Source organism: Bacillus sp. EKM420B (assembly GCF_011065565.1).
In the GTDB taxonomy this organism is placed as follows: domain Bacteria; phylum Bacillota; class Bacilli; order Bacillales; family Bacillaceae; genus Bacillus; species Bacillus velezensis.
The window spans coordinates 972,492-1,084,468 of sequence record NZ_JAAMNX010000001.1 but is presented as its reverse complement, the minus strand read 5'-3'; the positions used below and the strand labels follow the sequence as shown (position 1 = coordinate 1,084,468).

Annotated in this window: 77 protein-coding genes and 1 pseudogene; 41 read left to right on the top strand and 37 right to left on the bottom strand. The window is 46.3% G+C overall.

Going from position 1 to position 111,977, the window contains the following annotated elements:
- The 11 genes from G9F48_RS04970 to G9F48_RS04920 form a co-directional block, all read left to right on the top strand.
- The coding region (locus tag G9F48_RS04970) for a non-ribosomal peptide synthetase (protein WP_165409124.1) at positions 1-3,792 on the top strand (3,792 nt) is incomplete at its 5' end.
- A gap of 18 nt (positions 3,793-3,810) precedes the next feature.
- Positions 3,811-7,614, top strand: a complete 3,804-nt coding sequence (locus tag G9F48_RS04965) for a non-ribosomal peptide synthetase (RefSeq protein WP_165409123.1) — start codon at positions 3,811-3,813, stop codon at positions 7,612-7,614.
- A gap of 75 nt (positions 7,615-7,689) precedes the next feature.
- Positions 7,690-8,070: a DUF1360 domain-containing protein gene (locus G9F48_RS04960; RefSeq protein WP_058906078.1), complete on the top strand. Its 381-nt coding sequence runs from the start codon at positions 7,690-7,692 to the stop codon at positions 8,068-8,070.
- 121 nt (positions 8,071-8,191) lie between these two features.
- A complete protein-coding gene (locus tag G9F48_RS04955; protein WP_165409122.1) occupies positions 8,192-9,730 on the top strand; it encodes a glycoside hydrolase family 10 protein in 1,539 nt (512 codons plus the stop codon).
- Between the two features lie 140 nt (positions 9,731-9,870).
- Positions 9,871-11,013: an acyl-CoA dehydrogenase family protein gene (locus G9F48_RS04950; protein WP_165409121.1), complete on the top strand. Its 1,143-nt coding sequence runs from the start codon at positions 9,871-9,873 to the stop codon at positions 11,011-11,013.
- A 44-nt stretch (positions 11,014-11,057) separates the two neighbouring features.
- Positions 11,058-12,698 carry an AMP-binding protein gene (locus G9F48_RS04945; RefSeq protein ID WP_165409120.1) on the top strand — a complete coding sequence of 547 codons (1,641 nt, stop codon included), beginning with the start codon at positions 11,058-11,060 and terminating at the stop codon, positions 12,696-12,698.
- 21 nt (positions 12,699-12,719) lie between these two features.
- Entirely contained in the window at positions 12,720-14,069 is a 1,350-nt protein-coding gene (locus tag G9F48_RS04940) for an acetyl-CoA carboxylase biotin carboxylase subunit (RefSeq protein ID WP_077722415.1), read from the top strand.
- On the top strand, positions 14,066-14,278 hold the full coding sequence (locus G9F48_RS04935) for an acetyl-CoA carboxylase biotin carboxyl carrier protein subunit (protein ID WP_007410121.1): 213 nt from the start codon (positions 14,066-14,068) through the stop codon (positions 14,276-14,278). Before G9F48_RS04940 ends, G9F48_RS04935 begins: the two co-directional genes overlap by 4 nt.
- Positions 14,279-14,293: 15 nt before the next feature.
- A complete protein-coding gene (locus G9F48_RS04930; RefSeq protein ID WP_102422651.1) occupies positions 14,294-15,193 on the top strand; it encodes a hydroxymethylglutaryl-CoA lyase in 900 nt (299 codons plus the stop codon).
- Positions 15,194-15,206: 13 nt separating this feature from the next.
- Positions 15,207-15,986, top strand: a complete 780-nt coding sequence (locus G9F48_RS04925; RefSeq protein WP_025851038.1) for an enoyl-CoA hydratase — start codon at positions 15,207-15,209, stop codon at positions 15,984-15,986.
- A 17-nt stretch (positions 15,987-16,003) separates the two neighbouring features.
- A complete protein-coding gene (locus G9F48_RS04920) occupies positions 16,004-17,533 on the top strand; it encodes an acyl-CoA carboxylase subunit beta (protein ID WP_165409119.1) in 1,530 nt (509 codons plus the stop codon).
- A 52-nt stretch (positions 17,534-17,585) separates the two neighbouring features.
- Here the strand turns inward: G9F48_RS04920 and G9F48_RS04915 are convergent, their stop codons facing one another.
- The 3 genes from G9F48_RS04915 to G9F48_RS04905 form a co-directional block, all read right to left on the bottom strand.
- Entirely contained in the window at positions 17,586-18,176 is a 591-nt protein-coding gene (locus G9F48_RS04915) for a DedA family protein (RefSeq protein ID WP_007410125.1), read from the bottom strand.
- A 74-nt stretch (positions 18,177-18,250) separates the two neighbouring features.
- The gene (galU, locus tag G9F48_RS04910; protein WP_165409118.1) at positions 18,251-19,144 is read right to left on the bottom strand and encodes a UTP--glucose-1-phosphate uridylyltransferase GalU; all 894 of its coding nucleotides are present in this window, start codon (positions 19,142-19,144) and stop codon (positions 18,251-18,253) included.
- Between the two features lie 6 nt (positions 19,145-19,150).
- Entirely contained in the window at positions 19,151-19,558 is a 408-nt protein-coding gene (locus G9F48_RS04905) for a GtrA family protein (protein WP_043867177.1), read from the bottom strand.
- A gap of 278 nt (positions 19,559-19,836) precedes the next feature.
- On the opposite strand from G9F48_RS04905, the gene G9F48_RS04900 reads away from it, so the two are divergent.
- The 18 genes from G9F48_RS04900 (at position 19,837) to G9F48_RS04815 (ending at position 73,067) form a co-directional block, all read left to right on the top strand.
- Positions 19,837-20,607 carry a 6-carboxyhexanoate--CoA ligase gene (locus G9F48_RS04900; protein WP_015388156.1) on the top strand — a complete coding sequence of 257 codons (771 nt, stop codon included), beginning with the start codon at positions 19,837-19,839 and terminating at the stop codon, positions 20,605-20,607.
- Entirely contained in the window at positions 20,604-21,950 is a 1,347-nt protein-coding gene (bioA, locus tag G9F48_RS04895; protein ID WP_165409117.1) for an adenosylmethionine--8-amino-7-oxononanoate transaminase, read from the top strand. The genes G9F48_RS04900 and bioA overlap by 4 nt, the downstream gene beginning before the upstream one ends.
- Positions 21,940-23,100, top strand: coding sequence for an 8-amino-7-oxononanoate synthase (gene bioF, locus G9F48_RS04890; RefSeq protein WP_165409116.1), 1,161 nt, complete (start codon positions 21,940-21,942; stop codon positions 23,098-23,100). The genes bioA and bioF overlap by 11 nt, the downstream gene beginning before the upstream one ends.
- The gene (gene bioD / locus G9F48_RS04885) at positions 23,097-23,798 is read left to right on the top strand and encodes a dethiobiotin synthase (protein ID WP_024085380.1); all 702 of its coding nucleotides are present in this window, start codon (positions 23,097-23,099) and stop codon (positions 23,796-23,798) included. The genes bioF and bioD overlap by 4 nt, the downstream gene beginning before the upstream one ends.
- A 2-nt stretch (positions 23,799-23,800) precedes the next feature.
- Complete coding sequence (gene bioB / locus G9F48_RS04880; RefSeq protein WP_156734942.1) at positions 23,801-24,820, top strand: biotin synthase BioB; 1,020 nt, start codon at positions 23,801-23,803, stop codon at positions 24,818-24,820.
- Position 24,821: 1 nt separating this feature from the next.
- Positions 24,822-26,018, top strand: a complete 1,197-nt coding sequence (locus tag G9F48_RS04875; RefSeq protein WP_165409115.1) for a cytochrome P450 — start codon at positions 24,822-24,824, stop codon at positions 26,016-26,018.
- A 302-nt stretch (positions 26,019-26,320) separates the two neighbouring features.
- Positions 26,321-27,766: a GntP family permease gene (locus tag G9F48_RS04870; protein WP_165409114.1), complete on the top strand. Its 1,446-nt coding sequence runs from the start codon at positions 26,321-26,323 to the stop codon at positions 27,764-27,766.
- Positions 27,767-27,790: 24 nt separating this feature from the next.
- Positions 27,791-28,492 carry a CoA transferase subunit A gene (locus tag G9F48_RS04865; RefSeq protein WP_003153920.1) on the top strand — a complete coding sequence of 234 codons (702 nt, stop codon included), beginning with the start codon at positions 27,791-27,793 and terminating at the stop codon, positions 28,490-28,492.
- A 17-nt stretch (positions 28,493-28,509) separates the two neighbouring features.
- A complete protein-coding gene (locus tag G9F48_RS04860; RefSeq protein ID WP_165409113.1) occupies positions 28,510-29,172 on the top strand; it encodes a CoA transferase subunit B in 663 nt (220 codons plus the stop codon).
- A 12-nt stretch (positions 29,173-29,184) separates the two neighbouring features.
- Entirely contained in the window at positions 29,185-29,970 is a 786-nt protein-coding gene (locus tag G9F48_RS04855; RefSeq protein ID WP_165409112.1) for a 3-hydroxybutyrate dehydrogenase, read from the top strand.
- A 557-nt stretch (positions 29,971-30,527) separates the two neighbouring features.
- Positions 30,528-31,730, top strand: a complete 1,203-nt coding sequence (gene bamD, locus G9F48_RS04850; RefSeq protein ID WP_165409111.1) for a bacillomycin D biosynthesis malonyl-CoA transacylase BamD — start codon at positions 30,528-30,530, stop codon at positions 31,728-31,730.
- Positions 31,731-31,749: 19 nt separating this feature from the next.
- A complete protein-coding gene (gene bamA, locus G9F48_RS04845) occupies positions 31,750-43,698 on the top strand; it encodes a bacillomycin D hybrid PKS/NRPS BamA (RefSeq protein ID WP_165409110.1) in 11,949 nt (3,982 codons plus the stop codon).
- Positions 43,699-43,742: 44 nt separating this feature from the next.
- Positions 43,743-59,834, top strand: coding sequence for a bacillomycin D non-ribosomal peptide synthetase BamB (gene bamB / locus G9F48_RS04840; RefSeq protein ID WP_165409109.1), 16,092 nt, complete (start codon positions 43,743-43,745; stop codon positions 59,832-59,834).
- 83 nt (positions 59,835-59,917) lie between these two features.
- Positions 59,918-67,783, top strand: coding sequence for a bacillomycin D non-ribosomal peptide synthetase BamC (bamC, locus tag G9F48_RS04835; RefSeq protein ID WP_165409108.1), 7,866 nt, complete (start codon positions 59,918-59,920; stop codon positions 67,781-67,783).
- 169 nt (positions 67,784-67,952) lie between these two features.
- Positions 67,953-69,491, top strand: coding sequence for a glycoside hydrolase family 43 protein (locus G9F48_RS04830; protein ID WP_165409134.1), 1,539 nt, complete (start codon positions 67,953-67,955; stop codon positions 69,489-69,491).
- A 51-nt stretch (positions 69,492-69,542) separates the two neighbouring features.
- The gene (locus tag G9F48_RS04825; RefSeq protein ID WP_146276874.1) at positions 69,543-70,814 is read left to right on the top strand and encodes a glycoside hydrolase family 30 beta sandwich domain-containing protein; all 1,272 of its coding nucleotides are present in this window, start codon (positions 69,543-69,545) and stop codon (positions 70,812-70,814) included.
- 142 nt (positions 70,815-70,956) lie between these two features.
- Positions 70,957-71,664 carry a response regulator transcription factor gene (locus G9F48_RS04820; protein WP_165409107.1) on the top strand — a complete coding sequence of 236 codons (708 nt, stop codon included), beginning with the start codon at positions 70,957-70,959 and terminating at the stop codon, positions 71,662-71,664.
- A gap of 2 nt (positions 71,665-71,666) precedes the next feature.
- The gene (locus tag G9F48_RS04815; RefSeq protein WP_165409106.1) at positions 71,667-73,067 is read left to right on the top strand and encodes a sensor histidine kinase; all 1,401 of its coding nucleotides are present in this window, start codon (positions 71,667-71,669) and stop codon (positions 73,065-73,067) included.
- Between the two features lie 52 nt (positions 73,068-73,119).
- Here G9F48_RS04815 and G9F48_RS04810 read toward each other — a convergent pair whose 3' ends face one another.
- Positions 73,120-73,428 carry a DUF4870 domain-containing protein gene (locus G9F48_RS04810; RefSeq protein WP_031379072.1) on the bottom strand — a complete coding sequence of 103 codons (309 nt, stop codon included), beginning with the start codon at positions 73,426-73,428 and terminating at the stop codon, positions 73,120-73,122.
- 462 nt (positions 73,429-73,890) lie between these two features.
- Between G9F48_RS04810 and G9F48_RS04805 the strand changes: the two genes are divergently transcribed.
- Together G9F48_RS04805 and G9F48_RS04800 are read left to right on the top strand one after the other, a co-directional pair.
- On the top strand, positions 73,891-75,372 hold the full coding sequence (locus G9F48_RS04805) for a cellulase family glycosylhydrolase (RefSeq protein ID WP_165409105.1): 1,482 nt from the start codon (positions 73,891-73,893) through the stop codon (positions 75,370-75,372).
- A gap of 213 nt (positions 75,373-75,585) precedes the next feature.
- Positions 75,586-76,732: pseudogene (locus G9F48_RS04800) on the top strand (alpha/beta hydrolase).
- 282 nt (positions 76,733-77,014) lie between these two features.
- Here G9F48_RS04800 and G9F48_RS04795 read toward each other — a convergent pair.
- The 13 genes from G9F48_RS04795 to G9F48_RS04735 all read right to left on the bottom strand — a co-directional run bounded on the left by G9F48_RS04795 (position 77,015) and on the right by G9F48_RS04735 (position 90,001).
- On the bottom strand, positions 77,015-77,284 hold the full coding sequence (locus G9F48_RS04795; RefSeq protein ID WP_165409104.1) for a hypothetical protein: 270 nt from the start codon (positions 77,282-77,284) through the stop codon (positions 77,015-77,017).
- A 144-nt stretch (positions 77,285-77,428) separates the two neighbouring features.
- A complete protein-coding gene (locus G9F48_RS04790; RefSeq protein WP_238785876.1) occupies positions 77,429-77,713 on the bottom strand; it encodes an MFS transporter in 285 nt (94 codons plus the stop codon).
- 516 nt (positions 77,714-78,229) lie between these two features.
- A complete protein-coding gene (locus G9F48_RS04785; protein WP_165409102.1) occupies positions 78,230-79,858 on the bottom strand; it encodes a YndJ family protein in 1,629 nt (542 codons plus the stop codon).
- Positions 79,852-80,460, bottom strand: coding sequence for a DUF4166 domain-containing protein (locus tag G9F48_RS04780; RefSeq protein ID WP_128574570.1), 609 nt, complete (start codon positions 80,458-80,460; stop codon positions 79,852-79,854). Before G9F48_RS04780 ends, G9F48_RS04785 begins: the two co-directional genes overlap by 7 nt.
- On the bottom strand, positions 80,457-81,272 hold the full coding sequence (locus tag G9F48_RS04775) for a hypothetical protein (protein ID WP_165409101.1): 816 nt from the start codon (positions 81,270-81,272) through the stop codon (positions 80,457-80,459). Before G9F48_RS04775 ends, G9F48_RS04780 begins: the two co-directional genes overlap by 4 nt.
- Positions 81,273-81,390: 118 nt before the next feature.
- Positions 81,391-82,662 carry an MFS transporter gene (locus tag G9F48_RS04770; RefSeq protein ID WP_165409100.1) on the bottom strand — a complete coding sequence of 424 codons (1,272 nt, stop codon included), beginning with the start codon at positions 82,660-82,662 and terminating at the stop codon, positions 81,391-81,393.
- Positions 82,663-82,728: 66 nt separating this feature from the next.
- Complete coding sequence (locus G9F48_RS04765; RefSeq protein WP_165409099.1) at positions 82,729-83,730, bottom strand: substrate-binding domain-containing protein; 1,002 nt, start codon at positions 83,728-83,730, stop codon at positions 82,729-82,731.
- Between the two features lie 83 nt (positions 83,731-83,813).
- Positions 83,814-84,650 (bottom strand): SDR family oxidoreductase, encoded by an 837-nt coding sequence (locus G9F48_RS04760; RefSeq protein WP_165409098.1) that lies wholly within the window; start codon positions 84,648-84,650, stop codon positions 83,814-83,816.
- On the bottom strand, positions 84,647-85,723 hold the full coding sequence (uxuA, locus tag G9F48_RS04755) for a mannonate dehydratase (protein ID WP_165409097.1): 1,077 nt from the start codon (positions 85,721-85,723) through the stop codon (positions 84,647-84,649). The genes G9F48_RS04760 and uxuA overlap by 4 nt, the downstream gene beginning before the upstream one ends.
- A 1-nt stretch (position 85,724) precedes the next feature.
- Positions 85,725-86,360: a bifunctional 2-keto-4-hydroxyglutarate aldolase/2-keto-3-deoxy-6-phosphogluconate aldolase gene (locus G9F48_RS04750; protein WP_165409096.1), complete on the bottom strand. Its 636-nt coding sequence runs from the start codon at positions 86,358-86,360 to the stop codon at positions 85,725-85,727.
- A gap of 13 nt (positions 86,361-86,373) precedes the next feature.
- Positions 86,374-87,393, bottom strand: a complete 1,020-nt coding sequence (locus tag G9F48_RS04745; protein ID WP_165409095.1) for a zinc-binding alcohol dehydrogenase family protein — start codon at positions 87,391-87,393, stop codon at positions 86,374-86,376.
- 29 nt (positions 87,394-87,422) lie between these two features.
- Positions 87,423-88,379, bottom strand: a complete 957-nt coding sequence (locus tag G9F48_RS04740; protein WP_156734979.1) for a sugar kinase — start codon at positions 88,377-88,379, stop codon at positions 87,423-87,425.
- Positions 88,380-88,582: 203 nt separating this feature from the next.
- Positions 88,583-90,001, bottom strand: coding sequence for an alanine/glycine:cation symporter family protein (locus G9F48_RS04735; RefSeq protein ID WP_071391774.1), 1,419 nt, complete (start codon positions 89,999-90,001; stop codon positions 88,583-88,585).
- Positions 90,002-90,377: 376 nt separating this feature from the next.
- Between G9F48_RS04735 and G9F48_RS04730 the strand changes: the two genes are divergently transcribed.
- Together G9F48_RS04730 and G9F48_RS19905 are read left to right on the top strand one after the other, a co-directional pair.
- Complete coding sequence (locus tag G9F48_RS04730; RefSeq protein WP_003153956.1) at positions 90,378-90,731, top strand: hypothetical protein; 354 nt, start codon at positions 90,378-90,380, stop codon at positions 90,729-90,731.
- Between the two features lie 24 nt (positions 90,732-90,755).
- On the top strand, positions 90,756-90,881 hold the full coding sequence (locus G9F48_RS19905; RefSeq protein WP_003153957.1) for a hypothetical protein: 126 nt from the start codon (positions 90,756-90,758) through the stop codon (positions 90,879-90,881).
- Positions 90,882-90,932: 51 nt separating this feature from the next.
- On the opposite strand, the gene parC is transcribed toward G9F48_RS19905, so the two are convergent.
- The 3 genes from parC to G9F48_RS04715 all read right to left on the bottom strand — a co-directional run bounded on the left by parC (position 90,933) and on the right by G9F48_RS04715 (position 96,158).
- Entirely contained in the window at positions 90,933-93,356 is a 2,424-nt protein-coding gene (gene parC / locus G9F48_RS04725; RefSeq protein ID WP_165409094.1) for a DNA topoisomerase IV subunit A, read from the bottom strand.
- 2 nt (positions 93,357-93,358) lie between these two features.
- Complete coding sequence (parE, locus tag G9F48_RS04720; protein ID WP_014305073.1) at positions 93,359-95,326, bottom strand: DNA topoisomerase IV subunit B; 1,968 nt, start codon at positions 95,324-95,326, stop codon at positions 93,359-93,361.
- Positions 95,327-95,750: 424 nt separating this feature from the next.
- Positions 95,751-96,158, bottom strand: coding sequence for a CoA-binding protein (locus G9F48_RS04715; RefSeq protein WP_007410316.1), 408 nt, complete (start codon positions 96,156-96,158; stop codon positions 95,751-95,753).
- A 151-nt stretch (positions 96,159-96,309) separates the two neighbouring features.
- Between G9F48_RS04715 and plsY the strand changes: the two genes are divergently transcribed.
- Together plsY and G9F48_RS04705 are read left to right on the top strand one after the other, a co-directional pair.
- Positions 96,310-96,891: a glycerol-3-phosphate 1-O-acyltransferase PlsY gene (plsY, locus tag G9F48_RS04710; RefSeq protein ID WP_065180807.1), complete on the top strand. Its 582-nt coding sequence runs from the start codon at positions 96,310-96,312 to the stop codon at positions 96,889-96,891.
- 88 nt (positions 96,892-96,979) lie between these two features.
- Positions 96,980-97,267 carry a HesB/YadR/YfhF family protein gene (locus G9F48_RS04705; protein ID WP_007410318.1) on the top strand — a complete coding sequence of 96 codons (288 nt, stop codon included), beginning with the start codon at positions 96,980-96,982 and terminating at the stop codon, positions 97,265-97,267.
- A gap of 29 nt (positions 97,268-97,296) precedes the next feature.
- Here G9F48_RS04705 and G9F48_RS04700 read toward each other — a convergent pair whose 3' ends face one another.
- The 7 genes from G9F48_RS04700 to acnA all read right to left on the bottom strand — a co-directional run bounded on the left by G9F48_RS04700 (position 97,297) and on the right by acnA (position 102,094).
- On the bottom strand, positions 97,297-97,596 hold the full coding sequence (locus tag G9F48_RS04700; protein ID WP_003153968.1) for a hypothetical protein: 300 nt from the start codon (positions 97,594-97,596) through the stop codon (positions 97,297-97,299).
- Positions 97,597-97,611: 15 nt separating this feature from the next.
- Positions 97,612-98,028, bottom strand: a complete 417-nt coding sequence (locus tag G9F48_RS04695) for a YbgC/FadM family acyl-CoA thioesterase (protein WP_003153973.1) — start codon at positions 98,026-98,028, stop codon at positions 97,612-97,614.
- An 87-nt stretch (positions 98,029-98,115) separates the two neighbouring features.
- Positions 98,116-98,358 (bottom strand): small acid-soluble spore protein Tlp, encoded by a 243-nt coding sequence (gene tlp, locus G9F48_RS04690; protein ID WP_003153975.1) that lies wholly within the window; start codon positions 98,356-98,358, stop codon positions 98,116-98,118.
- A gap of 24 nt (positions 98,359-98,382) precedes the next feature.
- The gene (locus G9F48_RS04685) at positions 98,383-98,529 is read right to left on the bottom strand and encodes an acid-soluble spore protein N (protein WP_003153977.1); all 147 of its coding nucleotides are present in this window, start codon (positions 98,527-98,529) and stop codon (positions 98,383-98,385) included.
- 63 nt (positions 98,530-98,592) lie between these two features.
- Positions 98,593-98,718: an FbpB family small basic protein gene (locus tag G9F48_RS04680; RefSeq protein ID WP_012117651.1), complete on the bottom strand. Its 126-nt coding sequence runs from the start codon at positions 98,716-98,718 to the stop codon at positions 98,593-98,595.
- Between the two features lie 78 nt (positions 98,719-98,796).
- Positions 98,797-99,306, bottom strand: a complete 510-nt coding sequence (locus G9F48_RS04675; protein ID WP_165409093.1) for a TlpA family protein disulfide reductase — start codon at positions 99,304-99,306, stop codon at positions 98,797-98,799.
- A gap of 61 nt (positions 99,307-99,367) precedes the next feature.
- Positions 99,368-102,094, bottom strand: a complete 2,727-nt coding sequence (gene acnA / locus G9F48_RS04670; RefSeq protein ID WP_146276849.1) for an aconitate hydratase AcnA — start codon at positions 102,092-102,094, stop codon at positions 99,368-99,370.
- Between the two features lie 231 nt (positions 102,095-102,325).
- On the opposite strand from acnA, the gene sspO reads away from it, so the two are divergent.
- From sspO to G9F48_RS04650, 4 genes are all read left to right on the top strand, one after another.
- Positions 102,326-102,472: an acid-soluble spore protein SspO gene (sspO, locus tag G9F48_RS04665; RefSeq protein WP_003153982.1), complete on the top strand. Its 147-nt coding sequence runs from the start codon at positions 102,326-102,328 to the stop codon at positions 102,470-102,472.
- A 29-nt stretch (positions 102,473-102,501) separates the two neighbouring features.
- Positions 102,502-102,648: a small acid-soluble spore protein P gene (locus G9F48_RS04660; protein ID WP_003153984.1), complete on the top strand. Its 147-nt coding sequence runs from the start codon at positions 102,502-102,504 to the stop codon at positions 102,646-102,648.
- Positions 102,649-102,742: 94 nt separating this feature from the next.
- The gene (locus G9F48_RS04655; protein ID WP_003153985.1) at positions 102,743-103,114 is read left to right on the top strand and encodes an Hsp20/alpha crystallin family protein; all 372 of its coding nucleotides are present in this window, start codon (positions 102,743-102,745) and stop codon (positions 103,112-103,114) included.
- Between the two features lie 232 nt (positions 103,115-103,346).
- Positions 103,347-103,775 (top strand): DUF2621 domain-containing protein, encoded by a 429-nt coding sequence (locus G9F48_RS04650; protein ID WP_003153987.1) that lies wholly within the window; start codon positions 103,347-103,349, stop codon positions 103,773-103,775.
- Positions 103,776-103,802: 27 nt separating this feature from the next.
- Here the strand turns inward: G9F48_RS04650 and G9F48_RS04645 are convergent, their stop codons facing one another.
- The 3 genes from G9F48_RS04645 to G9F48_RS04635 all read right to left on the bottom strand — a co-directional run bounded on the left by G9F48_RS04645 (position 103,803) and on the right by G9F48_RS04635 (position 105,528).
- Entirely contained in the window at positions 103,803-104,294 is a 492-nt protein-coding gene (locus G9F48_RS04645) for a CcdC family protein (RefSeq protein WP_088005392.1), read from the bottom strand.
- Positions 104,295-104,373: 79 nt separating this feature from the next.
- Positions 104,374-104,736, bottom strand: a complete 363-nt coding sequence (locus G9F48_RS04640; protein WP_007410327.1) for a response regulator — start codon at positions 104,734-104,736, stop codon at positions 104,374-104,376.
- A gap of 84 nt (positions 104,737-104,820) precedes the next feature.
- The gene (locus G9F48_RS04635; RefSeq protein WP_088056486.1) at positions 104,821-105,528 is read right to left on the bottom strand and encodes a cytochrome c biogenesis protein CcdA; all 708 of its coding nucleotides are present in this window, start codon (positions 105,526-105,528) and stop codon (positions 104,821-104,823) included.
- Between the two features lie 201 nt (positions 105,529-105,729).
- Here G9F48_RS04635 and G9F48_RS04630 point away from each other — a divergent pair, with 201 nt between their 5' ends.
- Positions 105,730-105,903 (top strand): aspartyl-phosphate phosphatase Spo0E family protein, encoded by a 174-nt coding sequence (locus G9F48_RS04630; protein WP_012117647.1) that lies wholly within the window; start codon positions 105,730-105,732, stop codon positions 105,901-105,903.
- Positions 105,904-105,976: 73 nt separating this feature from the next.
- Here G9F48_RS04630 and G9F48_RS04625 read toward each other — a convergent pair whose 3' ends face one another.
- The 6 genes from G9F48_RS04625 to yneA all read right to left on the bottom strand — a co-directional run bounded on the left by G9F48_RS04625 (position 105,977) and on the right by yneA (position 110,328).
- Complete coding sequence (locus G9F48_RS04625; RefSeq protein WP_003153994.1) at positions 105,977-106,195, bottom strand: YneF family protein; 219 nt, start codon at positions 106,193-106,195, stop codon at positions 105,977-105,979.
- A gap of 85 nt (positions 106,196-106,280) precedes the next feature.
- On the bottom strand, positions 106,281-106,727 hold the full coding sequence (sirA, locus tag G9F48_RS04620; protein ID WP_069013573.1) for a sporulation inhibitor of replication protein SirA: 447 nt from the start codon (positions 106,725-106,727) through the stop codon (positions 106,281-106,283).
- Between the two features lie 151 nt (positions 106,728-106,878).
- A complete protein-coding gene (gene tkt, locus G9F48_RS04615; RefSeq protein ID WP_069013572.1) occupies positions 106,879-108,882 on the bottom strand; it encodes a transketolase in 2,004 nt (667 codons plus the stop codon).
- A gap of 166 nt (positions 108,883-109,048) precedes the next feature.
- Positions 109,049-109,282, bottom strand: coding sequence for a DUF896 domain-containing protein (locus tag G9F48_RS04610; protein WP_003153997.1), 234 nt, complete (start codon positions 109,280-109,282; stop codon positions 109,049-109,051).
- 68 nt (positions 109,283-109,350) lie between these two features.
- On the bottom strand, positions 109,351-110,001 hold the full coding sequence (locus tag G9F48_RS04605) for a YneB family resolvase-like protein (protein WP_003153998.1): 651 nt from the start codon (positions 109,999-110,001) through the stop codon (positions 109,351-109,353).
- A gap of 15 nt (positions 110,002-110,016) precedes the next feature.
- Positions 110,017-110,328, bottom strand: coding sequence for a cell division suppressor protein YneA (gene yneA, locus G9F48_RS04600; protein ID WP_003154001.1), 312 nt, complete (start codon positions 110,326-110,328; stop codon positions 110,017-110,019).
- A gap of 156 nt (positions 110,329-110,484) precedes the next feature.
- On the opposite strand from yneA, the gene lexA reads away from it, so the two are divergent.
- Positions 110,485-111,105, top strand: coding sequence for a transcriptional repressor LexA (gene lexA / locus G9F48_RS04595; protein WP_003154004.1), 621 nt, complete (start codon positions 110,485-110,487; stop codon positions 111,103-111,105).
- Between the two features lie 306 nt (positions 111,106-111,411).
- Here lexA and G9F48_RS04590 read toward each other — a convergent pair whose 3' ends face one another.
- Positions 111,412-111,840, bottom strand: a complete 429-nt coding sequence (locus tag G9F48_RS04590) for a hypothetical protein (RefSeq protein WP_101563054.1) — start codon at positions 111,838-111,840, stop codon at positions 111,412-111,414.
- Positions 111,841-111,977 lie beyond the last annotated feature (137 nt).

Genomic DNA, 111,977 nt, shown 5'->3' with positions numbered 1-111,977 from the left:
TTGAGCGGGCAGGAAGACATCATCGTCGGCTCGCCGATTGCCGGGCGTCCGCACAAAGACCTTGAACCGATTCTCGGGATGTTCGTCAACACGCTTGCCATCAGAACGGAGCCGAAAGGAGACAAACGGTTCACCGATTATTTGGCGGAAGTCCGCCAGGCGGCGCTTGAGGCGTATGAACATCAGGACTACCCGTTTGAAGAGCTTGTGGAGCGGATCGGCGTGCAGCGGGACACAAGCCGTAATCCGCTGTTTGATGCCATGCTTGTCGTTCAGAATATGGAACATGAGGAATTGCTGTTGGACGGTTTGCATATTCAGCCTGCGAACGTGTCCCGTCCGGTTTCCAAATTTGATGTCACTTTGCAGGCTTCTGAAGGCGGGGGACAGATTCATTTTCTGTTTGAATATGCGGCGTCTTTATTCCGGAAAGAAACGATGCAGCGCTGGGCTTCCCACTTTATGACGATGCTTGAACACATTGTCCGTGAACCGGAAACTTCTATACAAGCGATCAGCATGCTGACTGCTGCGGAACGGGACCGAATTCTTTCGGACTTTAACGGCATGACGGATAAACAGCTGCCTGAAAAAACAGTTCATGAACTGTTCATCACTCAGGCGCGAAAAACACCGGATGCGGCAGCCCTTATCAGCGGGGAAACGTTGGTCACATATAAAGAATTAGATGAATGGTCGAATAAAATCGCCAGAGCTCTGCAAAAACGGCAGATCGGACCGAATGCCGCCGTCGGCATTGTGATACCAAGATCACCGGAACAAGTCGCCGCAGTCTTCGGGGTTTGGAAAGCCGGGGGCGCCTACGTCCCGATAGATCCTGAATACCCGGAGGAACGCAAGCGATATATCATTTCAGACAGCGGCACAGCGCTTCTCCTTACCGTACACGGCGCGATAGATCAAGTGCCTGATCATTTTAAAGGTGAAGTGCTCGCACTGGAGGATATCCAAGAACAAGACGCATCACCGGTTCAGCCATTATCAGCACCGGAAGATTTGGCTTACATCATTTACACGTCCGGGACGACAGGCAGGCCGAAAGGGGTTATGGTCGAACATCGTTCCGTCAGCAAAACCCTTCAATGGCGCAGCGGATTTTATGATCTGAATGAGAAAGATACAGTTCTTCAGCTTTTTTCATTTTCCTTTGACGGTTTTGTAACAAGTATGTTCACACCGCTGATTTCAGGTGCGAAGGCGGCCGTTCCAGCTGAAGATGAAGCAAGAGATATTCTTGCCATTAAACACTATCTTGCATCTTACCGCATCACTCACATGATCATTGTTCCCGTACTGTACCGTACACTGCTTGACGTACTGGAGCCGGGGGATGCAGAGTCTCTCAGAATTGTCACATTAGCTGGAGAAGCTGTCGACCAAAACATTATCAGCCGCAGTTTATCAGTTTGTCCTCACACGGAGCTTGCCAATGAGTACGGCCCGACGGAAAACAGCGTCGCCACTACAGCGGCAAGACATATAGAACAAAGTGAGAACATTACGATCGGCCGTCCGATTGAGCATTCACACGTTTATATTTTAAACGGGGATCACCCGCAGCCGATCGGTGTAACGGGAGAACTTTGCATTTCGGGTTCCGGCCTTGCAAGAGGGTACCGCAATCTTCCTAAGCAAACGGCCCAAGCCTTTGTCCAAGACCCGTTCCACAAGAACCGGCGCATGTACCGCACGGGCGATCTGGCAAAATGGCTGCCGGACGGCACGCTGCAATATATCGGCCGAATGGACGAGCAAGTCAAAATCAGAGGCTACCGGGTGGAACTGAAAGAAATTGAATCGGCCTTAACAGGCATAAAAGGTGTCAAGGAAGCAGCCGTTACCGCTCTGTCCGCATCAGCAGGCCAAACGGAACTATGCGCTTATATCGTGACAGAAGAAGGAACAGAAAGTGAAACCGTGCAGCAGGCACTCAGAAATGAAATGCCCGCTTATATGGTGCCGGCGTTCTTTGAAACACTTGAAGCCCTGCCTGTCACACCGAACGGGAAGCTTGACCGCCGCGCGCTTCCTGAGCCGCGGAAAAAAGCGCACACCGGACGGGCTTTTACGGAGCCTGAAAGCGACTTGGAAAAAGAGCTTTCCGCGATTTGGAGCGAAGTGCTCGGAACTGAAAACATTGCCGCGGATCAATCATTTTTTGAACTGGGCGGCGATTCCATCAAAGCCCTGCAAGTATCAGCCCGATTACATCAGGCAGGAAAACAGATCGCCGTAAAAGATATTTTCAGCCGGCCGACAATTAGAGAGCTGGCTCCTTATGTCCGTACAGAGCGGCAGCCGGTCAGCCAAGCTCCCGCAGAAGGAGAAGTGAAGTGGTCGCCGGTTCACAAATGGTTCTTCACACAAGACATGAAGGAAGCAAATCATTTTAACCAGTCCGTCATGCTGACGAGAACAAATTCAATAGATGAAGAGGCTCTGAGGAAAACGTTAAAAGCCATTACCGTTCATCATGATGCCTTGCGCCTTGTCTGCAAAAAAGACGAAGAGAAAGCTCTTCTCCTCTTCAACAGACCGGCTGACCTCGCAGATGAGCAGCTTTACAACCTGACCATATTAGAAACGGAAGGCGATGAGCATGAGAAGGAACGTGTTATAAAACGCCGCGTCGCAGAGCTTCAGAGAAACATGGATTTGGAGAACGGGCCGCTGGTACAGGCGGGGCTGTTCCGCTCTGAAGCAGAAGATTACTTGTTTCTGACCGTCCATCATCTCGCTGTCGACGGGATATCATGGCGGATTTTATTGGAAGACTTGGCTTCTGCTTATGAGCAGGCCGCCTCTGGACAGGAAATCAAACTCCCTCCGAAAACCATGTCATTCAAAACATATACGGAGCAGCTGGCCGATTATGCCGAAAGTAAACAGCTTCTTCAGCAGGCGGAGTATTGGCGGGAGATTGAACACTATGAAACGGAAAGTCTTCCTTACGAGCAGGCAGGTCTATCTCAAACTCCTGCAAAAAAACGGAACACGGTATCCTTCACTCTGACAGAAAGTGAAACGGACGCCCTGTTGAAAGATGTGCACAGCGCCTACAATACGGATACGCAAGATGTGCTGTTGGCTTCCGCCGTGCTTGCCGTTCAAAAGTGGTCGCCGCGGCACGCTTTGAAAATCGCCCTTGAAGGACACGGACGCCAATCGGAGCAGGCAGGTGCGGACATCAGCAGGACAGTGGGGTGGTTCACTTCCATTTACCCGGTGCTTGTCCGGAGCGGAGTTTATGAACCTCTTGAAGAATATGAAATTCGCACATTGAAAACCGTTAAAGACACATTGCGGCGCATTCCGGATAAAGGGAACGGATACGGCGTCCTCAAATATTTAACACCGCCGAAGCTTGCCGGGATGACTTTCGGGAAAACACCGGAGATCAGCTTTAATTATCTCGGACAATTCGATGCGCCCGGCGGGAGTTCGGCAGAAACGGAACAGCCTGACGCGTTTCAGTTTTCTCCTTTGGGAGGCGGAGATGATGTGACAGATACATGGAAACGGGAGCAGTCACTTGAAATCAGCGCGATTGCGGCAAAAGGCCGGATGACCGTCAGCATTTCCTATGAAACGGAACGCTTCCGGCAAGGTACGATCGAACGGCTGTCCGAAAGCTGCCGGTATTATCTCCTGAAACTGTCGGAACACTGCCTCAGCAAAACCGATACGGAGAAGACTGTCAGTGACTTTGATGATCGGGAGCTGACTGAGGAAGCCTTGCAGGATATTGCCGACTTACTCAGCTTCCACTAAACCGAGCGGGAGGAACACATGGACAAAACAAAAAATATCCAAAATATTTATCCCCTCAGCCGAATGCAGGAAGGAATGCTTTTTCATTCCTTTCTGCAAAAGGAGGGGGCTGCATATATCGAGCAATCCGTCTTCACCATAAAAGGCCGGCTTCGTCCGGAATTGTTTGAGCAAAGCGTACAGTCTGTCATCAGCCGTCACGATATTTTCAGAACGGTTTTTTTACCTCATGTCGCTCAGCTGAACGGCCCCCGCCAAGTCGTGCTGCGTGAGCGGGAATTCCGGCTGCACCGCGAAGATCTTACACATTTGGATGAAGCGGAACAGAGCGCCTACTTACAGCGATTTAAGGAACGTGACCGCTTAAAAGGCTTTGACTTGCAAAAGGATATGCTGATGCGTGTGTCTTTGTTTAAAACGGCTGAGGAAAAATATGTATGCGTCTGGAGCCACCATCACATCCTTATGGACGGCTGGTGCCTCGGTATCGTCCTTCAGGAATTCATGCATATGTACCGGGCGATTGAATCAGGCTCACCCGTCACATTGGCGCCCGCAAAGCCTTACAGCACGTATATTACATGGCTGACTGATCAGGACAAAGACGCGGCTTCTGAGTATTGGAAAGGATATTTAGCAGGCTGCGAGACACCCTCAGGACTCCCGAAAATATCGGCCCGTCCCCAGGAAAAAGGCTACCGTAAGAAAGAGCTCCTGTTTTCTTTAGATCAAAATCTGACCGACAGGCTGAAAACCATCGCCAAAGAAGAGGGCGCTACGCTCGCGGTTCTTATGCAGACTGTATGGGGCCTGATGCTGCAGCGCTACAACCGGACGGACGATGCCGTATTCGGCGCCGTCGTATCAGGGCGGCCTTCCGTCATTGACGGCGTGGAAAGCATGATCGGGCTGTTTATCAATACCGTGCCGGTACGCATTAAAACGGGTGACGAAAGCTTTAGAGAACTGCTGGGCCGCAGCCAGAAAGAAATGCTTGATTCAGAGGCGTTCAGTTATCATCCGCTTGCTGACATCCAATCTCAGACTGAGCTGAAACAGGATTTAATCGACCATATCATCGTGTTTGAAAATTATCCGATTCAGCAGCAGATGAGAGACGCGGAAAAGGAATCGGATGCACCGTTCCGGATCGGGAATGTTAATGTTTCGGAACAATCGGGCTACGATTTTAACCTCATCATAGCGCCCGGCGATGAGCTGATCATCAAATTCAGCTACAATGCGAACGTTTATGACGAAGTATGGATAGAGAGCGTAAAAGGACACTTGGAAGAAGCGCTGCGCGGCGCCGCCTTCAATCCCGATGTTCCCGCTGATCGGCTTCCGATGCTCGGACAAAAGGAAAAATCAAGAATAATCGGCGAATTTAATGACACGAAAACAATTTATGAAAGAGACGAAAGCATTATCAGCCTGTTCAGCCGACAGGTGAAGAAAACCCCGGACCATCAGGCGCTTCACGCCGGCGGGCTGACGATGACGTACCGGGAGCTCGATGAACGGTCAACTGCGTTCGCCCGCATCCTGCTGGAAAACGGTTTGGCGCCAAAAGGAATTGCCGGAATTCTTGCCGAACGCTCACCGGAATTTATCATCGCTGTTCTCGCTGTATTGAAAGCGGGAGGGACGTACCTTCCGCTCGATGCAGAACTGCCATCCGACAGGATCGCCGATATGCTCACTGAGAGCGGAGCACAGCTGTTAACGGTACAAAAAGGGATTGAGACTGACGTTGACTTTTCTCACATCATCTCTATCCCGGCTGCAGCTGAAAAACAAACAGCTGATGCGGGAAAACTGAATACCGTTACGTCACCTGATGATCTTGCCTATATTATGTATACATCCGGTTCAACAGGAAAACCGAAGGGCGTAATGATTTCCAACCGCAACGTCGTATCGCTCGTGTCAAACAGCAATTACACGTCAGCCGACACGACGGACCGTCTCATTCTGACAGGGTCCATCGGTTTTGACGCAGTGACGTTTGAAATCTTCGGAGCGCTATTGAACGGAGCGTGCCTTCATGTGGTTGACCGCACGACAATGCTTGCCCCTGAGAGGTTCAGCAATTATCTTTGTTCCAATCGTATTACGATTCTGTTTTTGACGACGGCGCTCTTTAACCAGTTTGCCCAGGCGGATCCGGAGATGTTTTCCGGATTGCACACCTTATATGTCGGCGGAGAAGCATTGTCCCCGGCGCTCATCAATAAGGTCAGACACCGCTGTCCGAATCTCAGCCTTTATAACATATACGGGCCGACGGAAAATACGACATTTTCTACCTTTTACGAAATCAGGCACGATTTTTCTCAGCCGATCCCAATCGGAAAACCGATCAGCAATTCAACCGCGTATATCATTGATAAAAATGGCGGACTTGCGCCGATCGGCGTGCCCGGTGAGCTTTGTGTCGGCGGGGACGGGGTTGCCAAAGGCTACTTAAACAGGCCTGATTTAACAAGTGAAGCGTTTGTCAGCCATCCGGTTCATCCTGAAGAAAAGATCTACAGAACAGGGGATTTGGCACACTGGCTGCCGGATGGAAGCATCGGATACATCAGCCGTATCGACCGTCAATTCAAGATTCGCGGGAAGCGTATCGAGCCGGCCGAAATTGAAGCGCGGCTGACTGAAATTGATGGAATCAGGGAAGCGGCAGTCATCGTGTCAGACGAAGGACAAGAAGCAACCCTTTGTGCGTATTATACAGGCGCACATGCTGAAGAAAGAGCCATTCGATCCCTATTGGCCAGGTCGCTTCCCGACTATATGATTCCGCAGTATGTGATGAAGCTTGACCGTATGCCGCTTACCGCAAACGGCAAAGTGGACCGCCGCGGGCTGCCTGCGCCGGAACGGAAAAAAGCTTCATCAAAAGCCGTTCCGCCACGAAACTGGGTAGAGCGTGAGCTGATCGACATTTGGACGCCGATCCTCGGCTGCGGGGAGCTGGGCATACAGGATGACTTCTTTGAGCTGGGCGGCCATTCTTTGAAAGCATTGCAAGTGATTCATCAGCTGAAGACCAGGCAGCAGATGGACGTCCCGATTGAAATGATATTTGAATATCCGACAATCGAACAATTGGCTGAAAAGCTGTATTCAAACACACTGTCAGAAGCTGCCGAACAGCATATCAGCAGACTGAATCAGCCGAAAGGCCGCAATCTTTTCTGTTTTCCGCCTATCTCAGGTTTCGGCATTTTCTTTAAAGATCTGGCGGCGGCATTAAATGGACGGGCTGCTGTGTACGGTTTTAACTTTATTGAAGAAGACAGCAGAATGGAACAATACATTGATAAAATGCTGGAAATCCAGCCGGAAGGCCCTTACATCCTCTTCGGATATTCAGCGGGCGGCAATACGGCATTCGAGGCTGCAAAAGCGATGGAAAAGCGCGGCTTAGAAATCAGCGACGTCATTATCGCAGACGCGTACAGAAAGCTTGACGCACTGCCGCAGCAGCCAACAAACGCAACAGCCGAAAATGTCCCGGAAGCCGTCAGGGAAGCGGTCATCAGAAAAACAGAGCGCTATCAAACGTACTGGGCGGAACTGATAAATGACGGCCAAATCGCGGCAAACCTCCATTTTATCGAGGCCGGCTTAAAGGAAGAGCACAATGCTGAGTCTGAGCCGAAGAAATGGGAAGGCGCCACAACGGGACTCTACCAGGAATATCAGGGCGAGGGAGCTCATAAAGATATGTTTGAACCCGCCTTTGCACACAAAAATGCCGAGATCATACTGGACATCATTGCAAACAGCGGAAGACGCTTGGCGCGGAATCTGTAACATCCGGCAGAATGACTGAAGAAGACAAAGGGCAAGATAGGGGAATCACACTCAGTTTTTTTTGGAGGCTTTGAGATGACGAACCTATCTTGGCTTACGTATGTAATGATTATTCTTGCCAGCTACCGGCTGACCCATTTGATCGTATTTGATAAGATTACGGAATTCATAAGAAAACCCTTTATAAAACAAGAAAAAACCGTCGATCAAAACGGGCGCGCCGTCCAAAAAAAAGTCCCTTCCTCCGCATTCGGTTATATGCTGCAATGTTATTGGTGTGCGGGCATCTGGTGCGCCATATTGATCGGCATCTGCTATTTGGTCTGGCCCCGCTATGCACATCCGGTTATTTTCATTTTGTCCATCGCCGGAGCGCAGGCCATTCTTGAAACATGCGTCGGCGTCGGAACGAAGGTCATTGACGTGCTCGCCGCCATAAAACATAAAAAGTCCTGAAGCGTTTTGATTCGCTTTAGGACTTTTTTCTTTCCCTTTTAGGCTGAGAGGAGCAAAGCAGGCTTTCTGATTCACCGCCCGGAATGCTTCGGAATACCGTAAAGCAGAGAGGGGGAAAAACATGAAAAGCTGCCGTTTTAGCATGATATGGTTTTTGGCCGTTGTACTGACAGCCGGCATCTTTACGTTCTCAGCATCCGCACAAGCAAGCGGCGCTCAGCCGGAGAGAGAAATGAGAGCCGTCTGGATCGCGTCTGTCACCAATATCGACTGGCCCTCTAAAAAAGGGCTGTCACCGGAAGAGCAAAAAAGAGAATACAGCAAGCTGCTGGATGACGTTCAGGAGATGGGGATGAACGCCGTTATCGTCCAAATTAAGCCTGCGGCTGATGCTTTTTATCCATCAGATTACGGGCCTTGGTCAGAGTATCTGACAGGAACACAAGGCAAAAATCCCGGATACGATCCGCTTGCTTTTTTAGTTGAAGAGACACATAAACGGAATCTTGAATTTCACGCTTGGTTCAATCCTTACCGGATCACGATGAATCACACAAATTTGAATGCGCTTTCAGACGATCATCCCGCGCGTTCTCATCCGGACTGGGTCGCTGCATACGGAAAACAGCTGTACTATAATCCTGGAATTCCGGAAGTAAGACAATTTATAACGGATGGAATCAAAGAGGTGGTCAGCCGTTATGACATTGATGCGGTTCATATGGATGATTATTTTTATCCTTATAAAATTGCCGGACAGGAATTCCCCGATCAGGCGGAATACGAACGGTACGGAAAAGCTCAATTTGCATCAATTGATGACTGGCGCAGGGATAACGTCAACCGGCTTGTAAAAGAAATCAACCTAACCATCAAACGAGAAAAACCTTATGTCAAATTCGGAATCAGCCCGTTCGGCGTATGGAGAAATGCCGCAGATGATCCGACAGGCTCCGAAACGGCCGCCGGGGTGCGGAACTACGATGACTTATATGCTGATACAAGAGAATGGATCCAAAAAGGATACATTGATTACATCGCACCGCAAATTTACTGGAGTATCGGATTTAAAGCGGCGGCATATGACGTCTTAGCGGATTGGTGGGGAAAAGAAGTGAACAATCGGCCGGTGCATTTATATATCGGGCAGGCAGCTTATAAAATCAACAACAATGCTGATCCGGCCTGGGCCGACCCGGGGGAATACGGAAGACAGATTACGCTAAACAGGGGATCAGCTTGGATTAAAGGAAGCATGCATTTCAGTTTAAAGGATTTAAACCGTAATCCGCTCGATGTGAAAAACCGTTTGATCAAAGACATGTACAGCCGGCCCGCATTAATTCCCGAGATGCCTTGGCTCGGACAGTCGGCTTTAAAAAAACCGTCTGTCAAACGGGCGGAGAAGAACGCTTCAGGCCATACACTCTATATCGAAGATGCGAAATCCAACGGTAAAAAAACGGCTTATTACGCCATTTACCGCGCAGAAAAGGGAAAGCAGCCTTATTTAGTGGATACAGTCAGAAAAACATCGTCACGGACTCAGACATTTTCAGATACTGATATTCGGGCGAAAGAAGCCTGCACCTATATCGTTACTTCCGTTGACAGGCTTCACCATGAGAGCCGTCCCTCCGCAAAACGGACGATTAAATAGCCATTATTAATAAAACTGACAGTTGCCGCGCTGTCAGTTTTTTTGCGATGGATGAGTCCGAATGTTCAGACTTTATTTGGATGGAATGAATAAAGACCCCCATTAATAAAATGTAGAAAGCAGCAGAAGGAGGAAGGTTAATGAATTTTCAACTGACAAAAGAACAACAGATGGTGCGCGAAATGGTCAGAGATTTCGCCAAAAATGAAATTGCCCCGAAAGCCCATGAGGTTGATCAATCAGCCGTCTTCCCGATAGACACATTTAAAAAAATAGGCGAACTCGGGCTGCTCGGAATTCCGTTTCCGGAAGAATACGGCGGGGCGGGCGGTGACACCATTTCATATGCAGCAGCGGTTGAAGAAATCGGAAAAGCCTGCGGCAGCACGGGGCTGAGCTACGCGGCCGCCGTGTCACTCGGCGCAAGCCCATTATACTATTTCGGTACTGAACAGCAAAAGCAAGAACATCTTATTCCGCTTGCTTCGGGAAAAGCGATCGGATCATTCGGGCTGACAGAGCCGAATGCCGGTTCAGATGCCGGCGGTACCCAGACAAAAGCCGAGAAAAAGGACGATGACTATGTGATAAACGGAGAAAAATGCTGGATCACAAACGCAAATTACGCCCGCACGGTCATTGTCACCGCCGTTACGGGAAAGAACTCCGCCGGAAAACCGATCATTTCAGCTCTCATCGTCCCGACAGACACACCGGGATTTACGATCACAAATCCGTACGACAAGATGGGTGTGAGAGGCTCGGATACGGCCGAGCTTGTGCTGGAGGATGTCAGGGTGCCTGCCGATAACCTGCTCGGTGATCCTGAAAAAGGTTTTAAACAATTTTTATATACATTAGACGGCGGGCGGATCTCGATTGCGGCACTGGCTGTCGGTATCGCTCAAGGCGCACTGGAGGCGTCGCTGTCATATGCGAAGGAACGCAAGCAGTTCGGCAGTCCGATATCGTCATTTCAAGCCATTCAATTTAAGCTGGCCGATATGGCGATGGAAATTGACCTTGCCAGACAAATGGTGCTTAAAGCGGCATGGCTGAAGGATCAAAATCTGCCATTTACGAAAGAAGCGGCATTCGCCAAGCTTTATGCTTCAGAAATGGCCGTCAGAACATGCCTTCAGGCCATCCAAATTCATGGCGGTTCCGGTTATATGAAAGAATGCGGTGTCGAACGTATGCTTCGTGACGCAAAGCTGATGGAGATTGGCGAAGGAACGTCAGAAATTCAAAGAATGGTCATCGCAAGACAGCTTTTGAAGTGAAATGAAAACGTTTACTAAGACGAGGATGGAGGGGGGCAGGTCATATGGCTGAACTTATCCATTTAACAGCCGGAAAGCTGCTTGAGCGGACCGCGGAGCTTTTTCCGGATCACGAAGCGGTTGTTTACCCTGAGCGCGGCCTTCGTTATACGTATGCCGAGTTTGACCGGTTATGCCGGCAAACCGCAAAAGGGCTGATGAAGCTGGGAGTTAAAAAAGGAGATCATGTGGCCATATGGGCATCCAACATACCGGAATGGCTCGCGGCGCAATTTGCAACGGCGAAAATCGGCGCCGTTCTGGTCACCATCAATACAAATTTTCAAATCGCAGAACTCGATTACCTGCTGGCACATTCAGACGTCTCGGCCCTGATAATCATGGATTCCTACCGGCAGACATCTTATGTTGAGATGGTGAATAAGCTGATTCCGGAGCTGAAAACTTGTGAGCACGGCAGGCTGCGTTCGAAACGTTACCCCTTTTTACGGACGGTGTTATATATCGGTGATAAAAGTCCGCCCGGGATGCACCGCTGGGATTCTTTGCTGAAGGATGGCGAAGCTGTAACGGATGCAGCGCTTGACGGAAGGATGGACAGCCTGAAAAAGGATGATTGCATTCATATGCAATATACATCAGGTACGACCGGATTTCCGAAAGGCGTTATGCTCTCACATTTTAATATCGTAAATAACGCGGCCAATATCGCAGAATGCATGAAGCTTACTTCAAGTGACCGTTTATGTATTCCCGTGCCGTTTTTCCACTGCTTCGGGTGTGTGCTCGGCGTGCTGGCGTGTGTTTCCGCGGGTGCGGCGATGATTCCGATCGAACAGTTTTCTCCGCCGGCCGTTCTGAAAACGGTGGAGCAAGAAGCCTGCACGGCTCTGCACGGTGTACCGACGATGTTTATCGCCCTCCTAAATGACAGCCGTTTTTCTGAATATGATCTTTCCCACGTCCGAACCGGGATTATGGCAGGCTCGCCATGCCCGGCGGAAGTCATGAGAGAAGTGATCGGCAAAATGGGGATGACCGACATTACCATTGCCTACGGACAGACCGAAGCATCACCTGTCATTACGCAGACAAGAACGGATGATTCGTTTGAAAGAAGAGTGGAAACAGCGGGGCGCGCACTTCCCCATATCGAAGTCAGAATCGTTCGGCCCGGAACATCCGGAGAAGCCGACCGGGGTGAACAAGGAGAGCTCTGCACCCGCGGATATCATGTCATGAAAGGTTACTATAAAAATCAAGAAGCGACCGAAGAAGCGATAGACAAAGACGGCTGGCTGCATACCGGTGATTTGGCGGTCATGGACGAGGACGGGTACTGCAAAATCACGGGCCGTCTGAAAGACATGCTGATCAGGGGCGGCGAAAATATCTATCCGCGCGAAATTGAGGAAATGTTATATCGGCATCCCGCAGTAGCAGACGTTCAGGTCGTCGGCGTGCCTGATCCGAAATACGGAGAAGAGGCCGCGGCGTGGGTCAGGCTCAAAGACGGACAAACCGCTTCCGCAGAAGACATCAGAACCTTTTGCAAAGAACATATCGCCCGCTATAAAGTCCCCAGGTATGTTTTGTTTACAGATGAATATCCAATGACAGCCTCAGGAAAAATTCAGAAATTCAAGCTGCGGGAAAAAACGATTGAAGAGCTCAAATTAACTTAATGAAAAAGGAGTGCTTCACATTTGTTTAAAAAAGTCCTGATTGCCAACAGAGGAGAAATCGCCTTAAGAATTATCCGCACCTGCAAACGTCTCGGCATCCCCTCGGCAGCTGTGTATTCAGAAGCCGACCGGGACGCGCTGCATGTAAAAGAGGCTGATGAGGCCTATCCGATCGGTAAATCGAGAGTAAATGAAAGCTATTTACATATCGACAGAATCATAGAAGCCGCCAAATCCGCCGGAGCGGACGCCATTCATCCGGGCTACGGGCTGCTGTCAGAAAACAGCCTGTTCGCCGAACGCTGCCGGAAGGAACAAATCACATTTATCGGCCCGCCCGGTGATATCATCGCCAAGATGGGCAGCAAGATAGAGGCCCGAAAAACGATGCAAAAAGCAAAGGTCCCGATCGTTCCCGGTGTTTCAGAGCCATTGCCCGATGTTCACTCCGCCTTAGCCGAAGCCCGTGCCATCGGCTTTCCGGTCATGCTGAAAGCGTCTGCAGGGGGAGGCGGAATCGGCATGCAGATCGTACATTCAGAAGAAGAGCTGGCCAAAGCGTTCGAAGGCAATCAAAAGCGGGCCGCGTCCTTTTTTGGAGACGGCGCAATGTATATGGAAAAGGTCATTGAAAATGCCCGTCATATTGAAATTCAGATTCTCGCAGATTCTTTCGGAAACACCGTTCATCTGTTTGAACGTGACTGTTCAGTACAAAGGCGCCACCAAAAAGTGATAGAAGAAGCGCCGTCGCCGTTTGTTGACGATGAATTAAGACAAAGACTCGGTGAAACCGCCGTTAAAGCCGCTAAATCGATCGGCTACCAAAATGCAGGCACAATAGAATTTCTCGTCGACCAAAAGAAACAAATCTATTTTTTAGAGATGAACACAAGACTGCAGGTGGAGCATCCGGTGACAGAAGAAATTACAGGACTGGATCTTGTGGAAGAACAGCTGAAAATCGCCGCCGGGCAGGCGCTGACTTTCTCGCAGAAAGATATCAATCACCGCGGTCATGCGATAGAAGTGCGGATCTATGCGGAAGATCCGGTCACCTTTTACCCGTCACCCGGTACCATCTCGTCTTTTTCCGTTTTAAGACACCCGTCAGTGCGACACGAATGCGCCGTCGAAAAGGGAAGCGTCATTTCTCCGTTTTACGATCCGATGATTGCCAAAATGATCGTCACGGCGAATACGAGAAAACAGGCCATTGAACAACTGAAAACCGCCCTTGGCGAATATCATGTAGAAGGGATTAAAACCAACATTCCGCTGCTGACAAAAATTGCCCATTCAGAAGTGTTTGAAAAGGGTGAGGCAACAACCGGTTTTTTACAAACAATGAACGAGGGGGCGTCAAAATGAGCGTCATAAAAATTCAGATGGCGGGAAACCTGTGGAAAATTCATGTGAAGCCGGGTGATGTCATTGAAGAAGGGCAGGAAGTGGCCATCTTGGAATCTATGAAAATGGAAATTCCGATTATCGCTGATGCAGCGGGTACGGTGAAAGAAGTGAAAAAATCAGAAGGTGATTTCACTGATGAAGGAGAGGTCCTGATTGAACTTCAATAAAACGGGAGGTGCAGCATGAACTGTCCGAAACATGTCCGCATCAATGAAGTAGGACCGCGTGACGGCTTGCAGAATGAATCGGCGTGGGTGGATACAGAAGATAAGATTGAGTGGATCAATATGCTGTCAAAAACAGGCCTTCCCTATATCGAAGTGACATCATTCGTGCATCCGAGATGGATTCCGGCTCTTCGTGACAGCCTGGACGTAGCAAAAGGCATTGCCAGATCTGAACATACGGTCTACGCGGCTCTCGTTCCGAACCTCATCGGACTGGAGCATGCTGCAGAAGGCGGAATCGATCAGGCCTGTGTATTTTTATCTGCAAGCGAAACCCATAACCAAAAAAACGTAAACAAACCGATTGACCGGACCGTTCAAGAGCTCAGGCGGGTTATTACTGAAGCAAAAGCTGAAAAAATGGCGACGAGAGCTTATCTGTCTACTGTGTTCGGCTGTCCGTACGAACAGAACGTGCCGGTCGAACAAGTCATCCGCCTGTCAGACACCCTGCTCGAAATGGATGTTGATGAAATATCGCTCGGCGACACAATCGGCGCGGCAAACCCCTTGCAGGTCATAGCCGTGCTTGAAGCCCTTTTGCCGAGAATTCCCGCCTCAAAAATCGCACTCCATTTCCATGATACAAGAGGAACGGCTCTAGCGAATATCATTCCAGCTCTTGATATGGGGATTACATCCTTCGATACTTCCTCAGGCGGGCTTGGCGGCTGTCCGTATGCTCCGGGATCAGCAGGAAACGCCGCCACAGAAGACGTCATTTATATGCTCGAACAAATGGGGATTGATACCGGGACGGACATGAATAAACTTCTTTATGCCGCCGACTGGATCGCGGATAAAATAGGCAAAGATCTGCCAAGCAGAAACCTGCAGGCATTCAGAACGAAATGAGAAAGGAGAAGCCATGGGAGATTGCGTCTTGTATTCCGTCTGTCAAGAAACGATCGGTCTGATCACGCTGAACCGCCCGCATGCGGCCAACTCACTGTCTTCAGAAATGATTGATCATTTACAGCGTGTGATTGAAGACATCAAAAACTCGCCATCCATTCGCTGTGTCATTCTCACCGGCTCCGGAAACACATTTTGCGCCGGCGCTGATTTAAAAGAGAGAGCGGGGATGAATCATGAACAAGTTAAGCAAAGCGTCAGGCGTATCGGTGAAACGGCTGCATCCATTGAAGCTCTCCCGCAGCCGGTCATTGCAGCGCTGAACGGAACCGCTGTCGGAGGAGGCCTTGAACTCGCTCTCGCCTGCGATATCAGAACAGCCGTCAGCCGGGCGGGCCTCGGCCTTCCTGAAACAGGGCTTGCAATCATTCCCGGGGCGGGCGGAACGCAGAGACTGCCCCGGCTTATCGGCCCCGGCGCGGCAAAAGAATTGATCTATACCGGCCGAAGGCTTTCTGCCGAAGAGGGAAAAGACATGAAGCTGATCGAGCATGTTTGTGAAGCCGATGAACTTATGGAAAAAGCAAAAGCACTGGCCGGCCGCATCGCCGCTAATGGGCCGATCGCCGTCAGACAAGCAAAATCCGCGATAAACAAGGGTCTGGAGACAGATCTCAATACAGGGCTCGAAATCGAACGAAAAGCATATGAACAAGTCATCCCTACACTTGACAGAGAAGAGGGCCTGCGCGCTTTTAAAGAAAAAAGACCCCCTGAATACAAAGGAAAATAAAACATGGAGGGACTCGGATGGATTACGAAAAAGAACGGCAGACACGCAGCAAAACGATTGAAAAGGGAGGAGCCGCGAAATATCATGCAAGCAACGAAAAGAAGGGAAAACTTTTTGTAAGAGACAGGCTGAAGCTTTTATTCGATGACGGCATATCCGTTGAAGACGCTTTTTTCGCCGAGTGCATGTCAGACGGACTGCCGGCTGACGGGGTCGTTACCGGGATCGGAACCATCGGCGGCAGAACCGTTTGTGTGATGGCAAATGACTCAACCGTAAAGGCGGGCTCGTGGGGCGCGAAAACGGTGGAAAAAATCATCCGCATTCAGGAGACGGCGGAAAAGCTTCAGTGTCCGCTCTTGTACTTAGTCGATTCCGCAGGTGCGAGAATTACGGATCAGGTCGACATGTTCCCGGGCAGAAGGGGAGCCGGCCGCATCTTTTATAATCAAGTAAAGCTGTCGGGCCGCATTCCGCAAATCTGTTTATTGTTCGGCCCTTCCGCTGCGGGCGGCGCTTACATTCCGGCCTTTTGCGACATTGTCATTATGGTCGAAGGCAATGCATCCATGTACTTAGGTTCCCCGCGCATGGCAGAAATGGTGATCGGCGAGAAAGTATCGCTTGAAGAAATGGGCGGCGCCCGTATGCATTGTTCCGTATCAGGCTGCGGTGATCTCCTCGCCCCGACGGAACAGGAAGCAATCATGATGGCGCAGACATATCTCAGCTACTTTCCGGCAAATTATACTGAAAAAGCGCCCGTCAACAAATCTAAGAACCCGAAAGCGTTTGAAAAACCGCTCTCAGATGTCATCCCGGCACATCAAAACGCACCGTTCAACATGATGGATTTAATTGAACGTGTCATTGATGAAGACTCATTTTTTGAGATTAAATCGTTATTTGCGCAGGAATTAATAACGGGGCTTGCGCGGATTCACGGACAGCCGGTCGGCATTATCGCCAATCAGCCGCGTGTCAAAGGCGGAGTTTTATTTCTCGATTCGGCGGATAAAGCCGCAAAATTTATCGCTTTGTGCGACGCATTCCATATTCCGCTTCTGTTTTTAGCAGACATTCCCGGATTCATGATCGGAACGAAGGTTGAGCAGGCGGGCATCATCAGGCATGGCGCAAAAATGATCTCCGCAATGGCGGAAGCGACTGTTCCGAAGCTTTCCGTTATCGTCAGAAAAGCCTACGGTGCCGGATTATACGCGATGGCGGGGCCTGCTTTTGAACCGGACTGCTGTTTAGCGCTTCCGACTGCGCAAATTGCCGTAATGGGTCCTGAAGCAGCGGTGAATGCGGTCTACGCAAACAAAATCAGCGAGCTGGCCCCTGAAGAAAGGCCGGCTTTTATTCAAGAAAAGCGTGATGAATATAAGGAAGACATTAACCTTTACCGGCTTGCCTCTGAAATGGTGATTGACGGCATTGTTCCTGCTGATTCCTTGCGGGAAGAACTCAATAAACGCCTCACTGCTTACATGTCCAAACAACTGACATTCACACACCGGAAACACCCCGTATACCCGGTATAAATAAAAAAGACTGCATAGATCCGGCTCACAGCCGTTCTTATGCAGTCTTTTTTCACAGTCTTGATCTCATTTTCTTCACAACAAAATAAACAACAATAAATACGAGAGCCAATATAATGATCGGAGTTGTATACATTCCGGCATAGCTGTCTACGTCTTTCCACTGTCCCCCGAGCTGATACCCGAGATAAACGAAAATGACAGACCACGGAATAATGGCAAGCGTCGTCAATATGACAAACTTGGAAAGAGGCATTTTCGCAAGGCCGGCCGGGATGGAAATCGCATGTCTGACGACCGGGATAAACCGCGCCGAGAACACAACGCCGGCGCCGTAACGGCGAAACCAGTTTTCCGCAACATCAACATGATGCTTTTTCAGAAGTAAGTACTTGCCGTACTTGTCCAAAAACGGCCGTCCCCCATAACGGGCGATCCAGTAAATAAAGCACTGCGCGATCGTTCCCCCGATCACACCGGCGACAATGGCGCCGATAAAGCTGATCGTGCCTTCTGACACCATATAGCCTCCGTAAGCCAGAACGATTTCACTCGGAATGATTTCGATCATTAATCCGAGCGCAATCCCTAAATAGCCCATACTTGTCAGCCAGGATAATATTTCACTAATAAAATTGCCCACACTGTTCACAACCTCTTTATCTTTTTACCCAATTATATGACTGATTGACAAGCAAAATGGTTACAAATTATTTTTTAACGCACGATTTCTTCAGATTCTCTTTTTAACACCTCTTCTAAATAAGCTAAAAGTTTCGGTCTCATTTCTTCCCGCAGAAGCCCGATCTCCGTGCCGGCCTTAAAACAGCCGAACTTATCTCCTATATCAAACCGGCTTCCTTCAAGCTCCCGCGCGTAAATGCTTCGGGTGCGGCATACTTCGCGCAGCGCGTCTGTCAATTGGATTTCGCTGCCCGCGCCTCTTCCGATCGTCTTCAGCGCTTTAAAAATGGCAGGGGTTAATATGTAACGGCCCAACACCGCAATATGAGAGGGCGCCTTTTCAACGGCCGGTTTCTCAATCAGATCCTCAACCCGGTACACATGACCGCTCTGCCGCCCCGTCTGTATAATACCATATTTGCTGACATCAGCAGGATCGACGGGCTGTACGCCGATCGTTTCTGTGCCGTGTTGGTTATAGACGTCTATGAGCTGTAAAAGAGCGGGAGTGTCAGATACCATAATATCATCACCTAAGAGAACGGCAAAAGGCTCATCTCCGATAAAATGCTCCGCACACAGCACTGCATGGCCTAGTCCGAGCAGTTCTTTCTGACGGATGTAATGAATATTGGCCAAATCGGCAATCCGCTGCATTTCCTTCAGCGTCTCTGACTTGCCTTTTTCCTCAAGATTGAATTCCAACTCCGCCGACCGGTCAAAATGATCTTCAATCGAGCGTTTGTTTCTCCCTGTAATAATCAGTATATCTTCAATTCCTGACGCTGCGGCCTCTTCGACAATATATTGGATTGCCGGTTTGTCGACGATCGGCAGCATTTCTTTCGGCTGCGCCTTTGTCGCCGGCAGAAATCTCGTTCCTAAACCCGCTGCGGGGATGACCGCTTTTCTCACTTTTTTTCTCATTCATCTTCACTCCTGATCCTGTATGTTTTTCAGCGAATCTCCAAATACCCAGATTCGGTTTCCGATAAAATTCATCATCATTCCGCCGATAGTGGCGGCGAGCTTACTCACCAAAAGCGAACAGCCGCCTTTTTGAAACGCGTACAGCAGCAAAAAGGTGATTCCCGACGCTGCTAGATTAATGATGAGAAAGCGCACGATCTCTTTCCCGTCAGCCTTGCGTTTTACACGAAACGTCCACTTCCGGTTCCACACATAGCTGTTGATGATCCCTGCCGAATAGGAGCAGATCTGCGCCGGCAGATAGGGGACAAGGCAAGCGGTGAGAAGAAAGAAGACACCAAAATCGATCAGCGTATTGCCGGCGCCCACGGTGCAAAAACGGCCTGCTGTCTTTACTTTTTCTTTCAGCATAACGGCATCCGGTTTTGACCTCCCTTCATAAGTAAGATGCGGATCGCTGTCCTATTTGTTGATATGGATTACTTTAGCGGACAGTGTTGAATAAACAATTACTAAAATATGAACAAAACATGAAAACGTAATGAGGCTTTGTAAAACCCATTAAGTTAACAGTTTTATAGTTTATGTTGACATATTACGTGCAAGACACTAATATTCTGTATGAGTGTTAACCTTTTATTATTTTGGTTAACATTAAATTTCAAAGTAAAAGAAAGGAGGGAGATTTCATGCGGGAAGAGACCTATTACAGCGTCAGAATGAGAGCTTCCCGAAACGCCCCCCATGAGCAGGGCGGAAAACACATTTCCGGCGGAGAACGGCTCATCACTTACAGCGGTTTACAGGAAGCGGTAGATGGCTTATTACATAAAGGCTTCTCGCACTCAAGAGGGATACCTGATTTTATGCAGATTCAGCTTGAAAGCGTTCATGAACCGATCGAAACGATCCGCCCTTTGCCGGTTGCCCTCCATCAAACAGACACGCCGGAAAAAGGACAAGCAATCGCCCGCAAGCTTCTGCAAAAGGCGGGGATTCCTCCGCACATGATCGAGAAAGCGTACGAAAACATTGCGGAATATGCAGAAGCAAGAGGAGCGGTCCTGTTTGATATCCGGGCAGGAAAACGCATTGACTGCAGAGGGAATAGAGGTGTGCGGGTATCCCGAGTGGATTGGCCGTCACCTGATTTTCAAAAATGGGCTTTTACTCACAACATGCCGGAAAATTCACGAATAAAAGAAGCACATGCCATCGCGGCAAAAGTTTGCGCACATCCGGGAATTATTGCCGAATTGTGCTGGTCAGATGACCCTGATTACATAACAGGCTACGTTGCCGCAAAGAAGCTGGGATATCAGCGGATTGCCAAGATGAAGAATGCCGGAGATGAAAGCGGATGCCGGGTTTTCTTTACTGATGGCTCCATAGATGCGGAGAGCTGTATCCATTTTTTAGAGAAACAGCCTGTATTCATTCAGCGGGAGGAGAACATATGAAACAATCAATGATTGAAAAAAGTAAACAGCATCTTTGGCTGCCTTTCACACAAATGAAAGATTACGATGAAGATCAGTTAATCATTGAAAGCGGAAACGGGATCATGCTGAAAGACATCAGCGGCAAAGAATATTATGACGGCTTTTCTTCAGTATGGCTCAATGTACACGGCCACCGCAAAAAAGAAATGGATGAAGCGATTCAAAAACAGCTTGAAAAAATCGCTCATTCGACTTTGCTGGGTATGACGAACGTTCCCGCAACAGAACTTGCAGAGATGCTGACGGGCATCACACCGGAAAAGCTGACACGCGTTTTTTACTCCGACAGCGGAGCGGAAGCAATGGAAATCGCTCTGAAAATGGCCTTTCAATACTGGAAAAACGTAGGGAGACCTAAGAAGCAGACGTTTATTTCGATGCAGAACGGCTATCACGGCGATACGATCGGAGCCGTCAGCGTCGGCTCCATTGAACTCTTCCACCATGTGTACGGCCCGCTGATGTTTGAAAGCTACAAAGCCCCGATTCCTTATGTATACAGATCTGAAAGCGGTGACCCCGTACAGTGCCGGGATGAATGCCTTCACGCGCTCGAACAGCTGCTTGCAAAGCACCACGAAGAGATTGCCGCACTTACGATTGAATCGATGGTGCAAGGCGCATCCGGGATGATCGTCATGCCTGAAGGCTTTCTGGCAGGCGTACGAAAGCTGTGTACGGCATATGATGTGTTAATGATCGTTGACGAAGTGGCGACGGGGTTCGGCCGCACCGGAAAAATGTTTGCCTGTGAGCATGAAAACGTCCAGCCGGACTTGATGGCGGCAGGGAAAGGCATTACGGGAGGCTATTTGCCGATCGCTGTGACGTTTGCCACAGAAGCCATTTATGAAGCCTTCTACGATGACTACGACAAAATGAAAACATTTTTCCACGGCCATTCCTATACAGGAAATCAGCTTGGCTGTGCCGCGGCAATTGAAAATCTGCGTTTATTCGAATCAGAGCGCATCGTTGAACGAGTCGCCGAAAAATCAAAAACGGCTGCGAAATTTCTTCATGATCTGAAGCTGCTTCCTCATGTCGGCGATGTCCGCCAGCTCGGTTTGATGTGCGGCATAGAGCTTGTGCAGGATAAGGGGACAAAACAGCCTTATCCGCCTGAAAAGCGGATGGGCTACAAGGTGTCCTTGAAAATGAGAGAGCTGGGTATGCTGACACGGCCGCTCGGAGACGTCATCGCCTTTCTGCCACCGCTCGCCAGCACAACCGACCAGTTACAAGCCATGATATCCATTATGAAAGAAGCGATAGCCGAGGTGACCGGCCGTGGATTTTGACGGATGGCTCCTCGGAAGGCTCGATGCGGTGAAAAGAGACGGGCTGTATCGGACGCTGCGAACACAGGAAACCGCTCTTAAAACCAAGGGGCAAAAGCGGCAGACCTGGGCGTCCAATGACTATTTAGGTCTGTCAAAAGATGAACGGCTGATCACAGCCGCGCAAACAGCGCTGAGCCGGTTCGGAGCGGGAAGCGGCGGCTCACGGTTAACGACAGGAAATACTGTGTGGCACGAAAAACTTGAACAAACAATCTCGGATTTTAAACAGACGGAAGCGGCTTTATTGTTTTCAAGCGGTTACTTGGCGAATATCGGCGTGCTTGCCTCACTGCCTCAAAAAGGCGATGTCATTTTAAGCGATCAACTGAACCATGCGAGCATTGTTGACGGCTGCCGTTTATCAAAAGCGGAAACCATCGTGTACCGCCATATTGATATGGATGATCTTGAGAAAAAACTTGCCTCCGTCCAGACTCGGAACCGCCGCTTTATCGTCACAGACGGCGTTTTCAGCATGGACGGCACCATCGCGCCTCTTGACCGAATAATGGCGCTTGCAAAGCAGTATCAGGCATTTGTGATAGCAGATGACGCGCATGCAACCGGTGTACTCGGGGAAAACGGCGGAGGAACCAGTGACTATTTCGGTATTTGTCCTGATGTTGTCATCGGCACATTAAGCAAAGCTGTAGGAACGGAAGGCGGTTTTGCCGCGGGATCAAACATTTTTATTGATTTTTTGCTGAATCAGGCGCGGACGTTTATTTTTCAGACGGCCCTCCCGCCGTCAATTTGTGCGGCTTCGCATACGGCATTTGACCTCATATCAGATATGCACGATACGCGCCGTGAGCTGCAGTCTTCTGTCAAAAAGATAAAAACGCGTCTGGCCGATATGGGCTTTATCGTAAGAGGCGGGGATACACCGATTATTCCCGTTATCATCGGTGATGCAAAAACAGCGGTTTCAGCCGCTGCGCTGCTTGAGAAAAAGGGAATCTGCGCCCCGGCCATCCGCCCGCCCGCCGTTCCGGAAGGCGAAAGCAGAATCAGGCTGACCGTTACGGCGGATCGCAGCTTACAGGACATAGACGAGCTGACAGAAGCATTTGATTCCATTAGAAAAGAGCTGAATATAAACAAATGAGAAGTTTTTTTGTCACAGGAACCGATACCGGCGTCGGAAAAACCATCGTTTCTTGCGGACTTGCCGCGGCATTCAGGCAGAAACAGGCGGATATCGGAGTGTTTAAGCCGTTTTTAAGCGGCGTGCCGCGGACTCATCCGGAAAGTGACACCTCGCTGTTGAAAAACATGTCACAAACCGCACTGTCTCATGAAGAAATCACGCCATTTGAATGGAAAGAGCCGCTTGCGCCGTACACGGCCGCCATGCTTGAGGGGAAATCCGTGAGCATGGATGAAGTCATGGCCCACTGGAGTAAGATCAAAAATCGTCATGAGTGTTTCATCGTCGAGGGGGCAGGCGGCATTTCCGTTCCGCTTGGTGAAAATTACTTAGTCAGTGATCTGATAAAAGCCTTGGAATTACCGGCAGTGATTGTCGCCAGGCCTGATCTCGGAACCATCAACCACACATATTTAACCGTTGAATATGCGAAAAACATGGGAATAGAGGTTCTCGGCATTATGATCAACGGCGTAAAGAGCCGGCCGGGGCTGGACGAGAAGACAAACCCGAGCATGATTGAAACATTATGCAAAGTTCCGATTTTGGGAATCACACCGAAGCTGGATCACGTTTCACCGGAAAACATTCAACACATGATTGAGAAACATATAGACGTTTCCTCTTTCATGAATCTGACACAAATGGGGAGATAAACATGAATCAATGGATGGATCTTGCAGAGAGAGTGCTGGACGGGGCGGAAGTAATGAATCAAGAAGCGCTGGCCATTTTAAATTGTCCTGATGAGGATCTTTTATTGCTGATGCATGCCGCTTTTCATATCAGAAAACGATTTTACGGAAAAAAAGTAAAGCTGAATATGATTATGAATGCAAAATCAGGCCTGTGTCCGGAAAATTGCGGGTACTGTTCACAATCTTCAATATCAAAAGCGCCGATCGAGTCTTATCGGATGGTGGATAAGCATATATTGCTTAAGGGGGCAAAACGCGCCCACGACCTGAATATAGGGACATACTGCATCGTCGCCAGCGGGCGGGGACCGTCGAACAGAGAAGTAGATCAAGTTGTTGATGCTGTCAAAGAAATTAAAGAAACGTACGGTTTAAAAATCTGCGCATGCCTCGGTCTGCTGAAGCCGGAACAGGCAGAGCGCCTGAAACAGGCAGGAGTAGACCGGTACAATCATAACATCAATACATCACAAAGGAATCACTCAAACATTACGACTTCCCACACGTATGACGACAGGGTCAATACGGTGGAAACGGCGAAACAATCGGGGATGTCGCCTTGTTCGGGTGTCATCGTCGGCATGAAAGAAACGAAACAGGACGTCATTGATATGGCGAACAGCTTAAAAGCGCTTGACGCCGACAGCATCCCGGTTAATTTTCTGCATGCGATTGACGGAACTCCGTTAGAAGGGGTAAGCGAATTACATCCGATGTATTGCCTGAAAGTGCTCGCCTTGTTCCGTTTTATCAATCCGTCAAAAGAAATCCGTATCTCAGGAGGCCGGGAAGTCAACCTTCGTTCGCTGCAGCCGCTGGGACTTTATGCCGCAAATTCGATTTTCGTCGGAGATTACTTAACGACAGCAGGGCAGCATGAAACAGAGGATCATCAAATGCTCCATGATTTAGGTTTTGAAGTCGAATCCGTTGAAGAAATGAAAGCCGGCCTGCAATCCGCCTGCAATACGGAGGTATAAGATGACGGCGGGCCTATCGACTGCACATCCGTCTCTCCATGCGGATTCGGATTTTTGGAATGACCCTTACCCGTTTTATGAAAAACTGCGATCCATTGATCCTGTTTATAAAGGAACCGTCTTAAAACATCCGGGCTGGTATGTCACCGGGTACAAAGAGGCGGCATCGATTCTGAAAGACACCCGATTTAAAAACCGCATTCCTCTTCCGGAAGCTTCAACGAAATATCAAAATTTATCGCATATCCAGCACGATATGCTGTTATTTAAAAATCAATCAGACCATAAGCGGATGCGGATGCTTATAGGTAAAGAATTTACCGCAAAGACGGCGGAATCACTTCGCCCCTGTATAAAAGAAACGGTTCATGACTTGTTGGATCAAATCCAAAACAAAAAAACCGCAGACCTTGTTTCAGAGTTTGCCTTTCCATTGGCAAGCCTCATCATTGCGGAGATACTCGGAGTGCCGAAAGAGGAGAGATATCAATTCAGACAATGGACGGCAGACGTCATTCAGGCCATTGATCTTACCCGGTCAAGAAAGACGTTAGTCAGAGCAAGCGACACCGCAGGCAGGCTGACTGCATATTTCAGAGATTTGATTCACGAGCGGAAAGCACATCCTCAGGAAGACTTAATCAGCAGGTTTATCATGGGGAAACAGCTTTCAAAAGACGAAGTGCTCGCGACATGTATCTTACTTGTCATAGCCGGACACGAGACGACGGTAAACCTCATGAGCAACGGTGTGTTTACTTTATTGAAACACCCTGAACAGCTTAGCGCACTGAGAGAAAACCCCTCGCTTATTGAAACTGCTGTCGAGGAATGTCTGCGCTACGACAGCCCCGCGCAGCTGACGGCACGCACCGCTTCAGAAGACTGTGAAATAAATGGAAAAACCATAAAAAAAGGAGAGCAGGTATACATCTTTTTAGGAGCGGCCAATCGCGATCCAAGCATATTCGATCAGCCTCATAAAATGGACATCCAAAGAAAACCGAATCCGCATCTTGCATTCGGAAAGAACGCCCATTTTTGCATAGGCTCCTCATTAGCGCGCATCGAAGCACAAATTGCAATTCTCACACTGTTTGAGCGGATGCCTAAGCTTCGGCTGGCCGCACACCGCCTTGAATACCGCAAGCTCATTGGTTTTAGATCGCTCAAAGAGCTTCCGGTTGTCCTTGGCTGAATGACCATGCAGGAGGGCCGGATTTTATCGGTTCTCTTGCAGGAAATAAATGAAAGAAAAAAGAATACATATTTATAAAGCAAAAATCCTCTCTGATCCATCTCACTATCCCTAAAAAAACTCACTGCTCAGCCAATCAATATCATGCAGCAAGGATCTCCTTTTCTTTTGCCAAAACGGAAAATTCACCATGATGCACATTTTTTCAGCCTCAGAAACTGTGCAAAACCGGCATGTTTTTCGCTTTATTTTCTCGATTTTTGTAAGCGCTTACTAATATTGAGCAGAAAAGAGGGGGATTTGTGGACATTGTTATTATTTTATTGGCATTAGGCATGCTGATGTTTGCGGCTTACCGGGGCTTTTCAGTCATTTTATTCGCTCCGATTTGTGCGCTGTTTGCCGTGCTTCTTACAGATCCAAGCTTCGTACTTCCTTTCTTCTCGAATATATTTATGGAGAAGATGGTAGGATTTATTAAGCTGTATTTTCCCGTATTTCTTTTAGGGGCCGTTTTTGGCAAGGTTGTTGAAATATCCGGGCTCGCCGAGTCGATTGCAAAAACAATCGTCAGGCTTGTGGGAGCAAAAAGAGCCATTCTCGCCATCGTCTTAATGGGTGCGATTTTAACGTACAGCGGCGTCAGTCTCTTCGTAGCGGTGTTTGCCATTTATCCGTTTGCTAAAAACCTATTTATTAAAGCTGATATTCCCAAGCGTCTGATACCCGGTACGATTGCATTGGGCGCCTTTACTTTTACAATGGATGCGCTTCCCGGCACACCGCAAATTCAAAATGTCATTCCGACAGCTTTTTTTAAAACAAACATTTATGCCGCTCCCTGGCTCGGACTGATTGGTGCAGCATTTGTGCTTACGGCCGGAATGATTTATTTAGAATCCCGGCGCAAAAAAGCGGTCAATGCCGGAGAAGGCTATGCTGGATTTCAATCTGAAGTTTCCGCTGCAGAGGAACCCTCAGGTCTGGCTAATGAAAAACATACGCCTGTTTTACCGCAGGAGGCAGAACCCAGCCCCGCGCGGCAAGTGCTCGCCTTTGTTCCGCTTATCCTTGTGGGAGTCATGAACAAATGCTTCACGATGTGGCTCCCGCATTGGTACCCTGACGGATTTGATTTTGCGCAGCTCGGTTTAGAAGCGTTCGGGAAGATTGACCTTTCCTCCGTCACTGCGATCTGGTCAGTAGAACTCGCACTGTTCATCGGAATCATGACAACGATTTTGTTCGATTGGAAAAAAGTGCTCTTCAATTTGAAAGAAGGACTGAATGAGGGCATCGGGGGTGCCTTGCTGGCGTCGATGAATACAGGAGCCGAATACGGATTTGGCGGCATCATTGCGGCGCTTCCCGGCTTTAAAATGGTCAGCAGCGGCATATCGCAGACGTTTACTGATCCGCTCGTCAACGGAGCGGTGACGACCACTGCGCTTGCCGGGATTACAGGATCGGCATCAGGAGGAATGGGCATCGCTTTAAGCACGATGTCAGCAGCATATACAGAAGCAATCAATACATTCCACATCCCGCCGGAGGTCATGCACCGAGTGATCTCGATGGCCTCCGGCGGGATGGACACTCTTCCGCATAATGGCGCCGTCATTACGCTGCTCGCGGTCACCGGGTTGACCCACCGCCAATCCTACAGGGATATCTTTGCCATTACCGTCATTAAAACAGCCGCTGTGTTTGTCATTATCGCCATTTACAGTCTGACGGGCCTTGTGTAGCCAAAACAGAAAGGGGAAACGAATATGGGAAAAGGAAAAGTGATGGACTCTTATAAAGATGCTGCTGCACTGATCAAGGACGGAGACACCCTCATCGCAGGAGGCTTCGGCCTGTGCGGCATTCCGGAACAATTAATTCTCGCGATCAGGGACAGCGGCGTGAAAAACTTGACCGTTGTCAGTAATAACTGCGGTGTTGATGATTGGGGGTTAGGCCTCTTGCTTGCAAACCGGCAGATCAAAAAAATGGTCGCATCCTATGTCGGAGAAAATAAAACCTTTGAACGGCAGTTTTTAAGCGGGGAGCTGGAAGTCGAATTGGTGCCCCAAGGAACGCTCGCAGAAAGAATTCGCGCGGGAGGGGCGGGCATTCCGGCGTTTTATACACCTGCGGGCGTCGGAACATCAGTAGCCGAGGGAAAAGAACATAAGACATTTGACGGACGCACCTATCTTCTGGAGAAAGGGATTACAGGGAACGCCGCCATCGTAAAGGCCTGGAAAGCCGATCCTCTGGGCAACCTGATGTTCAGAAAGACGGCGAGAAATTTCAATCCGCTCGCTGCAATGGCAGGCAAAGTGACGATTGCAGAGGCTGAAGAAATCGTCGATGCCGGAGAGCTTGATCCCGATCAAATTCATACGCCGGGTATTTTTGTGCAGCACGTTCTGCTTGGCGGGATTCATGAAAAACGGATTGAACGCCGCACCGTCCGGCAAGCATGATAAAGGAGGCTGACAGAATGAGAGATAGCAGAAAACGAATGATCAAACGGGCTGTAAAGGAAATTAAGGACGGTATGAATGTGAACTTGGGGATAGGGATGCCGACGCTTGTAGCCAATGAGATACCGAATGATTATAACGTCCTGCTTCAGTCTGAAAACGGCTTGCTCGGAATCGGGCCTTATCCGGCGGAAGGAACGGAGGACCCCGATCTGATCAATGCGGGAAAAGAAACCATTACCGAGGTAAAGGGAGCCTCGTATTTTGACAGTGCCGAATCCTTTGCCATGATTCGCGGCGGCCACATTGATGTAGCGATCCTCGGCGGGATGGAAGTGTCCGAACGGGGAGATTTGGCGAACTGGATGATCCCCGGAAAAATGATCAAAGGAATGGGCGGCGCCATGGACCTGGTCCACGGAGCAAAACGGATTATTGTCATTATGGAGCATGTTAATAAATATGGGGAATCTAAAGTGAGAACGGAATGTACGCTGCCTTTAACCGGCAGGCAGGTGGTCGATCGGCTGATCACAGATTTGGCTGTATTCGATTTTTATGATGGCCGTATGACGCTCACCGAACTGCAGGAAGGTGTAACAATGGAGGAGGTCTTTGAGAAAACAGAAGGTCATTTTACTGTCAGCCAGTCGTTAAAAAACGGGGTCAGACCAAAATGAGGAGGTGCCGCCATGCATTCATTGCTTATTGAAAAAACAGCCGTTGTAACAGGAGCAGCCGGAGGAATCGGGCTTGAAATTGCAAGAGAATTCGCCCGTGAAGGAGCAGCCGTCATCATCTCTGATGTAAACGAACAAGCGGGGAAAGAAGCGGCGGCAGGAATGAGAGATGAAGGCTGTGAAGCAGTCAGCATCACATGCGATGTAACAAATGAAAAGCAAGTGGCCGACATGCTGCAGACGGTCGAGAAACAATTCGGACGTCTCGATATCCTTGTGAATAATGCGGGCATTCAGCATGTCGCGCCCATCGAGGAATTTCCCACCGAACAGTTTGAACGGCTCATTCGTGTCATGCTGACTGCGCCATTTATCGCAATGAAGCATGCATTCCCCATTATGAAAAAACAGCAATTCGGACGAATCATTAATATGGCGTCTGTCAACGGGCTGATCGGTTTTCACGGGAAAGCGGCATATAACAGCGCCAAGCACGGCGTCATCGGTTTAACGAAAGTCGGCGCACTTGAAGGCGCGGCTGACGGCATTACCGTCAATGCGCTTTGTCCGGGATATGTGGACACTCAGCTTGTCCGCAATCAATTAAAGGACATTTCCGCAACAAGGAATGTACCGTACGAGCGGGTGCTTGAGGACGTCATCTTTCCGCTCGTTCCCCAAAAACGGCTGCTGTCAGTGAAGGAAATCGCTGATTACGCCGTATTTTTGGCCAGCGACAAAGCAAAAGGGGTCACAGGTCAGGCCGTAGTCATGGACGGCGGGTATACCGCTCAATAGTTCTTGTACTATTTAAAAAACAGCCGCTCTGAACGGCTGTTTTTTTATGCCTGAAAACCTTGTTCACTCAATAGGCCGATTTACTGCGTCAATCGGTATCCGGGCTGGGTCATTTACTTGTTCTGCGGCGTATTTTGTCCTTGCAGATTTTCCTCACCAGATCCATCTCTTGCGCCGCATTTATAATCAAACGCCCTCAGTTTACAATCCTTCACAGATATACAAATGAATTTTTACAATAAACAGAAAATATGTAATTTCTGACACAATAATGCCAATAGCCCTAAAACATATGAAACATGAAGAGCTCGTCCTAAGTGAAGAAGAGGCGGTAACAGGCTCCACTCCGGCTTTTCATCATCTCTCTTTAAGACTGATTTTCGGTGAAACCCCCATGTTTTATTTTATGAATAAATATATCTAATTCGTTTGTAAAATCGAACAATAACTCCTCCGAAAGTATTCTATACACATTTGTTATAATCATGCTAGGATGTTAGATAAAGGGATAATTTGTAGGATATTGTATTTCTGTTCAATATGATCGGAGGAATCTCATGAACAATCTTGCCTTTTTATTTCCTGGACAAGGGTCTCAGTTTGTAGGAATGGGCAAACAATTTTGGAATGATTTTGTGCTCGCAAAGAGATTGTTTGAAGAAGCGAGCGATGCGATCTCCTTGGATGTAAAAAAACTGTGTTTTAACGGAGATATGAATGAATTGACAAAGACAATGAACGCGCAGCCCGCTATTTTAACGGTCAGTGTTATTGCTTTTCAAGTGTATATGCAGGAAATAGGGGTGAAGCCCCGCTTCCTGGCAGGTCATAGCTTAGGCGAATATTCAGCGCTTGTCTGTGCCGGCGCCCTTTCTTTTCAGGATGCCGTTACACTTGTAAGGCAGCGGGGAATTCTTATGCAAAATGCGGATCCTCAGCAGCAGGGGACGATGGCCGCCGTGACTCACCTCTCTCTTCAAACGTTGCAGGAAATATGTTCGAAAGTGTCGACGGAAGACTTTCCGGCAGGAGTAGCCTGCATGAATTCAGAACAGCAGCATGTAATTTCCGGACACCGGCAAGCTGTGGAACGTGTCATCAAGATGGCGGAGAAAAAGGGAGCGGCATACACTTATTTGAATGTCAGTGCGCCTTTTCACAGTCCGATGATACGCTCAGCATCTGACCAATTCCAGACTGTATTACACCGGTATTCCTTCCGGGATGCCGCATGGCCGATCATTTCAAATGTCACCGCACGCCCTTACAGCAGCGGAAATTCCATCAGCGAACATCTCAAGCAGCACATGACGATGCCGGTAAGATGGACGGAATCGATGCATTACTTGCTTTTACACGGAGTCACAGAAGTCATCGAAATGGGTCCGAACAATGTTTTAGCCGGTCTGCTGAGAAAAACAACGAATCACATTGTACCTTATCCCTTAGGACAGACATCTGATGTTCACTTGCTTTCCAATTCAGCGGAAAGAAAGAAACATATTGTCCGTTTACGCAAAAAACAACTGAATAAATTGATGATTCAATCCGTCATTGCGCGCAATTACAACAAGGATTCAGCGGCTTATTCCAATATGACGACGCCATTATTTACGCAAATCCAAGAGCTGAAAGAGAGAATGAAAAAGCATGAAGACGTGCTTTCAGAACAAGAACTCGAACATTCGATCCATTTATGCAAATTAATTTGTGAAGCTAAACAGCTTCCGGCTTGGGAAGAATTGCGGATTTTAAAATAAAGCGCCCAGGAGGGGACCTATGTATACCAGTCAATTCCAAACCTTAGTAGAAGTCATTCGGGAAAGAAGCAATATCTCTGACCGCGGGATCCGTTTTATCGAATCCGATAAAAACGAGACGGTTGTCTCTTATCGCCAATTGTTTGAAGAGGCGCAAGGGTATCTTGGCTATTTACAGCATCTCGGCATTAAGCCGAAGCAGGAAATTGTATTTCAAATCCAAGAAAACAAATCATTTGTCGTTGCTTTTTGGGCTTGTATATTAGGAGGAATGATCCCGGTGCCGGTCAGTATCGGAGAAGATGATGACCATAAGCTGAAGGTCTGGCGCATTTGGAATATATTAAATCATCCGTTTCTGATTGCCTCTGAAAAAGTATTGGACAAAATAAAGAAATACGCTGCAGAACACGATTTACAGGATTTCCATCATCAATTAAACGAAAAATCTGACATCATTCAAGATCAAACCTACGATTACCCCGCTTCATTTTATGAACCTGATGCGGATGAACTCGCCTTTATCCAATTTTCTTCAGGATCGACAGGAGATCCAAAAGGGGTCATGTTAACGCATCACAACTTAATACATAACACGTGTGCCATTGGGAATGCCCTAGCCGTTCATTCGAAAGACTCTTTCTTATCATGGATGCCTTTAACGCATGATATGGGGCTCATCGCCTGCCACCTTGTTCCCTTCATAACCGGAATCAATCAAAATCTGATGCCTACAGAATTATTTATTCGCAGACCTATCCTTTGGATGAAAAAAGCTCATGAACATAAAGCCAGTATTCTATCCTCTCCTAATTTCGGGTACAACTACTTCCTTAAATTTCTGAAAAACGAACCAGACTGGGATTTATCCCACATCAAGGTCATCGCAAACGGTGCAGAACCGATATTGCCGGAGCTATGTGACGAATTTTTGAAAAGATGCGCAGCATTCAATCTGAAAAGATCCGCCATTTTGAATGTTTACGGTTTAGCGGAAGCTTCGGTCGGCGCAGCATTCTCTAAATTAGGTAAAGAATTCGTTCCCGTTTATTTGCATCGTGACTATTTAAATCTTGGTGAAAGAGCTGTAAACGTCAGCAAAGAGGATCAAAATTGCGCTTCATTCGTCGAAGTGGGACGACCTATTGACTATTGTCAGCTTCGGATCTCCGATGAAGTAAATGAAAGAGTAGAAGACGGAATCATCGGCCATATCCAGATCAAAGGAGACAATGTGACTCAAGGGTATTATAACAACCCCGAGAGTACGGAAAAAGCGCTGACTTCTGACGGCTGGGTAAAAACGGGAGACCTCGGATTCATTAGTGAAAGTGGTAACTTAGTCGTAACCGGAAGAGAAAAGGACATTATTTTCGTGAACGGAAAAAATATCTACCCGCACGATATTGAACGGGTCGCGATTGAAATGGAAGAGGTTGACTTAGGAAGGGTTGCCGCCTGCGGTGTATATGATCAAAAGACACAAAGCGGAGAAATCGTGCTCTTTGTTGTTTACAAAAAATCACCTGAAAAATTCGCACCGCTTGTCAAAGAGATAAAAAAGCATTTGCTCAAGCGGGGCGGCTGGAGCATAAAAGAAGTCCTTCCGATCCGAAAACTCCCTAAAACAACCAGCGGAAAGGTTAAACGCTACGAACTTGCCAGACAGTATGAGGCAGGGAATTTTTCAACAGAGTCTGCCGCTATCAATGAATGTTTGGAGAGCAGCCCGGAAACATCCGGACAGACTCCCATTCATGAAATTGAAACGGAATTACTGTCTATCTTTTCCGATGTGCTCAATGGGAAAAAGGTTCACCTCGCTGACAGTTATTTTGATATGGGAGCAAATTCATTACAGTTATCGCAGATTGCCGAGCGCATAGAACAGAAATTCGGACGCGAGCTTGCCGTTTCAGATCTCTTTACGTATCCTTCTATCACTGATTTAGCGGCATATCTGTCTGAAAGCCGGGCTGAAATCAAGCAGGACGCGGCAGCGAAACCAAGCCATGTAACGCCGAAAGATATCGCCATTATCGGGATGTCGCTCAATGTCCCAGGAGCATCAACGAAAAGTGATTTTTGGAATCTGCTTGAAAAAGGTGAGCACAGCATTCGAGAATACCCTGCATCCCGGCTGAAAGATGCGGCGGATTATTTAAAGTCCATCCAAAGCGAAATCAATGAGAATCAGTTTGTGAAGGGCGGCTATTTAGATGAAATCGACCGCTTTGATTACTCGTTCTTCGGTTTAGCTCCTAAAACGGCTCAGTTTATGGACCCTAACCAAAGACTGTTTTTGCAGTCTGCATGGCATGCGATTGAAGATGCGGGCTATGCCGGCGGCAGCATGAACGGGAGCCGTGTCGGGGTATATGCAGGGTACTCGAAGGTGGGCTACGATTATGAACGTCTCCTTTCTGCGAATTATCCGGAGGAGCTTCATCAATATATCGTGGGCAATCTCCCTTCCGTGTTAGCCAGCCGAATCGCTTATTTCTTAAATTTAAAAGGGCCGGCGGTCACAGTCGATACGGCGTGCTCCTCATCGCTTGCCGCCGTTCATATGGCATGTAAATCTTTAATATCCGGCGATTGTGAAATGGCTCTTGCCGGCGGTATCCGGACATCGCTCTTGCCGATCTGTATCGGACTTGATATGGAATCTTCGGACGGGTACACGAAAACGTTCAGCAAAGATTCAGACGGTACTGGCACAGGTGAAGGCGCGGCCGCAGTCCTGCTGAAACCTCTGCAGGATGCTGTTCGCGACGGAGACCATATTTACGGCGTAATCAAGGGAAGCGCGCTGAATCAAGACGGAACAACCGCCGGGATTACAGCACCGAATCCGGCAGCTCAGACTGAGGTCATTGAGACGGCCTGGAAAGACGCGGGCATTGCCCCTGAAACACTGTCTTTCATCGAAGCGCATGGCACCGGAACGAAGCTCGGCGATCCGGTTGAATTTAACGGGCTTTGTAAAGCGTTTGAAAAGTATACGGCAAAAAAACAATTTTGTGCGATTGGTTCTGTTAAATCGAACATCGGTCATTTGTTTGAAGCGGCAGGCATCGTCGGGCTGATCAAATCTGTCCTCATGCTGAATCACAAGAAAAATCCGCCGTTAGTGCACTTTAATGAACCTAATCCGCTCATTCATTTTCACTCTTCACCATTTTACGTAAACCAGGAAGCTGCAGCGTTCACATCCGGTGATGAGCCGCTGCGAGGCGGAGTCAGCTCATTTGGCTTTAGCGGAACGAACGCTCATGTGGTATTGGAAGAATATATTTCTCAAAGTGAGTATGCGCCCGAGGATGAACATGGGCCGCACCTATTTGTTTTATCCGCTCATACTGAAAAATCACTCTATGAACTCGCTCAGCAGTACCGGCAATATGTAACGGATGACAGCCAAGCTTCATTAAAGTCCATTTGCTATACAGCCAGTACGGGCAGGGCTCATTTGGATCATGGCATTGCCATGATTGTATCCGGTAAACAAGAACTATCGGATAAGCTGACCAGCCTGATTCAGGGAGACAGAAACCTTCCCGGTGTATACATCGGCTACAAGAATATGAAGGAAATGCTGCCCGCTCATAAAGAAGAGCTGAATAAACAAGCAGCCGCACTGATTAAGCAGCGTTTACGTACGCAAGATGAACGGATCACATGGCTGCATCGCGCCGCCGAATTATTTGTGCAAGGAGCCGTTATCGATTGGCGCGCGCTTTATTCCGGTGAAACTGTACAAAAGACGCCATTGCCCCTGTATCCGTTTGAACGGAGCCGATGCTGGGCTGAAGCTGACCAATTGCGCTTAAACGAGGACGAAAAGAGAGGAGAAGCGGCATTGAATATCAATCAATCGAAGGCGCACATTGAATCCTTCCTGAAAACTGTAATCAGCAATGCTTCGGGGATCAGAGCGGAGGAACTCGATCTGAATGCTCATTTTATCGGACTCGGAATGGATTCTATCATGCTGTCACAGGTCAAAAAAGCCATCGCGGACGAATTTGGGGCAGACATCCCGATGGATCGTTTTTTTGATACGATGAACAACCTTCAAAGTGTCATAGATTACTTGGCTGAGACCGTTCCACCGTCCTTTGCATCCGCTCCGCCTCAAGAGAATGTTCCGGCGCAGGAAATACAGGTCATTTCAGAAGCACAGTCTGAATCGGATCGCAGAGAAGGTCATCAAGAGCATATGCTCGAAAAAATAATCGCTTCTCAGAATCAATTAATTCAGGATACCTTGCAAGCTCAATTAAATAGCTTTAATTTGTTGAGAAACAGCGGACATCATTTCGATGAGAAAGAATACGCTAAAGCGCAAGAGAAATCAATTCCTTCTGTCAAGCAGGGGCCTCCGGCCGTCACTGCAGAAAAGAAAGCGGCTCAAGAAGCGAAACCCTATGTTCCTTTCCAGCCTCAGAACCTGCATGATCAGGGACACTATACCGCACGGCAAAAACAATACTTAGAAGATTTCATCAAGAAATACGCAGATAAAACGAAAGGTTCCAAACAATATACGGACAACACCCGATTTGCTCATGCAAACAACCGCAACTTGTCCAGCTTCCGTTCATATTGGAAGGAAATCGTATACCCGATTATCGCCGAACGTTCTGACGGTTCCAAGATGTGGGATGTTGACGGCAATGAATACATTGATATCACCATGGGATTCGGGGTTAACCTTTTCGGGCATCATCCTTCCTTTATTACACAGGTTATCGATGATTCAGTCCGTTCATCATTGCCTCCGCTCGGCCCAATGTCGAATGTCGCAGGAGAAGTTGCCGATCGGATCCGCACATGTACCGGGGTGGAAAGGGTCGCTTTCTATAATTCCGGAACAGAGGCCGTCATGGTTGCCCTGCGTTTGGCGCGGGCGGCAACAGGAAGAAAGAAAGTCGTGGCGTTCTCGGGATCTTATCACGGCACGTTTGACGGCGTATTAGGGGTTGCCGGCACTAAAGGCGGAGCTGCGTCTGCGAATCCGCTGGCTCCGGGCATACTGCAAAGCTTTATGGATGATTTGATTATTTTACATTACAACAATCCCGATTCGCTGGACGTGATCCGCAGTCTTGGTGATGAATTGGCAGCCGTACTGGTGGAACCGGTACAAAGCCGCAGACCGGATTTGCAGCCACGGGCATTTTTGAAAGAATTGCGGGCGATCACGCAGCAATCCGGAACAGCTTTGATTATCGATGAAATTATTACCGGATTTCGGATCGGTCTCGGCGGCGCCCAGGAATGGTTCGGTATTCAGGCTGATTTAGTGACCTACGGAAAAATCATCGGCGGCGGACAGCCGTTAGGGATTGTTGCCGGAAAAGCTGAATTCATGAATGCGATCGACGGGGGAACCTGGCAGTATGGGGACGATTCCTATCCGCAAGATGAGGCGAAACGCACGTTTGTGGCCGGCACCTTCAATACTCACCCGCTTACCATGAGGATGTCATTAGCCGTCCTTCGCCATTTACAAACCGAGGGAGAACATCTGTATGAGCAGCTTAATCAAAAAACAGCCTACTTGGTCGATGAGCTGAATCGCTGCTTCGAACAAGCGCAAGTGCCTATCCGCATGGTTCGATTCGGTTCATTATTCCGGTTTGTCTCATCGCTTGATAATGACTTGTTCTTTTACCATCTCAACTATAAAGGTGTCTATGTGTGGGAAGGACGCAACTGCTTCTTGTCCGTCGCGCATACCGCAGATGATATCGAAAATATTATTCAAGCGGTGAAAGACACGGTGGAGGATCTTCGCCGAGGCGGATTTATTCCGGAAGGCCCGGATTCCCCTGATGGCGGAGGCCGTAAAAAGTCCGGGACGCGCGAGCTTTCACCTGAACAAAAGCAGTTGGTTATGGCATCCCATTACGGGAATGAAGCTTCCGCCGCTTTAAACCAGTCCATTATGCTGAAAGTGGAGGGCGAACTGCAGCATACGCCATTAAAACAAGCCGTCCGGCATATCGTTGACCGTCATGAAGCTTTACGTACGGTGATTCATCCCGATGACGAGGTACAGCAAGTGCAGGAACGGATGAATATAGAAATACCAGTCATTGATTTTACCGGTCACCCGCATGAACATCGGGAGTCGGAAATTCAAAAATGGCTGACAGAAGATGCCAAGCGGCCGTTTCATTTCCATGAACAAAAGCCTTTGTTTAGAATCCATGTGCTTACTGCGGCTCACAATGAACATCTGATTGTGCTCACGTTCCATCATATCATTGCCGATGGATGGTCAATCGCCGTTTTTGTTCAAGAACTGGAGAGCAACTACGCGGCAATCGTACAAGGAAAACCAATTTCACCGAAAGAGGCAGATGTTTCGTTTCGCCAATACTTAGACTGGCAGCAGGCACAGATTGACAGCGGCCATTATGAAGAAGGGGTCCGGTATTGGCGGCGTCATTTCTCTGAACCGATACAGCAGCCAATTCTGCCGAGCGCAGCTTCTGTCCGTTATCCGAAGGGGTATGAGGGAGACCGGTGTACCGTCAGGCTTGGACGGCCATTGAGCGAGGCTTTAAGGTCATTAAGCATTCAGATGAAAAATAGCGTATTTGTGACGATGCTGGGTGCATTTCATCTTTTTCTGCATCGGCTTACCAAACAGTCAGGCCTTGTGATCGGGGTCCCCGCAGCAGGTCAATCGCATATGAAACAGCATGATCTGATTGGAAATTGCGTCAATATGATTCCGGTGAAGAACACGTCTTCTTCAGAAAGCACTTTATCCGGTTATCTTGGCAGTATGAAAGAAAGCGTGAATCTTGCAATGCAGCACCAAGCCGTCCCGATGACACTGGTGGCCAGAGAGCTTCCGCACGATCAAGTGCCGGATATGCGTATTATCTTTAATTTAGACAGGCCTTTTCGAAAGCTGCATTTCGGAAAGGCGGAAGCGGAGCCCGTTGCATACCCGGTAAAATGCACTCTGTACGATTTATTTCTTAACATAACAGACGCGCATCAAGAATATGTTCTTGATTTCGACTTTAATACGAACGTCATCAGTCCGGAAATCATGAAAAAGTGGGGAGCGGGTTTTACAAAATTGCTGCAAAAAATGGTTGAGGGAGATTCAATCCCTCTTGACGCCATGATGCTGTTTTCCGATGAAGAACAGCATGATTTACAAGCACTTTATGCCGAACACCAGAAGCGGGTCTCTTCAATAGGAAGCAATACAGCAAATTTCACTGAAGCCTATGAGGCGCCGGTAAATGAAACGGAGCGGCAGCTGGCGCGGATTTGGGAGGAACTTTTCGGCCTTGAACGGGTCGGCAGATCAGATCGCTTCCTGGCTCTGGGAGGAAACTCGCTCCAGGCGACGCTTATGCTTTCCAAAGTTCAGAAGACATTTCATCAAAAGGTTTCCATCGGACAATTTTTCAATCACCAGACTGTTAAAGAATTAGCACATTTCATTCAGAACGAAACAAAAGTCGTGCACCTCCCGATGAAGGCTGCCGAGAAAAAAGCGTATTACCCGACATCGCCGGCGCAGCAAAGAGTATATTTCCTGCACCAGCTGGAACCGGATCAGCTGGCGCAAAATATGTTCGGCCAAATATCAATAACAGGGAAGTACGATGAGCAAGCCCTGATCTCATCTCTTCAACAAGTGATGCAGCGGCACGAAGCGTTTCGCACGTATTTCGACATTATAGATGGCGATATCGTTCAGAAACTTGAAAACGAAGTTGATTTTAACGTTCATGTCCGGACAATGAGCCGGGACGAATTTGATGCCTATTCAGACCGGTTTGTAAAACCGTTCCGCCTGGACCAAGCTCCGTTAGTTCGTGCGGAGCTGATCAAGATTGAAAACGAGCAGGCCGAACTGCTCATCGATATGCATCATATCATTTCGGACGGTTATTCCGTCAACATCCTTACAAATGAATTGCTGGCTTTATATCATCAGAAACCATTACCGGACATTGAATTTGAATATAAAGATTTCGCAGAATGGCAAAACCAACGGCTGAATGAGGATGCTATGAAGCGGCAGGAGACATATTGGCTGGAACAATTTCAAGACGAAATTCCCATCCTTAACCTGCCGACAGACGGTTCAAAAGCGGCAGAACGGTCTTCTGAGGGACAGCGTGTGACATGCTCCTTACAGCCGGATGTCATCCGTTCGCTTCAAGATTTGGCGCAAAAGGCGGAAACCACTCTCTATACAGTGCTCCTGGCCGCCTATAATGTGCTGCTTCATAAATATACCGGACAAGAAGACATTGTCGTAGGCACGCCTGCTTCAGGAAGAAATCATCCGGATATCGAAAAAATCATCGGTATTTTCATACAAACCATTGGAATCCGGACGAAGCCGCACGCCAATAGAACGTTTACGGATTATCTGGAAGAAGTAAAGCGGCAGACGCTTGACGCTTTCGAAAACCAAGACTATCCATTTGACCGGCTTGTGGAGAAATTAAATGTGCAGCGGGAAACAACCGGAAAGTCTCTGTTTAACACGATGTTTGTGTTTCAAAACATTGAATTTCATGAAATCCGGCACAATGAATGTACATTTAAAGTGAAAGAACGAAATCCAGGGGTCTCTTTGTATGATTTGATGCTCACAATCGAAGATGCCGGTCAACAGATAGAGATGCATTTTGATTATAAACCGGGACGATTCACAAAAGACACCATTGAACAGATCACCAGACACTATACCGCCATTTTAAACAGTCTTGTTGAGCAGCCGGAGATGACATTGTCTTCCGTTCCTATGCTGTCTGAAACCGAACGGCATCAACTGCTGACGGAGTGTAACGGCACAAAGACGCCGTATCCGCATAACGAAACAGTAACCCGATGGTTTGAAATGCAAGCGGAACAGAGTCCCGATCATGAAGCCGTTATTTTTGGCAATGAGCGGTATACGTACAGACAGCTCAATGAACGGGCGAACCGATTGGCGCGGACGTTACGGACAAAAGGCGTACAAGCGGATCAATTCGTTGCCATCATCTGCCCGCATCGAATCGAACTGATTGTCGGAATTTTGGCTGTTCTGAAAGCCGGCGGCGCATACGTGCCCATTGATCCTGAATATCCGGAAGATCGGATCCAATATATGCTGAGAGATTCAAGGGCGGAGGTTGTGTTGACACAGCGCAGCCTGCTGGATCAATTACCGTATGATGGTGACGTTGTGCTTTTGGATGAGGAAAACTCATACCATGAGGATCACTCGAATCTTGAATCGGACAGCGATGCGCATGATTTGGCCTACATGATCTATACGTCAGGATCCACGGGAAATCCAAAAGGTGTCCTCATTGAGCATCAGGGACTGGCTGATTATATTTGGTGGGCGAAAGAGGTTTATGTAAGAGGTGAGAAAACCAACTTCCCATTATACTCTTCCATCTCTTTCGATCTGACTGTGACCTCGATATTTACACCGCTGGTTACGGGAAATACCATCATTGTCTTTGACGGCGAAGATAAAAGCGCTGTGCTTTCTGAGATTATGCGGGACTCAAGAATAGACATGATCAAATTGACCCCGGCACATCTGCACGTCATCAAGGAGATGAATATCGCTGGCGGCACGTCAATACGGAAAATGATTGTCGGCGGAGAAAATTTAAGCACCCGTCTGGCCAAAAGTGTCAGCGAGCAGTTTAAAGGCCGGCTGGACATTTTCAATGAATACGGACCGACGGAAGCTGTCGTCGGATGTATGATTTATCACTTCGACGCAGAACGGGACAAGCGGGAATTTGTACCGATCGGCACTCCGGCTGCCAACACGGATATTTATGTGGCCGATGCAAGCAGAAACCTGGTTCCGATCGGGGTAATCGGCGAAATATATATCAGCGGACCGGGTGTTGCCAGAGGGTATTGGAACCGTCCGGATTTAACGGCAGAGAAATTTGTTGAAAACCCGTATGTCCCGGGAGCGAAGATGTACAAATCAGGGGATTTGGCTAAGCGGTTGAAGGACGGAAATCTTGTATATATCGGGCGCGTTGATGAACAAGTCAAAATCAGGGGATACCGAATCGAGCTTGGTGAAATTGAAGCAGCAATGCATAACGCGGAAGCGGTGCAAAAAGCCGCGGTTACAGTGAAAGAAGAAGAAGACGGCTTAAAACAATTATGCGCGTATTACGTAAGCGACAAGCCTATAGCGGCTGCGCAGCTTAGGGAACAATTGTCATCGGAGCTTCCGGACTACATGGTTCCGTCCTATTTTGTCCATCTGGAGCATATGCCGTTAACGTCCAACGGGAAAATAAACCGTAAGGCACTGCCAGCACCAGAAGCGAGTCTGCAGCTGACAGCTGAATATGTTCCGCCGGGTAATGAGACGGAATCCAAACTGACAGATTTATGGAAGGAAGTGCTCGGAATAAGCCATGCGGGGATCAAACATAATTTCTTTGATCTCGGAGGCAACTCCATTCGAGCGGCTGCCTTAGCCGCCAGAATTCACAAAGAGCTGGATGTGAATCTGTCTCTCAAAGACATATTCAAGTTTCCTACCATTGAACAATTGGCTGACAAGGCGTTACACATGGACAAAAATCGATATGTACCGATTCCGGCTGCAAAGGAAATGCCATATTATCCGGTTTCTTCAGCTCAGAGGCGGATGTATTTGTTAAGTCACACAGAAGGCGGCGAGCTGACTTACAATATGACGGGTGCCATGAATGTGGAAGGGACGATCGATCCCGAACGGTTAAACGCCGCTTTCCGAAAATTAATCGCGCGTCATGAAGCGTTGCGGACCAGCTTTGATTTATATGAAGGCGAGCCGGCACAGCGTATTCATCAGAACGTCGACTTTACGATAGAACGGATTCAAGCAAGCGAAGAAGAAGCGGAAGACCGTGTGCTTGATTTCATCAAAGCGTTTGACTTAGCCAAACCGCCGCTGATGCGGGCCGGACTGATTGAAATTGAACCTGCGCGGCACGTGCTTGTGGTTGATATGCATCATATCATTTCTGACGGCGTGTCCGTCAATATTCTGATGAAAGATTTAACCCGAATCTACGAGGGGAACGAACCGGATCCGCTCTCTATTCAATATAAAGACTTTGCAGTTTGGCAGCAATCGGACATTCAGAAACGGAACATCAAGAGCCAGGAAGCGTATTGGCTGGATCAGTTTCACGGTGATATTCCTGTACTGGATATGCCTGCGGATTATGAGAGACCTGCCATACGCGATTACGAAGGCGAATCATTTGAATTTCTTATACCAGAACACTTAAAACAGCGTTTAAGCCAAATGGAAGAAGACACAGGAGCAACACTGTATATGATTTTATTGGCAGCCTATACGATTCTTTTATCCAAATACAGCGGACAAGAAGATATTATCGTAGGAACGCCATCTGCCGGGCGGACTCATTTGGATGTAGAGCCGGTCGTGGGAATGTTCGTCAATACGTTAGTCATTCGCAATCACCCGGCGGGCCGTAAAACATTTGATGCCTACTTAAACGAAGTAAAAGAAAACATGCTGAACGCCTATAAAAATCAAGACTATCCGTTGGAAGAATTAATTCAGCATCTGCATCTTCCAAAAGATTCAAGCCGCAATCCTTTATTCGATACGATGTTTGTGCTGCAAAATCTCGATCATGCTGAATTGACTTTCGATTCTCTTCAACTCAAGCCGTATCCATTTCATCATCCGGTTGCGAAATTCGATTTGACTTTGTCGATTCAGGCGGACCGCGACAACTATCACGGACTGTTTGAATATTCAAAAAAACTGTTTAAGAAAAGCAGAATCGAGGTTTTATCAAACGACTACTTACACATCCTATCGGCGATTTTGGAACAGCCTAGCATTCTAATCGAACATATCGGATTGAGCGGCAGCAATGAGGAAGAAGAGAACGCGCTTGATTCTATTCAATTGAACTTTTAGGGAAAAGCATTATTTCTTTAAATTATATAAAATGAGGTGCTCCAATGTCGGTATTTAAAAACCAAGAAACGTACTGGGAAAACCTGTTTGATGAAGAAGACGGCCTAAGCGCATTCCCTTACTTTAAAGCAGCGGATAAAGCATCGTTGGCCCGTACCGGCTACCAGGAAAAATGCATCTGCCGTTCCTTATCTCCGGAAGTATCTCAAAGAATCATGACAATGGCGAATCATTCCGATATGGCCGCCTATCTGATTTTATTGGCGGGTATTGAATGCTTGTTGTATAAATATACGGATCAAACGAGCCTGATTCTTGGCATTCCGACGGTATCGAAGCAAAAAGCCGGCCAGTCAGCCGTTAACAACATTGTCCTCTTAAAAAATACGCTTTCAAACGAGAGCACATTTAAAACCGTATTCGGGCAGCTGAAAGAAGCCGTTAATGATTCTCTGAAAAATCAAAACCTGCCGTTTAGAAAAATGGTCCGGCATCTGAGCGTGCAATACAATGACGAGCATTTGCCTTTGATTCATACCGTCGTTTCGCTTAACGAAATTCATTCCTTGCAATTTAAAGAAGATACTGCAACCGATACGCTGTTTCACTTTGATTTGGAGAACAACGGGATTCATTTGAAGCTTTTTTATAACGGCAATCTGTACGATGAGCACTATATCAATCAAATTGTATCCCATTTGGATCAGCTGCTGTCTGTGATCCTGTTTCAGCCTCAAGCCGCGATCCATACGGCAGAGATCTTACCGGAAGCGGAAAAACAGAAGCTATTGTTTGATTTTAACGACACCGTCAGAGATTTCTCCGGGAGCAGAACAGTCTATCAATTATTTGAAGAGCAAGCAGAAAGAACGCCTGAGCATGCGGCCGTCAAGTTTAAAAACGACCATTTGACGTACAGGGAACTGAATGAGAAGGCGAACCGTTTGGCAAGAACATTGCGTAATTGCGGGGTTCAACCCGATACGTTAGTCGCCATTCTCGCTGATCGTTCATTAGAGATGATCGTATCCATTATAGCCGTTTGGAAGGCAGGGGGCGCTTATGTGCCCCTGGATCCTGAATATCCAAAAGAGCGGCTTCAATATTTGCTTCATGATGCGGATGCAGACGTTCTCCTTGTTCAGCGTCATTTAAAAAACAGTCTCACCTTTGACGGCCCGGTGATTGATTTGAATGATGAAACATCATACCATGCCGATAGCTCATTGTTATCACCAGTAGCGGGACACAGCCATTTAGCCTATGTCATTTATACGTCGGGTACAACAGGAAAGCCGAAAGGAGTCATGGTTGAACACGGCGGCATTGTGAATTCGCTCCAATGGAAGAAGGCGTTTTTTAAGCATTCTCCGGCGGATCGCGTGCTTGTCTTGTACCCGTATGTTTTTGATGCGTTCATTTTAAATTTCTTCGGTCCGCTCATCTCGGGGGCAACTTTGCACCTATTGCCTAATGAAGAGAATAAAGAAACTTTCGCCATTCAAAATGCCATAAAACAAGAGAGAATTACTCATTTCTCAACTTCTCCCCGTCTTCTGAAAACGATGATCGAACAGATGAACACAGAGGACTTCATCCATGTTCAGCATGTTGTTGTAGGCGGTGAGCAGCTGGAAACAGATACGGTTGAGAAGCTGCATTCTCTGCAGCCTCGCATTCGGATCAATAATGAATACGGACCGACAGAAAACAGCGTGGTATCTACATTTCACCCTGTTCAGTCCGCTGATGAACAGATCACAATCGGCAGCCCGGTGGCCAACCATCAAGCTTATATTTTAGGAGCGCACCATCAAATCCAGCCGATCGGCGTACCGGGAGAGCTGTATGTCGGAGGAGCGGGAGTGGCCCGCGGCTACCTCAATCGTCCTGAATTGACGGAGGAAAAATTTGTGGAGCACCTGCATGTCCCTGGTCAAAAGATGTATAAAACGGGTGATCTCGCCAGATGGCTGCCGGATGGAAGAATCGAATATTTAGGGCGGATTGATCATCAAGTAAAAATTCGCGGCTACCGGATTGAGATCGGCGAGGTAGAGGCAGCCATGTTCAATCTGGAAAACGTTCGTGAAGCCGCAGTCGTCGCGCGTGAAGACGCAGACGGGGCCAAACAATTGTATGCCTATTATGTCGGCGGGCCTTCTTTGACCGCTGTGCAGTTCAGAAAAGAATTATCCCGGGAACTGCCGAATTATATGATTCCCTCCCGCTTTATCCCATTGGAACGCATTCCGCTCACTTCCAATGGGAAGATTGATCTGAAAGCTTTGCCTGCTGCTGACGAAAATACGCGGGCGGAATACGAATACATAGTCCCGCGGAACACAATAGAAGAACTGCTGGCGTCTATCTGGCAAGAAGTATTAGGGGCAGAGCGTATAGGAATTCTGGATAATTTCTTTGATTTTGGCGGAGATTCGATTAAGTCAATTCAGGTGTCATCCAGATTGTATCAAGCCGGATACAAGGTTGATATGAAGCATTTGTTTAAACACCCCTCGATTGCTGAACTTAGTCAGTTTGTAGCGCCGGTCAGCAGGGTGGCTGATCAAGGAGAAGTGAATGGCGGAACCAAGCTGACCCCGATTCAGCATTGGTTTTTTGAACAAAACATGCCGCATGCACACCATTACAATCAGGCCGTCATGTTATATTCGGCGGAATGCTTTAAAGAGGCTCCTCTTCGCCGGACGATGGAACAGATCGCGTCGCATCACGATGCCTTGAGGATGATTTTTGAAAAAACGCCGGATGGATACGCTCCGCGAATTACAGGAACAGATGAAAGTGAACTATACCATCTGGAAGTGATGAATTATAAAGGGGAAACCGATCCGGCTCAAGCGATTGCCGATAAAGCGAATGAGATTCAAAGCAGCATGGTATTAGACAAAGGGCCATTAATGAAGCTCGGTTTGTTCCAATGTCCGGACGGAGATCATTTGCTGATTGCAATTCATCATTTGCTGATTGACGGAGTATCCTGGCGTATTTTGCTCGAGGATTTTGCAAGCGGTTATGAGCAGGCAGAACGCGGACAAACGATCCAGCTCCCGCAAAAAACAGATTCGTTTCCATTCTGGACCGATCAATTGTCCAAATATGCGGCGGAAACCGATATGGAAGAGGAGATTGCTTATTGGACTGGGCTTTCAAGCATAAAGCCTCAGCCATTGCCTAAGGACACTATCAGCGAAGGATCGTTATTAAGAGACAGCGAAGAAGTGACGATTCAATGGACAAAAGAGGAAACGGAGCAATTATTAAAACAAGCGAACCGCGCCTACAACACGGATATCAACGATCTGCTGCTGACTTCGTTAGGGCTGGCCGTTTACAAGTGGACAGGCACGGAAGACATTGTCGTGAATTTGGAAGGCCACGGGAGAGAACCGATTATTCCGGATGCTGACATTTCCCGCACGATAGGATGGTTCACAAGCCAGTACCCTGTCGTCCTGAGGATGGAAGCCGGAAAAGACCTGTCGCAGCGGATCAAGATCGTAAAAGAAGGGCTGCGCCGCATCCCTGATAAAGGAATGAATTACAGCATCATCAAATATATATCCGGGCATCCGGAAGCCGACAGCCTGCAGCTGAATCCGGAGATATCGTTTAACTATTTGGGACAATTTGACCAAGACCTGAAGCATCAGGCTTTGCGCATATCGCCATATTCCACAGGGTTATCGATGAACGAAAACCAAGAGAGAACGGCCGTGCTTGATTTGAACGGCATGATTGCCGAAGGGACATTATCACTGACACTGAGCTACAGCAGCAAACAATACGAAAGATCTACTATGGCGCAATTTGCCCGGGGGTTGAAAGAAAGTCTGCAAGAAGTCATTGCGCATTGCGTAAGCCGGCAGCAGACTTCTCTCACACCAAGTGACATCCTGTTAAAAGATATCTCAATCGACGAACTGGAACAGCTTTTGGAGCAGACGCGTGAATTAGGCGAAGCGGAAAATATTTATCCATTAACGCCGATGCAGAAGGGCATGCTGTTTCACAGCTTATTTGATCCGAATTCAGGTGCTTATTTTCAGCAAACGATGTTTGATCTGCATGGAGATCTGGAGATTGATTCATTTTCAAAAAGCTTGGACGGCTTATCGCAAAAATATGATATTTTCCGCACGAATTTTTACAGAGGCTGGAAGGATCAGCCGCTCCAAATTATATTCAAAACGAAAAAAATCGGTTTTCAATTCAATGACTTACGAGAGATGAAGGAATCACAAAAAGAAGCGATGATTCAGCAGTATGCCAGAGAAGATAAGATGCGGGGGTTCGACTTAGAAAAAGGCGCGTTAATGCGGCTATTCATCCTTCGTACGGATGAAAACACATACCGTTTTATCTGGAGCTTCCACCATATTTTGATGGACGGCTGGTGCCTGCCGCTGATTACAAAAGAAATATTCGAGAATTACTTTGCCTTGCTTCAGCAAAAGCAGCCTGAACAATCATCAATTACTCCGTACAGTCAATATATTGAATGGCTCGGCCGGCAAGATGCGAAAAAGGCCACGGCTTATTGGGATCAATACTTGGAGGGATATGAGGAGCAAACCGGCCTTCCTAAGGATCACCATGCAGCGGAAGACGGACGATACGTTCCTGAAAAAGTGACGTGTGACATAAGCTCCGATCTCACTTCAAAAATGAAGCGGACGGCAGGCCAGCATCATGTCACGCTGAACACGCTGCTGCAGACGGCATGGGCGGTTTTGCTGCAGAAATATAACCGCAGCCGGGACGTTGTGTTTGGAAGTGTTGTATCCGGAAGACCTGCTGGAATTCCAAACGTGGAAACCATGATCGGCTTATTCATTAACACCATTCCCGTCCGGTTCCGGTGTGAAGCCGGGACAACGTTTGCCGAACTTATGAAAGAGGCGCAGGAAAGGGCTGTAGCGTCTCAACAATTTGAGACGCACCCGCTGTACGATATTCAAACGCGTACAACGCAAAAGCAAGATTTAATTACACATTTAATGATATTCGAAAATTATCCGGTTGATCAGTATATGGAAAGCATAGGCCGCCAAAACGGAACATCCATCAAAATTTCCAACGTGCAAATGGAAGAACAGACCAACTACGATTTTAATTTGACCGTTATACCGGGCGACGAGATGAACATCTCTTTTGAATACAATGCAAATGTGTATGATCGGGCAAGCATAGAACGGGTTCGGGAACATTTCATGCATATCCTGCATCAAGTCGTGACAGATGCGGATATCCGGGTGGATCAAGCGGAATTGTTAACGGAAGGCGAAAGAAGAACCCTTCTGCAGACGCTTAACGACACGGCCGCGCCGTTTCCGCAGACGCCGGTTCATCAATTATTTGAAGAGCAATCGCAGCGTACGCCCGATCAAGCAGCCGTCATTGATAAGGACAGGCAGCTCACGTACGGAGAGCTCAATAAGCGGGCCAACCGACTGGCGCGAACGTTAAGAGCGAAAGGAGTCCAGACGGATCAGCCTGTAGCCATCATCACAAGAAACAGCATCGAATCGGTGGTCGGAATCCTTGCCGTTTTAAAATCAGGCGGAGCCTATGTCCCTATAGATCCGGAATATCCGCAAGACCGCATCCGGTATATGCTGGATGACTCCCAAGCCGGAATCGTTTTAATGCAGCGGGACGTCAGGAAACAGCTCGCCTACGAAGGCGTCACGGTTTTACTTGATGATGAAAGTTCTTATCACCAAGATGGCTCTGACCTTGCTCCGATAAATGATGCGAGCCATTTGGCATATGTCATTTATACGTCAGGTTCCACAGGCCGGCCAAAAGGCGTACTAATCGAGCACCGAGGCTTGACCAATTATATTTGGTGGGCGAAAGAAGTTTATGTAAAAGGCGAGAAAGCCAACTTCCCATTGTATTCGTCAATTTCTTTTGATCTGACGGTGACTTCTATTTTCACGCCGCTTGTCACAGGCAATGCAATCATCGTCTATGACGGAGAAGATAAAACAGCTCTGCTTGAATCGATTGTGCGGGACCCGAGGGTGGATATCATTAAATTGACTCCGGCCCATTTGCAGGTTTTGAAAGAAATGAACATTGCCGATCAAACGGCTGTCCGAAGAATGATTGTGGGCGGGGAAAACTTAAGCACCCGGTTAGCCCGCAGCATTCATGAACAGTTCGAAGGCCGGGTTGAAATATGCAATGAGTACGGACCGACGGAAACCGTTGTCGGCTGCATGATTTACCGTTATGATGCCGCAAAGGACAGACGGGAATCGGTACCGATCGGAACCGCTGCGGCAAACACGAGCATTTACGTTCTTGATGAGAATATGAAACCCGCACCGATCGGAGTGCCGGGAGAAATCTATATCAGCGGCGCCGGTGTGGCAAGAGGATATTTGAACCGTCCCGAATTAACGGCAGAGAAATTTGTCGATGACCCATTTGAACCCGGAGCGAAGATGTATAAGACCGGAGATTTGGCGAAGTGGCTGGCGGACGGAAACATTGAATATGCGGGCAGAATAGATGAACAAGTGAAAATCAGAGGCTATCGTATCGAATTAGGCGAGATCGAGGCGGCACTGCTTCAAGAAGAAGCGATCAAGGAAGCTGTCGTTACAGCCAGAGAGGATGTCCACGGGTTTAAACAATTGTGTGCATATTACGTAAGCGGCGGGCAAACAACGGCAGCCCGGCTCCGGAAACAATTATCTCATACTCTTGCAAGTTATATGGTTCCGGCTTATTTTATCGAGCTTGATGAAATGCCTTTAACTTCTAACGGAAAAATAAACAAAAAAGGGCTGCCGGCTCCGGATTTCGAGCTGCAGGACAGAGCAGAGTATAAAGCTCCCCGAACAAAAGCGGAAGAAATATTAGTTTCTGCCTGGGAATCGGTATTAGGCGCTGAAAACGTCAGTATTCTTGATAATTTCTTTGACCTTGGCGGAGATTCCATTAAATCCATTCAAGTATCCTCCAGATTAAATCAGCAAGGATACAAAATGGAAATCAAAGACTTGTTTCAATATGCAACAATTGCAGAATTGAGTCCGCATATCAAGCAGAATCTGCGTATAGCCGATCAAGGTGAGGTCAAAGGAAAAGTCAGCCTGACTCCTATTCAGCATTGGTTTTTCGAACAAATAACGACAGATCAGCATTATTATAATCAAGCCGTCATGCTGCATGCGCCGGAAGGTTTTCAGGAAACGCAGCTTCGTCAAACCCTGCAAAAGCTTGCTGAACATCACGATGCGCTCCGCATGACGTTCCGGACTACGGAAAATGGCTGTGAGGCACAGAATGAAGAAATCGCCCAAAGCGGACTGTACCGCTTAGAAGTCCTGAATCTGAAAGAAGATTCCGATCCGGGACGGACAATTGAAGCCAAAGCTGATGAGATACAAAGCAGTATGCGTTTAAGTGATGGGCCGTTAATGAAAGCCGGGTTGTTTCAATGCGCAAATGGAGATCATCTGCTCATTGCCATCCATCATTTGATTATAGACGGGATTTCATGGCGCATTTTACTGGAAGATATCGTTAGCGGCTACAAGCAAGCCGAGAACGGGCGAGTGATTCAACTGCCGCAAAAAACAGATTCCTTCCAATTATGGGCTAAGAAACTTTCAGAATATGCGCAAAGTGAAACCATAAAACAAGAACAGGAATATTGGACAAAGATCGAACAAACCGAAGTCAAACCGCTGCCTAAAGATTTTCATGAAACCCATACAACTTCAAAAGACAGTGAAACAGCAACTGTGGAATGGACGAAAGAGGAAACGGAGCTGCTATTAAAACAAGCGAATCGCGCTTATAACACGGAAATAAACGATTTGCTCTTAACTTCTCTGGGTCTTTCCATATCGCATTGGTCAGGACTGAAACAAATTCCGATTCATTTAGAGGGACACGGCCGAGAACAGATTATACAAGATATAGATATCTCCCGCACAGTCGGGTGGTTTACAAGTCTGTATCCGGTTGTGCTGCACGCGCATCCGGGCAAAGAGATCTCTGATTATATCAAGACGACCAAAGAAGGATTGCGCCAAATTCCGCATAAAGGGATCGGATATGGAATAGCAAGGTACTTAAGCGGCGGAATGCCATCGAAACTCAATCCTGAGATCAGCTTTAACTACCTGGGACAGTTTGACCAAGATTTACAGCAGCATGGGGTTCAATTATCTTCTTATTCTTGCGGTTCAGACTCTAGCGGAGATCAAGAAAGACCGTATGTATTGAATATAAACGGATTGATCACCGACGGCCGGCTGAAGCTTACGATCAGCTACAGCAGCAAACAGTACGCAAAAGAAACGATCATGCGGTTATCGGAAACGATTCAAAGCCGCCTGCGGACAATCATTACGCATTGCGTTCATAAAGAACAATCGGAACTGACGCCAAGCGATATTTTGTTAAAAGGCATGTCCATTGACAAATTGGATCAGCTCCTCATTCAACTGCCGCATGCAGGTGAGGTTGAAAACGTGTATCCGCTCACTCCGATGCAGAAAGGAATGCTCTTCCACAGCCTGCTGGACGAGGCCTCAAGTTCTTATTTTGAACAAGCATCGTTCGATTTGCAGGGAGAGTTAAAGATTGATTGGTTTAAAGCAAGCCTTGAACGATTATTTGAAACATACGCCGTGCTCAGAACCCGTTTTTACAGCGGCTGGAACGATACTCCTTTACAAATTGTCTATAAAACGCAAAAACCGCAAATTCATTTTGCAGATTTGCGTGACATAGAGGAGCACCTGAGAGAGGATGCAATCGCAGCCTATCAAAGAGAAGATAAGGCAAAAGGATTTGACTTGGCTCGGGGTCCGCTGATGCGCATAGCGATTTTCCGTATGGAAGACCGCAAATATCATTTGATTTGGAGCTTCCATCATATTGTGATGGATGGCTGGTGCCTGTCTCTTATCACGAAGGAAGTGTTTGATCATTATCGCGCCTTACAGGAAGGCAGGGAACCAGAACCGTCATCGGCAGCTCCTTACAGCGACTATATCGAGTGGCTTGACCGCCAAGATCAGGGAGCGGCAAAGCGGTACTGGAGCGGGTATCTTGAAGGATATACAGGTGAAACCACGCTTCTTCATAAAATAGAGCAGCATGAACAAAAAGAATACGCCTATGCCAATGTGATCTGCCGATTTGATCACGAACAGACAAAACAATTACAGCAGATCGCAAATCAGCATCAGGTTACATTAAATACGTTGATCCAAACGTTATGGGGAGTTTTATTACAGAAATACAGCGGGTCAGCAGACGTTGTCTTCGGCAGTGTCGTGTCAGGAAGGCCGGCGGAAATTCCTGATGTGGAACAGATGATCGGCCTGTTCATCAATACCATTCCGGTTCGCATCCGCTGCGATGAGGACAGCACTTTTGCTGATACGATGCAAATGGTTCAACAAAACGCTCTGGCTTCCCAATCATACGATACCTATCCTTTATACGAAATTCAGGCCCAAACGGAACAAAAGCAAAACTTAATTGATCATATACTGATCTTTGAAAATTATCCGATAGAGCAGCAAGTCGAAAAGGGCCATGATGCTGCGAATTTAAATATCGTGAATTTCCATATAGAAGAACATACCCATTACGATTTTAATGTAGTTGTCATCCCTGGCGAACAACTCACCGTTCATTTTGATTTCAACCAAAATGAATATGGACAATCAGAGGCAGAGCGGATTCGCGGACATTTTGAACAGCTCACTCACCAAATTTTGCAGCAGCCGTCTGTCAAAATAGAAGAAATGGAACTTCTGACACAGCAAGAAAAAGAACAGCTGCTCACTCCGCTTTCCGGGGGAACAGAGAAGCCTGAATACAAAACGATTCATACTATGTTTGAACGCCAGGCGGCACAAACGCCGCAAGAAATCGCAGTTCAATACGAAGGGGCGGAGATTTCTTACAAAGAGCTGAACGAAACAGCCAATAAACTGGCGCGGATTCTCCGTAAGCGAGGTGTGAAGCATCAGGAGCCGGTGGCTGTGATCGCCGGGCGTTCACCATCATTAGCGATTGCTGTTTTAGGCATTTTAAAAGCGGGCGGTGCCATTGTTCCGATTGATCCGAGCCATCCTGCCGAACGAATCCGCTATATCATTGAAAACAGCAGCTCCACTCATGTTGTAACAGAGAAAGACCGGTCAGTCCCCGAGGCAGCAACGCAGATTGTCACATTCATAGAAGAAGCGGTGACAGAACCGGACGGGAGCAATGTGCAGACGATAAACACGGCGGAGGATCTGCTTTACGTTATTTATACATCAGGAACGACGGGGAAACCGAAGGGTGTGCTGCTTGAACATAGAAATATGGCCAATTTGCTGTATGACCAATTTACAAACTCAGGCATCGATTTCAAAACCAATGTGCTTCAATACGCATCTCCGGCATTTGATGTCTGCTATCAAGAGCTGTTTTCAGCCCTGCTCAGCGGCGGCACACTCCACATCGTGCCTGAATCAATAAAGCGGGACGCGGCTCAGCTGTTTTCGTTTATTAATAAACATCAGACGGACATCGTCTTTTTCCCGACTGCTTTTGCCAAAATGCTTTTTAGCGAAGAGAGCTATGCATATTCATTTCCGCGCTGTGTGAAGCATTTGATTACAGCAGGAGAACAATTGACAGTATCCCGTTTATTTCAGCAAGTGCTCCGCACCCACGGCTTGCATTTGCACAATCATTACGGTCCGTCAGAAACTCATGTGGTGTCGACGTATACCATTCAACCGGGAGATGATATTCCTGAATTTCCGCCGATCGGCAAACCGATATGCCATAACAATATGTATGTCATCAGCAAGAACAAACAGCTTCAGCCCTTGGGCATTGCGGGAGAACTGTATATTTCCGGAGCAAATACCGGGAGGGGCTATGCGAATAACCGGGCTTTAACGGAAGAGAAATTTTTGCCTGATCCGTTCAGAGAGGGAGCCGTTATGTACCGCACCGGAGATTTGGCAAGGCTGCGTGAGGACGGGCAAATCGAATACATCGGCCGCATTGATGATCAGGCGAAAATAAGGGGCTACCGGATCGAACCGAAAGAAGTTGAGGTCATATTGGCCAATCACCCGGCGGTGAGAGAAGCAGCCGTCCTTATTCAAAAAAACGCTTTGGGTGAAAATGAATTGTGCGCGTACTGCAGCGTCTCAAAAGCGACTGATCCTTCAGCATTACGGAAAGATCTGGCCAAAAACCTTCCTGACTATATGATTCCTGTGAAATGGGCTTTTGTTGAATCGATTCCGCTCACGGCAAACGGAAAAGTCGACCGCAAAGCATTGCCGACACCAGAAGGAGGCGTGCAAACAGGGGGCGAATACGTTGCTCCCCGTACAGCGGCGGAAGCGCAGGTGGCGCATATCTGGAAAGAGGTGCTTGGACTTCCGCGTATCGGCGTGAAAGATAACTTCTTCGACATCGGCGGTCACTCGCTGCGGGCAACGACTCTGACGGCGAAGCTGCACAAAGTGATGGGGGTCAGCCTGCCGCTGCGGGAAGTGTTCCGGTCGCCAACAATTGAAGAAATGGCAGAAACGATTACCGGAATGAAACACACAGCATATACATCTATCCCGACCATTGACGCAAAAGAATACTATGCCGTCTCCTCGGCGCAAAAACGGCTGTACATTTTGAATCAGCTGAAAGGCGGAGAGCTGAGCTACAACATGCCGAGTGTCATGAGGGCCGATGGAGCTCTGGATCGGGAACTTGTCGAGAAGGCGATCCGCAAGCTGATTCAGCGCCATGAAACGCTGCGTACCGGCTTTGAACTGATAGATGGAGAACCGGTGCAGCGGATCTATGACGACGTCCGATTTGCAGTGGAATTCACTCAGGCGAAAGAAGAACAGGCGGAAGCCCTCGTTCATGGGTTTGTGCGGGCATTTGACTTGGAGAAAGCGCCGCTGCTGCGGGTAGGACTGATCGAGCTTGCAAAAGACCGCCATTTGCTGCTGTTTGACATGCATCATATCATTTCAGACGGCGTATCTATCAAGAATTTGATTGAAGAGTTCGTTTCATTATATGAAGGAAAAGAATTGCCGCCATTGCGGGTTCAGTATAAAGATTATGCGGCGTGGCAGCTGGCGGATATGCAAAGCGAACGGATGAAGAAACAGGAAGCGTATTGGCTGGATGTGTTCAGCGGAGAAGTTCCGGTGCTGGATATGCCAACCGACTACGGAAGACCGGCTGCGCGGAGCTTTGAAGGAGGACGAATCGAGTTTGTTATCGGACCGGAGCTGACGGAACAGCTGAAAGGCTTGGCGGTGAAGAGCGAAAGCACGCTGTACATGGTGCTGCTGGCTGCTTATACGACCATGCTTGCCAAATACAGCGGGCAAGAAGACATCGTAGTAGGGAGCCCGATTGCCGGAAGAACCCATTCGGATTTGGAAAGCTTAATCGGCATGTTCGTGGGCACGCTGGCGATACGAACGAAACCGATCGGGGAAAAAACATTCCGGGAGTTCGTGCAGGAAGTCAAAGAGCATACATTAAAAGCGTACGAAAACCAGGAGTATCCATTCGACGAACTGGTGGACAAGCTGAATGTGTCCCGGGATTTCAGCCGCCATCCGCTGTTTGACACGATGTTCATATGGCAAAACACAGAACGTGGAGAATTGAGCCTCGATGATGTGCGTTTTACCCCTTATCCGGACAACCATGCGATGGCGAAGTTCGACCTGACGTTCCAAGCGGCAGAAAATGAAGACGGAATTACAGGTATGATCAGTTACGCGGCAGCGCTGTACAAGCAGGAAACTGCGGAACGCATGGCAAAGCACTTTATCCAATTGATCGAGGCGATTGCCAATGATCCGCAGGCGCCGCTTTCATCGCTGGAGATGATCACCGCGAAGGAGAAAGAGCAGATTGTGGAGAGATGGGGCCAACCGGCAATAGACTGCCCAAGGGACAAAACAATTCACCAATTGTTCGAGGAGCAGGCGGAGCGTACGCCGGAACTTACGGCCGCAGTTTACGAGAAAAGCCGATTCACATACCGTGAGCTGAATGAGCGGGCCAACCGCCTGGCGCGGATTTTAAGAAGCGAAGGCGTGCAGCCTGACCAGCCTGTGGGTATTCTGGCAGAACGTTCTCTGGAAATGATCGTGGGGATTATGGCGATCCTGAAAGCCGGGGGCGCGTATGTGCCGATGGATCCGGACAGCCCGCAGGAACGCATCCGCTATATTCTGGAGGATTCAGGAGCAAAGGTTCTGCTGGCACAGCCCCATTTACAAGATCGTGTATCCTTTGCCGGAGAAATTTTACTGCTGAACGACGAACGAATGAACAGCGGGGATGGCTCGAATCTGGTGACGGCAGCCGGACCGGATCACTTGGCGTATGTGATTTACACATCAGGCACAACCGGCAAGCCAAAAGGCACGCTGATTGAGCATCGCCAGGTACTTCATTTGATGGAGGGGCTCCGCGGACAAGTGTACGGTGCTTATGATTCGGGATTGCGTGTGTCTCTGTTGGCACCGTACTATTTCGACGCATCGGTCAAGCAAATTTTCGCGGCACTGTTAGGGGGACATGCACTGTATATCGTCCCTAAAGCATCAGTATCAGACGGTTATGCCTTGTCAAACTATTATCGCACCCACCGCATTGACGTAACAGACGGAACACCGTCACATTTGCAATTGCTTATCGCTGCAGACAGCCTTCATGGGGTAACGATCCGGCACATGCTTATTGGAGGAGAAGCGCTCCCGCAGGCGACAGTGGCGCAATTGCTTGAATTGTTCGCTTCGAACGGGTCATCAATGCCGCTCATAACCAATGTATACGGTCCGACGGAAACCTGCGTGGATGCATCGGTCTTCCATATCGTACCGGAGACATTGGCATCCGCTGACGACGGCGGTTACGTGCCGATCGGCAAGCCGCTGGGCAACAACCGTGTGTATATTGTTGATTCCCATGATCGGATGCTGCCTATAGGTGTAAAGGGTGAGCTGTGCATCGCCGGAGACGGAGTAGGACGAGGGTATCTGAACTTGCCTGAATTGACGGGTGAAAAGTTTGTGGCCGATCCGTTTGTAATCGGAGAGCGGATGTATAAAACAGGCGATCTTGCCCGTTACCTGCCGGATGGAAACATTGAATATGCCGGAAGAAAGGATCATCAGGTGAAAATTCGCGGTTACCGGATCGAACTTGGCGAGGTGGAAGCCGCTCTTCTCAACATCGAGCATGTACAAGAAGCGGTGATCCTGGCCAGAGAAAATGCAGAGGGACAAAGCGATTTGTATGCCTATTTTACAGGGGAGAAGTCACTGCCGATCAATCAGCTTAAAGAAAAACTCTCCGATCAAATACCAGGCTACATGGTTCCTTCATACCTGATGCAACTGGAACAAATGCCGTTAACCTCCAATGGAAAAGTGAATCGCAGCGCGTTACCGCTGCCTGAAGCAGGCTTGCAGACCGGGATTGACTATGTTGCTCCAAGGACAAAACCGGAAGAGCAGCTGGTTCACATCTGGAAAGAAGTATTGAAGTTAGAACAAGTCGGCGTCAAAGATAACTTTTTCGATCTCGGCGGGCATTCGTTACGGGGGATGACGCTCGTTACCAAGATCCATAAGCAATTCGGCAAAAGCATTTCATTGAGAGAAGTGTTTCAATACCCGACGGTTGAAGAAATGGCGAGGGCCATTGCAGGCGCGGAAACCGGCGGACCGGATGAGATCCCTGTTGCAGAAGCCAAAGATGTTTATCCTGTATCTTCCGTACAAAAGATGGTTTACCTGTCTACACAAATTGAAGGCGGAGAACTAAGTTACAACATGCCGGGGATTTTGACATTGGAAGGCAGGATGGACATGAATCGTTTACAATCTGCGTTCCAAAGTCTGATCCAGCGCCATGAATCGCTACGAACCGGATTTGAAATGGTCCGGGGAGAGCTGGTGCAGGTGATCAAGCCGCAGGCGGATTTCTCTATAGAAAGGTACAAAGCAGCTGATAAGCAGGTCGAGGAGCTGTTCCGCAATTTCGTGCGGCCTTTCGATCTCAGTCAGGCTCCATTGCTTCGAGCCGGACTCATCGAATTAGAACAGGACAGACATGTTTTCATGTTTGACATGCATCATATCGTTTCAGACGGCGCTTCTATGAATATTTTTGTTGAAGAACTGATTCAATTGTATGACGGCAAAGAATTAACCCCGCTCCGTATTCAATACAAAGATTACACTGTATGGCAGCAGCAGGCGGAGCAGAGGGCACGCATCAAAAGGCAGGAGAACTATTGGCTGAATGTATTTCATGAGGAACTCCCGCGATTTGAACTGCCGAAAGATTTTGCCAGACCGCGAATTCGAAGCTTTGAAGGCAAGCGATACAATTTCGCTCTCGATGAGACTGTGGTCCAGGGGATAAAACAGATGGAAGAATTGACCGGATCCACTGCTTACATGATCTTGCTGTCAGCCTATAACATACTGCTGGCGAAATACAGCGGTCAGGAAGATATCGTCGTCGGTACGCCTATTGCGGGAAGAATGCATGAAGATTTACAGCATATTATCGGGATGTTTGTGAATACGCTGGCCATCCGTACTGCCCCGGCTGGAGAAAAGACCTTTATGGACTATGTAACGGAAACAAAAGAAACGATGCTGAAAGCTTATGAAAATCAAGAATATCCTTTTGAAGAATTAGTTGAGAAACTGGGAGTGAAACGGGACTTAAGCCGTAATCCGTTATTCGATACGATGTTTGTTCTGCAAAATACGGAACAAACGGATATCGAATTGGACTCTCTCGCGGTCAGACCATATGAACAAACAAATACGGCGGCCAAATTTGATTTACAGCTGACTTTCGTGATGAATCCGCACGAGATTCAAGGAAGCTTTGAGTACTGCACGAAGCTGTTTAAACAGAAAACCATCGCTACGCTGAGCAAGGATTACGCCATGATTCTGTCGGCGATCATAAAAGACCCATCGATTCCTTTAAAAGAAATTCAATTAAGTGAGAAAGTAAATAAAAGTGAACACTTTGCAAACGAAATCGAATTGAATTTCTAAAAACGGCCGGTACCGGCTGTCCCCGGCATGATGTTTTTACGGGGACAGCGGTCAGCCGGCTAAAACTCACTGGAGGGATATTAATGTCAGAATTCAAGCAACAGGAGTTGTTCTGGAGCAGCATGTTCGATGCGGAAGATCGTCCCAGTGCAATCCCTTCGTTTCAAATGTCGGACTCAACAATAGAGCACGATGCGCCGAGTGCACCCAACCGTATTCACAGTTCATTGAGCTCCGATGTATCCCTGCGCATCATGAAGATGACGAATAAATCGCCAATGGCCGTTTATATGGTTCTCCTGGTCGGAATCGAGTGTCTTTTGTACAAATATACGGGGGAAGAGGGCGTTATTGTAGGTGTACCGACCTTTGAAGACGAAACCGATGAAGACCTTCGTTTAGATCAAGTCATGTTAATCAAACAAAACATAAATGCGGACAGCACATTTAAATCCATATTTAATGAATTCAAGCATACGCTGAACGGAGCCATCTTAAATCAGCACGTTCCTTTCGATAAAATGGCCGGTCCATTAAATCTGAACTACGATTCAAATCATTTGCCAATGATCCATACGATCGTATCACTAGATCAGCTTCATCCCATTCGTTTTATAGAAACGGCTGCTGCTGATACGTTATTTCAGTTTTCCATCGAAAATGATTCGATTCATTTAAAGTTAACTTATAATGAACAAGCTTATGATCGCCAGTATATGATGCAAGTGATCGAACATGTAAACCGGGTTTTTTCAAGTTTGTTATTCCAACCCGACCTTATGATCCGACAGCTTAATATTCTGTCAGACTCAGAGACAAATCAACTCATCGCCTATAATCAAACGGCTGCAGAGTATCCAACAGAAAAAACGATTCATCAATTTTTGGAGGAACAAGCGGAACGCACCCCTGATCAAACGGCTGTTGTCTACGAGGATAGCCGTCTGACGTACCGGGAATTGAATGAAAAGGCGAATCAACTCGCTCGGACACTGCAATCTGAAGGCGTGCAGCCGGATCAGCCGGTCGGGATTATGGCCGAACGCTCCCTGGATATGATTGTAGGGATCTTCGGGATCTTGAAAGCCGGCGGGGCGTATGTACCGATTGACCCGGGCTATCCCGAGGAACGGGTTCGATACATATTGGAGGATTCGGATACGAAGTTGTTACTCGTGCAGAATCAATCGCAAGAGAGAGTACCTTTTACGGGAAAAGTGCTGGATATGAAAGATCCCCAAAACTTTTGTGCAGACGGGTCGAATGTAGAGCCGGCTGCTGGTCCGGATCATCTGGCCTATGTTATTTATACATCGGGTTCAACGGGCAAGCCGAAAGGGGTTATGGTTGAGCACCGGTCGGTCATCAATCGGCTGGTGTGGATGCAGGAAAAATACCCTCTGGATGAGCGGGATGCGATTCTGCAAAAAACTGCGATCACCTTTGACGTATCAGTGTGGGAACTGTTCTGGTGGACGCTGGCAGGTTCTAAACTGGTGCTGCTGCCAAGCGGAGGAGAAAAGAATCCCGAGCTGATTTTAGATACAATTGCACAAAAAGGCGTCAGCACAATGCATTTTGTACCTGCGATGCTGCATGCCTTCCTGGAATCCATGGATCAGAAGCCAAGCGGGATGTTGAAACAAAAATTAGCGTCATTAAGACATGTGTTTGCAAGCGGTGAGGCTTTGAAGCCTGTACATGTCGCAGGCTTCAAACGCATCATCACGTCGGTGAGCCAGGCTCAAATCATCAATTTGTACGGACCGACTGAGGCAACAATTGATGTATCATACTTTGATTGCCAGACGGAAGAAACATATGCAACGATTCCGATAGGCAAACCGATTTCCAACATTCAATTGTATATATTACATGCTGATTTGGAACATATGCAGCCGATCGGTGTGGCGGGAGAACTGTGCATAGCGGGCGACGGGCTTGCAAGGGGCTACTTGAATCGTCCCGAACTGACGGCCGAGAAGTTTGTAAACCATCCGATTGCATCAGGAGAACGGATATACCGGACGGGAGACTTGGCAAGATGGCTGCCGGACGGCAATATCGAGTATTTGGGCCGGATTGATCACCAGGTGAAAATCCGCGGTTACCGCATTGAAATCGGCGAAGTCGAAGGCGCTTTTTTTCAGCTGCCGGCGATCAAAGAAGCCATCGTCATCGCCCGGGAAATCGATGGGGAAACATCCTTGTGCGCCTATTATACCGCACAACATGCTTTAACTGCAGGCGAGCTCCGTGAAGAGCTGTCCCGGCAGCTTCCATCCTATATGATACCTGCTTATTTCGTTCAGCTGGAAGAGATGCCGCTTACTTTCAACGGGAAAATAGACCGTAAATCCCTTCCTTCTCCAAGAGAGAATCTTACAGGCATGAACTATGAAGCTCCTCGAACAGAACTGGAAAAAATACTGGCCGCGGTGTGGGAGTCGGTCTTAGGCTTAGAACGGGTCGGAATCTCAGATCATTTCTTCGAATTGGGGGGCGATTCCATTAAGTCGATTCAAGTGTCCTCAAGATTATACCAAGCCGGGTATAAGTTTGAAATCAAACACTTGTTTAAATACCCAACCATCTCCGAGCTTGTTCCATACGTAGAGCCGGCAACCCGAATCGCAGAACAAGGAGAAATCAAAGGCCGTGCGCTGCTGACACCGATTCAGCATTGGTTTTTCGACCAGAAATACCCGGAATTACACCATTACAATCAAGCGATTATGCTTTATTGGAAAGAGGGACTGGATGAATCCAAGCTTCGGGAAGTCATGAAGAAGATCACAGAGCATCACGATGCTTTGCGCATGGTCTATGTTCCGACAGAAGATGGATATGAAGCCCGAAATCGGGGGATCGATGAAGGTGATCTGTTCAGCCTTGAAGTGATCTCATTACGCGAAGAAAAAAATGTGTCCCAGACGATAGAAACCATTTCCAATGAGATTCAGCAATCCATTCATTTAGCCGAAGGACCGCTCATGAAACTGGGATTGTTCCGGTGTCAAGAGGGAGATCATTTGCTGATTGCGGTTCATCATCTGGTCATCGACGGCGTATCGTGGAGGATTTTACTTGAGGATATAGCGGCAGCTTATGAGCAGCTTCAAAACGGCGAAGCGATCCGGCTTCCGAAGAAAACGGACTCTTATCTGTTATGGGCTGAACAGTTGAATCGTTATGCAGAAAGTCAGGAATTCGAAGCGGAAAATCAATACTGGTTCAGACAGAAACATAATCCGCAACATACATTGCCAAAGGACAATGGACAGGAGACCTGTCTGGCCAAAGACAAGGAAACGGTCATTGTTCAATGGACCGTCGAGGAAACCGAACGTTTATTAAAAAACGCTCACAGGGCTTATTCGACCGATATGAACGATTTATTACTGACCGGTCTGGGAACTGCTGTTCATCGTTGGACCGGATATGAAGACATTCTCATTCATCTTGAAGGACACGGCAGAGAGTCTATCATTCCGGATCTCGATATTTCGCGTACCGTGGGATGGTTCACAAGCCTATATCCGGTTTCGCTTCAAATCAAAGCTGATCAGGATATCCCGCAGCGGATTAAAACAGTGAAAGAAAATTTGCGTCAGATCCCCCAAAAAGGAATAGGTTACGGCCTGATCAAATATTTGTCCGATCACCCGAAGGCACATGAATGGACCGGACATCCGGAAATACGTTTCAATTATTTGGGTCAATTTGATCAAGATGTCCGGAACGGCAGGATGGAGGTATCCCCTTACTCAAGCGGGAAAACAGCCAGTGACAATCGTCCCTTGACCTATACACTTGATATCAACGGCATGATTTCAGAAGGCCGATTGTCGCTGGCCATCAGCTATAGCGGTAAACAATATCAAAGAGAAACAATGGAAGCCTGTGCCGATCTCTTAAAAAGCAGCCTGCAGCAAGTCATCGCACATTGTGATGCTCAAGATCAAATTCACCTGACGCCAAGCGACATTTCGTTAAAAGGTATAACGATCGGTGAACTGGATCAATTTGTGCAGCAAACGAGTCATCTCGGTGACATTGAAAATATATACCCATTAACCCCGATGCAGAAAGGAATGTTGTTCCACAGCTTGATCGATTCGGCTTCCGAAGCTTACTTTGAACAAGCCGCTTTTGATCTGAAAGGTTTCTTGGATATCGATGCATTCAGGATGAGTTTAGCGCATCTGGCCGAAAAATATGACATTCTTCGGACTCTTTTTTATACAGAATGGAAAGATCAGCCTTTGCAGATTGTATTCCGGCAAAAGCCGATTGAAACGGCCGTTGAAGATATTCGCAGCATGAACAGTCATCAGCGCAGCGAGTTTATTGCCGATTTTGCCAGAAGAGATAAGGCGCGGGGATTCAATCTCACCCGGGATGCTTTAATGCGCGTATCGATCCTGCGGACAGAGGAAGACCAAGCGCGATTGATATGGAGCTTTCATCATATTTTAATGGATGGCTGGTGTTTGCCTCTTGTTACGAAAGAAGTGTTTGAAACCTATTATGCGATACTCGAACAAAGGCAGCCGCAGCCGAAGCGGGGAGCCGTCACTCCATACAGCCGATATATCGAATGGCTCGATCAACAAGATCACAAGCAGGCGTCAGCCTATTGGCGCAATTACTTGGAAGGTTATGAAGGGCAAACTGTTTTGTTACAAGAACAATCTTCCGGCCAGACGAAAGGATACGAAAAAGGAGAGCATACGTTTCATTTAGGAAAGCAGCTCTCAGACGAAATCAAACGGGCCGCAAGCCGCCAGCAAGTCACCGTCAATACATGGATACAAACAGCATGGGGCTTACTGCTGCAAAGATATAACGGAAGTCAGGATGTCGTCTTCGGCACGGTCGTATCCGGCAGGCCGGCAGAAATTCCGGGAATTGAAACCATGGTCGGTTTATTTATCAATACCATTCCCGTACGTATTCATACGCAGCCTGAAATGACAGCTGCACAAGTATTGAAAGTGAACCAGGAGCGGGCACTGGCTTCTCAAAAATATGATACATTTCCGTTATATGACATTCAGGCTCAAACTGAGCAAAAGCAACAGTTGATCAATCATATTATGGTATTTGAGAATTACCCGGTTGAGAAACAAATAGAACATATGAAGCAGGATGACAACGCATTAGACATTCTCGATTTTCATATGGAAGAACATACACATTACGACTTTACTTTTATCGTGATGCCGGATGGAGAAATTGACATTCGTTTTGTATACAACCGCGATGTTTATGATCAAGCAAGTGTCGAACGGATGCAGACGCATTTCATGCAAATCATGAAGCAAATGGCGGACGATCAGGACATTCGCGTACAAGACCTTGATATCGTAACAGCAGATGAGCGATCGCTTCTGATAGATAAGTTCAACGATACGGCGGCTGAGTATCCAAAGGCAAAGACGATACATCAATTGTTTGAAGAACAAGCGGAGCGAACGCCGGAGCAAGCAGCGATTGTTTTTGAAGATAAGAAGCTGACGTATCGGGTAGTAAATGAACGCGCCAATCAGCTGGCCCGAACCTTGGTTGCCAAAGGTCTTCAGGCCGAGGAGCTTGTCGGCATTATGGCGGAACGTTCACCGGAGATGGTGATAGGCATCCTTGCTATTTTGAAAGCCGGGGGCGTTTACGTACCGATCGATCCGGATTATCCGAAAGAACGCATCCATTATATGCTTGAGGATTCTAACGTCTCTATCTTATTATTGCAACATCATCTTCTGGAAGGTACCGATTATCAAAGTCATACTGTCTTCCTTGACGATCCGTCATCATACGACGCCGAACCATCTAATCTCAATCTGAGCGTGATGCCAAATCAATTAGCCTACGTGATTTATACATCAGGAACTACGGGGAATCCGAAAGGCACGCTCATTGAACATAAAAACGTGGTTCGTCTGTTATTTAACAACAAAAATGTTTTTGATTTTAACGCATCGGACACTTGGACTTTGTTTCATTCCTTCTGCTTTGATTTTTCAGTATGGGAAATGTACGGAGCGCTGCTGTATGGGGGCAAATTAGTGATTGTTCCGAAACAAATAGCAAAAAACCCGGAAAGGTATTTGCAATTGTTAAAATCGGAAGCTGTGACCATTTTAAATCAAACGCCAAGTTATTTTTATCAACTGATGCAGGAGGAGAGAGCAGATCCCGAATCCAATTTAAACATCCGAAAAATCATATTTGGCGGAGAGGCGTTAAATCCATCCTTCTTGAAAGACTGGAAGCTTAAATATCCTTTAACACAATTAATCAATATGTACGGCATCACCGAAACCACCGTTCATGTCACATATAAAGAAATCACGGAACGGGAAATCAACGAGGGCAGAAGCAACATCGGACAACCTATTCCTACTCTGCAAGCGTATATTTTGGACGAATATCAACGCATTCAGGTCATGGGCATACCGGGCGAGCTCTATGTGGCAGGAGAGGGACTGGCCAGAGGATATTTGAACCGCCCGGAATTAACGGCTGAGAAATTTGTTGAACACCCGTTTGCCGCAGGCGAAAAAATGTACAAAACGGGAGATGTCGCCCGGTGGCTGCCTGACGGCAATATCGAGTATTTAGGAAGAATTGATCATCAGGTGAAAATCCGGGGCTACCGGATTGAAATTGGCGAGGTCGAAGCGGCTTTATTGCAATCGGAATCTGTCAAAGAAGCGGTCGTCATCGCGATTGAAGAAGAGGGCTCAAAGCAGCTGTGCGCCTACTTGTCAGGAGACGATTCATTAAAGACGGCGCAGCTGAAGCGTCATTTACTGAACAAACTGCCCGCTTATATGATACCGGCTTACTTTGTTCAAATGGAGAAAATGCCGATAACCGCAAATGGAAAAATCGATCGAAAAGCTTTGCCGGCTCCTGAGGGAAATAGGCTCACCGGAACCGAATACGAAGCGCCCGGAACGTTAATTGAAAAGCAGCTGGCCGAGATATGGAAGAACATTTTAGCTCTCAATGACCCGGGAATTAAAGATAACTTCTTTGACGTTGGCGGCCATTCGCTCAAAGTATTGCAAGTTATTCATCAAATCAACGACCGTATGGGAATCAAAATGCATTATCAAGCCGTATACGATTTTCCTACCATCGAAACAATGGCACGCGCCATTCAAGCGGCAGTTTTCGAGTCCAAGACGGATAACGTATTCGTCAAGATGAATCAGAACGGTTCAATCCCTTTGTTCTGTTTCCCGCCTTTAATCGGGTACGGGCTGGTCTATAATGAAATGGCGAAAAGACTAGACGGCCGCTGCACCGTCTATGCCGCTGATTTCTTAGAAGAGCCGTCTTACGAGCAAGAGATTGTTGAACGTTATGCAGAAAGCATGATAGGCATTCAGGAACAAGGACCTTTTGTTTTACTCGGTTACTCCTCGGGGTCGAATTTGGCTTTTGAGGTTGCCAAAGCCTTGGAGAAGCGCGGACGCATCGTATCGGACATTATGATGCTTGATTCTAAAAGGGCTGTTTCGGTGAATTATTTTTCGGAAGAGGAAACCGAAGAGATCATTCATCGGAATCTCGATATCATTCCGGATTATTACAGAGAATTATTAACCATTCCTTCAATTAAGGATAAAATCAGAAGCTATCTCACATATCACAATAAACTGATCAATTCCGGCGCCGTTAACGCCAACATTCATCATTTTCTATGCGGCGAGTTGACCGATAGAGGATGGAAGCAATCAACCGCACAGCATTACCTTGAGTACAAATTAAAAGGAGACCATGTGACGATCTTTGACCCTCACAATATTGAAGAAAATACGGATACAATTCGATCTCTTATCAAAAGGATTGAAGAACGGCATCATCACGGACTTGTTCTTGAAGAACAACTGTCAATAGGATCGTTTGCTGGCGACACGAAGTTTGACAAAATGTAAGTGATTCAGGGCAAAATGCCGCTGACTGCTATCGGCGGCATTTTTCATAAAAGAGGGTCAGATATTTGCAACGTTTTCACTCTAAAATCATTCATTTTACGCATTCTTCATGACCTGTTGTTATCATATTTTTTAAAAACCTAATATGCGGAAACAGGAGGATGTTAAGCTGATGAAAAAGTGCAGCGTATGTTTATTTGTTCTTGCTTTATTATTGAGCTGTTTACCTGGGGAATATGCGAATGCGGTAAGCACTCCAATTGCAAAACATGTTGGGAATTCAAATCCGCTTATCGACCATCATCTGGGCGCAGATCCGTTTGCGCTGACCTATAACGGAAGAGTCTACATCTATATGTCAAGCGATGACTATGAATATAACAGTGACGGATCAATTAAGGATAATTCATTTGCCAATTTGAATAAAATATCCGTCATATCTTCAGCGGATATGGTGAACTGGACAGATCACGGAGCGATTCCCGCAGCGGGTGCCAATGGGGTGAATGGCGGCCGGGGGATTGCCAAATGGGCAGGAGCATCATGGGCCCCGTCAGCCGCGGTGAAAAAGATCAACGGTAAGGATAAATTTTTCCTTTATTTCGCAAACGGCGGCGGAGGTATCGGGGTTCTCACCGCAGACAGCCCGACCGGCCCATGGACAGATCCGATCGGAAAACCGCTGGTGACGCCAAGTACACCAGGAATGTCCGGTGTTGTATGGCTTTTTGATCCTGCAGTATTCGTAGATGATGACGGTACCGGTTACCTATATGCCGGCGGAGGCGTTCCGGGCGGTTCAAATCCCACACAGGGGCAATGGGCCAATCCTAAAACAGCAAGAGTCATGAAATTAGGGCCTGATATGACCAGTGTTGCCGGAAGTGCATCTACGATTGATGCGCCTTTTATGTTTGAAGATTCGGGAATGCATAAGTATAACGGAAAATATTACTATTCCTATTGTATCAATTTCGGGGGCGCGCACCCGGCCGATAAACCTCCAGGTGAGATCGGGTATATGACCAGCTCAAGTCCTATGAATTCTTTTTCGTATAGAGGGCACTTTCTGAAAAATCCGGGAGCATTTTTCGGAGGCGGCGGAAACAATCACCATGCTGTTTTCAATTTTAAAAACGAGTGGTATGTGGTGTATCATACTCAAACTGTCAGCTCCGCTCTTTACGGGGCCGGCAAAGGATACCGTTCTCCCCATATCAATAAGCTTGTGCATAATCCTGATGGCTCCCTGCAAGAGGTAGCGGCAAATTTTGCAGGTGTCAAACAGCTGTCCAACTTGAATCCATATCACCGGGTAGAAGCGGAAACGTTTGCCTGGAACGGACGGATTTTGACAGAGGCATCCTCAGCACCCGGCGGGCCGGTCAATAATCAACATGTCACAAACATTCATAACGGAGACTGGATTGCTGTAGGAAATGCAGACTTCGGGTCAGGCGGTGCCAAGACGTTTAAAGCAAATGTAGCGTCCGCTCTCGGCGGAAAAATAGAAGTGCGACTAGACAGTGCAAACGGTAAGCTTGTCGGAACCTTGAATGTCCCTTCCACAGGCGGAACGCAATCCTGGAGAGAAATAGAAACTGCGGTAAGCGGCGCATCCGGTGTTCACAACGTATTCTTTGTATTTACCGGAACTGGTACAGGAAACTTGTTTAATGTTGATTACTGGCAGTTTACACAAAGATAAGCAAAGGTACGTTTTCTAAGTCCATTAAAGACAAATGAAGGAGAGGAAAAAATGATGTCGAGCGTAAAAAAAACAATTTGTGTATTATTGGTATGCTTCACAATGCTGTCCGTCATGCTCTTAGGACCGGGAGTTACTGAAGTTTCAGCAGCAAGTGATGCAACAGTTAATATATCTGCAGAAAGACAAGTGATTCGCGGTTTTGGAGGAATGAACCACCCGGCTTGGATTGGAGACTTGACTGCGGCTCAACGGGAGACCGCTTTTGGCAATGGGCAGAATCAGTTAGGTTTTTCTGTCTTAAGAATTCATGTAGATGAAAATAGAAATAATTGGTACAAAGAAGTGGAGACTGCAAAGAGTGCGATCAAACATGGAGCAATCGTTTTTGCTTCCCCTTGGAATCCGCCAAACGATATGGTTGAGACTTTCAATCATAATGGTGACACATCAGCTAAGCGGCTGAGATACGATAAGTACGCCGCATACGCGCAGCATCTTAACGATTTCGTTAATTTCATGAAGAGTAATGGTGTGAATCTGTATGCGATTTCTATGCAGAACGAGCCTGATTACGCTCACGAATGGACATGGTGGACGCCCCAAGAAATCCTGCGTTTCATGAGAGAGAATGCCGGTTCCATTAATGCCCGTGTGATTGCGCCGGAATCATTTCAATACCTGAAAAATATATCGGACCCCATTTTGAACGATCCGCAGGCGCTTAGGAATATGGATATCCTCGGAACCCACCTGTACGGCACTCAGGTCAGTCAGTTTCCTTATCCTCTTTTCAAACAAAAAGGAGCGGGAAAGGACCTTTGGATGACGGAGGTATACTATCCGAATAGTGACAACAATTCAGCGGATCGCTGGCCTGAGGCTTTAGGTGTTTCAGAGCATATTCATCATTCAATGGTAGAGGGAGATTTTCAAGCTTATGTGTGGTGGTATATCCGCAGATCATACGGCCCGATGAAAGAAGATGGGATGATCAGCAAACGCGGATACAATATGGCTCATTTCTCAAAATTTGTGCGCCCTGGCTATGTAAGGATTGATGCAACGAAAAATCCTGAACCGAATGTTTACGTGTCAGCCTATAAAGGAGACAATAAAGTCGTGATTGTTGCCATTAATAAAAATAACACAGGGGTCAACCAAAACTTCGTGTTGCAGAATGGGTCCGCTTCGCAAGTATCCAGATGGATCACGAGCAGCAGCAGCAATCTTCAACCTGGAACGGATCTCAAAGTAACGGATAATCATTTTTGGGCCCATCTGCCGGCTCAAAGCGTGACAACATTTGTTGTAAAGCGTTAGAGACATCAGCATCGCAATAAGCCAATTTTCTTACTCGAAAAAGAAAATTGGCTTATTTTCTGTGGGAGAGAAGTGTTGGTTTTTTAACGATACACGGACATTGGGTATAATAATGACAATGACTTCAAGGAGTGATCAATATATGTCACGGCTTCACAGCAAAGTATTAATCATAGACGATGAAAAAGAAATTTTGGAACTGATCAAAACCGTATTAGTAAGAGAAGGCATTAATCGCGTAGTGACTGCTTCAACTGCCCGTGACGGATTGGCTCAATTTCATCAAGAAAATCCCGATCTTGTGATATTGGATATCATGCTGCCAGACGGTGAAGGCTATGATATCTGCAAGCAAATAAGGGACATTTCACACATTCCTATTATCTTTTTGTCTGCAAAGGGGGAGGAAACGGATAAAATTGTAGGACTTGCCATCGGCGGGGACGACTACATTACAAAACCTTTCAGCCCTAAAGAAGTCGCATACCGGGTCAAAGCGCAGCTGAGACGGGTCTCTTACTTACAGCCTTCTCAAACCGGAACCGTGATAAAAAAAGGGCCATTTGAATTAAACCAACAACAAGCCGAGCTCACCAAAAATGGAGCGGCTATTGAGTTAACACCTAAAGAACTTATGCTTATGACCTATTTTCTGCAGCATCCCAATCGGGTGATCAGTAAAGAAACACTCTATCAAGCTGTATGGGGAGAAGACTTTTTCGGTTCTGACAATACGGTGATGGTTCATATACGCAGGCTCCGTGAGAAAATAGAAACTGTCCCATCAAAACCAGACTTTCTCGTCACTGTGAAAGGGTTAGGCTACAAATTTGTTGTAAAGGATGCGTAAGGATGAATTGGCGATTAACAGGCAGATACATGGTATCTGTCATCATAGTGACCGTCATTACAGTCTTCATTAATTTATTTATTTTTATGTTTTGGCTCGTTTTCCAGGCGAACACCCAACATGATGAAGAAAGTACACCGGAAACTTTCACAAGATCATTCCGGCAATATGTCACGTTATCGAACAATGGTATCACAGTAAACAAAGAGGGCCAAAAAGCTTTAAAAGAGCAGAATGCATGGATTCAAATATTAGATGAAAACGGACAGGATGTTTATCATGATAGAGAACCTAAAGGACTGAAGAAAAAATATACGCCTATTGAAATTGTAAATTTACATAAATATAAGGATGAACAATTATTATCAACCATTTACGCCGGCGGAAAAAAAGTAAACGGCAAGGAGTACAGTTACTTTATAGGGTTTAAAAATCCCTCTCTCGGAAAATTTGTCCTCTCATATGATACTAAGGAATTTGTGACGAAGTTCAATGCAGGAACCATCATATTATTATCAATAGATGCATTGATCGCGTTACTCATTGGCTATCTATTCAGCCGGCAGCTCACAAAACCGCTCGGCCGTGTCATTCAAGGAATCCAGCGGTTAGCTAATGGAGATTATACGATCAAAATGAAATCCAAAGGCATTTATAAAGATGTCTTCTATAATGTCAATCACTTATCGGAACAACTATCTTTAAGCAAAAAAGAAAAAGATAAATTGGAACAAATGCGTGAAGAGTGGATCAGTCATATTTCTCATGACATTAAAACACCATTAGCATCTATTCAAGGCTATGCAGAAATCATCAAAGATCCGAATTATCATCTCACAGTCGAGCAGATCAGAGAGTACGCCCGGATCATTGAGAGTAAATCCCTCTATATGAAAGATGTGATGGAAGATTTAAATTTAACGACAAGGCTGAAAAACAACGATGTGATGTTAAATAAAGAACGGGTAAACCTTGTATCGCTTCTGCGGGAAACGTTAATTGATATTTTAAACGATTCCAGATATGCGGATAAGTCCATTGAGCTTCAAACGAACCTGGAAAAGCTGATGCTGAACCTTGATGCGATATTGATTCGGAGAGCGGTCACGAATCTCATTTTAAATGCCCTCGTTCACAATGATCCCGATGTGAAGATCGTTGTACAGCTTGAACAAAAAGAACGAACTCATGTGACAATTAAGGACAACGGCAAAGGGATAGAAGAAGAGGAGCTGGAAAAAGTGTTTGATCGCTATTACAGGGGGACAAATACAGGAACGACGCATGCAGGCTCTGGTCTCGGAATGGCCATAGCAAAGGATATTATCCAAAAGCACGGAGGGGACATCACCATTCACAGCACCGCGGGAGAAGGGACAACGATAGATATACAATTATCATAATGGCTATACAAAAAACGGTTCTGCTGATTAATAACAGAACCGTTTTTTCCTATTATTCCGAAAACACTTTGATTCCTTTGACAATGTTCCAAATGAAAAAATAGATCGCCACAAGGAATGTAACAGCATAAGTCGCAAGCAGGAAAGGCCCGGCATGTCTAATATCATTCATACCAAGTAAACCTGAAGCGATGATGCCAATTCCAAAAATCAAATAAGGAATCAGATGCGTCCATAAAGATTTTTTCGCATGATCTTTCACATCGTCCTGGCTTAAGAAATAGACGATAATCGGAAACAGAAACGGTGCAAAAAATATACTGAAGTAACATAATGAAGACAAAATTTTATTTTCTCTCAAACCTTTTCACCTCTATGATTTATTAAAGGGGAAATCTTCTGGCTGAATCCCACACTGAAGTACAATCTTATTGTACAACTCCAACCTTAACCCGTATTAATCCGAACCTTACATCAACCTTAAATTAACAAGGACGGGCAAGGGCTCGTCTTTTTACAGCAATCATAAGATTCAATGCCATATTGAGACTCATCACATTTAGCGCGTCTACGTTGGAAATACATTTAATTTTTCGATTCGATTGAAAAATAACGTGTAAAGTCCCGATTCAGTCCAGTTTTCTTTGTTCTATATGTGTCAGGTGTGTCTTATTCAATAGAGATAGAGCAAATTGACAGGCTTTTACACCTCCCAAAAACAAGAAATTAGGTTGATAGACAATCATGAGAAAGATTTTTACAATGAGTTCGAGCTCATAAGAAGTGAAGAGCCAAAATGATGCGAAGGAGGAAAAGATCAGATATGAAACGGTCAATTTCTATTTTTATTACGTGTTTATTGATTACGGTATTGACAATGGGCAGCTTGCAGGCTTCGCCGGCATCTGCAGCAGGGACAAAAACGCCAGCAGCCAAGAATGGTCAGCTTAGCATAAAAGGGACACAGCTCGTAAACCGGGAAGGCAAAGCGGTACAATTGAAAGGGATCAGTTCACATGGACTGCAATGGTATGGCGATTTCGTCAATAAAGACAGCTTAAAATGGCTGAGAGACGATTGGGGCATAACCGTTTTCCGCGCGGCGATGTATACGGCAGACGGCGGTTATATTGATAATCCGTCCGTGAAAAATAAAGTAAAAGAAGCGGTTGAAGCGGCAAAAGAACTTGGGATATATGTCATCATTGACTGGCATATCTTAAATGACGGCAACCCAAACCAAAATAAAGAGAAGGCAAAAGAATTTTTTAAGGAAATGTCAAGTCTTTACGGAAACACGCCAAACGTCATTTATGAAATTGCAAACGAACCAAACGGTGATGTGAACTGGAAGCGTGATATTAAACCGTATGCGGAAGAAGTGATTTCCGTTATCCGCAAAAATGATCCAGACAACATCATCATTGTCGGAACCGGTACATGGAGCCAAGATGTGAATGATGCAGCCGATGATCAGCTAAAAGATGCAAACGTCATGTACGCGCTTCATTTTTATGCCGGCACACACGGCCAATCTTTACGGGATAAAGCAAACTATGCACTCAGCAAAGGAGCACCTATTTTCGTGACAGAATGGGGAACAAGCGACGCGTCTGGAAATGGCGGTGTATTCCTTGACCAGTCGCGGGAATGGCTGAATTATCTCGACAGCAAAAACATCAGCTGGGTGAACTGGAATCTTTCTGATAAGCAGGAATCATCTTCGGCTTTAAAGCCGGGAGCATCTAAAACAGGCGGCTGGCCGGTTACAGATTTAACTGCTTCAGGAACATTCGTAAGAGAAAACATTCGCGGCAGCAAAGATTCAACGAAGGACGCCCCTGAAACGCCAGCACAAGATAACCCCGCACAGGAAAAAGGCATTTCCGTACAATACAAAGCAGGGGATGGGAGCGTGAACAGCAACCAAATCCGCCCGCAGCTTCACATAAAAAATAACGGCAATGCGACGGTTGATTTAAAACATGTCACTGCCCGTTACTGGTATAACGCGAAAAACAAAGGCCAAAACTATGACTGTGACTACGCGCAAATTGGATGCGGCAATCTGATCCACAAATTTGCGGCGCTGCATAAACCTAAGCAAGGTGCAGATACCTATCTGGAACTGGGGTTTAAAACAGGAACGCTGTCACCGGGAGCAAGCACAGGGAATATTCAGCTTCGTCTTCACAATGATGACTGGAGTAATTATGCACAAAGCGGCGATTATTCCTTTTTTCAATCAAATACGTTTAAAACAACGAAAAAAATTACATTATATCATCAAGGAAAACTGATTTGAGGAACAGAACCCCATTAGTTAAGCTTTAGGCGGACATCAGCAACGATGTCCGCTTTTATCATCTTAAACAGCAATACATGGAGGTTTACGTGAAGGAGTAGATATGATTCACTGAACATATAATGTAATCGTTTCACAGTTTTGAAAAGCGTTTATCGCGCAATGTATGTATTTCACATCCGCCACTTTTATTACTTAAGGGGGAACAAGAGAATGAAAAGGTATGACGCATTTCCAGAGCCAATTGGCGGCTATACTGTCGGCCGCACCCAAATGGATTTTGAGTACACGGCATCAGATCATACAAAAAGAGAACTGACGGCGTTTGTGTACTATCCGTCCGACAGCAGCGAAGGGAAGACTACATCAACGTACATGTTTCCTGAAGTCTGCGAAATGCTTGATGAGCAGCCGCTTCTCACTGCGTTGAAGGATGCTTACTCTATAGATATCAAGACCCAATGTTACGACGACCTTGCTCTCTCCGGGAAAGAAAAGCGTTATCCGGTGTTATTCTATGTTTGCGGCGGAGGCGGTTCTCCAGAATGGGGCACAGTGATCTGTACAGACTTGGCAAGCATGGGATATGTGGCGGTAAGCATCGGCCATCAGAATAGCACGATGTATAAGCGTAAAGATGGGCGCCTGTTTAATGTATCAAAGGATTTTTCTGATGCCATTTTGGCGTTTTCTGAAGATCCGGAGATGCTGGCGTTGGCTGGTAAGATGGAGATGCGTCCTGACGATGAAACTGCCATTGAGATGTGCCATAACGTGTTTACACTGCCGATTCTTGGCAAGTTAACAAAGTATTGTGAATTGCAGGCGGAAGATGTAAGGTATGCAGCCGATTATCTTGTCAAACTGGACTCTGGAGAGCTGAATTCCATCTTTAAGGACAGATTGTGGCTTGACATCGGCATGGGCATAGTCGGACATTCTTATGGCGGGGCTACGACGGCGATTGTTTGCCGGGACGACGACCGGTTCGCCTGCGGGATTGGCTTGGACAGCGGAGCGTTCGGCCTTCAGGGCAGCGACCTTAAGAAACCCTTTTTGCTGCTGTTTTCTGAACCGAACTATAACATGAATGAACATGAATGCGATCATTGGCGCTAACAATAGCATGGATACCTATTATTTCTCTGTTGATCGTGCTGCGCATTTAGATTACTGTGACATCGTGTTTACCAGTGTGAATGAGGAACTTAGAGGCGAACGGGATGCCACGGAGATGCGAAATCTTGTTACAGACTATACGAAGAACTTTTTTGATCATTACATCCTGCAGAAAGCTGCAAGTGTGGAAAGTCTGGCATACGATGGTGTGAACTTGATCAAGAAGACCAGCAACAAGTGACATAACCGATGAAAATACTCAAACTGAAAAACCTTTATGACCAATTTAATTTATTAAGGACGTAGAGGTTTTTTAATATTACCTTACAAAAAGGGGATGCTGTTAGAATGATGCTGTTAGAATATGGATTCGCTTTTATATTCTCTTCATAATTTCTAGTTTACATAATATATATTCTAGGAAGTTAAATCTTTAATGGGAATTCTGTCTCGTTATCTTAAGTATACTTAGTTGATGAGACAGAATTAAAAAATAGGATGTATTACGATTTGTATTTATTTCTTACTGCTTTACATAGCATCGATCTTTATAAATTGTTTCACACTTTACTTCTTCCACATCAACTTTGCCATCGGATAATCTTGTGTAAACATAAACCCATTTTTCATTTCCGTTTTTAATAAACATGTCGAATTTAAAAGCGTCAGTATATTTGTCCATGACCCAGATCAATCCCGGAAGAGTTTCTGCTTTTGCTGGCGACACAGAAACCAATAATGCTCCAGCAATTACAGCCGCACCGGCTATTTTTTTAATTTTACTTTTAAACATTAATATTGCCCCCTTATGATTTATTGCCTGCTGCTTTCTCACTTAGCAGGTAATCTGATTTTACCATCTTGTACAAAGGGAATTTGTCATATTTTGTAGATAGGATACTTATTTTCACTAAAAATACATATATTGTAATTAATTTTATCCGAATAAGATCTCTTCTTTTTTGAAAGCGTACACAAAAATAAAATCATGTCTGGTAATACTCCGACGATTTTTTCGCATCGGCTCCCCACATATGAGCTGAGCAAGTATGACAGCCGCCAGCCCGAGCACTGCCGCGAAATAAAATCCGGCTCTGAGCCTCAGCCAATCATTAAAAAATCCCTCGGCCAAAGGTCCTCCGAAAATACCGAGTGCATAAAGCGCCTGGTATGCCCCCATCGATGTTGCTCTCATGTCTTCCGGAACAGACTCAATCGACATTCCAAGCAGCAAAGGAAAATAATGCCGAGTGAAAAACCTATTAAAACCTGAACCACATAAAGCGCCAGCGGGCTGACGGTAAAAGGAATGATAAAAATAAAAACGGCTGCGAGTAAATAAAACAGCTTTAATGTTACCTGTTTCCGCACCTACGAACTAAAGTTCTTATCGCTAGCAAAGCCAGTGCGTGCATAGTCATAAACGAAAAGACAACAAGCTGATTTCTTTCTCGCCGTTGTGAAGCCAAACATTGCGGTCGTTTTCATTTCGCGAATCATGAAAGACAGGCAAAGACCGAGGCCGCTCCCGATCCAAAAATGCCGCGTCCCATCCTCATTCACTGACAACATAACCGCTCATGCCCATTCCTGACAGCTGCTAACACGAGAATAAATGAGATCCAGCGGATGACTCCTTTCGTGTCATCCGCCGCAAAATAGCTCGCAAATAAAATGGTGAATATAACCCATGTAGATGAGAAAAAGCCGCCTGATGAACAGACGGCTCTGCAGCTTGTTATTTGCTTCGGTTACCTGCGGAAGCGTGAGTGATCCGATAATGCACAGTTAAAAATTTCAGTCCGAACAGCCACATATGATGAACGGCCTTCAGGCTTGTTTCGCTCTGGGCTGAAATAAGAAATGTCTCTGCCAGCGGAAGATGACACGTTCCCCATTTCGTCTGGAGATAAATCCCTTCATCACCCGCTCCGCTTTTTCGCCGTCTGCTTGTCAAAACAAGATTCTGCTTACGCGCATAAGGCTTTAAAATGCCCGTCATTTGGCCGTACGGCAGCGGAAGAGAAATATTCATGTATCCTTCCCCTTTTGCCCTGTACGCTGAATACAGCGCAGTAAAAACGGTTTCCTGCTTTTCATTTGTTCTGATCCACGCACGGACATTTTTTCTGCCGTCTTTGTCAGAGTCAACTCCTATAATATCACTGTGCATGATATACCAATTTGGATTCATGGACAGATGAATCTGCCCCGCTCTTCTGCTGAACGGCTCGTACACGCGCGCGAACGGACGAAACCATCCGCTCCACGTCACTTTTGCCATGATGTCATAATCAATTGTCTCTTCATAAAAGGAAATAACGGCCGGCGCCAGTTTTTCAGTTGAAAAGTCTTCAGAATGCAGTTCTCTCAGCTGATCCAGAAGGCCGGTATAATGGATGTCATTTGCTGCATGAATATCTGTCAAAAATTCTTTGCCTATCGTTCTCTTCCCGTAAATACGGCTGAATGTTCTTTCACTGTTCTCATCGAACGGTCTAGGATTTTCTATTCTCCACCCCGCCAAAGCCGGCAGGATAACGCCGAATGCATTGACGGCCCCGTGAATCCAAATCATCTGGCTGATCGTGAGCGTTGCCTCCTCGCGGTAGACACCGTACGAATATATCAAAGAAAAAGCAATTGTGATCATTAACACAGCCGAAGAACTCCTGATCAAGATCCTGCCTGTTTTCGTAACAAACGGCGCCTTAAAGACGAGATATGCATTTACATACAGACCCGCAAGATACAGAGCGACAGCAATCACATCAAGTGTCTTTGAAAATGTAATCCCCAAGGCAATAAGGACCGGCGAAATCAAAATAATGACCGTGCTCCACCGGTAAAGTACGCGTTTCTCCCGTATGATCCTGCCGAGCAATCCGTTAAAGATCGGAATGAGAAAAGCGGAATAGTGAAAGTGCACCGCCGTCAGCAGAACGATAAGCGGGCCGAAATTCATGACGGGAATCTCAAGGACATATGCGAAGAACCAGAATCCGCCCCCGGCCAAATAAATGAAACTCGCCATAACAGACATCTCTTCTGTTCTGTGAATATTTGTTTTCATCAGCCGCCGGACAGCATACAGTGCCAGCCCAAGCGTATAAATGAGCCACACAAAGGCAAAAAAACTGAAGCCTGTGACAAGCGCAAGCGCCGCACATATAGCGGCAACAGGATAACTCCGTAACCACACATTCTCTAAGGTCTTTGACGGCCGAAAAGCAAAGCAGAATACAGCGGGAACGAAAAAAAGTACGGAAAATAAAACAAACGTCTCAGCAGCTGATATATGCGGAGCTTCAGCCGCCGCAAATCCCAAAAAGCTAATCACGCTGACCATGAGATGACGCTTCAGCATGTTTCTCCCTCTGTTTCCCGGAAAGTCCCCCGGTAAGAGAAAAGCGTGCCGAGTATCCGGTTTTTCACATGAACCTTTATGCTGAAGCAATTCATTTCCTCATCATAAGCCTCATAAACGGTTGAATTCCCGCACAGCCATGCCGGAAGCGGGATTTTCTTTCCGCCTATCAGGAGCCACTGCCTTCCGGATGTAATAACAAGCCCTCCGTCTGAAGACGCTTCTAAATGCAGTTCAGACAGTAGGATGTGAGGTTTGCCGAAGTAATCAAGAATTCTGTTTTCCCGCTCATCATATTCCATGACCGCATCAAAAAAACGCGTTTTGCCTTTAAAGAAAAAGGTACGATTCCATTCCACGCCATTTTGCCTGTTTTTGTTTTCGATAGTGAAAGGGATATCGTTTCCCCTCTCTGAGAAAAAACATCTGAAAAAAACACCGGTCTTTAAAAGCATTCTGACAAGAAAAGAACCTCCCTTTATTTCTGACATAACTCCTTCTCCGCAAAACGTGCGTGATCCGTCAAATCTGTACCGTTTCTGCAGCATCGGGTGCAGTGATTGATAATGAGTAATCGCTTTTTCATACATTGAATCCGTCATTTCACTTCTCTCTTTCGTTTTGTATGCCAGGCGCTCGGCAGCTTGAGCTTAAGAATCATACCGGCTATTGTAAGTACTCCTAATGAGATCAAGAATCCGCCGCCGGAATATAACAGAGCCGTTACACAAAAGAAGACTGACTGCCCGGCGTGAATCAGCCACTTTCTCCGCATGGGAAGCAGCCATAATACCCCTAACCCTGTCTCCAGCGCTCCCCTCACGATCTCTGCATCGGCACAGCCATCATGAAATCCTTGAAAAAACCAATACAGACTGAATACGAGACACATACAGACATAGACAAATCCGAAACGGACTGATATCTTCGGATGTCTGTTTTGTTCTATCCAAAGCCGCAACGCATCAAAGCTCCATGCGGTAGCCCAGCTTAGCAGAGGACGAAATAAAAACCTGTCTATCCAACTTCCCGGCAGACCGCGGGCCGTTTCATATTGATATTGAGTCAAAAATGAGGTTTGTCCGTTATCCCGCTCTATATACTTCCAGTAGCCCCTGCCTTCTTTTATAAGTGACAGCGGATGATCAGAGGCAAAAGCGAGCGAAGACACTCTTTCTGACGAGCGAGGCCTTATGTCACCTATTGATTCGCCTGTGCCGGATACCTTCAGCCCAAAACCGATTCGTGTTTCATATAGAAATCTCTGCGGTTCATCTGGCAGCCTATGAAGATATGTAATGTCAGAAAAACGCAGATCCCATTCCTTATGAAGATGCGGGTTTTGCGTATATTCCCAAAGCGTTTCTATATCAGATGCAATATTGATTTCGACATATATCGGCTTCTGTTTCATGCTCCCTCCTCTTCCCTTCTTTTGTAAACAATTCCTATATTATCATAGGAACAGATCAAACGGCAGAACGAAAAGGCCATCCCGTTATCGGCAGGACAGCCTCAGTGACTTTGATGACTTATAAATAAGGTACCGTGTCTTTTTTATCTTCAGAAACTGTTTGAATGATTATCGGACGCACGAAACGGATTACCGCAGCCGAGGCCAAAACAGCTAATCCGCCTGCAAGCAAAAACGCCCCCGAGAATGATCCGCTTTTATCCGCGATAAAGCCGGTTAAAGCAGGCCCGATAATACCGGCCGTGTTTGCAAGAAAATGCATAAAGCCGCCGACTGACCCGACATTCCTTTGATCAACCACATCGTGAATCACCGCCCAATAGATAGAGCCCGTTATATATAAAAAGAAGACTGATAAAGCAACGAGAATAACGGCACTTACGGTAGTGGTAACAAGTCCGGCAAATCCGATCAGTACAGCGGAAGCGAACAGGCAAGTGACAAGAATGACTTTCCGTGAGAACAAAACCCCTTTTCCGGCGGTTTTTTTGTATACATAATCAGAAATCATTCCGCCTGCCGCCAAACCGATAAATCCAAGAATCCAGGGAATAACAGTCACCACGCTCATAAATTCAACACTTAAACCGCGTTCTTTCACCAGATAGCTCGGAAACCATGTTAAGAAGAAAAATAAGATGTAATTGTAGGCGAAAAAGGCAAAAGCCGTGAAGAGAACCGTTTTTTGTTTCAAATAGAAGGTCATCGGGATATGCTGCTCATGCGATTGAATCGCCGCTTTCATTGCCGGGGCGTCTTCCGTCTGTGCCGGCCGTTCTTTGACAAATTTAAACCAGATAAACGCCCAGACTAAACCGACGATCATGATCAGGACAAAGGAAACCTTCCAGCTGAACGCCACAGCAATCATCCCGACAATCGGGCCGGAAATCGCTCCGCCGAGCGGCGTGCCGCTGTTTGTCAGGCCGATGACCGTGGCGCGCTGAGACGGAGGAAACCAATTGTTGACCATTTTGCTTATGGCAGCCGACAGCGGCCCCTCTCCCATACCGAATAAAACACGGATAATCAAAAGACTTACAAATCCGAAAGCAAGCGCAACCGCCCCGCTGAAAAGAGACCAAACGATCATCGCCGTACACAATGTCAATTTAGCCCCGTACCGGTCAGATGCAACACCGCCGAGAAAGTTAAACACAGCGTATCCGACAGAAAAACTGCTGAAAATCAGCCCCATTTGGGTTGCAGACAATGTGAGATCCTGCTGTATGAACGGCGCTGCAATAGACAGCGCTGAGCGGTCTAAATAGTTAATCACCCCGGCTGAAAATAAAAGAAGAATAATAGGGAATCTATCCTTTGAGAACATAAAATCCCTCCCTCTTATTTCATAATTTAAATTGCCGGAGTAAACCGGTTTATGCAATGAAACCGGTTATCCGGATTGCCTTGCGATAAGCGCCGGTTTATAGCGGTGAATCCGTTTTTCACCGCTATCTTTTTCTTGTATCTGGCGAAGAAGAAGGCTTCCCGCTTTTCGCGCCATTTCTGCCGCAGGCTGGACGATCGTCGTAATCGGAGGAGTAAAAAAACCCGCAAAAGGAACTTCATCAATTCCGATGACGGCTGCCTTATCAGGAATTGTCATATCATGCTCCTTCATATACTTCAGTACCTCAACAAGAACGATATCGTTTGCCGCCAATATCGCTTTCGGAGGCTCCTGAAGGGAGAACAGCACTGACAAAACATTGGATATATCAGCCGCATCGGCTGTTTTGATATATTCGTTCCGCACCATCATTCCGTGGCGGTCAAGCGCCTTTTTATACCCTTCAATCCGCTCTACCCTCGGACTGATTTCCCGAATAATGGACGTCGTAATAATCGCGATTCTCTTAATGCCGCTCTCGATAAACCGGTCAACGGCAAGACCGGCTGCATGATGGTTATCAAGCAGCACTGTCGGAATCCCGAGTTCTTCAATGGTTCTGTCCATAAACACGACCGGAAACGTATCGCGTTTCATCTTTTCATATAAAGAGAGATTTTCGCCCGTCGGAAAAATAATAATTCCATCCACCTGCTTGGCCCTGAGCATTTCAATATATTTCTTTTCTTTTTCCGGTTCATCATCCGCATTGCAGACAATAATATGAAATCCTTGTTCATGAAAATAGTCTTCAACCGCCCTGATGACCTGAGTGGAAAAGGTGTGAAGAATATTAGCCACCACCACACCTACCGTAAATGTTGATTTCTGTTTTAAGCTGCGGGCGACGAAATTCGGCTGATAGTTCAGCTCTTGAATGGCCGCTTCTATTTTTTGTTTCGTTTTCTCGCTCATATAGTCATAGCGCTGATTTAAAAATTGAGATACGGTGCTTTTAGATACGTTTGCATATTTCGCCACATCAGAAATTGTAATGGTTTTCATAGACTCATCCCCGTCTGTCTTCATTTTTCACTAGTATAAGTCAGAAGTAAATCGTTTACAATCTGACAGGGAACTGGATTCTGTCACACTCCCGAATAAGCCATAAAACCTCCGTCGACGGGAACGGTGACCCCGGTGATAAAGCCTGAGCATGAATCATCCGAAAGCCACAGGAGCGTTCCCAGAAGGTCTTCCGGTTTCCCGAAACGTTTCATCGGTGTATGTGCCATAATCTTATTGGATCGGTCTGTCAGACTTCCATCTTCCTGTAATAATAACTCACGGTTTTGCGCAGTCAAAAAGAAACCCGGAGCGATGGCATTCACCCGCAGCCCTTTTTTTGCGAAATGAACAGCCATCCACATCGTAAAATTCTGAACCGCCGCCTTAGCCGCGCTGTAGGCAGGCACCTTTGTCATCGGTGTATACGCGCTCATAGAAGAAACATTAATAATCGCGGGATATTCCGCCTTCAAAAGGTCTTTTCCAAACACTTGCGATGCCACAAATGCACCGGTAAAGTTGCTTGAAAATACGCTGGAAAATCCCGTTTCGTCCATATCAAAAAATGATGGGCTCTGCTCATCCTCTTCATACGTCTCACTGGCAGTGATCGCATCAGCGTGGTTTCCCCCGGCTCCGTTAATTAAAAGATTGACAGAACCGAACCGGCTGATAATCTCGTCTTTTGCCTTTTCGAGAGAATCACGGGCTGAAACATCAGCCGGTACAGAAACCGCGGTTCCTCCAGCGTCAGCAATCTCGCCCGCCGCACGCTCTGCTTTATCAGCATTCCGGCTGACGATCGCAATTTTCATCCCCTGCCGTGAAAGCTCCTTTGCCATTGCTGAACAGAGAACACCGCTCCCGCCTGTTATGACAGCGGTTCTTCCTGATAAACGTTCATGAATCGGTCTCATCTCTTCACCTCTTTCTCATGAGACGAGAACGCATCCCACAGTCCGCTCAAGTACATAATTCCTAAGGCACGATCATATAAACCATAGCCCGGCCGGCATTGTTCGCCCCAGATATGACGGCCGTGATCAGGCCGTACATATCCTTTGTAGCCTTGGCCGTGCAATTCTTTTACCACACCGGTAATATCAATGGACCCATCACTGGTAAGATGCGAAGTTTCCGTAAAATCACCGTTATCGCAGATTTTCACATTTCGTATATGGGCAAACGGCGCAGCTCCCGCATAGTGTTTGGCGATCTTCACCATATCATTGGCGGGATCCGCTCCCATCGAACCCGTGCACACCGTAATACAGTTGGCGGGTGAATCTGAAATCTCTCGCAGCTTTTCATAACTTTTCTCACCGGTGATAATACGGGGCAGGCCAAAAATTGACCAGGGCGGATCATCCGGATGAATGGCCATTTGAATGCCGTGTTCCTCCGCTACAGGAAGGATTTCATGTAAAAAGAATTCTAGATTGGCCCAAAGCTGTTTTTCACCGACCGTTTGATAGGCTTCAAACAGTTCCTTGATCCGGGCCATTTTCTCCGGCTCCCACCCGGGAAGCGTCAAATCAGAAGATTCTTCAACCGTGCGGATCAGTTCCTCCGGAGGGAGACTTTCCACTTTCGCTTTTTCAAAAAACAAAGCGGTTGACCCATCCTCCAGCGCGCGGAACATATCAGTACGCGTCCAGTCAAAAATCGGCATGAAATTGTAACAGATGACTTTCACGCCGAATTCGGACAGATTGCGAATGGTCTGTTTATAGTGCTCAATATATTGTCCGCGTTCTTCATGGCCGAGTTTAATGGCTTCATGAACATTCACGCTTTCCACGACCTCTGCATGAAACCCATAGGATTGAATGAATCTGACTTCCGCTTCAATGTCCTCCTTTTCCCATACTTCGCCCGCGGGCTTCTGGTGAAGAGCCCAGACGATGCCTTTGACCCCGGGAATTTGTCTGACATGTTCAAGCGTCACCGTATCATTACCTTGGCCGTACCAGCGAAACGTGATATTCATGTTACACCCCCGTATATTCGTTTTTTCGGCAGACGTATTCTTTGCTGAGGGATACGGCAGCTTCATAGCCGCCCTTTTGATATGCTTTTGTCAAGTCGCTTCCCACTCCGACCGCGACCGCTCCGGCAGAAAGCCAGTCATTCATGCTGTTTAATGAGATACCCCCGGTCGGCATAATGCGGACATTCGGCAGAGGGCCGCTGACCGACTTGATAAATGAAGGGTCAAACGAATTAGCGGGGAACAGCTTTACCACATCACATCCGGCTTCGAGCGCCAAAGCCATATCAGACACGCTCATGCATCCCGGAAGATACGGTACGCTGTACTGGTTGCATAGAGATGCTATCTCTTTTACAAAATGAGAGCTGACGATAAATGAGGCGCCTGATAAAATGGCGTGTCTCGCTGTTTCTGTATCCATTACAGAACCGGCTCCAAGAAGAATATCTTGATGCCGGAGTTCCTTAAAGACATCTTCCACTTCAGGAGTTGTGTATGTAAGCTCAATGGCGCTGATGCCTCCTGAAATGGCCGCTTGTGCAACTTCAAGCGCCTCTTGGCTGTTTTGTCCCCTTATGACAGCCACCACTTGTGCATGCAGAAGTTTTTCGTAAATGGCGTACTTAGGCAGCATTCTCGCTCCTCCTTTAATCAAACGTAATGATTGCTTTTCCCACCTTGCCCGGGTGCTGTTCGATCAACTGAAATGCTTGATGGACGTCATCTGCTGAAAATGTATGTGTAATAAGACCGCCATGCGTTAACAGGCCTTTATTCAGTAAGTCTGTAATGTACGGAAACTGATTCGTCTGCAATCTTGAACCGGTGATCGTGACTTCCTTTTTTGTGATCGGAAGCTGAGAAATGCCGGCAGTCCTCTCATCAAAACCTAGCACAACCACATGACCGGCCGGAGACACCGCGTCAATGGACGTTTCAAACGTTGAGGGGAGACAGACAGCATCAATGACGACATTGGCGCCTTCATTTTTTGTCCATTCGTTCACCCGTAAAACGGGATCTTCTTTTTGCGCGTTGACGGTAACGTCCGCACCGTTTTTTTCAGCGAATGCCAAGCGTTCATCATTCAAGTCGGTTATCATGACGGAAGCGCCTTTGAACTTTGCCATTTTTAATATGCAGATTCCGATTGGTCCCGCTCCTTGAATCAAAACGGTATCTTCCTTCTCGACACGGCCTCTCCAAACGGCCTGGGCGCCGATCGTATATGGTTCTGCCATGACCGCTTCCTCCCAGGGCAGATCGGGCGAAACAGCATGCAGCTGCTTTTCCGGAAGCACGATATATTCCCGCATCCCGCCATCTTCATGAACGCCGAACACCGAAAGCGCTTTGCAGACGTTCGGACGTCCTTTCCGGCAGGCATAGCATGTTCCGCAATAAGATATCGGTTCAATCACTACCCGGTCACCCGGCTTGAAACGCCGGACATGAGAACCGGTCTTTGCGACTTCCCCTGTGACTTCATGTCCGATTACTCTCGGCAGGGAAGCTAACGGATTTGTCCCATGATAAATATGCAAATCTGATCCGCAAATTCCGACCCGCTTCACCTTGACAAGAACATCATCCGCGTGGACAACAGACGGTTTCTCACATTCCGTCACCATCAGATCAAATGCTTTCCGTACTTGAACCGCTTTCATTTTTTCACCCGCTTTTTAAGTTGTGCTTGCTACCGTTCAATCACAGTCTCTTTGTTTACAAATGACAGAACCTCTTCTAGGCAGGGAAGCCCTTCATTGTCACCGGAAACTGTGGTGACGAGCGCACCGACTGCATTTGCAAACTCCAGACGTTTTTCCGGTTCAAAACCATGCAGATAACTGTACAGGTAGCCGGCATTAAAGCCGTCACCCGCTCCTACCGTGTCAACAGGCGCAACCGGGAAAGCCTCTTTGTGAACCCACTTATGATCATGATACAGCCCAGAACCTGCTTCACCGTCTTTTATGACAAGCTGACTGATTGAATAGCTCTCTGCAAACCGGGCTAATGCTTCATTTTCTCCTATACCTGTCAGCTGTTTCATTTCGTCCCGCCCCGCCAGAAGAATATCAGTATGCGGAAAGATTTGATGAAATGCCGCACGCGCCTCCTCAATCGTCCACAGCTTCAGCCTGATATTCGGATCAAAAGATACGGGAATCTTTCTTGCTTTGGCGATGGAAAGCACCCTTTCAGCAATTTCAAGGTTTTTCTTATCAAGCGCGAGGAACACACCGGTAAGATGAACGATGTGAATGCCGTCAAACATATTCTCTGTTATATCTTCCGGTGCAAGAGTCAGAATTGGTGAATTGAAACGATAATAAAACGTCTTGCCTGAACCGTCATTTCTGATCTCTTTGACATTTAAAGATGTAGGAAAACCTTCAACAAAGGAGACGTCAGTCACATCAATTCCTTCTCCTTTGGCAAACTGATAAATCACTCTGCCGAACTCATCCTTCCCCAGTCTGCTGACCCACTTTGAGTGCAGGTTCAATCTGGCGCATGCAATCGCAAAATTCAGTTCAGCTCCTCCTGCTTTTCGTTCAAAATGGGTAACAAAACGCAAAGGTCCTGTGCTTGCGGGATTTAAGGTGATCATCGCATCACCGATCGTAAAAATGCCATAATCAGAAGCCACATCAATACTCCTTTCCTTTAAGACTAAATCGGTTTGGTAAACCGGTTTAGTTAAACTTTATATGAAAGCACTTACATACACAAGAGAAAAATACAATAAATTCAAAAAAATCTGTTTTCAGTAAAAATAACCCGCTTTTTCACATAAAAAACCCCTCACAACAAAATGTAAGGGGTTTTTTTGAAAATTGTATGCATGTTTCCTCAGTTAGCAGTCTTACGTTCAGGGCTTGTACCTTCTTCTTCCGCCCATGTTTCAATATGCTGGAGCTCCGGGGTATTCTCGGCTTTGAATACAGGATCAAGACCTTTTTTGCGCTGAGCGGCATAATCCTTATAGATCTTGTAGGCTACATTACTCAGGAGTAAGATTGCCACTAAGTTAATGAGAGCCAAGAGTCCCATAAACAAGTTTGCCATGTCCCAGACGATCTGGAAGTCAGCCAAACATCCGTATACCACCATCACTACGACGAATACGCGGTAAATATTAAGCCATGTTTTGCTTGTTTTAATAAATTCGATATTCGTTTCACCATAGTAATAGTTGCCGACGACTGAGCTGAATGCGAATAAAAACATCGCAATCGCAATAAATGTCGGCGCCCATCCGCCGAGATGGTGCTGCAGTGCGGCTTGCGTCACTTGGATGCCGTCGCCTTTAGGCGTAAAGCTGTACAATAAAATGATAAAAGCAGTCGATGTACAAACGATAAACGTATCAAAGAACACGCCGAGGGTCTGAATTAATCCCTGCTTAGCCGGATGCGACACATGTGCAGCTGCTGCGGCATTCGGCGCGCTTCCCATTCCCGCTTCGTTTGAAAACAGGCCGCGCTGCGCTCCGATAATAATGATGCTTCCTAAGCTTCCGCCGACGATCTGCTCAAAACCGAAAGCATTTTTCACAATCGTAACAAGCAGCTCAGGTACCGCCGAGATATTTACAATCACGACATACAGCGCGATCAGAATATACATTCCCGCCATAACCGGAACGATTAATTGCGAGACGGAAACAACACGCTTCAGACCGCCGAATATAATGAAAGCCGTTAATACAGCTAAAATGATTGCGATAACTGTTTTATTCACATGGAACGCTTCGTCAAACGCCACAGAAATCGTATTTGACTGCACGGCGTTAAAGATAAGTCCGAAAGAAACGGTAATCAATACGGCGAATAAAATACCGAGCCAGCGGGCGCCCAGACCCTTTGCCATGTAATATGCCGGACCGCCGCGGAATTCGTCACCGGAACGCACTTTATACAGCTGCGCCAAAGTGCTTTCCACAAAGCTGGAAGCCATACCGACAATCGCTACGATCCACATCCAAAATACTGCGCCGGGACCGCCTGTTGCAATCGCCAGCGCGACACCGGTCAAGTTTCCGGTTCCGACACGAGAAGCGGCTGAGATAAAGAATGCCTGCATTGAAGACACTCCTTTATTTCCTTGCGGCTTCTCCCCGACGATTCTGAACATTTCAAAAAAGTACTGGAATTGAATAAAGCGAAAACGGAACGTAAAGTACAATCCGATCCCGACTAAAATATAAACAAGATACTTCCAAATAAAATCATTTGGAACATTTATGATTTCACTGATGAAAGCCTCCATGTTTAACCTCCCTTTTACATATCTTTTACTGTCACTTTTGCTGCATATGTTAGATCTTTTAACACAACGGGTATTATTATATCACAACAACAGTGGTTGAGAAGTTTTTTTAAGAAAATGTTTCGGTTTCTTCATCACATCTTTTGCTGTCATGCCCCGTTTTTTATCTTACAGCCCTAAAAATGTTGTCACGTCATAAGGAATGCGTGCATATCATAACAAATAGGTCTTTAAGAAAAAAGAGATGAAAAGATGGATGGAATGGTATATACTTAACCAGGATAATAATTTTTTAAATTTAATAAATGTGTTTACTTTACATTTAAATTAGGGTATTATAATAAAAATATTCAGACTTATGAAGGGAGGAGAACATTTGAAAAAAATCTTGTTTTTAAAAGCTTCTATTTTATTTTTAGCGATTGCAAGCTTTCATTTGCTCTCCATTCCCCATGCGTTTGATACCGCTCATCATTTTAAAGCGGTAGCCGACCAGCAGGAAATGCACGAAATGAAGGCCGGCCAAAATGCTGATGATGAGAAAAAATCGCTGACGGGCTCATATATCTTGACGGCGCTTTTTGCCGCTTCTGTCTCACTGATCGTGATATCAGACAGGAGACGCCCCGCTTCCCGGAGAAGACAGCGAAAGAAAAGCTTTTTAATCGCTAAATTTTATCAGTCCTCGTATTTCGATGAGCTTCATGTTCAACATCGCCTATCTATGTAACATAAAATGAGGAGGTTGTTAAACATGTTGTTTATCTTACGAATGGTGATTTTAGGGTTGTTTTCATTCACTGCATTGAATTTATTTGTATGGCAGGGAATCGAAGTCATTCACGCTATCACTGACTTATTCGGCAGCCATGAAAGCTAAATAGTAAAACCTCCGCTCAATGAGCGGAGGTTTTTTATTTTAATTTTACTCTTAAACATCGTATGCAGGGATACGCCATACATCTGTTACCGGCCCTGTCTCATCTTCATCGGTAAAGAAGGAGCCGTTGCTGTATCGGTCATTCGCCCGCAAGGACTTCACGGCGATTTCGATTCTCTCGCCTTTTTCTGTTTCCGCAGCGATCATGTCGGCTAAAGCGCACGCGAATACGCCGACTGCCCGATGCGGGTTCTTTTTAAGCTCACGCAGCATGATGACACCGCGTTTCGCCCTGGATGTTTTTTCGAATTCAGATAGGTTCATCCGTTTGATCGCTCCCCGCTGTGTGACGAGGACGAGCGAATCTGTTTCATACAGAATTTGCCCTGATACGACGGTATCACCGTCTTTTAAATTTATGCCCTTTACGCCGGCCGCACGGGCACCGACTACATTTACTTCATCTTCACCGAACCATAAACCGTACCCGAGGCGGGTGGCGATAAACAGCTGGCTGCCGCCGTCTGTGACATGAACATCAATCAGCTCATCATCCCCTTTAAGGTTAAGGGCAACAAGCGCTTTCGAGTAACGCTGCGCTTTGTAATGCGTCATTTCAGTTCTTTTCACCATGCCGTTTTTCGTCATGAACAATAAATATGAAGATGGATCAAATTCTTTTACCGGTATAGCTTTCACGATGGTTTCATCACGGTCAATCGTGATGATGTTCGTTACGTGCTGCCCCATGTCTTTCCACCTGATATCGGGAAGCTGGTGAACCGGACAATAAACATAGCTTCCCTTATTGGTAAAGAGCAGGAGAACATCCGTTGTATTCATTTCAAATTGGTGAATCAGTCTGTCAGTATCCTTCATACCGAAATCCTGGCCGTTAGAAGCGGCAAATGACCGCTGGCTTGTTCGTTTTACATAGCCGTCTTTTGTGACTGTCACATATACGTCCTCAGAGGCAACCATGACTTCAAGATTGATCTTAATTTCCTCAATCTTTTCTTCAATGACAGACCGTCTGCTGTCAGCATAGGTCTTTTTCAATTTTTTCAGGCTGCTTGTAATGACTTTTAACAGCTTTTTATCATGACTTAAAATGGCTTCGAGCTCCTGAATTTTCTTGCTGAGCTCTTCCGCTTCCTCTTTTAGCGCCGTAATATCCGTGTTTGTCAGACGATACAGCTGCAAGGATACGATCGCTTCGGCCTGCGGCTCCGTAAATGCGAATTTAGAAATTAAGTTTTGTTTCGCATCTTTCTTGTCGCTGCTTGCCCGGATGACCGCTATGACCTCATCTAACACAGACAGCGCCTTCATCAGTCCTTCAACGATGTGATGCCGCTCTTTTGCTTTTTGTAATTCAAAGACGGAGCGGTTTGTCACCACTTCCTTCTGATGGGAAATATACGCATCCAGGATGGCCGTAAGACTCATCAGCATCGGCCGGCGGTTATGTATGGCGACCATATTAAAGTTATATGTTGTCTGCAGATCAGTGTTTTTATATAAGAAATTCAGGATGCCTTTTGCATCGGCTTCTTTCTTTAACTCAACGACCACCCGAAGCCCCGTGCGGTCAGTTTCATCCCTGACTTCAGAAATGCCTTCGACTTTTTTGTCTATGCGGTATTCGTCCATTTTCTTAACGAGATTGGCTTTGTTTACTTCAAACGGAATTTCTGTAATGACGATCTGCTCCCGTCCGCCTCTTACGGATTCCACTTCAGCCTTGCCGCGGATAATAATTTTGCCTTTACCGGTTTCATAAGCCTTCCGAATGCCGTCGACTCCTTGAATAATGCCTCCTGTCGGAAAGTCAGGCCCTTTAATCACCTGCATCAAGTCATCGACGGTGCAATCCGGAGATTCAATCCGTTTAATGACGGCATCAATGACTTCACCCAGATGATGAGGGGGAATATCAGTCGCATAGCCCGCTGAAATCCCGGTTGATCCGTTGACAAGCAAGTTAGGGAACATGGCGGGCAAAACAACCGGCTCTTTACTGGTGTCATCAAAGTTCGGAACGAATTCAACCGTATTTTTATCAATATCACGCAAAAGCTCTGACGCGATAGAAGATAATCTCGCTTCCGTATAACGCATGGCAGCCGGCGGATCACCGTCAATGCTTCCGTTATTGCCGTGCATCTCAATCAGCACATTCCGCACTTTCCAATCCTGGCTCATCCGCACCATCGCTTCATAAACGGAGCTGTCACCGTGCGGATGATAATTACCGATAACGTTTCCGACCGTTTTCGCCGCTTTACGGAAATTTTTATCGAATGTATTTCCGTCTGCGTGCATGGCGTATAAAATTCTCCGCTGCACCGGCTTTAAACCGTCACGAGCGTCGGGCAGCGCCCTGTCTTGAATAATGTATTTACTGTAGCGTCCGAAACGGTCGCCGATTACTTCTTCTAACGGTAAATCATGAAATAATTCTGGCTGTGCCACTATTAAACCTCCTCAGCGACCGACAAGTTTTCATTTTCCAAAATATTGCTTTCCTCATCTAATCCGAAGGCAACATTCTTTTCAATCCATTTTCTTCTCGGTTCTACTTTGTCTCCCATTAATGTCGTTACACGGCGCTCTACCCGTGCCGCATCGTCGATTTTGACTCTGACGAGCGTTCGCGACTCGGGATTCATCGTCGTTTCCCAGAGCTGGTCTGCGTTCATTTCTCCCAGACCTTTATAGCGCTGGATGGTATACCCTTTACCGACTTTCTTTAAAACGCCGTCCATTTCTTCGTCGGACCAAGCATATTCAATAATCTCTTTCTTGCCGCTTCCTTTGCTCACTTTGTAAAGAGGCGGAAGGGCGATGAAGACTTTTCCGTGCTCGATTAAAGGTTTCATATAGCGGTAGAAAAACGTTAACAGCAAGACTTGAATGTGCGCGCCGTCGGTATCTGCGTCCGTCATGATGATGATCTTGTCATAGTTGATGTCGTCTATATCAAAATCTGCGCCGACTCCTCCGCCGATCGCATGAATAATCGTATTGATTTCTTCATTTTTGAAGATGTCTGCAAGCTTTGCTTTCTCTGTGTTGATGACCTTTCCGCGAAGGGGCAGCACGGCTTGGAATTTCCGGTCTCTTCCCTGTTTTGCAGAACCTCCCGCAGAGTCTCCCTCCACAAGATACAATTCATTCTTCGCCGGATTTCTGGAACCGGCCGGTGTGAGTTTTCCGCTCAGCGTCGCTTCTGATTTTTTGCGCTTTTTGCCGCTTCTCGCTTCTTCTCTCGCTTTACGGGCCGCTTCACGGGCCTGGCTTGCTTTAATCGCTTTTTTGACAAGCAGGGTTGCCGTATCGCGGTTTTCTTCCAAGAAATAAGCAAGATTCTCGGAAATGACGGCATCCGCGGCGGATCTCGCCTCACTTGTGCCGAGCTTCCCTTTCGTCTGGCCTTCAAATTGCAGCAGTTCCTCCGGGATACGGACGGAAATGATTGCGGACAAACCTTCCCTGATATCGGCGCCTTCAAGGTTCTTGTCTTTCTCTTTTAAAAGGGCGACCTTTCGCGCATACTCGTTAAACGCTCTTGTCATTGCAGTTTTGGCTCCTGATTCGTGGGTGCCGCCGTCCTTTGTTCTGACGTTATTAACGAATGACAGCATATTTTCTGAATACCCGTCATTAAACTGAAATGCGAAATCGACTTCAATATCATGATGCTCGCCTTCAAAGGACACCACTTCGCATAAAGCGTCTTTTTCCTCGTTTAAATAAGCGACAAATGCTTCAATTCCGTTCTCATAATAAAATACTTCTTTTACGCCGTTCCGTTCATCAATTAATTCTATTTTCAAACCTTTTAACAAGAAAGCCGATTCGCGCAGACGTTCTGACAGCGTGTCAAAATTATAAACCGTTGCGCTGAACATTGACGGATCAGGTTTAAAATGGGTAAGCGTTCCCGTTTTTTTGGTCGTTCCGATTTTTTCAAGTGAAGTCACGGGCTTGCCGCCGTTTTCAAACCGCTGTTTATAAACATATCCGTCACGCTCAATAGTAACTGTCAGCCACTCCGATAATGCGTTTACGACAGATGCGCCGACACCATGCAGACCGCCGCTTGTTTTATAGCCGCCCTGTCCGAATTTCCCCCCGGCATGCAGCACGGTGAAAATAACTTCCGGCGTCGGCTTTCCGAGCTTATGCATCCCGGTCGGCATTCCGCGTCCTCTGTCCTGTACAGAGATGCTGTTGTCCTTATGTATCGTTACGATAATATGATCTCCGTAGCCGGCAAGAACTTCATCGACGGAATTGTCGACGATCTCATATACCAGATGGTGCAGGCCGCGTGCGTCCGTCGAACCGATGTACATTCCCGGTCGTTTTCTGACGGCTTCCAGGCCTTCAAGCACCTGTATGGCATCTTCGTTGTAATCAAATTGCTGTTTTCTAGCCAAACGTACAAACCCCTTTCAAAAAACCTGCTCTTAATCATTCTCTTTTTTAAATGTTTTCATGTCTTTGTTTTTCAGTATGCGCAAGCTTCGGTCCAATTCTCCTCGGACTCACAATTATAACCAATATGCTTGATTTCGCAACATATTTAAGCGAATGGCTCGTTTTTTTAGGCCGCAAGACATACATTCGAACGGCTTTTCATCTTTTTGGTGCCCTTTTCGGCAGATAAGAACATGAGTTCGCTTTCTATTATATAGCTTTATGCCGGCCATCGCAAACAGACTGCAAACCCCTGTATAAAGGGGTTTCTAAAAAAGCTGTTCATGCTTTATTGTATCTGTTTCATCATCATACGCAAAGAGTATTCTTTCAATAAAAAAGCAAAAACCCCTGATTTGCCAAGGATTTTTGCCTTTTTTGTTCCTATTTTATAACAGCGCGGGCGACTTTTATACATAAATCCATAACAGCCGTCCGTCCTTTGTCTGTAATCATGCGATACGCTTCTTCATTTGCAAGGCCCTGCTGCGCCCAAAAAACGGGAGCGTCCGTCTGTAAAAATTCTTCAGCAACGCCGGGAAGCTGCTCAGAGCGTCTGAACACATTCACGATATCAATCGGCCCCTCCACGTCTTTTAACGAAGCAACGGCTTTAACGCCAAGCGCCTCATCAATCGTTGGGTTGACGGGAATAATTTCATATCCTTCATCCTGCATCGCTTTGGAAACCATGTAAGAAGTCCGGTCGGGACGGTCTGACAGCCCGACGACTGCGATCCGTTTGCTCCGGTCCAGAATTTCTTTAATCTCTGATTTTGAAGGATTTTGCATCTTTACCATCTCCTTTTGATATATTGTACATGACCGCTTCGCCGGAATCAAAAAAAGCGCTTTGTCAGCTTAATTCTCAAAAAACTTGTCATCAGACGGTAACAACTCGTGTTAAAATAGAGTGAAGGGACATTGAAAAGGAGAAATGTAGATGTTGATTGCTTTATTGATTATTTTGGCCTATGTAATAGGCAGCATCCCGTCAGGTTTAGTCGTAGGCAAACTTGCGAAAGGGATCGATATTAGAGAACACGGAAGCGGCAATTTGGGCGCTACAAATGCTTTTCGCACGCTTGGCGTTAAAGCGGGATCGGTCGTCGTCGCAGCCGATATTTTAAAAGGCACCCTGGCCGCGGCGCTCCCATATTTACTGCACGTCCCCATTCATCCTCTTCTCGCAGGGGTGGCAGCAGTGATCGGCCATGTATTCCCGGTGTTCGCAAAGTTTAAAGGAGGCAAAGCCGTAGCCACATCAGGGGGCGTCCTGCTGTTTTATGCTCCGCTGTTATTCGTTACGATGGTGGCAGTATTTTTCGTATTTTTATTCCTTACGAAATTTGTTTCTCTGTCTTCAATGTTAACAGGGATTTATACGATTATTTACTGTCTGTTTGTAAAAGACCCTTATTTATTAATCGTAGTGACGCTCTTGACCGCGTTTGTTATCTACAGACACAGGGCAAACATCAAACGGATTATAAACAAAACAGAACCGAAGATCAAATGGTTTTGATGAAACTTCAATTTTGACATCAAAATGCCATATGCGTTTATAATAGAGATAATTTCTTTATATGAGAAACAAAAAGGGAGTGTTCCGGATGAACATGAAAGTAACGAAAGGCGCGCTGGATTGGTACAAAGAAGAGCTCGATCTGGAAACAGGCGACCATGTCCGTTTCTTTGTCCGTTACGGGGGATGCAGCAACGTTCAGAAAGGCTTTTCTCTCGGCATTTTAAAAGACCGGCCGATGAACATCGGCACCAGCACGGAAGTTGAAGGCATTACCTTTTTTATTGAAGAAAGCGACTTATGGTACTTTGATAATCACGATTTGTCAGTCACATATTCAGATCAGGCAGAAGAGCCGGTATTTGATTACGTGTAAAAAAAGAACGCAGCGGATGCGTTCTTTTTTTACAGCCTGAACCTTTTGAGATGATCAGTCAGACGTTCTTTTTCTAATATGCTTCTTTGCGTTTCTCCGAGCAGGTCAAAGTGGGGAAATTCATTTTTATGGTGAATCCACTCCGGCTTCAGCCCGTACTCCGCTCCCCATCTGATCAGTTTATTGAGATCGCTTGAACCGGCCTTCGTCACGGTCTTAGCCTCCGGAAAGCGGTCGTCCAGCCAGTAATGCGTTAAAAAAGCGATTTTCCCTTCCGATACATCCCGCTTCCATCTTTCCAGTTCCTTACGCGTAATTCCAAATGCCATAACTGCAGCCGCTCCTTATTTTTTTGCCTTTTCGTAAGCGGCATGCCAATCAGGAAAAGCCTTGCGAAACTGAATCGGTTTGAAGCTCTCTTTATCAACGCATATATGAGAGGATGTCGCTTTGATGGCAAGTTCTTGATCCGGATTATAGATGTGGTAGCCGTAAACGGTTTTAAATCCGTTATATTCTTCAATCCAAGTATGTACGACAGCCGTTTCTCCGTAGCGGAGCGGCTTTTTATAAGAAATGCTGATATCCAATACAGGGGACAGCACTCCTCTATCTTCCATATCCTTGTAAAGGAATCCGAGTTCCTTAATCAGCGCCGTTCTGCCGACCTCCATCCAGACTAAGTAATTGGCATGATAGACGATGCCCATTTGATCTGTTTCCGCATAACGCACTTCTATTTCTTTTTTTGACACATGCAACGTTCTCTGCTCCCTTTTTATCAGATTAGCCCCCATTTTATCACAACGAGCCGGAAAGAGAAAAAAACCAGGTTTCCCTGGTTTTTATTATGATTGATAGCCGTTTTCTCTTGCAGCCGATTCATCCTGAATTTCACTGCGGAACGATTCAATGCTTTCATTGCGTCTGGCATTCTTTTCTTGAATGCGCTGTTTTTCCTCATCTGTCGCAAATTCCATTGATTCTTTCGCTTCTTCTATATTTTCAATTGTATTCTGCACCATATCCTGCAGCTTTTCAACGTTATCGGAACGGTCATCCGGATTCGGTTTTTGATCATTGTTTGTCATAATGTCTGCTCTCCTTTGATGATGTTATTCGCCTTTCGTCTGCATGACAATCGGATGTCCGTTTGACTTGTCATGAAACTTTTCCCCTTTATTGCGTTTATATTTAACGGGTTTTGTCCCTAAGTGGCTCGGAGCGTATTGCGGCTGGCCGTCTTTCTTGTTTATGCCCATGTTCATCCCTCCTTAAGAGTATATTTTGCAAAAGGAGGTGTAAACATGACTGCAAATTAAAGGTTATTTTTGTTTGAACCGCTGCTCCAGCTTTTCTTCAAGCTGATTCAAATATTCCGTATTGGTCATCAGCTCACGTTTATTTTCCATAACCAATTCATGAAAAGAACGTTTTCGCATTTTTTTCAATCTTCTCACCTCCGTGTTTTCATTCATTTTTTCCAATTTTTCAAAACCTAAGCCCTTTACAATAAAAAAACTGAACCTCTATTTGAGATCCAGTTTTTCTTTCATTTCTTTTTTTGTCATCGTGCCTACGCGAATGTGCTGAATGGTTCCTTTTTCGTCTAATATGTATGTTGTCGGATAAGAAAGCACGTTGAAATCCCCGTTAATTCCGCTTTTGTCAATCAGAATAGGAAAGGTCAGCTGATAATGATCAGCAAATGATTTCACAGCCTGTATATTTTTTTCAGAGGACGTAAAATTAACGGCTGCTACCGCAATATCAGGATATTCTTTCTGCAGCTCCTGCATATCGGGCATTTCCATTCTGCACGGCTTGCACCACGTCGCCCAGAAATTGAGGAGCACTTTTTTTCCTTTATAATCAGAAAGGGAGATACTTTTTCCTGACAATGTATCAAGTGTAAAGTCAGGGGCTTTCATCCCTTCTTCTGTCCCTTCTTTCGGACTTTTTTGCACAGAATAAATATTCCCGCCCGCATACACTAACAACCCGATAAGTAACATTCCGCCCAGCCATTTCGCAAGCATCTTAAGGCCTCCCGCATAAAAAGAGAGAAAGCAGACTGCTTTCTCTCCTTTGTTCATTCTGCTACTGTTTCATTTTATCGCGAAGCACCATTTGTAAAATGCCGCCGTGGCGATAGTAATCAATTTCCACTTCACTGTCGAAACGGACAACGACTTCAAACGTTTTTACCGTACCGTCTTCACTGATTGCTCTGACAGTCAGCAAGTCGCGCGGACGTACAGATTCATCAACATCCACCTCAATGACTTCCTTACCGGTTAAGCCGAGTGTATCCGCGTTTTCACCCTGTTTGAACTGGAGCGGCAGCACACCCATGAAGACGAGGTTGCTTCTGTGAATTCTTTCAAAGCTTTCGGCAATGACTGTTCTGATGCCGAGCAGGTTTGTTCCTTTTGCAGCCCAGTCACGTGAAGAGCCCATTCCGTAATCTTTTCCGGCCAGGACGACAAGACCCGTTTTATCTTCTTTATACCGCATGCAGGCATCATAAATAGATGTCACTTCCCCGGTAGGCCAATGTGTTGTGTATCCGCCTTCTGTACCCGGTGCGATTTGGTTTTTAATGCGGATATTGGCGAATGTTCCTCTCATCATGACTTCATGGTTTCCGCGGCGTGAGCCGTAAGAGTTAAAGTCACGAGGAGAAACGCCTTTTTCCTGCAGATATTTGCCCGCCGGTGTGTCTTTTCCGATCGCTCCGGCCGGAGAAATGTGGTCAGTCGTCACGGAATCTCCGAATTTGCCGACAACGCGAAGTCCTCTTAAAGGCTCAACTTTTCCCGGCTCTACAGACATTTCCTCAAAGAACGGCGGGTTTTGAATGTAAGTGGAATCCTGGTCCCACTTATACAGCGCTTCATCCGTCGTTTCGATTTCGTTCCAGCGCTGGTTGTCGTCAAATACCGTTTCATACTCTTTGCGGAATAATTCCGGCGTAACAGTCTGTTTGACGAGAGAATTGATTTCATCCATGGACGGCCAGATGTCATCGAAATAAACATTTTGTCCGTCATTTCCGACACCGATCGGGTCCGTTTTCAGGTTGATGTTTACAGTTCCTGCCAACGCGTATGCGACAACAAGCGGCGGTGACGCAAGGTAGTTTCCTTTGACAAGCGGATGGATCCGGCCTTCAAAGTTTCTGTTACCCGACAAGACAGAAGTGATCAAGAGATCATTTTTAGCAACCGCTTCTTCAATCTCTGGAGAAAGCGGGCCGGAGTTCCCGATACATGTCGTACAGCCATACCCTACGAGGTTAAAGCCGAGCTCCTTCATGTAAGGAAGCAGACCTGAGTTGACTAAGTATCCAGTAACAACCTTAGACCCCGGTGCAAGTGAAGTTTTCACATAATTCGGCACTTTCAAGCCTAATTCTACCGCTTTTTTGGCTACCAATCCGGCACCGATTAATACATAAGGGTTTGATGTATTCGTACAGCTTGTAATAGCGGCGATTGCAATCGCCCCTGTTTTCATAACCGCATCTTCACCGCTGTTAAGTTTAAATGAAATTTCTTTGTTCTCTTCAGCAGCATCCGCTCCGAATCCTTGGTTTCCGGCCGGGCTGACAAGATGTTTTTTAAACGTTTCCTGCATAACGGAAAGCGGGATTAAATCCTGCGGACGTTTCGGGCCTGAAAGGTTCGCTTCGATTTTAGACAGATCAATTTCCACAACGTCTGTAAAAATCGGCTCTTCCGCGTCAGGCGTATAGAATAAACCGTTGCTGCGGCAGTATGCTTCCACAACATCGATCTGCTCTTCTTCACGGCCGGTCAGACGCAGGTAAGAAAGTGCTTCCTCGTCAACCGGGAAGAATCCGCAAGTCGCTCCGTATTCCGGCGCCATATTGGCAATAGTCGCCCGATCCGCAAGCGGAAGCTCAGCAACACCAGGACCGAAGAATTCAACAAATTTATTGACTACGCCTTTTTCACGCAGCACTTGAGTGACTTTCAGCGCCAAGTCAGTCGCCGTCGTTCCGTTAGGCAATTTTCCGACAAGTTTCGCGCCGATGACCTCAGGAACAGGGAAATATGAAGGCTGGCCGAGCATTCCCGCTTCCGCCTCAATCCCGCCGACACCCCAGCCGAGAACGCCGATTCCGTTAATCATTGTTGTATGGGAATCAGTTCCCACCAAAGTATCAGGATAGGTCACAAGTTCTCCGTCTTCCTCTTTCGTATGGACAACACTTGCCAAAAACTCAAGGTTTACCTGGTGAACGATACCTGTTGCAGGCGGAACGGCCTGATAATTGTTAAACGCTTTCTTTGCCCAGCTTAAAAATTTATAACGTTCTGCATTTCTTTCGAATTCTAAGTCCATATTAATGGCTAACGCGTCTTCCGTACCGGCTTTGTCGACTTGTACGGAGTGGTCAATGACCAGGTCAACCGGAATTTCAGGATTGATTTTATCAGGGTCTCCGCCGACAGAGGCCATGGCTTTTCTTAAAGATGCCAGGTCAACTACGGCCGGAACGCCGGTAAAGTCCTGTAGAATAACCCGTGACGGTTTAAACGGCACATCGATATCTTTTAATTCAGCAGTACCCCATCTTGCCAAATTTTCAACATGTTCTTTTGTAATGACGCGTCCGTCTACCTGACGCAAAACGGATTCCAAAAGAACCTTAATAGAATAAGGAAGTTTTGAAACATTGCCGACCCCTGCGTCTTCCAATGCTTTTAATGAATAGTAGTTGTATGTTTTCCCATTTGAAGAAAATGTTTTTCTTGCTTGGAAAACGTCTTGTGTTGCGACTTTTTGCTGATTTGTCATTCTCCAAAATCCCCCTTCAATGATCAAGATCGTTCTTTAGATGAATGTTCACATTCCATCACAATTTTCTCACAATTTCATCTTAGTATAAAATCATACATAAGTAAATATCAATGTTTTTATTAAATACAATAAGATCGTCTTATCAGTATGATTTTCGGTAAATTTTGTCCGATTTTCCGCCTCATACAACGGGCTGTAAAGAGCCATATTAATGTTGAGGTGATGATCATGGTAAAACGGAAAGCCAATCATGTAATTAACGGCATGAATGATGCGAAAAGCCAAGGCAAAGGCGCGGGTTATATAGAAAATGACCAGCTCGTCCTGACGGAAGAAGAACGGCAGAACAATAAAAAAAGAAAAACAAACCAATAGCCGGAACACCTTAAAAAGGAGGCTTTAACATGACAAATAAAAATACGAGTAAAGATATGCATAAAAATGCTCCGAAGGGCCATAACCCCGGCCAGCCGGAACCGCTGAGCGGAAGCAAAAAAGTGAAAAACCGCAACCATACAAGACAAAAACATAATACAAGCCACGATATGTAAAACAGACCCCGGTGTCTGTTTTTTTGTGCCATTCACCCATTTAAAGCTTCTGCATACGTTATAGCAAGGCTTTTTAATATGGAGGAATGCTTCCATGAATCACTCAAAAAACGCTGAAGAATTTGATGATACGGAAGAATGGCTGCGGCAGTTTTACGAGGACCCGTATGCTTGGTATGACGAGACGCTGCCGATCGATCTATATGAAACAAGCCGTCAATATATCATTGAAGCCGACCTGACGGCGCTGAAGCAGGTGCAGGCGATCACCGTCACTCTTTCGGGAAATGAGTTTATGCTCTCTGTTAAAACGCTTGAACGGACGTTAAACAAACAAATGGTGCTTCCTTTTTATCTGAATGACAAACATATTTTCACTGATTTCACCAACCATATTCTGACCGTCTCCATGAACAAGGAGCCAAATGAGACTCCTGCCTCTTTTTCCTTTCAATTTCCTCTATAACATAAAAAAGCCGCTTTCATCCCTCAATGGAAGCGGCTTTTTTGTCCGGTCATATCAGTCATATACCCTCAAAGTGAATCTCCCATGGCCAAATAGCAGAATCACTATACGATAGAATATGTTCTAGCAACCGGAATGACTGGACATCTATCATTTTTTCTATTCTTTTTTCATGTGTTCTTCTATTCTGTCTTCGTTTACAATATGGTTAAAGTAAGGAGGAGATAGAACAATGCTAGAAGGCTGGTTTATGTGGTTTATTTTATTTTGGGTCATCGTGATGATCGGATTGCTGTCTATCGGCGGGTTTTTTATGTTTCGAAAATTTTTAAAACGCTTACCGAAAGAAGACGGCCGGTCAGAACTGGATTGGCAGGACTATTATATTGAAAAAAGCAGGCACTTATGGAATGCGGGTGACAAGGCGTTTTTGGATGAATTGGTCGCTCCCGTGCCGGAGCTCTTTCGGGATGTAGCCAAAGCGAAAATCGCCGGAAAAATCGGTGAACTTTCCTTAGCGGAGGAAGCTGAACAAATAAACCGTGATTTAATCATCAGGGGTTACATACTCGCCACTCCTAAGCGTGATCATCAATTTTTAAAAAAGCATCTCCGCGAAAAACAGATTGATCTTACTCCTTATCAGGCCCTGCTCAAATAAAAAACCTTTCCGTCCGCCGGAAAGGTTTTAATTCATCTGAATATCAGCGGTCTTCAGTTCATTAGAAAGTTTGCGGTAAGACATAAACATCGCGATGCGCCACGGGACAATCATTCCGAAAGCCAGAATCCAAAACATTCCGCTTAAAGCTCCGTAATCAATCGTCGTGCTCAAAATGGATTTCATAGCGATTCTGATAACCAGCAAACCAATCAGGATAAACACAAACGCTTTTGACCGTTTTAAATAGATTTCATTATTTTTAATCTCAAATTTAGATGTTTTAATCAGAAAAATAGAGAAGATCACGCCCAGCGTAATGGCCTCCAAAAATTCTTCGCCCGTCACTCTGAAAATCGGAAAAAGGAACATAAGCGCTCCCGTACTCATGAAAATCGGCGGGAGAATTATTTTCTTAGGTGAAGCGGGCTTGTCGGAGGCTTTAATCCTGACGATCATCACGGAAATTGCCATGGCCGCTGCAATAACGGATGAAATTATAATCATCATCTTTATCATTCCTTTGCTTGCACGGAGTTTGATACTATATACTATACTCCAAAAACATAAAAAAAACCAATTTGAAAAGAGAACACGTTTACGTTCCCGTTACCCGGCCTACGGCCTCCAGCACTTTAGATGCTTCAAACGGTTTAACGATAAAGTCTTTAGCGCCTAATTCAATCGCTTCCAGAACGATCCGCTGCTGCCGCATGGCGGTGCACATGATGATCCGGGCTTTCGGGTCAAAAGCTAAAATATCCTGCAGCGCCTGTATACCGTTTTTGACCGGCATGGTAATATCCATTGTCACCAGGTCGGGACGGATTTTTTGATATACTGCCAGGGCTTCCTCGCCGTCAGCCGCTTCCCCGGCCACTGTGTAATTTGCCGATTCCAGAATCTCTCTGATTTTCACCCTCATGAACTTGGCGTCATCTACAACTAAAACTCGTGTCATATTCCCCTCCACATATTTAACATTAACTAGTCTTATTGTACCAAAAACGAAAGGGTATATAATAGTTCAAAAGTTATTAATCCGTTACAGACCCGTAAATCCTCCGAAAAGATTTGACAGAACGATCAGAATGTAGCTCATCCAGTTAAAAAACAGCATAACTCCGATCAGAATCATAAGAATGCCGCCGATTTTCATGATAAGCAGCTGATGCTTGCGAATCCAATTCATTCTGGTAATAAAAAATGAAAGAACAAGAAAAGGAATCGCAAAACCGAGAACATATAAAAACATATACGGCACTGCTGAAGAAGGATTTGTATTTGCCAGCGAAAACACGGCTCCTAAAATAGGCCCGCTGCACGGCGACCAGCCGGCTGCAAACGCAAGACCGATCAGAACCGAACCGATAAACCCCTCCGGACGGCGTTTAAAGTGAATGCGCCGCTCTTTCATCATGAATTTCGGCTGAAACACACCGGCAGTAATCAGCCCGAAAAGGATCAGCATGATAGCGCCAAACTGGCGGATCGCTTCATGATATTGGGTAAAAAAACTGCCGATAAACGAAGTTCCATATCCCAATGCGATAAAAATCACGGAGAAGCCAAGCAAAAAACAAAGTGTATGCACGAGGCCACGCTTTTGCAGCATCACCTTTTCTGTTTTCACCTCGTCCATACTGACACCAGTTATGTAAGATAAAAAGGCGGGGTACAACGGCAGACAGCATGGAGAAATGAAAGACAGAAATCCGGCCCCAAACGTCAGAAAGTAATTAAAACTCACGATGACACACTCCCTTCGAGTTATGACAAAATCATTTCATTTTTTTAACACTTTCCCGAGAAGGATTACTTTTTATAGAAAAAGCTTATATAATTTAATTTGACATCGAGATATTATACTCCTTCTTATTTGAAAAACAGTATAAATGTGGATATAATAATAGCGACTCAGGTGAAAGATTTATGTATGAAAGGATATATCCCTGTGATTAGAGAGCATCTATTAAATGAAATTGAAAAAAAACGGGCAGAGCTGCTTAAAATCGTCATGACAAACGGAATGACATCAAACATTACGATAGAACTCAGCCAGGAGCTTGACCACCTTCTCATACAATATCAAAAAGAACTGCACACCGGCAGTTGGGGTGAAACATGACGCCAAAATAAAAAACCCTCTCCGGGTTTTTTATTTTTATAACCATGTATCTCTATATCATAATCTGTACGTATTATTTCGCTTGATTATTCATGGCTTTCATCATTTGATTAATTTTCTTTTGAGAAGGTTTCATTCCCATTTGCATCATCATCATGCGTAACATTTGTTCATTAATAGGCGGATTCTTTTTCAAATAGCTCATCATATATTTACGAGCAATAAAAAACCCGAGTGCAACACCTATGAGCAATGCGACAACGCCCACTAGGATGCCAACCCATAAAGTCATTTTATTTCCTCCTTCATGTTGTCTAGTTTAAAGTGTACTAAACCAAAGGCTATTATACAACATTTACATCTCTTTTTCCTCGTTTTTAGACAAAATTTCTTTCTCTGACCGGATTTAACCACCCGTAGCGCCGTGTCTTGAAATCCATTGCAAGAAAACAGGGGCTGATTTTACGCAGAATCTCAAAGAAAATCGTTTCCGCCTCATAATCTCCCGAAGCCGCAATCTCAATTAAACTGTCTTTCATCATGAAGGTGGCACGGCCCTTTTCTCCGGGCAGTGTAAGCCGGTAAATGGAATCCAAACGGCTGTAACTCATTCGGTTTAAATGCAGCTGGAGATGCTGATGCATATGTATCACCGGAATCGGTTCCGTTATATATTGAACTTGCTTTTCTGTCATTTGATATTCCTGGGGTGTCAGATCTGTCCAATGATAGTCTCGAAACAACTCAAACATAGCCGTTTCCCGCCCGAAGTAGTGGTTCGCAAACTCATCCTTTATCAGGTGCGTATAGTAATGACGTTCCATTTCCTCATCCCCTTTTACAGCGCTTCGTTATTGCTTTCTATTATACAAAAGGAGAAAAGAAAGAATTGTCTATTACTGTTACGCCGCCCCTTCTATTTTTGTCGCATAAACAGGAAAAAGAGGATGATTTGACTCATCCTCTTTTGTCTCGTTATTTGTTTAGAAGTTTTTTCACGCGGTCAACCACGTTTTCTGCAGTAAACCCGTATTCTTTCATGATTGTTTCTCCCGGAGCTGAAGCACCGAAACGGTCAATTGCGAGAACGTCTCCTTCAAGACCGGTAAATTTGCCCCATCCGAAGCTTGAACCCATTTCGATCGCAAGACGTTTCGTCACATTCGGAGGAAGCACGCTGTTTTTGTACTCGGCCGATTGTTTTTCAAAGCGGTCCCAGCTCGGCATGCTGACTACAGATACGTGAATGTTTTCTTCAGCCAGTTTCGCTTGAGCTTCGATCGCAAGTCCGACTTCAGAACCTGTCGCTAAAAGAAGGGCGTCCGGTGAATCGGTTTTTGCTTTGGAAACGATATAAGCCCCTTTTTCCACGCCCGCATACGCTTCTTCAGCCTGCTGATCAATCGTCGGCAGGTTTTGGCGTGTCAATACAAGAGCTGTCGGATGATCTTGGCTTTGAACGGCAACCTTCCATGCAGCTGCGGTTTCATTTCCGTCAGCAGGTCTGATCACAGAAAGGTTAGGAAGTGCGCGTAAAGAAGCAAGCTGCTCAATCGGTTCGTGAGTCGGCCCGTCTTCTCCTACGGCAATACTGTCATGCGTGAATACATAAGTGACAGGGAGTCCCATCAATGATGCCAGACGAATGGCAGGTCTTAAATAATCAGAGAATACAAAGAATGTGCCGCCGAATACGCGGAGGCCGCCGTGAAGCGCCATTCCGTTTAATGCAGCGCCCATCGCAAATTCGCGGACACCGAACCAGAAGTTTTTCCCGGCGTAGTCTTTGGCCGTGAAGTCTCCTCCATTTTTGATTGTCGTTTTATTTGAACCCGCAAGGTCAGCAGATCCCCCGACAAAGAAAGGAATTTTCTTGGCGATCCCGTTCAGCACCTCACCTGAAGATGCGCGGGAAGCAAGGCTGCTGCCTTTTTCATAAACGGGAACTTCCTGATCCCAGTCTTTAGGAAGCTCGCCTTTCATGCCGAGTGACAGCTGTTCAGCAAGCTCAGGATATTTTTCTTTATAAGCCGCGAACAGTTCATTCCATTCCTGTTCTTTTTTCGAGCCGGCTTCTTTTACAGCTTGATTGAAATGCCCGTATACTTCTTCCGGAACATAAAAATCTTCTTCAAACGTCCAAGCATACGCTTCTTTTGTCAGCTTGCTCTCTTCTAGTCCTAACGGAGCGCCGTGAACGCCGGATGTGCCCGCGCGGTTTGGAGAACCGAAACCGATCGTGGTTTTCACTTCAATCAAAGTCGGTTTTTTATCATTCTGGCGCGCTTTTTCAATTGCAGCCGTCAATTCAGCGATGTTGTTTCCGTCCTCAACATAAAGAACTTCCCAGTTCATTGCTTCAAAACGCTGCTTTACATTTTCAGAGAAAGAACGGTCTAAATCGCCGTCTAAGGAAATGTCATTAGAATCGTATAATACGATCAGGCGGCCTAATTCAAGATGGCCTGCAAGAGAAGCGGCTTCGGAAGAAATGCCTTCCATTAAATCGCCGTCTCCGCAAATACTGTATGTATAATGATCAACTACGTTGAATGAATCACGGTTATATGTCTCAGCCAGATGGCGTTCTGCAATTGCCATTCCCACTGCCATTGCAATCCCCTGTCCAAGCGGCCCGGTCGTTGCGTCTACTCCGGCTGTATGCCCGAACTCCGGATGTCCCGGTGTTTTGCTTCCCCATTGACGGAACTGTTTCAAGTCTTCAATGCTGAGGTCATATCCGCTTAAATGCAGCATGCTGTATAAAAGCATTGAACCGTGGCCTGCTGATAAAACAAAGCGGTCGCGGTTAAACCAGCCCGGATTCTGCGGATTTACATTCATAAATTTCGTCCACAGCGTGTATGCCATCGGAGCGGCTCCCATCGGCATGCCCGGATGTCCGGAATTCGCTTTTTCAATTGCGTCTATAGATAGTGTACGAATGGTGGCAACTGATTTCTTTTCAATTGTATCCATTATAATCCCCTTCCTTATTGTTGTACCTTTTCATCATAAAGCGATGCTGACTTTTTCTCAACTCTTTCAGCTTAAATTTGAGATAAACTTGTTGAAAATTGTCGTAAAGCACATCCTGATATTAGTATATACGAAAAAAGAATACGTATTGCCGTATTCTTTCTGTTTAGTGAAGATTGTTTTTCTGTTGTTCTCTTTTTAATTTTTCAGGGGTGACATCGTTGCCTTCCGGATCAATCACTTTTACGCTCTTTAACGTATTTTTCATTGAGGAGCGGAATCCTTTCAAATACTCCTGGCGAAGCTTTTGCTGTTCAGCTTTTTCCTCATCCGTTATTGTGTTTGATTTAGCTTTTTGAGCCAATTCGTTAATTCTTGCGATTTTTTCTTTAGAAATCATAATAAGCTCCTTTGGTGCGTGTTGATTATATACTACTAAAACGCAGTCTTTTTTACAACTGATGCGCGTCAGCTGCCTTCTGTGTCTGCGGTATATTCCTGAAACCGCCGGTGAACCGTGGCTTTGGACACGTCATAGCCGAATCCTCTTAAGGTCGCTGCGATTTCTGCAAAGGTAAGCTTGTTGGCTCTCAGCCTGATAATTTCCGAAACCGGAACCTCTTTTTTTTCTTTTCCGCTGTTTTCATGTCTGTTTTTCAGATTCCGTTCAGGTTTGTAGCCGTTTTTCACGGCTCTTTTCATTCCCCGCCGGATTTTCATATTGTGAATTTTCCTTTGATATTCCTCAACAATACTGACGATTTCAAGTACCATCGAATCAGCTTCGGAAAGCTCCAGTTCACCTTTATGAGCCGTCGTATATATCTTTACGTTCTCCCTGTAAATACAATGCAAAAGCGCAATCTTGGCGTTTCCTCTTCCCAATCTCGTTTCGTCCTGCACCAATATCGCGTCAATATGTGATTTTTTAATTTCATCAAGCATTTCAAATACTCCGTCGCGGTCCATTTCATAACCGCTGGCTTTCTCAGAAATGACTTTCACGACTTCCATGCCGTTTGCAGCAGCAATCTCACTGAGCTCCTCTTCCTGTCTTTTTAATGACGTTTGCTGCTGTTCTTTGTTTGTGCTTACGCGGGCATAAATGAGCGCCTTCATTTCTCTCTTTCCTCTCTAATTGACAATGGCCAGCTGATATACGGCCGGATGCTTCTTCTTAACCGGAAGAATAAGTTCGTCTCCGGGCTTTATATCAGCAGTTTGGAGATGATTATTCTCCGTCACCCACTCAATGAAATCTTCTTTATTAATGTGTTTCTTTTCTGCTACATGATCCGCAAGTGACCAGAGTGTATCGCCGTCCTGAACCTTTATTTTAACATATTGGCTGAGGGACTGATCATTTCCCGCACATGAGACAAGTAAAATAGCGGCACTTAAAATCGCAGTAAACAGCCCGACAAATATGATAGATTCTTTCGCCATGTAAACAACCTCCGATAAGAATGTTTGTTCGCTTTTTATATCTTTCAGTATATACGAACAAATGTTTCTGTCAATCGTTTTTTTCGAACCTATGTTTGTACTGTCAGGAAAATCATGCTATAATCTACTTAAAATCGACGTTTTGAGGTGCGAAATATGACGAAGCTATCAAAAAGGCAGCTTGATATCCTGCGTTTTATTAAAGAAGAGGTAAAAACGAAAGGATATCCGCCTTCTGTAAGAGAGATAGGAGAAGCAGTAGGACTGGCTTCCAGTTCAACCGTGCACGGCCATTTGGCGCGGCTGGAGACAAAGGGCCTGATCAGACGGGACCCTACTAAACCGAGGGCGATTGAGGTATTGGATGAAGAAGAAGTCCATATTCCGAAAAGCCAGGTCGTAAACGTTCCGGTCATCGGGAAAGTGACGGCGGGTATTCCGATTACGGCTGTTGAAAATATCGACGAGTATTTTCCGCTTCCTGACCGGATGGTTCCTCCGGGCGAACATGTCTTTATGTTAGAAATCATGGGAGAAAGTATGATTGACGCCGGCATTTTTGACAAAGATTACGTCATTGTCAAACAGCAGAACACGGCCAATAACGGAGAAATCGTCGTAGCTATGACCGAAGATGATGAAGCGACGGTTAAGCGCTTCTATAAAGAAGACAATTATGTTCGGCTGCAGCCGGAAAATCCGACGATGGAGCCGATTATCCTGCAAAACGTAAGCATTTTGGGAAAAGTGATCGGCGTATTCAGAGCCGTCCATTAATTCTATTAAACTTCATTTATCGTAAAAAAAGCAGATTCGCCCTGGCTTAAGAAACGAATCTGCTAAGGAGGAAAAACTTACATTCTTATTATCCGACATCACACTTTTGAAGTCAACTAATAATGTTTCCCTCAGGAAACTTTTCATCCATTTTTCAACTTTGTATATTTGTGCGTGATAAATTTGCTTTTGTTTATCTTTTCTTTGGGCGGGTGCATCAAAATTTATATATGAATATTTAGTACATAGTACAATAAGTTATATTTAAATATAAAAAAACCCGCTGCCTTTAGCGAGTATCTATTTTCAATCAAAATGATAATATTCTACACCGTAAAACCCTTTAATATAGACGGGACCACAGACGTTTGAAGAACTTTCAACCAGAATCCTGTATTTGTGATACGGATCAATTGATTTTTTATCCTGGGCACTGAGGTTTAGCCAGCTGCCGCTGTAGTTTTTAGAACTTAATGTATAAAAATTTCCGTTCAGCGCCATCCGCTGGAGTTTCATGCTTAAACCGCACGAAGAGTCGTTCATTATGGTGAACTTATAGCCTAAAAAATAATCGTCGGCAGCTACAGCCCCCGGATTTTCAATATGAAACTCTTTTGCGTTTCCCTCCAAAGTGAAGCTTGTTTTTGATCCGAATTCAGTGGTAGCCGCTTTAGCTGAGTGTATTCCGCTAAAACATAATAAAAAAACAGCAATACATATCCAATATTTTTTCATTTGCATCCCCCTTTTTACATATTTTAACTTGTGCATCCTGTGATGTCTATTCACATTTTACTTTATAACCACTATATACCAGTTTAAAAATTTGCGGATTGCTTACAATGAAGAATAAACGAAATAACGAAGGTGGT

Bases quoted from the DNA above. Each gene is read 5' to 3' on its own strand.
- G9F48_RS04965 (WP_165409123.1), top strand. From the start codon at position 3,811: ATGGACAAAACAAAAAATATCCAAAATATTTATCCCCTCAGCCGAATG.
- G9F48_RS04960 (WP_058906078.1), top strand. From the start codon at position 7,690: ATGACGAACCTATCTTGGCTTACGTATGTAATGATTATTCTTGCCAGC.
- G9F48_RS04955 (WP_165409122.1), top strand. From the start codon at position 8,192: ATGAAAAGCTGCCGTTTTAGCATGATATGGTTTTTGGCCGTTGTACTG.
- G9F48_RS04950 (WP_165409121.1), top strand. From the start codon at position 9,871: ATGAATTTTCAACTGACAAAAGAACAACAGATGGTGCGCGAAATGGTC.
- G9F48_RS04945 (WP_165409120.1), top strand. From the start codon at position 11,058: ATGGCTGAACTTATCCATTTAACAGCCGGAAAGCTGCTTGAGCGGACC.
- G9F48_RS04935 (WP_007410121.1), top strand. From the start codon at position 14,066: ATGAGCGTCATAAAAATTCAGATGGCGGGAAACCTGTGGAAAATTCAT.
- G9F48_RS04930 (WP_102422651.1), top strand. From the start codon at position 14,294: ATGAACTGTCCGAAACATGTCCGCATCAATGAAGTAGGACCGCGTGAC.
- G9F48_RS04925 (WP_025851038.1), top strand. From the start codon at position 15,207: ATGGGAGATTGCGTCTTGTATTCCGTCTGTCAAGAAACGATCGGTCTG.
- G9F48_RS04920 (WP_165409119.1), top strand. From the start codon at position 16,004: ATGGATTACGAAAAAGAACGGCAGACACGCAGCAAAACGATTGAAAAG.
- galU (WP_165409118.1), bottom strand. From the start codon at position 19,144: ATGAGAAAAAAAGTGAGAAAAGCGGTCATCCCCGCAGCGGGTTTAGGA.
- G9F48_RS04905 (WP_043867177.1), bottom strand. From the start codon at position 19,558: ATGCTGAAAGAAAAAGTAAAGACAGCAGGCCGTTTTTGCACCGTGGGC.
- G9F48_RS04900 (WP_015388156.1), top strand. From the start codon at position 19,837: ATGCGGGAAGAGACCTATTACAGCGTCAGAATGAGAGCTTCCCGAAAC.
- bioA (WP_165409117.1), top strand. From the start codon at position 20,604: ATGAAACAATCAATGATTGAAAAAAGTAAACAGCATCTTTGGCTGCCT.
- bioD (WP_024085380.1), top strand. From the start codon at position 23,097: ATGAGAAGTTTTTTTGTCACAGGAACCGATACCGGCGTCGGAAAAACC.
- bioB (WP_156734942.1), top strand. From the start codon at position 23,801: ATGAATCAATGGATGGATCTTGCAGAGAGAGTGCTGGACGGGGCGGAA.
- G9F48_RS04875 (WP_165409115.1), top strand. From the start codon at position 24,822: ATGACGGCGGGCCTATCGACTGCACATCCGTCTCTCCATGCGGATTCG.
- G9F48_RS04865 (WP_003153920.1), top strand. From the start codon at position 27,791: ATGGGAAAAGGAAAAGTGATGGACTCTTATAAAGATGCTGCTGCACTG.
- G9F48_RS04860 (WP_165409113.1), top strand. From the start codon at position 28,510: ATGAGAGATAGCAGAAAACGAATGATCAAACGGGCTGTAAAGGAAATT.
- G9F48_RS04855 (WP_165409112.1), top strand. From the start codon at position 29,185: ATGCATTCATTGCTTATTGAAAAAACAGCCGTTGTAACAGGAGCAGCC.
- bamD (WP_165409111.1), top strand. From the start codon at position 30,528: ATGAACAATCTTGCCTTTTTATTTCCTGGACAAGGGTCTCAGTTTGTA.
- bamA (WP_165409110.1), top strand. From the start codon at position 31,750: ATGTATACCAGTCAATTCCAAACCTTAGTAGAAGTCATTCGGGAAAGA.
- bamB (WP_165409109.1), top strand. From the start codon at position 43,743: ATGTCGGTATTTAAAAACCAAGAAACGTACTGGGAAAACCTGTTTGAT.
- bamC (WP_165409108.1), top strand. From the start codon at position 59,918: ATGTCAGAATTCAAGCAACAGGAGTTGTTCTGGAGCAGCATGTTCGAT.
- G9F48_RS04825 (WP_146276874.1), top strand. From the start codon at position 69,543: ATGATGTCGAGCGTAAAAAAAACAATTTGTGTATTATTGGTATGCTTC.
- G9F48_RS04820 (WP_165409107.1), top strand. From the start codon at position 70,957: ATGTCACGGCTTCACAGCAAAGTATTAATCATAGACGATGAAAAAGAA.
- G9F48_RS04815 (WP_165409106.1), top strand. From the start codon at position 71,667: ATGAATTGGCGATTAACAGGCAGATACATGGTATCTGTCATCATAGTG.
- G9F48_RS04805 (WP_165409105.1), top strand. From the start codon at position 73,891: ATGAAACGGTCAATTTCTATTTTTATTACGTGTTTATTGATTACGGTA.
- G9F48_RS04795 (WP_165409104.1), bottom strand. From the start codon at position 77,284: ATGTTTAAAAGTAAAATTAAAAAAATAGCCGGTGCGGCTGTAATTGCT.
- G9F48_RS04790 (WP_238785876.1), bottom strand. From the start codon at position 77,713: ATGTCGATTGAGTCTGTTCCGGAAGACATGAGAGCAACATCGATGGGG.
- G9F48_RS04785 (WP_165409102.1), bottom strand. From the start codon at position 79,858: ATGCTGAAGCGTCATCTCATGGTCAGCGTGATTAGCTTTTTGGGATTT.
- G9F48_RS04780 (WP_128574570.1), bottom strand. From the start codon at position 80,460: ATGACGGATTCAATGTATGAAAAAGCGATTACTCATTATCAATCACTG.
- G9F48_RS04775 (WP_165409101.1), bottom strand. From the start codon at position 81,272: ATGAAACAGAAGCCGATATATGTCGAAATCAATATTGCATCTGATATA.
- G9F48_RS04770 (WP_165409100.1), bottom strand. From the start codon at position 82,662: ATGTTCTCAAAGGATAGATTCCCTATTATTCTTCTTTTATTTTCAGCC.
- G9F48_RS04765 (WP_165409099.1), bottom strand. From the start codon at position 83,730: ATGAAAACCATTACAATTTCTGATGTGGCGAAATATGCAAACGTATCT.
- G9F48_RS04760 (WP_165409098.1), bottom strand. From the start codon at position 84,650: ATGAGACCGATTCATGAACGTTTATCAGGAAGAACCGCTGTCATAACA.
- uxuA (WP_165409097.1), bottom strand. From the start codon at position 85,723: ATGAATATCACGTTTCGCTGGTACGGCCAAGGTAATGATACGGTGACG.
- G9F48_RS04750 (WP_165409096.1), bottom strand. From the start codon at position 86,360: ATGCTGCCTAAGTACGCCATTTACGAAAAACTTCTGCATGCACAAGTG.
- G9F48_RS04745 (WP_165409095.1), bottom strand. From the start codon at position 87,393: ATGAAAGCGGTTCAAGTACGGAAAGCATTTGATCTGATGGTGACGGAA.
- G9F48_RS04735 (WP_071391774.1), bottom strand. From the start codon at position 90,001: ATGGAGGCTTTCATCAGTGAAATCATAAATGTTCCAAATGATTTTATT.
- G9F48_RS19905 (WP_003153957.1), top strand. From the start codon at position 90,756: ATGTTGTTTATCTTACGAATGGTGATTTTAGGGTTGTTTTCATTCACT.
- G9F48_RS04715 (WP_007410316.1), bottom strand. From the start codon at position 96,158: ATGCAAAATCCTTCAAAATCAGAGATTAAAGAAATTCTGGACCGGAGC.
- plsY (WP_065180807.1), top strand. From the start codon at position 96,310: ATGTTGATTGCTTTATTGATTATTTTGGCCTATGTAATAGGCAGCATC.
- G9F48_RS04705 (WP_007410318.1), top strand. From the start codon at position 96,980: ATGAACATGAAAGTAACGAAAGGCGCGCTGGATTGGTACAAAGAAGAG.
- G9F48_RS04700 (WP_003153968.1), bottom strand. From the start codon at position 97,596: ATGGCATTTGGAATTACGCGTAAGGAACTGGAAAGATGGAAGCGGGAT.
- tlp (WP_003153975.1), bottom strand. From the start codon at position 98,358: ATGACAAACAATGATCAAAAACCGAATCCGGATGACCGTTCCGATAAC.
- G9F48_RS04685 (WP_003153977.1), bottom strand. From the start codon at position 98,529: ATGGGCATAAACAAGAAAGACGGCCAGCCGCAATACGCTCCGAGCCAC.
- G9F48_RS04675 (WP_165409093.1), bottom strand. From the start codon at position 99,306: ATGCTTGCGAAATGGCTGGGCGGAATGTTACTTATCGGGTTGTTAGTG.
- acnA (WP_146276849.1), bottom strand. From the start codon at position 102,094: ATGACAAATCAGCAAAAAGTCGCAACACAAGACGTTTTCCAAGCAAGA.
- sspO (WP_003153982.1), top strand. From the start codon at position 102,326: ATGGTAAAACGGAAAGCCAATCATGTAATTAACGGCATGAATGATGCG.
- G9F48_RS04660 (WP_003153984.1), top strand. From the start codon at position 102,502: ATGACAAATAAAAATACGAGTAAAGATATGCATAAAAATGCTCCGAAG.
- G9F48_RS04655 (WP_003153985.1), top strand. From the start codon at position 102,743: ATGAATCACTCAAAAAACGCTGAAGAATTTGATGATACGGAAGAATGG.
- G9F48_RS04650 (WP_003153987.1), top strand. From the start codon at position 103,347: ATGCTAGAAGGCTGGTTTATGTGGTTTATTTTATTTTGGGTCATCGTG.
- G9F48_RS04645 (WP_088005392.1), bottom strand. From the start codon at position 104,294: ATGATAAAGATGATGATTATAATTTCATCCGTTATTGCAGCGGCCATG.
- G9F48_RS04640 (WP_007410327.1), bottom strand. From the start codon at position 104,736: ATGACACGAGTTTTAGTTGTAGATGACGCCAAGTTCATGAGGGTGAAA.
- G9F48_RS04625 (WP_003153994.1), bottom strand. From the start codon at position 106,195: ATGACTTTATGGGTTGGCATCCTAGTGGGCGTTGTCGCATTGCTCATA.
- sirA (WP_069013573.1), bottom strand. From the start codon at position 106,727: ATGGAACGTCATTACTATACGCACCTGATAAAGGATGAGTTTGCGAAC.
- tkt (WP_069013572.1), bottom strand. From the start codon at position 108,882: ATGGATACAATTGAAAAGAAATCAGTTGCCACCATTCGTACACTATCT.
- G9F48_RS04610 (WP_003153997.1), bottom strand. From the start codon at position 109,282: ATGATTTCTAAAGAAAAAATCGCAAGAATTAACGAATTGGCTCAAAAA.
- G9F48_RS04605 (WP_003153998.1), bottom strand. From the start codon at position 110,001: ATGAAGGCGCTCATTTATGCCCGCGTAAGCACAAACAAAGAACAGCAG.
- yneA (WP_003154001.1), bottom strand. From the start codon at position 110,328: ATGGCGAAAGAATCTATCATATTTGTCGGGCTGTTTACTGCGATTTTA.
- lexA (WP_003154004.1), top strand. From the start codon at position 110,485: ATGACGAAGCTATCAAAAAGGCAGCTTGATATCCTGCGTTTTATTAAA.
- G9F48_RS04590 (WP_101563054.1), bottom strand. From the start codon at position 111,840: ATGAAAAAATATTGGATATGTATTGCTGTTTTTTTATTATGTTTTAGC.